The organism is Erythrobacter sp. S43 (genome assembly GCF_057364955.1).
This window is the reverse complement of the sequence record NZ_CP200285.1, coordinates 2,180,209-2,292,589: the sequence shown is the minus strand read 5'-3', so window position 1 is coordinate 2,292,589 and position 112,381 is coordinate 2,180,209. Positions and strand designations below refer to the sequence as shown.

Annotated in this window: 113 protein-coding genes, 2 tRNA genes, 3 pseudogenes and 1 riboswitch (2 of these 119 running past the window's edge); of the genes and pseudogenes, 53 read left to right on the top strand and 65 right to left on the bottom strand. The window is 59.4% G+C overall.

What is annotated here, in order from left to right; translation table 11 throughout:
- Positions 1–408, top strand: the end of a protein-coding gene (locus tag AC0V6K_RS11195) for a CCA tRNA nucleotidyltransferase (protein WP_472622245.1). 771 nt of this gene lie to the left of the window's left edge; the window shows 408 of its 1,179 coding nt (coding positions 772–1,179); its start codon lies off the left edge, out of view; it ends in the stop codon at positions 406–408.
- A 1-nt stretch (position 409) separates the two neighbouring features.
- Here the strand turns inward: AC0V6K_RS11195 and parC are convergent, their stop codons facing one another.
- Positions 410–2,704: a DNA topoisomerase IV subunit A gene (gene parC / locus AC0V6K_RS11190; protein ID WP_472622243.1), complete on the bottom strand. Its 2,295-nt coding sequence runs from the start codon at positions 2,702–2,704 to the stop codon at positions 410–412.
- 314 nt (positions 2,705–3,018) lie between these two features.
- Between parC and AC0V6K_RS11185 the strand changes: the two genes are divergently transcribed.
- Positions 3,019–3,483, top strand: a complete 465-nt coding sequence (locus tag AC0V6K_RS11185) for a GNAT family N-acetyltransferase (protein ID WP_472622241.1) — start codon at positions 3,019–3,021, stop codon at positions 3,481–3,483.
- Positions 3,484–3,637: 154 nt separating this feature from the next.
- Here the strand turns inward: AC0V6K_RS11185 and AC0V6K_RS11180 are convergent, their stop codons facing one another.
- Positions 3,638–4,507 (bottom strand): TolB family protein, encoded by an 870-nt coding sequence (locus AC0V6K_RS11180; RefSeq protein WP_472622239.1) that lies wholly within the window; start codon positions 4,505–4,507, stop codon positions 3,638–3,640.
- Between the two features lie 26 nt (positions 4,508–4,533).
- Positions 4,534–5,340 carry an ion transporter gene (locus tag AC0V6K_RS11175; RefSeq protein WP_472622237.1) on the bottom strand — a complete coding sequence of 269 codons (807 nt, stop codon included), beginning with the start codon at positions 5,338–5,340 and terminating at the stop codon, positions 4,534–4,536.
- A gap of 169 nt (positions 5,341–5,509) precedes the next feature.
- Here AC0V6K_RS11175 and AC0V6K_RS11170 point away from each other — a divergent pair, with 169 nt between their 5' ends.
- Positions 5,510–6,394, top strand: a complete 885-nt coding sequence (locus AC0V6K_RS11170) for a DUF4349 domain-containing protein (RefSeq protein ID WP_472622235.1) — start codon at positions 5,510–5,512, stop codon at positions 6,392–6,394.
- A 68-nt stretch (positions 6,395–6,462) separates the two neighbouring features.
- On the opposite strand, the gene AC0V6K_RS11165 is transcribed toward AC0V6K_RS11170, so the two are convergent.
- Genes AC0V6K_RS11165 through AC0V6K_RS11155 form a run of 3 tightly spaced genes read right to left on the bottom strand, consistent with a single transcriptional unit; the run spans position 6,463 to position 8,868 of the window.
- On the bottom strand, positions 6,463–6,801 hold the full coding sequence (locus AC0V6K_RS11165) for a 2Fe-2S iron-sulfur cluster-binding protein (RefSeq protein ID WP_472622233.1): 339 nt from the start codon (positions 6,799–6,801) through the stop codon (positions 6,463–6,465).
- A 1-nt stretch (position 6,802) separates the two neighbouring features.
- Positions 6,803–7,882: a cysteine desulfurase family protein gene (locus AC0V6K_RS11160; protein ID WP_472626125.1), complete on the bottom strand. Its 1,080-nt coding sequence runs from the start codon at positions 7,880–7,882 to the stop codon at positions 6,803–6,805.
- Positions 7,879–8,868, bottom strand: coding sequence for a cysteine desulfurase family protein (locus AC0V6K_RS11155; RefSeq protein ID WP_486172637.1), 990 nt, complete (start codon positions 8,866–8,868; stop codon positions 7,879–7,881). The genes AC0V6K_RS11160 and AC0V6K_RS11155 overlap by 4 nt, the downstream gene beginning before the upstream one ends.
- Positions 8,869–8,990: 122 nt before the next feature.
- On the opposite strand from AC0V6K_RS11155, the gene AC0V6K_RS11150 reads away from it, so the two are divergent.
- Together AC0V6K_RS11150 and AC0V6K_RS11145 are read left to right on the top strand one after the other, a co-directional pair.
- Positions 8,991–9,647, top strand: coding sequence for an alpha/beta hydrolase (locus AC0V6K_RS11150; protein WP_472622231.1), 657 nt, complete (start codon positions 8,991–8,993; stop codon positions 9,645–9,647).
- Positions 9,648–10,005: 358 nt separating this feature from the next.
- On the top strand, positions 10,006–10,701 hold the full coding sequence (locus AC0V6K_RS11145; RefSeq protein ID WP_472622229.1) for an energy transducer TonB: 696 nt from the start codon (positions 10,006–10,008) through the stop codon (positions 10,699–10,701).
- Positions 10,702–10,798: 97 nt separating this feature from the next.
- Here AC0V6K_RS11145 and AC0V6K_RS11140 read toward each other — a convergent pair whose 3' ends face one another.
- Entirely contained in the window at positions 10,799–11,002 is a 204-nt protein-coding gene (locus AC0V6K_RS11140; RefSeq protein WP_472622227.1) for a hypothetical protein, read from the bottom strand.
- 100 nt (positions 11,003–11,102) lie between these two features.
- Between AC0V6K_RS11140 and AC0V6K_RS11135 the strand changes: the two genes are divergently transcribed.
- The 4 genes from AC0V6K_RS11135 (at position 11,103) to AC0V6K_RS11120 (ending at position 17,947) form a co-directional block, all read left to right on the top strand.
- Positions 11,103–12,974, top strand: coding sequence for a DUF885 domain-containing protein (locus tag AC0V6K_RS11135; RefSeq protein ID WP_472622225.1), 1,872 nt, complete (start codon positions 11,103–11,105; stop codon positions 12,972–12,974).
- Between the two features lie 40 nt (positions 12,975–13,014).
- Entirely contained in the window at positions 13,015–14,634 is a 1,620-nt protein-coding gene (locus tag AC0V6K_RS11130) for an FAD-dependent oxidoreductase (RefSeq protein ID WP_472622223.1), read from the top strand.
- A gap of 95 nt (positions 14,635–14,729) precedes the next feature.
- Positions 14,730–16,286 (top strand): tetratricopeptide repeat protein, encoded by a 1,557-nt coding sequence (locus AC0V6K_RS11125; RefSeq protein ID WP_472622221.1) that lies wholly within the window; start codon positions 14,730–14,732, stop codon positions 16,284–16,286.
- Positions 16,287–16,369: 83 nt separating this feature from the next.
- Entirely contained in the window at positions 16,370–17,947 is a 1,578-nt protein-coding gene (locus AC0V6K_RS11120) for a hypothetical protein (RefSeq protein ID WP_472622219.1), read from the top strand.
- A gap of 93 nt (positions 17,948–18,040) precedes the next feature.
- On the opposite strand, the gene AC0V6K_RS11115 is transcribed toward AC0V6K_RS11120, so the two are convergent.
- On the bottom strand, positions 18,041–18,406 hold the full coding sequence (locus AC0V6K_RS11115) for a hypothetical protein (RefSeq protein WP_472622217.1): 366 nt from the start codon (positions 18,404–18,406) through the stop codon (positions 18,041–18,043).
- Between the two features lie 104 nt (positions 18,407–18,510).
- Complete coding sequence (locus tag AC0V6K_RS11110; RefSeq protein WP_472626121.1) at positions 18,511–20,106, bottom strand: phosphoenolpyruvate carboxykinase; 1,596 nt, start codon at positions 20,104–20,106, stop codon at positions 18,511–18,513.
- A 305-nt stretch (positions 20,107–20,411) separates the two neighbouring features.
- Between AC0V6K_RS11110 and AC0V6K_RS11105 the strand changes: the two genes are divergently transcribed.
- The 7 genes from AC0V6K_RS11105 (at position 20,412) to AC0V6K_RS11075 (ending at position 25,748) form a co-directional block, all read left to right on the top strand.
- Positions 20,412–21,164 (top strand): response regulator transcription factor, encoded by a 753-nt coding sequence (locus tag AC0V6K_RS11105; RefSeq protein ID WP_472622215.1) that lies wholly within the window; start codon positions 20,412–20,414, stop codon positions 21,162–21,164.
- Entirely contained in the window at positions 21,157–22,740 is a 1,584-nt protein-coding gene (locus AC0V6K_RS11100; protein WP_472622213.1) for a sensor histidine kinase, read from the top strand. The genes AC0V6K_RS11105 and AC0V6K_RS11100 overlap by 8 nt, the downstream gene beginning before the upstream one ends.
- Positions 22,737–23,168: an HPr kinase/phosphorylase gene (locus AC0V6K_RS11095; protein ID WP_472622211.1), complete on the top strand. Its 432-nt coding sequence runs from the start codon at positions 22,737–22,739 to the stop codon at positions 23,166–23,168. Before AC0V6K_RS11100 ends, AC0V6K_RS11095 begins: the two co-directional genes overlap by 4 nt.
- 69 nt (positions 23,169–23,237) lie before the next feature.
- Entirely contained in the window at positions 23,238–24,155 is a 918-nt protein-coding gene (gene rapZ / locus AC0V6K_RS11090; protein WP_472622209.1) for an RNase adapter RapZ, read from the top strand.
- A gap of 63 nt (positions 24,156–24,218) precedes the next feature.
- Positions 24,219–24,650 carry a PTS sugar transporter subunit IIA gene (locus AC0V6K_RS11085; RefSeq protein ID WP_472622207.1) on the top strand — a complete coding sequence of 144 codons (432 nt, stop codon included), beginning with the start codon at positions 24,219–24,221 and terminating at the stop codon, positions 24,648–24,650.
- Positions 24,647–24,925 carry an HPr family phosphocarrier protein gene (locus tag AC0V6K_RS11080; protein ID WP_472622205.1) on the top strand — a complete coding sequence of 93 codons (279 nt, stop codon included), beginning with the start codon at positions 24,647–24,649 and terminating at the stop codon, positions 24,923–24,925. Before AC0V6K_RS11085 ends, AC0V6K_RS11080 begins: the two co-directional genes overlap by 4 nt.
- Before the next feature lie 22 nt (positions 24,926–24,947).
- Entirely contained in the window at positions 24,948–25,748 is an 801-nt protein-coding gene (locus AC0V6K_RS11075; RefSeq protein WP_472622203.1) for a TrmH family RNA methyltransferase, read from the top strand.
- Positions 25,749–25,752: 4 nt separating this feature from the next.
- On the opposite strand, the pseudogene AC0V6K_RS11070 reads toward AC0V6K_RS11075, so the two are convergent.
- The 4 genes and pseudogenes from AC0V6K_RS11070 to recR all read right to left on the bottom strand — a co-directional run bounded on the left by AC0V6K_RS11070 (position 25,753) and on the right by recR (position 28,780).
- Positions 25,753–27,172 (bottom strand): annotated as a pseudogene (locus AC0V6K_RS11070) (DNA recombination protein RmuC).
- A 59-nt stretch (positions 27,173–27,231) separates the two neighbouring features.
- Positions 27,232–27,549: a hypothetical protein gene (locus tag AC0V6K_RS11065; protein ID WP_472622201.1), complete on the bottom strand. Its 318-nt coding sequence runs from the start codon at positions 27,547–27,549 to the stop codon at positions 27,232–27,234.
- An 8-nt stretch (positions 27,550–27,557) separates the two neighbouring features.
- Positions 27,558–28,121 (bottom strand): peptide deformylase, encoded by a 564-nt coding sequence (gene def / locus AC0V6K_RS11060; protein ID WP_472622199.1) that lies wholly within the window; start codon positions 28,119–28,121, stop codon positions 27,558–27,560.
- Between the two features lie 62 nt (positions 28,122–28,183).
- Entirely contained in the window at positions 28,184–28,780 is a 597-nt protein-coding gene (gene recR / locus AC0V6K_RS11055; RefSeq protein ID WP_472622197.1) for a recombination mediator RecR, read from the bottom strand.
- A gap of 53 nt (positions 28,781–28,833) precedes the next feature.
- On the opposite strand from recR, the gene fmt reads away from it, so the two are divergent.
- From fmt to AC0V6K_RS11035, 4 genes are read left to right on the top strand one after another with little or no spacing between them, the layout of a single operon-like run.
- The gene (gene fmt, locus AC0V6K_RS11050; RefSeq protein WP_472622195.1) at positions 28,834–29,739 is read left to right on the top strand and encodes a methionyl-tRNA formyltransferase; all 906 of its coding nucleotides are present in this window, start codon (positions 28,834–28,836) and stop codon (positions 29,737–29,739) included.
- Positions 29,736–30,497 (top strand): tRNA pseudouridine(38-40) synthase TruA, encoded by a 762-nt coding sequence (gene truA, locus AC0V6K_RS11045; RefSeq protein WP_472622193.1) that lies wholly within the window; start codon positions 29,736–29,738, stop codon positions 30,495–30,497. Before fmt ends, truA begins: the two co-directional genes overlap by 4 nt.
- Before the next feature lie 41 nt (positions 30,498–30,538).
- A complete protein-coding gene (locus AC0V6K_RS11040; protein WP_472622191.1) occupies positions 30,539–30,904 on the top strand; it encodes a hypothetical protein in 366 nt (121 codons plus the stop codon).
- Positions 30,905–30,924: 20 nt separating this feature from the next.
- On the top strand, positions 30,925–32,037 hold the full coding sequence (locus tag AC0V6K_RS11035; RefSeq protein WP_472622189.1) for a zinc-binding dehydrogenase: 1,113 nt from the start codon (positions 30,925–30,927) through the stop codon (positions 32,035–32,037).
- Here the strand turns inward: AC0V6K_RS11035 and AC0V6K_RS11030 are convergent, their stop codons facing one another.
- Both AC0V6K_RS11030 and AC0V6K_RS11025 read right to left on the bottom strand, forming a co-directional pair.
- Positions 32,038–32,838, bottom strand: coding sequence for an asparaginase (locus AC0V6K_RS11030; RefSeq protein ID WP_472622187.1), 801 nt, complete (start codon positions 32,836–32,838; stop codon positions 32,038–32,040).
- On the bottom strand, positions 32,783–33,025 hold the full coding sequence (locus AC0V6K_RS11025) for an asparaginase domain-containing protein (protein ID WP_472622185.1): 243 nt from the start codon (positions 33,023–33,025) through the stop codon (positions 32,783–32,785). Before AC0V6K_RS11025 ends, AC0V6K_RS11030 begins: the two co-directional genes overlap by 56 nt.
- A gap of 91 nt (positions 33,026–33,116) precedes the next feature.
- On the opposite strand from AC0V6K_RS11025, the gene AC0V6K_RS11020 reads away from it, so the two are divergent.
- Together AC0V6K_RS11020 and AC0V6K_RS11015 are read left to right on the top strand one after the other, a co-directional pair.
- Positions 33,117–33,192, top strand: a tRNA-Val gene (locus AC0V6K_RS11020).
- A gap of 59 nt (positions 33,193–33,251) precedes the next feature.
- Positions 33,252–34,553, top strand: coding sequence for an FAD-dependent oxidoreductase (locus AC0V6K_RS11015; RefSeq protein WP_472622183.1), 1,302 nt, complete (start codon positions 33,252–33,254; stop codon positions 34,551–34,553).
- Here AC0V6K_RS11015 and AC0V6K_RS11010 read toward each other — a convergent pair.
- Positions 34,496–35,119, bottom strand: coding sequence for a TlpA family protein disulfide reductase (locus AC0V6K_RS11010; RefSeq protein ID WP_486172636.1), 624 nt, complete (start codon positions 35,117–35,119; stop codon positions 34,496–34,498). The two genes, AC0V6K_RS11015 and AC0V6K_RS11010, sit on opposite strands and share 58 nt — an antisense overlap.
- On the opposite strand from AC0V6K_RS11010, the gene argH reads away from it, so the two are divergent.
- Genes argH through AC0V6K_RS10990 form a run of 4 tightly spaced genes read left to right on the top strand, consistent with a single transcriptional unit; the run spans position 35,118 to position 38,843 of the window.
- Complete coding sequence (gene argH / locus AC0V6K_RS11005) at positions 35,118–36,497, top strand: argininosuccinate lyase (RefSeq protein ID WP_472622179.1); 1,380 nt, start codon at positions 35,118–35,120, stop codon at positions 36,495–36,497. The genes AC0V6K_RS11010 and argH overlap by 2 nt on opposite strands.
- A complete protein-coding gene (locus tag AC0V6K_RS11000; RefSeq protein WP_472622177.1) occupies positions 36,494–36,733 on the top strand; it encodes a hypothetical protein in 240 nt (79 codons plus the stop codon). Before argH ends, AC0V6K_RS11000 begins: the two co-directional genes overlap by 4 nt.
- A gap of 23 nt (positions 36,734–36,756) precedes the next feature.
- Positions 36,757–38,016, top strand: coding sequence for a diaminopimelate decarboxylase (gene lysA, locus AC0V6K_RS10995; protein ID WP_472622175.1), 1,260 nt, complete (start codon positions 36,757–36,759; stop codon positions 38,014–38,016).
- Positions 38,013–38,843, top strand: coding sequence for a precorrin-2 dehydrogenase/sirohydrochlorin ferrochelatase family protein (locus tag AC0V6K_RS10990; protein ID WP_472622173.1), 831 nt, complete (start codon positions 38,013–38,015; stop codon positions 38,841–38,843). The genes lysA and AC0V6K_RS10990 overlap by 4 nt, the downstream gene beginning before the upstream one ends.
- Here AC0V6K_RS10990 and AC0V6K_RS10985 read toward each other — a convergent pair.
- The gene (locus AC0V6K_RS10985) at positions 38,840–39,832 is read right to left on the bottom strand and encodes a MarR family transcriptional regulator (protein WP_472622171.1); all 993 of its coding nucleotides are present in this window, start codon (positions 39,830–39,832) and stop codon (positions 38,840–38,842) included. The genes AC0V6K_RS10990 and AC0V6K_RS10985 overlap by 4 nt on opposite strands.
- Before the next feature lie 130 nt (positions 39,833–39,962).
- On the opposite strand from AC0V6K_RS10985, the gene AC0V6K_RS10980 reads away from it, so the two are divergent.
- Both AC0V6K_RS10980 and AC0V6K_RS10975 read left to right on the top strand, forming a co-directional pair.
- Positions 39,963–40,547 (top strand): RNA polymerase sigma factor, encoded by a 585-nt coding sequence (locus AC0V6K_RS10980; protein ID WP_472622169.1) that lies wholly within the window; start codon positions 39,963–39,965, stop codon positions 40,545–40,547.
- Complete coding sequence (locus tag AC0V6K_RS10975; protein ID WP_472622167.1) at positions 40,544–40,918, top strand: DUF6768 family protein; 375 nt, start codon at positions 40,544–40,546, stop codon at positions 40,916–40,918. The genes AC0V6K_RS10980 and AC0V6K_RS10975 overlap by 4 nt, the downstream gene beginning before the upstream one ends.
- Positions 40,919–40,921: 3 nt before the next feature.
- Here the strand turns inward: AC0V6K_RS10975 and AC0V6K_RS10970 are convergent, their stop codons facing one another.
- Positions 40,922–41,461 carry a L,D-transpeptidase family protein gene (locus AC0V6K_RS10970; protein WP_472622165.1) on the bottom strand — a complete coding sequence of 180 codons (540 nt, stop codon included), beginning with the start codon at positions 41,459–41,461 and terminating at the stop codon, positions 40,922–40,924.
- Positions 41,462–41,553: 92 nt separating this feature from the next.
- Positions 41,554–42,843, bottom strand: coding sequence for an adenylosuccinate synthase (locus AC0V6K_RS10965; RefSeq protein WP_472622163.1), 1,290 nt, complete (start codon positions 42,841–42,843; stop codon positions 41,554–41,556).
- A gap of 381 nt (positions 42,844–43,224) precedes the next feature.
- On the opposite strand from AC0V6K_RS10965, the gene AC0V6K_RS10960 reads away from it, so the two are divergent.
- Positions 43,225–44,277 (top strand): alpha/beta hydrolase, encoded by a 1,053-nt coding sequence (locus AC0V6K_RS10960; protein WP_472622161.1) that lies wholly within the window; start codon positions 43,225–43,227, stop codon positions 44,275–44,277.
- Here the strand turns inward: AC0V6K_RS10960 and AC0V6K_RS10955 are convergent.
- The 3 genes from AC0V6K_RS10955 to AC0V6K_RS10945 form a co-directional block, all read right to left on the bottom strand.
- Complete coding sequence (locus tag AC0V6K_RS10955; RefSeq protein WP_472622159.1) at positions 44,264–45,370, bottom strand: ATP phosphoribosyltransferase regulatory subunit; 1,107 nt, start codon at positions 45,368–45,370, stop codon at positions 44,264–44,266. The two genes, AC0V6K_RS10960 and AC0V6K_RS10955, sit on opposite strands and share 14 nt — an antisense overlap.
- Before the next feature lie 43 nt (positions 45,371–45,413).
- The gene (gene serA, locus AC0V6K_RS10950) at positions 45,414–46,997 is read right to left on the bottom strand and encodes a phosphoglycerate dehydrogenase (RefSeq protein ID WP_472622157.1); all 1,584 of its coding nucleotides are present in this window, start codon (positions 46,995–46,997) and stop codon (positions 45,414–45,416) included.
- 90 nt (positions 46,998–47,087) lie between these two features.
- On the bottom strand, positions 47,088–48,275 hold the full coding sequence (locus tag AC0V6K_RS10945) for a phosphoserine transaminase (protein ID WP_472622155.1): 1,188 nt from the start codon (positions 48,273–48,275) through the stop codon (positions 47,088–47,090).
- Positions 48,276–48,463: 188 nt separating this feature from the next.
- Here AC0V6K_RS10945 and AC0V6K_RS10940 point away from each other — a divergent pair, with 188 nt between their 5' ends.
- Entirely contained in the window at positions 48,464–49,675 is a 1,212-nt protein-coding gene (locus AC0V6K_RS10940) for a glycosyltransferase family 4 protein (protein ID WP_472622153.1), read from the top strand.
- A 3-nt stretch (positions 49,676–49,678) separates the two neighbouring features.
- On the opposite strand, the gene AC0V6K_RS10935 is transcribed toward AC0V6K_RS10940, so the two are convergent.
- Entirely contained in the window at positions 49,679–50,116 is a 438-nt protein-coding gene (locus AC0V6K_RS10935; protein WP_472622151.1) for a hypothetical protein, read from the bottom strand.
- A gap of 105 nt (positions 50,117–50,221) precedes the next feature.
- Entirely contained in the window at positions 50,222–50,875 is a 654-nt protein-coding gene (locus AC0V6K_RS10930) for a PadR family transcriptional regulator (protein WP_472622149.1), read from the bottom strand.
- A 104-nt stretch (positions 50,876–50,979) separates the two neighbouring features.
- On the opposite strand from AC0V6K_RS10930, the pseudogene AC0V6K_RS10925 reads away from it, so the two are divergent.
- The 3 genes and pseudogenes from AC0V6K_RS10925 (at position 50,980) to AC0V6K_RS10915 (ending at position 53,931) form a co-directional block, all read left to right on the top strand.
- Positions 50,980–52,310: pseudogene (locus AC0V6K_RS10925) on the top strand (replication-associated recombination protein A).
- Positions 52,307–53,206 carry a hypothetical protein gene (locus AC0V6K_RS10920; protein ID WP_472622147.1) on the top strand — a complete coding sequence of 300 codons (900 nt, stop codon included), beginning with the start codon at positions 52,307–52,309 and terminating at the stop codon, positions 53,204–53,206. The pseudogene AC0V6K_RS10925 and the gene AC0V6K_RS10920 overlap by 4 nt, the downstream one beginning before the upstream one ends.
- Before the next feature lie 14 nt (positions 53,207–53,220).
- Positions 53,221–53,931 carry a hypothetical protein gene (locus AC0V6K_RS10915; protein ID WP_472622145.1) on the top strand — a complete coding sequence of 237 codons (711 nt, stop codon included), beginning with the start codon at positions 53,221–53,223 and terminating at the stop codon, positions 53,929–53,931.
- Positions 53,932–53,937: 6 nt separating this feature from the next.
- Here AC0V6K_RS10915 and AC0V6K_RS10910 read toward each other — a convergent pair whose 3' ends face one another.
- Positions 53,938–55,218, bottom strand: a complete 1,281-nt coding sequence (locus tag AC0V6K_RS10910; protein ID WP_472622143.1) for a WG repeat-containing protein — start codon at positions 55,216–55,218, stop codon at positions 53,938–53,940.
- A gap of 118 nt (positions 55,219–55,336) precedes the next feature.
- Here AC0V6K_RS10910 and AC0V6K_RS10905 point away from each other — a divergent pair.
- Positions 55,337–55,412, top strand: a tRNA-Thr gene (locus AC0V6K_RS10905).
- 112 nt (positions 55,413–55,524) lie between these two features.
- Here the strand turns inward: AC0V6K_RS10905 and AC0V6K_RS10900 are convergent.
- Positions 55,525–56,091: a hypothetical protein gene (locus AC0V6K_RS10900; RefSeq protein ID WP_472622141.1), complete on the bottom strand. Its 567-nt coding sequence runs from the start codon at positions 56,089–56,091 to the stop codon at positions 55,525–55,527.
- Positions 56,057–56,974, bottom strand: a complete 918-nt coding sequence (locus tag AC0V6K_RS10895) for a hypothetical protein (protein ID WP_472622139.1) — start codon at positions 56,972–56,974, stop codon at positions 56,057–56,059. Before AC0V6K_RS10895 ends, AC0V6K_RS10900 begins: the two co-directional genes overlap by 35 nt.
- Positions 56,975–57,398: 424 nt before the next feature.
- Here AC0V6K_RS10895 and AC0V6K_RS10890 point away from each other — a divergent pair, with 424 nt between their 5' ends.
- Positions 57,399–58,688 (top strand): NADH:flavin oxidoreductase/NADH oxidase family protein, encoded by a 1,290-nt coding sequence (locus AC0V6K_RS10890; protein ID WP_472622137.1) that lies wholly within the window; start codon positions 57,399–57,401, stop codon positions 58,686–58,688.
- On the opposite strand, the gene AC0V6K_RS10885 is transcribed toward AC0V6K_RS10890, so the two are convergent.
- The 3 genes from AC0V6K_RS10885 to AC0V6K_RS10875 all read right to left on the bottom strand — a co-directional run bounded on the left by AC0V6K_RS10885 (position 58,685) and on the right by AC0V6K_RS10875 (position 60,754).
- Positions 58,685–59,728 carry an autotransporter outer membrane beta-barrel domain-containing protein gene (locus AC0V6K_RS10885; RefSeq protein WP_472622135.1) on the bottom strand — a complete coding sequence of 348 codons (1,044 nt, stop codon included), beginning with the start codon at positions 59,726–59,728 and terminating at the stop codon, positions 58,685–58,687. The genes AC0V6K_RS10890 and AC0V6K_RS10885 overlap by 4 nt on opposite strands.
- 49 nt (positions 59,729–59,777) lie before the next feature.
- A complete protein-coding gene (queF, locus tag AC0V6K_RS10880; protein WP_472622133.1) occupies positions 59,778–60,230 on the bottom strand; it encodes a preQ(1) synthase in 453 nt (150 codons plus the stop codon).
- A 116-nt stretch (positions 60,231–60,346) separates the two neighbouring features.
- Positions 60,347–60,754 carry a hypothetical protein gene (locus AC0V6K_RS10875; RefSeq protein ID WP_472622131.1) on the bottom strand — a complete coding sequence of 136 codons (408 nt, stop codon included), beginning with the start codon at positions 60,752–60,754 and terminating at the stop codon, positions 60,347–60,349.
- Positions 60,755–60,764: 10 nt separating this feature from the next.
- Between AC0V6K_RS10875 and AC0V6K_RS10870 the strand changes: the two genes are divergently transcribed.
- The 9 genes and pseudogenes from AC0V6K_RS10870 to AC0V6K_RS10830 all read left to right on the top strand — a co-directional run bounded on the left by AC0V6K_RS10870 (position 60,765) and on the right by AC0V6K_RS10830 (position 68,774).
- The gene (locus AC0V6K_RS10870; RefSeq protein ID WP_472622129.1) at positions 60,765–61,568 is read left to right on the top strand and encodes a hypothetical protein; all 804 of its coding nucleotides are present in this window, start codon (positions 60,765–60,767) and stop codon (positions 61,566–61,568) included.
- Positions 61,569–61,616: 48 nt separating this feature from the next.
- Positions 61,617–62,471, top strand: coding sequence for a sulfurtransferase (locus tag AC0V6K_RS10865; RefSeq protein ID WP_472622127.1), 855 nt, complete (start codon positions 61,617–61,619; stop codon positions 62,469–62,471).
- Positions 62,468–63,676 (top strand): cystathionine beta-lyase, encoded by a 1,209-nt coding sequence (gene metC / locus AC0V6K_RS10860; protein ID WP_472622125.1) that lies wholly within the window; start codon positions 62,468–62,470, stop codon positions 63,674–63,676. The genes AC0V6K_RS10865 and metC overlap by 4 nt, the downstream gene beginning before the upstream one ends.
- A 5-nt stretch (positions 63,677–63,681) precedes the next feature.
- A complete protein-coding gene (locus AC0V6K_RS10855) occupies positions 63,682–64,794 on the top strand; it encodes a mechanosensitive ion channel family protein (protein ID WP_472622123.1) in 1,113 nt (370 codons plus the stop codon).
- Positions 64,795–64,891: 97 nt separating this feature from the next.
- Positions 64,892–65,650: a uroporphyrinogen-III C-methyltransferase gene (gene cobA, locus AC0V6K_RS10850; RefSeq protein WP_472622121.1), complete on the top strand. Its 759-nt coding sequence runs from the start codon at positions 64,892–64,894 to the stop codon at positions 65,648–65,650.
- Complete coding sequence (locus AC0V6K_RS10845; RefSeq protein ID WP_472622119.1) at positions 65,647–65,946, top strand: DUF2849 domain-containing protein; 300 nt, start codon at positions 65,647–65,649, stop codon at positions 65,944–65,946. Before cobA ends, AC0V6K_RS10845 begins: the two co-directional genes overlap by 4 nt.
- Positions 65,946–67,578: pseudogene (locus AC0V6K_RS10840) on the top strand (nitrite/sulfite reductase). Before AC0V6K_RS10845 ends, AC0V6K_RS10840 begins: the two are co-directional and overlap by 1 nt.
- Entirely contained in the window at positions 67,571–68,023 is a 453-nt protein-coding gene (locus AC0V6K_RS10835) for a DUF934 domain-containing protein (RefSeq protein ID WP_472622117.1), read from the top strand. Before AC0V6K_RS10840 ends, AC0V6K_RS10835 begins: the two are co-directional and overlap by 8 nt.
- Positions 68,016–68,774: a phosphoadenylyl-sulfate reductase gene (locus AC0V6K_RS10830; protein ID WP_472622115.1), complete on the top strand. Its 759-nt coding sequence runs from the start codon at positions 68,016–68,018 to the stop codon at positions 68,772–68,774. Before AC0V6K_RS10835 ends, AC0V6K_RS10830 begins: the two co-directional genes overlap by 8 nt.
- Positions 68,775–68,778: 4 nt before the next feature.
- Here the strand turns inward: AC0V6K_RS10830 and AC0V6K_RS10825 are convergent, their stop codons facing one another.
- From AC0V6K_RS10825 to AC0V6K_RS10680, 30 genes are all read right to left on the bottom strand, one after another.
- Positions 68,779–69,690 carry an NAD-dependent epimerase/dehydratase family protein gene (locus AC0V6K_RS10825; protein WP_472622113.1) on the bottom strand — a complete coding sequence of 304 codons (912 nt, stop codon included), beginning with the start codon at positions 69,688–69,690 and terminating at the stop codon, positions 68,779–68,781.
- A gap of 8 nt (positions 69,691–69,698) precedes the next feature.
- Positions 69,699–70,826, bottom strand: coding sequence for a glutamate 5-kinase (gene proB / locus AC0V6K_RS10820; RefSeq protein ID WP_472622111.1), 1,128 nt, complete (start codon positions 70,824–70,826; stop codon positions 69,699–69,701).
- Positions 70,811–71,869, bottom strand: coding sequence for a GTPase ObgE (gene obgE / locus AC0V6K_RS10815; protein WP_472622109.1), 1,059 nt, complete (start codon positions 71,867–71,869; stop codon positions 70,811–70,813). The genes proB and obgE overlap by 16 nt, the downstream gene beginning before the upstream one ends.
- A gap of 147 nt (positions 71,870–72,016) precedes the next feature.
- On the bottom strand, positions 72,017–73,942 hold the full coding sequence (locus AC0V6K_RS10810) for a TonB-dependent receptor plug domain-containing protein (protein ID WP_472622107.1): 1,926 nt from the start codon (positions 73,940–73,942) through the stop codon (positions 72,017–72,019).
- Between the two features lie 114 nt (positions 73,943–74,056).
- Positions 74,057–74,257, bottom strand: a riboswitch (cobalamin riboswitch).
- Between the two features lie 41 nt (positions 74,258–74,298).
- Complete coding sequence (locus tag AC0V6K_RS10805) at positions 74,299–75,267, bottom strand: hypothetical protein (RefSeq protein ID WP_472622105.1); 969 nt, start codon at positions 75,265–75,267, stop codon at positions 74,299–74,301.
- Positions 75,268–75,459: 192 nt separating this feature from the next.
- The gene (locus AC0V6K_RS10800; RefSeq protein ID WP_472622103.1) at positions 75,460–76,191 is read right to left on the bottom strand and encodes a Bax inhibitor-1/YccA family protein; all 732 of its coding nucleotides are present in this window, start codon (positions 76,189–76,191) and stop codon (positions 75,460–75,462) included.
- 136 nt (positions 76,192–76,327) lie between these two features.
- Positions 76,328–77,122: a pyrroline-5-carboxylate reductase family protein gene (locus AC0V6K_RS10795; RefSeq protein ID WP_472622101.1), complete on the bottom strand. Its 795-nt coding sequence runs from the start codon at positions 77,120–77,122 to the stop codon at positions 76,328–76,330.
- 29 nt (positions 77,123–77,151) lie between these two features.
- Positions 77,152–77,658, bottom strand: a complete 507-nt coding sequence (locus AC0V6K_RS10790; protein ID WP_472622099.1) for a type III secretion system chaperone family protein — start codon at positions 77,656–77,658, stop codon at positions 77,152–77,154.
- A gap of 143 nt (positions 77,659–77,801) precedes the next feature.
- Positions 77,802–79,400 (bottom strand): tetratricopeptide repeat protein, encoded by a 1,599-nt coding sequence (locus tag AC0V6K_RS10785; protein ID WP_472622097.1) that lies wholly within the window; start codon positions 79,398–79,400, stop codon positions 77,802–77,804.
- Between the two features lie 119 nt (positions 79,401–79,519).
- Complete coding sequence (ftsZ, locus tag AC0V6K_RS10780) at positions 79,520–81,202, bottom strand: cell division protein FtsZ (protein ID WP_472622095.1); 1,683 nt, start codon at positions 81,200–81,202, stop codon at positions 79,520–79,522.
- Between the two features lie 134 nt (positions 81,203–81,336).
- A complete protein-coding gene (ftsA, locus tag AC0V6K_RS10775; RefSeq protein ID WP_472622093.1) occupies positions 81,337–82,668 on the bottom strand; it encodes a cell division protein FtsA in 1,332 nt (443 codons plus the stop codon).
- Positions 82,668–83,585: a cell division protein FtsQ/DivIB gene (locus AC0V6K_RS10770; RefSeq protein ID WP_472622091.1), complete on the bottom strand. Its 918-nt coding sequence runs from the start codon at positions 83,583–83,585 to the stop codon at positions 82,668–82,670. Before AC0V6K_RS10770 ends, ftsA begins: the two co-directional genes overlap by 1 nt.
- Positions 83,578–84,570, bottom strand: a complete 993-nt coding sequence (locus AC0V6K_RS10765) for a D-alanine--D-alanine ligase (RefSeq protein WP_486172635.1) — start codon at positions 84,568–84,570, stop codon at positions 83,578–83,580. Before AC0V6K_RS10765 ends, AC0V6K_RS10770 begins: the two co-directional genes overlap by 8 nt.
- A complete protein-coding gene (locus AC0V6K_RS10760) occupies positions 84,567–84,812 on the bottom strand; it encodes a hypothetical protein (RefSeq protein ID WP_472622089.1) in 246 nt (81 codons plus the stop codon). The genes AC0V6K_RS10765 and AC0V6K_RS10760 overlap by 4 nt, the downstream gene beginning before the upstream one ends.
- Positions 84,809–85,774, bottom strand: a complete 966-nt coding sequence (gene murB / locus AC0V6K_RS10755) for a UDP-N-acetylmuramate dehydrogenase (protein ID WP_472626118.1) — start codon at positions 85,772–85,774, stop codon at positions 84,809–84,811. Before murB ends, AC0V6K_RS10760 begins: the two co-directional genes overlap by 4 nt.
- Positions 85,775–85,779: 5 nt before the next feature.
- Entirely contained in the window at positions 85,780–87,210 is a 1,431-nt protein-coding gene (gene murC, locus AC0V6K_RS10750; protein ID WP_472622087.1) for a UDP-N-acetylmuramate--L-alanine ligase, read from the bottom strand.
- The gene (gene murG, locus AC0V6K_RS10745; RefSeq protein ID WP_472622085.1) at positions 87,207–88,439 is read right to left on the bottom strand and encodes an undecaprenyldiphospho-muramoylpentapeptide beta-N-acetylglucosaminyltransferase; all 1,233 of its coding nucleotides are present in this window, start codon (positions 88,437–88,439) and stop codon (positions 87,207–87,209) included. The genes murC and murG overlap by 4 nt, the downstream gene beginning before the upstream one ends.
- Complete coding sequence (locus AC0V6K_RS10740; RefSeq protein ID WP_472622083.1) at positions 88,439–89,680, bottom strand: FtsW/RodA/SpoVE family cell cycle protein; 1,242 nt, start codon at positions 89,678–89,680, stop codon at positions 88,439–88,441. Before AC0V6K_RS10740 ends, murG begins: the two co-directional genes overlap by 1 nt.
- The gene (gene murD / locus AC0V6K_RS10735; RefSeq protein ID WP_472622081.1) at positions 89,677–91,089 is read right to left on the bottom strand and encodes a UDP-N-acetylmuramoyl-L-alanine--D-glutamate ligase; all 1,413 of its coding nucleotides are present in this window, start codon (positions 91,087–91,089) and stop codon (positions 89,677–89,679) included. The genes AC0V6K_RS10740 and murD overlap by 4 nt, the downstream gene beginning before the upstream one ends.
- Before the next feature lie 13 nt (positions 91,090–91,102).
- Complete coding sequence (gene mraY, locus AC0V6K_RS10730) at positions 91,103–92,173, bottom strand: phospho-N-acetylmuramoyl-pentapeptide-transferase (protein ID WP_472622079.1); 1,071 nt, start codon at positions 92,171–92,173, stop codon at positions 91,103–91,105.
- Between the two features lie 18 nt (positions 92,174–92,191).
- Positions 92,192–93,661, bottom strand: a complete 1,470-nt coding sequence (locus AC0V6K_RS10725) for a UDP-N-acetylmuramoyl-tripeptide--D-alanyl-D-alanine ligase (protein ID WP_472622077.1) — start codon at positions 93,659–93,661, stop codon at positions 92,192–92,194.
- Positions 93,658–95,190 carry a UDP-N-acetylmuramoyl-L-alanyl-D-glutamate--2,6-diaminopimelate ligase gene (locus tag AC0V6K_RS10720; RefSeq protein WP_472622075.1) on the bottom strand — a complete coding sequence of 511 codons (1,533 nt, stop codon included), beginning with the start codon at positions 95,188–95,190 and terminating at the stop codon, positions 93,658–93,660. The genes AC0V6K_RS10725 and AC0V6K_RS10720 overlap by 4 nt, the downstream gene beginning before the upstream one ends.
- Positions 95,187–96,905 carry a peptidoglycan D,D-transpeptidase FtsI family protein gene (locus tag AC0V6K_RS10715; protein ID WP_472622073.1) on the bottom strand — a complete coding sequence of 573 codons (1,719 nt, stop codon included), beginning with the start codon at positions 96,903–96,905 and terminating at the stop codon, positions 95,187–95,189. Before AC0V6K_RS10715 ends, AC0V6K_RS10720 begins: the two co-directional genes overlap by 4 nt.
- Positions 96,902–97,450, bottom strand: a complete 549-nt coding sequence (locus AC0V6K_RS10710; RefSeq protein WP_472622071.1) for a hypothetical protein — start codon at positions 97,448–97,450, stop codon at positions 96,902–96,904. The genes AC0V6K_RS10715 and AC0V6K_RS10710 overlap by 4 nt, the downstream gene beginning before the upstream one ends.
- The gene (gene rsmH, locus AC0V6K_RS10705) at positions 97,447–98,385 is read right to left on the bottom strand and encodes a 16S rRNA (cytosine(1402)-N(4))-methyltransferase RsmH (protein ID WP_472622069.1); all 939 of its coding nucleotides are present in this window, start codon (positions 98,383–98,385) and stop codon (positions 97,447–97,449) included. The genes AC0V6K_RS10710 and rsmH overlap by 4 nt, the downstream gene beginning before the upstream one ends.
- Positions 98,382–98,891, bottom strand: a complete 510-nt coding sequence (locus AC0V6K_RS10700; RefSeq protein ID WP_472622067.1) for a division/cell wall cluster transcriptional repressor MraZ — start codon at positions 98,889–98,891, stop codon at positions 98,382–98,384. Before AC0V6K_RS10700 ends, rsmH begins: the two co-directional genes overlap by 4 nt.
- Before the next feature lie 400 nt (positions 98,892–99,291).
- Positions 99,292–100,176 carry a hypothetical protein gene (locus AC0V6K_RS10695; protein ID WP_472622065.1) on the bottom strand — a complete coding sequence of 295 codons (885 nt, stop codon included), beginning with the start codon at positions 100,174–100,176 and terminating at the stop codon, positions 99,292–99,294.
- Positions 100,157–100,537 carry a hypothetical protein gene (locus tag AC0V6K_RS10690; RefSeq protein WP_472622063.1) on the bottom strand — a complete coding sequence of 127 codons (381 nt, stop codon included), beginning with the start codon at positions 100,535–100,537 and terminating at the stop codon, positions 100,157–100,159. Before AC0V6K_RS10690 ends, AC0V6K_RS10695 begins: the two co-directional genes overlap by 20 nt.
- Before the next feature lie 21 nt (positions 100,538–100,558).
- Positions 100,559–101,572 (bottom strand): cysteine synthase A, encoded by a 1,014-nt coding sequence (locus AC0V6K_RS10685; RefSeq protein ID WP_472622061.1) that lies wholly within the window; start codon positions 101,570–101,572, stop codon positions 100,559–100,561.
- A 42-nt stretch (positions 101,573–101,614) separates the two neighbouring features.
- Positions 101,615–101,932, bottom strand: coding sequence for a 2Fe-2S iron-sulfur cluster-binding protein (locus tag AC0V6K_RS10680; RefSeq protein ID WP_472622059.1), 318 nt, complete (start codon positions 101,930–101,932; stop codon positions 101,615–101,617).
- 107 nt (positions 101,933–102,039) lie between these two features.
- Here AC0V6K_RS10680 and AC0V6K_RS10675 point away from each other — a divergent pair, with 107 nt between their 5' ends.
- The 4 genes from AC0V6K_RS10675 to AC0V6K_RS10660 all read left to right on the top strand — a co-directional run bounded on the left by AC0V6K_RS10675 (position 102,040) and on the right by AC0V6K_RS10660 (position 105,754).
- Complete coding sequence (locus AC0V6K_RS10675; RefSeq protein WP_472622057.1) at positions 102,040–102,657, top strand: DNA-3-methyladenine glycosylase family protein; 618 nt, start codon at positions 102,040–102,042, stop codon at positions 102,655–102,657.
- Between the two features lie 104 nt (positions 102,658–102,761).
- A complete protein-coding gene (locus AC0V6K_RS10670) occupies positions 102,762–104,837 on the top strand; it encodes a S9 family peptidase (RefSeq protein ID WP_472622055.1) in 2,076 nt (691 codons plus the stop codon).
- A 103-nt stretch (positions 104,838–104,940) separates the two neighbouring features.
- On the top strand, positions 104,941–105,585 hold the full coding sequence (locus AC0V6K_RS10665; RefSeq protein WP_472622053.1) for an SDR family NAD(P)-dependent oxidoreductase: 645 nt from the start codon (positions 104,941–104,943) through the stop codon (positions 105,583–105,585).
- The gene (locus AC0V6K_RS10660; RefSeq protein WP_472622051.1) at positions 105,554–105,754 is read left to right on the top strand and encodes an SDR family oxidoreductase; all 201 of its coding nucleotides are present in this window, start codon (positions 105,554–105,556) and stop codon (positions 105,752–105,754) included. The genes AC0V6K_RS10665 and AC0V6K_RS10660 overlap by 32 nt, the downstream gene beginning before the upstream one ends.
- On the opposite strand, the gene AC0V6K_RS10655 is transcribed toward AC0V6K_RS10660, so the two are convergent.
- Positions 105,751–106,044, bottom strand: a complete 294-nt coding sequence (locus tag AC0V6K_RS10655; protein ID WP_472622049.1) for a 4a-hydroxytetrahydrobiopterin dehydratase — start codon at positions 106,042–106,044, stop codon at positions 105,751–105,753. The genes AC0V6K_RS10660 and AC0V6K_RS10655 overlap by 4 nt on opposite strands.
- Before the next feature lie 98 nt (positions 106,045–106,142).
- Between AC0V6K_RS10655 and ccmA the strand changes: the two genes are divergently transcribed.
- Together ccmA and AC0V6K_RS10645 are read left to right on the top strand one after the other, a co-directional pair.
- Positions 106,143–106,730 (top strand): heme ABC exporter ATP-binding protein CcmA, encoded by a 588-nt coding sequence (gene ccmA, locus AC0V6K_RS10650; protein WP_486172634.1) that lies wholly within the window; start codon positions 106,143–106,145, stop codon positions 106,728–106,730.
- Complete coding sequence (locus tag AC0V6K_RS10645) at positions 106,727–107,377, top strand: heme exporter protein CcmB (RefSeq protein WP_472622045.1); 651 nt, start codon at positions 106,727–106,729, stop codon at positions 107,375–107,377. The genes ccmA and AC0V6K_RS10645 overlap by 4 nt, the downstream gene beginning before the upstream one ends.
- A gap of 47 nt (positions 107,378–107,424) precedes the next feature.
- On the opposite strand, the gene AC0V6K_RS10640 is transcribed toward AC0V6K_RS10645, so the two are convergent.
- From AC0V6K_RS10640 to AC0V6K_RS10625, 4 genes are all read right to left on the bottom strand, one after another.
- On the bottom strand, positions 107,425–107,607 hold the full coding sequence (locus AC0V6K_RS10640; protein ID WP_472622043.1) for a hypothetical protein: 183 nt from the start codon (positions 107,605–107,607) through the stop codon (positions 107,425–107,427).
- Between the two features lie 136 nt (positions 107,608–107,743).
- Positions 107,744–108,004: a hypothetical protein gene (locus AC0V6K_RS10635; protein WP_472622041.1), complete on the bottom strand. Its 261-nt coding sequence runs from the start codon at positions 108,002–108,004 to the stop codon at positions 107,744–107,746.
- A 106-nt stretch (positions 108,005–108,110) separates the two neighbouring features.
- The gene (map, locus tag AC0V6K_RS10630) at positions 108,111–108,938 is read right to left on the bottom strand and encodes a type I methionyl aminopeptidase (protein ID WP_472622039.1); all 828 of its coding nucleotides are present in this window, start codon (positions 108,936–108,938) and stop codon (positions 108,111–108,113) included.
- Positions 108,939–108,983: 45 nt separating this feature from the next.
- On the bottom strand, positions 108,984–109,865 hold the full coding sequence (locus AC0V6K_RS10625; RefSeq protein ID WP_472622037.1) for a polysaccharide deacetylase family protein: 882 nt from the start codon (positions 109,863–109,865) through the stop codon (positions 108,984–108,986).
- 81 nt (positions 109,866–109,946) lie between these two features.
- Here AC0V6K_RS10625 and AC0V6K_RS10620 point away from each other — a divergent pair, with 81 nt between their 5' ends.
- From AC0V6K_RS10620 to argC, 3 genes are all read left to right on the top strand, one after another.
- Entirely contained in the window at positions 109,947–111,332 is a 1,386-nt protein-coding gene (locus tag AC0V6K_RS10620) for a leucyl aminopeptidase family protein (protein WP_472622035.1), read from the top strand.
- Positions 111,333–111,515: 183 nt separating this feature from the next.
- Positions 111,516–111,866 (top strand): hypothetical protein, encoded by a 351-nt coding sequence (locus AC0V6K_RS10615; RefSeq protein WP_472622033.1) that lies wholly within the window; start codon positions 111,516–111,518, stop codon positions 111,864–111,866.
- A 29-nt stretch (positions 111,867–111,895) separates the two neighbouring features.
- Positions 111,896–112,381, top strand: partial view of an N-acetyl-gamma-glutamyl-phosphate reductase gene (gene argC / locus AC0V6K_RS10610; RefSeq protein ID WP_472622031.1) — the 5' portion only. Its footprint extends 450 nt past the window's final position; only the first 486 of its 936 coding nucleotides appear in the window; the start codon lies at positions 111,896–111,898; its stop codon lies off the right edge, out of view.

The following is a 112,381-nucleotide window of genomic DNA, read 5'->3' as shown; positions in this document are numbered from 1 at the left end:
ACGCTAGAGCCATTGCGCCGCCTCGCCGCCCTGCTGCCCCCCTCACCCGAGGTGGCTGAGACCGTCGCCGCCCGCTTGCGCCTGTCGAAAGCGCAACGCGCGCGGCTCACTTGTGCGGCGGAGCGTCAGGCCGGCGATGCGACTGATGCCCAAGCGCTCGCCTATCGCCACACGCCCGCATTCGCCGCTGACCGCCTGTTGTTGGCGGGAGCGGATGCGCGGGTGATTGCCGATTGGACACCACCGATCCTCCCGCTCAAAGGCGGCGAGATTGTCGAACGCGGCCTTGCCACCGGCCCCGGCGTCGCCCGGCTGTTGCAAACGGTAGAGGCGCGCTGGATCGCCGAAGGCTTCCCTGACCGTGATCGGGTGCTGGAACTGCTCAACGAAGTTGCGGCGCAGGCCTAAGCTAGAACTTGTTGTCCTTCGGGAAGCCCTGCGGCGGCATGCGGCCTGCGGCTCCTCGCGCGACTTTCCACATATGGATGTCGTCGGCGGTGCGAGTACGGCCACTGTCTCCGCCCATCGCCCAGCTTAGACCATCAGCCAGAACGAAGGTGGTCGCATCGCTCAGGCCGCCATCGCGGTAGCGTTGCAGCATCACACCCTGCCCTTTGGCCATCACCGGCATCTCTTCAAGGTTGAAGACCACCAGCTTGCGGTTGTCCCCCACGGCAGCGACATGATCGTGGCCTTCGGGCACTTCGCGGATCACCCGCAATTGTGCATCGCCCTTCAGGTTCACGACCTGCTTGCCCTTCTTGGTCTCGGCTAGCAGCTCGCCCGTCTCAGCGATAAAGCCTTTGCCGATACTACTGGCGAGCAGCAGACGACCGCCCGGCTTGTGGACCAGCATCTCGGCAATCGAAGTATCAGCTTCCAAGTCGATCATTGTCCGGACCGGCTCACCAAAACCGCGCGCGCCGGGCAGTTTATCGCAGCCTAGCGTGTAGAAGCGTCCGTTCTCCGCCGCGATCAGCAGCTTATCAGTGGTCTGTGCATGGAGGATGAAGGCAAGACCATCGCCTTCTTTGTATTTGAACTCCTGCGCCAGATCGACATGACCTGACGCGGCGCGGATCCAGCCCTTTTGCGAGAGGATCACGGTGACCGGTGCTTTCTCGATCATCGCGTCCATCGAGAATTCGACCGTAGCTTCGGCCTCTTCGATTTTGGTGCGCCGCGCGCCGATGGCTGTGTCTTCGGCGTAATCCTTGCGAAGCGTACGCAGGTCTTTCTTCAACCGCGTCCGCTGGCGCGCCGGGCTGTCGAGCAGCTTGTTGAGCTCGTCCTGCTCGGCCAGAAGATCGTCGCGCTCTTGCTTGAGCTCCATCTCCTCCAGCTTGCGCAGGCTGCGCAAACGCATGTTGAGGATTGCTTCGGCCTGACGGTCGGTGAGCTTGAACTCCTCCATCATCACCGCCTTCGGATCATCCTCGTAACGGATGATCTCGATCACGCGGTCGAGATTGAGGAAGGCGATGATGTAGCCGTCGACCAGTTCCAGCCGCTTGGCGATCTGCTCCAGCCGGAAACGGGTGCGGCGTTGCAGAATGTCGATCTGCGCCGCGGTCCAGTTTTGCAGCAGCTCTTTCAGCCCCATCACCATCGGCGTGCGGGTGGCGTCCAGAACGTTCATGTTGAGCCCGAAACGGGTCTCCAAATCGGTCAGCTTAAAGATGCTTTCTTTGAGCAGATCAGGATCGACGTTGCGCGACTTCGGCACCAGCACGATACGGATCTGCTCGTCACTTTCGTCGCGCACATCATCAAGGATCGGCAGCTTCTTGTCGGCAATCGCCTGCGCGATCTGTTCGATCAGCTTGCCCTTGGCGACCTGATACGGGATTTCGGAAATGACCAGCTGCCATTGGCCACCGCCCAGCCGCTCGATCCCGGCTTCGACATCGTCTTTCTTGTCGGACTCGGGCGCATGGAATACGCCGCGCAGGCGGAAAGAGCCTCGCCCGGTGCGATAGGCTTCGGAGATCACCTCTGCGCTGTCGATCACCTGACCGCCGGTGGCAAAGTCCGGCCCTTTCATCAGCTCCATCAAACGCTCGTGCTCGACATGCGGATTGTCGATCAGCTCGAGCGTCGCATCGATCACCTCGGCGGCGTTGTGTGACGGGATGTTGGTCGCCATCCCAACTGCAATCCCGCTCGCGCCATTGGCCAGCAGATTGGGGAACAGGCCCGGCATCAGCTCGGGTTCCTGCTCCTCTCCATTATAGGTCGGGATAAAATCGACCGTGCCCGCGTCCAGCCCGTCCATCAGCTGGATCGCGGTCTTGGTCAGGCGCGCTTCGGTGTAGCGATAGGCGGCGGCGTTATCGCCATCGATATTGCCGAAATTCCCTTGCCCCTCGACCAGAGGATAACGCAGCGAGAAATCCTGCGCGAGGCGGACCATCGCGTCATAAGCGGCGGTGTCGCCATGCGGGTGATACTTACCGATCACCTCACCCACCACGCGCGCGGATTTCTTGAACGTGCTGGTGGGCGACAGACCCAGCTGACGCATGGTCCACAGTAAGCGGCGGTGAACAGGTTTTAGACCATCGCGCAGGTCAGGCAGCGAGCGCGCCGTGATGGTCGAAAGTGCATAGACAAGATACCGCTCGGACAAAGCCGCATCGAACGGCGCGTCTACGATGGCATCAAAGGGATCAGAATCGTCAGGTGTGGTCGTGGTTTCGGACATGTATTCCGCTTAGCAAGCGGCGCGGGGTGCGGGGAGAGGCGTTTCCACAGGAATGGGTAGCGCGGATGTCCGAGATTGGAGGTTGAGAGCAGACCTGTCTGCATTTGGGCGTGCATTCCCAAATGCCGCCGGAGACTTGCGTCTCTGAGCATTATAAAGCAGAACAGTGGTAGCCCAGCAGGGCGTACGGAGATTTTTTGAACACGATTGCATCGAACGTCTGAGCCTTTGTGGCTCAGTTTGTGATTGACTGACTGGCGACCGTCGCGTTGCCAATCGGTTCACTGCGTCAAGAATTATCCGAAAGTTTCGACATGAAAAACCAATACATACGCCCGCTAGTGCGGAGCGATTTAGAGCGCGTAGGCTACCTGGTCGACGAGAACGAAATGTTTCCCTCCGACATGCTCGACGACATGACAGCTCAATTTTTCGGCGGAGACGAAAGCCAGCGTTGGCTCGTGTTCGACGATGGGCAGGTCGACGCGGTCTGCTACTACACCCCCGAAGGTTTGGCTGAAGGTGTTTGGAACTTGCTCATGATCGCCGTCGATCCAAATCGACACGGCAACGGCATAGGAAGCCAACTCATGCGCTTCGTGGAACACCAGCTCGCTAACGATGGAAGCCGTCTCCTCTTGGTCGATACGTCTGGCAAGGAAGAGTTCAAACGAACCCGCGCCTTCTACGATATGCTAGATTATGAGCGAGAGGCGCGAATTCGCGACTATTGGTCTGACGGCGACGACAAAGTCACCTTCCGGAAGGTATTGCGCTAAAGATTGAGGGGGCGGCCACAAGGTCACCCCCACTATCGCGCTGCCCCCTTTCAGGAATGCAAAAATGACACGAACATGACTTGCATTGGCTCGAAAGCCGACAATCCTTATTTGACTGGCAATCCCACCACCGCGATCCGCTTCCCGTCCGGGCTCACCGCAATCCGGTTCGCCCCCTCACTCCGAAGTCCGACAGGTCGCCGATCACTTGCCAGCCCTCGCCGCCTTCGCGCCAGCGGTGGACCTCGCCGTCCTCGATCTGCAGGATCGTGCCGTCGGGTGCCCAGGTGTAATTCGCATTCGATCCCACCAGCGGCGCCAGCGGGCGGATCGACTTGGTCTTCGGGTCGAAGGCCTTGATCCACACCTGTTCGTTGGTCTGGCGGTGGACGAAGCTGAAATGGTCGGTGCCGGGGATCACATGCGGTGTTGCGGGGACGGCGTGGCCGGTGATGAAGTGATAGACCGGCTCTTCTGCACTGGTCACCGCGACGTTGAAGCCATAGCGCGACCAGTAGAACACGGTGCCCAGATCGAAATCGCGCGCGAAGTATCCCACCGGCTCATCAACGCCGGAGGCTTCGAGCAGCCATTTCGGCTCGTCCGGCTTGCTTCGATCAAGATGCCAGATTGAACGGTTGCGTTCGAACACCATCGAGATGGTCTGATTGTCGGGCGATGGCGTGGGTGAGAACTCGTTTTCCGGCGTGTTGGTTATGCGCGTGTGCGTGCCGCTCGCGATGTCATATTCCCAGATGTCGGTCTGCGTCCCGTCATCGCGCGAATAGAGAAATGTGGCGCTGTCCTTGGTGAAGTAAGGCTGATTGTCATAGCCGGTACGGTTGGTGACATTGCGCCCTCTCGACAGTGCATCTTCCGAAACGTCCGCGTCATAATCGAACAGGAATATCTCGGTTTCGGGGAAAGCCGGTGGCGGTGCGTCTTCGTCCGCATCTTGCGCCTGCGCGGTGGCGGCGAGCGCAAGGCTGGCTCCAAGGATGGCAGTCCATCGGATCAATCGCATAAATCTCTACCCCTTTTTCGACTTTCCTAGCGGTCCTTGCGCAGTGCCGCCACATCCTCGCGCAGCGCGCGCAGCTCATTGATAATCATCTCACGTTCGTCATGCGCTTCTTCACCCGTTGCCTCGGCCATGGCGTTGACGATCACACCGATGAAGAGGTTCAGCACGATAAAGCTGGTGAGCAGGATGAACGGCACGAAGAACGCCCAAGCATACGGGTACACCTCCATCACCGGGCGCACGATGCCCATGCTCCAGCTTTCCAGCGTCATGATCTGGAATAAGGAATAGAGCGAGGCGCCGAGATTGCCGAACCATTCTGGGAAGCGCTCTCCGAACAACTTCGTCGCCATTACCGCGCTGATATAGAACAGCAGCAACAGCATCACGATCACCGTGCCGATGCTGGGAATCGCTTGGAACAGGCCGACGATCACCTTGCGCATGCTCGGCACCACAGAGATTAGCCGCAGCGCGCGCAGAATGCGCAGAGCACGCAATACCGAGAATTGCTCGCCCGCTGGGATGAGAGCCGCGCTGACAATGGCGAGATCAAAGATATTCCAGCCATTTTTGAAGAAACCGAGGCGGTAAACGAACAGCTTCAGGGCAATTTCGACCACAAATATGGCAATCGCCAATCTGTCGAGATTTTCGACCACCGGACCGATCACACCCATCACCTCGGGTGATGTCTCCAGCCCCAATCCGATCGCATTGATGACGATGACGGTGATGATGAAGCGTTCAAAAAAGCTGGATTCCAGCCAGTTTTGAAGGCGTTGGCGCAAGTTCACATCATCTTGCGCAGAGACTGTTTCAGCTGAGGTCATGCCCCTTGGAATGGCAGCATCGGGGCAAAGGTCAATGCTGATTGTGACAGTAGAATGGGGCAACCTCGCCTCAATTGTGGCGAGAATATGGCCATATTAAGGCATCATTAAGGCAGCGAGTCGCAGTTCGCTCCTGGGATGACGGGAATGGAACCCAAGGAGAGAGAATATGCGTAAGTCGATGATACTGGTGGGAACCGCGGCTCTGGCGCTGGCGGCATGCAGCGAAAGCGCTGACTACGAAGAGGCCATGGCCGACACCGAAGCGGGCAATGCCATGCCGATGGAGGCCGCTGAAGAGGCCGAAGCCGTGGCGGATGCTGACGGCTCTGCGGTGCCACAATTGGGCGACATCCCGATCACTATGCCAAAACTCGCCTACACCTATGATTATCAGTGGCGCATGCCCGCCGCCGAGATCGGCCCGCTGCAACGCCGCCACGCATCATTGTGCGAACAGGCCGGGCCAACCAGCTGCCAAATCCTTGCCATGAACAAGAGCGGCGAGGAGGCCGACGAAGTGCGCGGCACACTGCAAATGGCTGTGGACAGCAATCAGGCACGCGCCTTTGGCGCTTTGCTCGAAGACGAATCCGAAGATGCGGGCGCAGAGCAGGTTTCTGCCGAGATCACCTCGGATGAACTGTCCAAACAGATGGTGGACACCGAGGCGCGTCTGGAGGCCCGCACGCAACTGCGCGACCGACTGATGGACGTGCTCAAAACCCGCAAAGGCACCGTGGCCGAGCTGGTCGAGGCCGAGCGCAGCGTTGCGCGGGTCAATGAAGAGATCGACCAGGCGAAAAGCTGGCTCAAAGAAATGGAAGGCCGCGTAGCCTATTCGCGGGTCACGGTGCGCTATGAAACCGGAACGCCTGTCAGCAGCGATTTCCTTGCCCCGGTTGCCGGAGCGGTCGGATCGCTGGGCACAATCTTCGGGTACTTGGTCGCCTTGCTGATCCTGATCGGATCGGTCGCACTACCCGTCGGCGGAATCATCTGGGCATCCCGCAAAGCCGTGCGCAAGGCCCAAACCGAACCCGCAGAGGCGTAATCTCGCTGATGCCTCACGCGGAAGGTGGCCGGTTGCTGACGGGGGTCAAGCAGCCGGCCATTTTTTGCCTACATTCTTCTGGCGTCTGCGCTCTCACCAGGCACAGTGACGGTCAGGCCGTCCATGTCTTCGGTCAGGTCGATCTGGCATGAGAGCCGCGAGGTACGGCGGGCTCCGGCGGCGAAGTCGAGCATGTCTTCCTCTTCCTCGCTTGCTTCGGCCAGCTTGTCGAACCACTCGGCGGCGACAATCACGTGGCAGGTTGAACAAGCCATCTGTCCTTCGCAGGTCCCCTCAAGCGGAAGTCCGGCGCCCTGCCCAACACGCAGCAAATTGTCGCCAGCCTCGCCCTCGGCAACCACGGGATTGCCACGCGGATCGATGAAGGTGACTCTTATGCCCCCCATATCACGTCCATTCTGCCTGCTCTTTGGCAGCCATGTTGATCACCTTGGCCGCTTCTTCAAGCTCTTCCATGGTCGTATAACGGCCCCATCCCAGCCGGATAGTACTCTTCGCCTCGGCATCGGAAAGGCCTATGGCTTTGAGCACATGGCTGGGCTTGCCCGATCCACTGGCGCAGGCGCTTCCAGCGGAAAACATCACATTGCGGCATTCGGACATCAACCGGGCGACATCAAGGCCATCTTTGCGAATGCTGAGATTGGCATGGTTGCGCGCGTCCTGACTGCCGTTGATGTGCCAACCATCGAACAAGTCGAGAGCACGATCCCATAGCTGACGCGCATGGGTATTGTCCGCCTCCATCCTCTCTTTCGCGACCGCCGCTGCGGCTCCGAACCCGGCACATAGGGCAGTGCTAAGCGTGCCGGAGCGCACGCCTTCCTGAAGCCCGCCGGTGATCTGGGGGGCAATCTCGATCCCGTCGCGCACCCACAGTGCGCCGATGCCCTTTGGCCCATAAATCTTGTGCGCGCTCACCGCGATCAGGTCGGCATTGGCAACGGGTATCTTTCCAAAGGACTGCACCGCATCGACGAGCATCAACGCGCCCATCTCCTTGGCACGGCGATGCCAATCGATGATGGGTTGCACCGTTCCGATCTCGTTGTTGACCTGCATCACCGCGATCATCCGCGCGTCTTGAGGCAGGTTTTGCGCGGGATCGCAGAGGCCATCCGCATCCACGCTCAATATCTCATGCGGCCCCGCATCTTTCGCCGTGTCGTATACCGCCGCATGTTCGATGGCAGAAATCGCCACTGCTCCGTCACCCGACGTGCCACGAATGGCGAGATTGAGCGCTTCGCAGGCATTGCCCGTGAAGATCACTTTGCCACCCGGCGGGAGCAGCGCCGCAACCTTATCGCGTGCGGCCTCTACCGCAGCCGCCGCTTGCCTACCCATCTTATGCGGGGAATGCGGATTGGCGAAGCCGGCACCATCAGGCCCGTCGAGCCAGCGAAGCATCGCATCGCGCGCCTCGGGCGCCAGCGGGGTGGTGGCCTGGTTATCGAGATAGATCATGTGAGTGACTTCCAAGCCTCCGCAAATGCCTGCAATTCGTCCGCAGTGGTGCTCCAGCCAAGGCTCACGCGGATGGTTCGTGCCGCAACATCATCGGGCACACCAAACGCATCAAGCACGCGGCTCTTTTTTAGTGTGCCGGAGGAGCAAGCGCTGCCCGCCGAGACCGCGAAACCCATTGCGTCGAGGCGGATGAGAAGAGCTTGGGCGGACATGGTGGGGTGAGTGAGCGCGAAGATGTAATCGACCTGCTCCCCGATGCTAAGGCGATCACCGGCAACCGCCTTGGCGAATTTCTTGCGTTGGTCCGTCGTTGTTGCCCAACCCTCGGTCTCCAGAGCAGCGGCCATTGCCATCGCCCCCGACAGGTTTTCGGTCCCTTGACGGTAACCGCGCTCATGGCCGCCCATCGGTTCCAGCAAGTTGAAATCGCGGACCAGCAGTGCACCGATTCCGATCGGTCCACCAAACTTGTGGGCTGAAATAACCAGCATATCAGCAGCCGGAAGCTCAAGCTTAGCTGCGCTCTGGGCACAATCGGAGAGCGTTACAGTCCCCGCTTCGGCCATGGTTTGCGCCATTTGTCCAACCGGATTGATGGTGCCAGTTTCGGAATTCACGTGCTGAACCGCCAACAAGGTTTGGGCATCAAAGCTGGCGTCATCGGTAACGACTTCCGCATCCGGCGCAGCGCGAAACACGGCATCATGCTCCACCGCGCTTACAATCCGGCGTTTCGACTTGGCTCGGTTCAATGCAATCCACAGCGCCTCGCTCGCGCCGCTGGTGAAGATCACCTCGCCATCCCACTTCAGCGTTCGCTTGATCCGCTCGCGCGCGTCTTCAAGCGCCTGCTTAGCCTTGCGTCCCTCGGCGTGCGGAGAGGAAGGATTGGCCCACAGCGCAAAGCCTTCCTCCATCGCGGCTTTCGCCTCGGGGCGAAGCGGCGATGTCGCGGCATGATCGAGATAGATACGGGCAGTCACAAACAACCTTATTGCGAACGATTCTTAAAAAATTGCGCTTCGTGGTGCGAGTCGTATATAGAGTGCATCCACGCAGGGGCCAGCCGGCACTTTGCCCACTCTTCTGATTCTTAAGGACACCGATGCCCTCAGTCATCTTTCCCGGCCCCGAAGGCCGCCTCGAAGGTCGTTTCTCTCCGCCGCCGCGCCCGCGCGCTCCCGTGGCGATGATCTTGCACCCGCACCCTGAAGGCGGCGGCACCATGAACGACCGGATCGTGCAGCGGCTGTACAAGACCTTTGCCGATCGCGGCTTTGCAACTCTGCGTTTCAACTTTCGTGGTGTCGGCCGCAGCCAAGGCTCATTCGATAACGGCATTGGCGAGCTGTCTGATGCAGCGAGCGCTCTGGACTGGGTGCAATCAATTCATCCCGAGGCACAGACCACTTGGGTCGCAGGCTACAGCTTTGGCGCGCTGATCGGCATGCAGTTGCTGATGCGTCGCCCAGAAGTGCGCGGCTTTATCTCCGTCGCACCGCCAGCGAATATGTACGATTTCAGCTTCCTTGCCCCCTGCCCTGCCTCAGGCATCTTTGTGCAGGGCGCGGCGGACACGGTGGTTCAGCCGGGAGCGGTCCAGAAGCTGGTCGACAAGCTGCGCACGCAGAAGCACATCACGATCCACCATGATGAGATTCCGCGTGCCAACCATTTCTTCGAAAACGAAATGGAAGACATGATGGCTAGCGTCGACAACTATCTCGACTTCCGCCTGTCGCCGGATTGCCCGATCAAGTGATGTGAGTCTCTGAGTTATGCTCGCCCATCCGGGCGAGCATCCTCGGTGCTATTTCTTCGCTGCGCTACGAGCACCTGCGGGCACGCGGTCGCGCTTGCGGCTGCTCCCCAGCCGTGTTCGCGATTGGAACGACCGGAATTCTGGGCCTCCTCGATCGCAGAGCCTAGCTTCTCACACAATAAGACAGAATTGTAATAATATTGCATTTCAATGACCCGTTTCGCATTAAAACGGGTCGCAAAGCGCAACGCGAAACAATTTTGAAAAATGACAGTGACGTTGTATCATCACGGATGAGCGATGCCTGTTGGAACGCTCATCAGGCGCCGCTCCCATAACTGGAGAGAGGAACGCCCCTATGAACTACGTCGCTCAATCCCGAAGACCTAACCCCGCCGCAATACTCGGCGCTATCGGCATACCCGCCGTCTTTGGCGCGTTGTTGGTCACCGGCCTTGCCGTGACCGTCGCCGTTACAACAGACAAAAATCCGGAAGGAATCTTCATCAAAACGGACCCACCTCCGATTCCGATCCCGCCGCCGCCTCCGAAACCGAAGGTGGAGAAGACAGATCCAACAAGAAGCGTTGTGGTCGCTCCAACCAACCCGATTGATTTCAACGAGAAGGCGGTCATTCCAGATTCGCCGCTTCCGCCATCGCCGCCCCTGCCGCCCGGCCCCACGCCCGGCATCGGCAACAATATGGGTGAAGGCGCAGGTCCTGTGACACCACCTTCTCCGCCTCCGCCAAAGTTCGATCCGATATCAGCCAAGCCACGCGGCAATCCAGGCACCTGGATCACGACCCGCGATTACCGGACGAACTGGATTCGCCGTGAAATGACCGGAACCGCCGGATTTACCCTACAGATCAGCGCGAGTGGCCGGGTCACAGGCTGCACAGTCACCAGCTCGACCGGGCACAATGCGCTCGATCAGGCGACGTGTCGCCTTGTTCAAAAAAGGGCGCGCTTCACACCGGCGCGCGACAGTAATGGTGCTCAGGTCGCAGGCACCTATAGCAATTCGGTCACGTGGCGACTGCCTAGATAGGTTTGCCCCATTAAGCTTGCCTAGGCAGCTTCAACACCGGATTGCTTCGTGGCGGTTGGCGCTTGTCCCCCCAACGCCAGCCGCCACACCCCTTTTGTCATTCAACGTTTTCCACTTGGTCAACCGGCGCATCGCCGCTTGCATCAGGCAGCGTCCAGATCAGAACATTGGCCACCATCACCAGCGCCAGCACCACCATCAATGCAGGCTGCTTGATCTCGCCAGTGCGTCGCCAGAAGAAGATTGCCCCGACAACCAGCGCGAATGCGGCCAGCATCACAATTCCCAGAACGATGTCCATTGGCGTGTCACTCCGTCATGCTGCCCGAACCCGCGCCGGATAGCCCATGTCTGGCACGGGCTCAATTGACTCGCGCGCAGGCAACGGTAAGCCAACGCTCATGAGAGACAAACAGACACCGTCCGCCCAGACATTCACCCGCCGTCAGGCGCTCGCTGGCATCGGCGGCGTCTCCACATTGGCGCTGCTTCCAGGCTGCGCGGCAGGCTACGATTCCGCCGTCGAAACATCCGCGCCCGATCTCGCGCTTGGCCCTGACCAAAAGCTGGACGAAATCGCCTACGCCATGCTCGATCACGAGCCGGGCCGTGCAACGGGTCTTGGCATCGACACGCAGGCCTATGCCGATTGGCGCGGCACCTTCGGCAAGGCAGGCGGCGAAGGGCGCGAGGCGTACAAATCGACGCTGCAATACCTGCTCAATGAGGCACGCGAGTATCCCAAGGATGGACTGACTGCGGACCAGCAGGTCGGTTTTGATGTGGTCGAAAGCGCATATTCCAAGGCGGTCGAGGGAATGGACCTGCCCTATGGCGATGTGGCTGTCGGCAGCTGGCGCAATGCGCCGTATCTCGTGATTCAGAATGTCGGCGCGTATATCGATATGCCGCGTTTCTTTGGCGCGACACAGCCGGTGCGTGATGCGCAGGATGTAGAATACTATTTGGGCCGATTGAACGAAGTCAGCGATGTGCTCGATGGGGAGCTGGAAGGTATCAAGAGCGCGCGTGGATTGGGCGTGATCCCGCCGGATTTCCTGCTCGATAAAACCATCGCACAGTTGGAAACTAATATCGCCGATGCTGGCAGTGCAACCGGCGCCTATGTCGCGCCACTTGCCGCGTCGGGCCAAGACGCTTCGGGCGACGCAGCTCGCCGAGCGATGGCCATTTCCAAAGACAAGATTGTGCCCGCACTCCAGCGCCAGCTAGACGAGATCAAAGCACAGCGCGCGGTTGCCAAATCGGATGCGGGCATGTGGGCTCAGCCGGAAGGTGACCGCTGGTATGCGTGGTCCACCAGCGCATCGACCACCACCTCGCTCAGCCCCGATGAAATCCACGAACAGGGTCTCGAAGAACTCGCCGAACTGCACGGGCGGATGGACCCGATCCTGCAAGAAATCGGATACACCAAAGGGACCGTCGGTGAGCGGATGCAGGCTCTGTCTGACGATCCGCGCTACAAATTTGCCGAGGGTGATCCGGGCCGCAAAGAGATCTTTGATTTCATTTACGAGCAGTACAACTGGATCAAAGGCCAGATGCCGCGCGCGTTCAACCAACTGGTCGATCCCGCTTTTGAAGTGCGCCGTATTCCCGTCAACGAGGAAGCAGGCGCGCCGGGTGCCTATGGCGGCGCGGGCAGCAAGGACGGGAAGATTCCGGGTCGCTTCTGGATCAACCTGCGCACCACCGATCTGCATCGCAAATATGATCTGCCGGACCTTACATTCCACGAAGCCATTCCGGGCCATGTCTGGGAGGGCGAGTACTCAAACCGCTTGCCACTTATTCGCTCGATCCTTGCCTTCGGTGCATTCTCCGAAGGTTGGGCGCTGTACGGCGAACAATTGGCAGATGAGCTTGGCGCTTACGACGATTTCAAAGTCGGACGGCTTGGCTACCTGCAATCGCTCGCCTTCCGCGCGTGCCGTTTGGTGGTCGATACCGGCTTGCACCACAAACGCTGGAGCCGCGAGAAAGCGCGCAATTTCTTCGTGGAACGCAACGGGTCAAAGGCCGAAGAGGTTGCCAGCGAAGTCGATCGCTATTGCAGCTGGCCGGGCCAAGCATGCTCGTACAAGATCGGTCACAGCGAAATCGTACGCCAGCGTATGCGGGCCGAGAAGGAGCTTGGCGACAAGTATGATTTCAAAGCGTTCAACACCGCTGTCATCTTGGGCGGCAACGCGCCGCTAGATGTCGTCGATAAGACCGTAAGCCGTTATATTGCCAAAGCGAATGGCTGACCCCATCTAAAGCGCCAGCGAGCAATCAGGAGGCGCAGTGATGGAACGGTTTGGAGCAGACCTGGAAACGATGCGCCGGGTACCGCTCAGCGACGATCACGTCGCTGCCATCCGCGAAATCGGTCGCGAGGTCACCCATCCCGCAGGGACTGTGCTTGCCGAAATCGGCGATCCGATGGACACGTTCACCTATGTGATCGATGGCGAAATCGAAGTGGTGAACCCATACACCAATGAACGCTTGCTGGAATCGACGCTTGGCCCGACACAGTTTATGGGAGAGCTTAGCTTCCTGAACCGCGGCACGATCTTTCTGAAAATGCGCACCGCAGTCGAGACCCGTGTGATCGAGGTCGCGCGCCCGGCGATGCTGGATTTGATGAGCCGTGTTCCGGAACTCTCCGATCATATCATCTCGGTGTTCGCAGCACGCCGCCGCAAGCAGTTTGAGCTTTCGAATGGCGCCGTGAAGGTGATCGGCGCGGACCTCGATCCGGCGGTGCAATCCGTCGAGCGTTTTCTCTCCCGCAATCGCATCCCGTTCGAGAGTTACGACATGGATGCCCGCGATGAAGAGACGAACCAGATTTGCGACCTGACCGGACACCAACCGTCTGTCATTCTGGGTCAGACCGAGCGTCTGGAAGACCCCACCCCGCGTAAGGTCGCGCAGTATCTCAATCTTGATCTCGATATCTGTTCGCAGCGAGTGTTCGACCTTTTAATCGTGGGTGGCGGGCCTGCGGGTGTCGCCGCTGCCGTCTATGCCGGAAGCGAAGGTCTCGACGCTTTGGTTGTCGAAGATATGGCCATTGGCGGTCAGGCGGGCACATCCTCGCGGATTGAAAACTATATGGGTTTCCCGACCGGGATCAGTGGGACCGATCTGACCTATCGCGGGCAGATTCAGGCGCTGAAATTCGGCACAAGCTTCGCGATGCCGCGCCGTGTCGAAGCGCTTGAGCGGCGCGAAGACGGAACATTTTGCGCAACGCTCGACGACGGTGATGAAGTTTGCGCTCGTGCCATTCTGGTCAGCACGGGTGTGCAGTATCGCCGCCTACCGATTGACCGCCTTGAACAGCTCGAAGGCGCAGGCATCTATTACGCCGCAACCGAGATGGAAGCGCGCTTTTGTCAGAATACTGAAGTTGTGGTGATCGGCGGTGGCAATTCGGCCGGTCAGGCCGCGATGTACCTCTCACGCACATCCGCCCACGTGCATCTGCTGGTTCGATCGGACAGCCTCGCAGCATCCATGTCGAGCTACCTCTCCAGCCGCCTTGAGGCCGATCAGCGCATCACCATTCACTACAACACCTCGATGACAGAGCTGCACGGGCACAAAACGCTCGAAGCCATCACGCTCAAAGGGCCCGAGGGCGAAAGGCGTCAGGAAACGCGCGCGGTCTTCATCATGATCGGCGCAGCACCCAACACAGATTGGCTTTCCGGCTTGGTCAAAACCGACGAACGCGGCTTTGTCCTGACCGGTTCGGCCGTGAACCGCGACAGCCCGTTCGAAACCGGCACGGACGGGATATTCGCGGTCGGCGATGTGCGCGCCGGTTCTGTCAAACGCGTCGCCAGCGCCGTAGGCGAAGGCTCGGTCGTCGTCTCGCAAATCTGGCAATTCCTTGATGATCTGAAGCGCGATTGAGCTGTGCGATTTGGCACTGGTCAAGTGACTGGATTGCCATATAATTCCCACAAATCGGCACAGTCGCAGATGCCGGAGAAGGGATAATCACTGCAATGCTGGGTCGCATCCTTGCTGCCATTGCACTTACATTTTCGCTCGCAATCATCAGCGCCCCTGCGCGCGCCGCTTGGTATGAAGCGTCGAGTGAACACTTCATCATCTATGCACAGGGTGATGAAGATGAGGTGCGGTTGTATGCCGAAAATCTGGAGCGTTATCACAGCGCGATGGAAGACTTCACCCAGCGTGAAGTCAGTCCACCCAGCCCGTCAAACCGGATCAAGGTTTTTGCTGTCGGCTCCGATGACAAGGTCCGAAACCTTGCAGGTTCACGCGGTGTTGCCGGCTTCTATCTGCCGCGAGCAGAAGGCAGTGTTGCTTTTGTTCAGGGGGTAAAAAACAAGGTCGGTTATCCCGATGTCTCCACTGTCGTGCTGCTTCACGAATACGCGCACCACTTTCTCAGCCTGACAGACCGCTACGCCCGTCCGCTTTGGATGAATGAAGGGGCAGCCGAATTCTTGGCCAAAGCCTATTTCAAGGAAGACGGATCGGTCTTTCTTGGCACCCCCGCGCTCAATCGCAGCTTTACGATCTTCTGGATTGAGGACGAGATGACTTCGGTGCGCGAGCTGCTTGATATGGATTACGAGCGTCTCAGCCGCCGCAACACCAAGGACAAAAACTCGTTCTATGGCCGAAGCTGGCTGTTGTACCACTACCTCACCGTGAATGAGGAACGCCAAGGGCAACTGCGAGAGTATTGGCTCGAGGTGCTAAAAGGCAAATCTTCTCTTGAGGCCGCGCAGGCGGTGTTTGGTGATTTCGGTGTCTTGGAACGCCAGCTCAACTATCACTTTCGCAACCGCAAGGTGAAGAGCCACCACGTGCCAGCAGAGCGGATTGCAATCAGCCCGGTCGCGCTGCGCACGCTGTCCAAAGGCGAAGTGGACACCATGGAGATCAGGCAGCGTCTCGAACGGGGCGCATCGGCGGCAGATGCGGCGGCTATGGCCAAGTCAACGCGCGCCATTGCTGCGCGCCATGCCGAGGACGGGCGTGTGTGGAGCCTTCTGGCCAAGGCGGAACTTGCAGCCGGCAACAACGCAGCCGCGATTGCTGCGGCTGACAAGGCGCTGGCTATCAATGCGAAGAATACGGACGCCTTGCTGCAAAAGGGCATTTCTGGCTTCCGACTAGCGCGCACCTTCAGCGGGCCCGGCCCACGCGATGCTGCCTATGAAGAGGCAATGACCGCGATGCGCATGCTCGGCACATTGGAGCCAGACCACACCATGCCACTGATCTACACCTACCGCGCCAAGGCCGAGCGGGGCGTCGCGCCTGACGATGAGGCAAAGACAGCCTTCTTCCGCGCCGCTGACTTGGCCCCGTTTGATCAGGAGCTATGGCTGCTGACCGGCATGATACACATGAATGACGGCCAGATCGATGAGGCACGCGCGGCGCTTCAACCAATCGCAAGCAACCCGCATGGAGGGGCAAAGTCAGAGCAAGTGCGCCAACTGCTCGGCTTTTTGGCGGACAAGCCGGAGGGTACGCCAATCCCTGTTCAGGCGGCGATATCGCAATACTTCCTCGACGAGTAATGCGGTTAGGCACGCACTTGCCAAGCCACTGATAATCCATACACTCCGTCACTACCGGCACAGTCGCAGATGCCGGAGAAGGGGTGCCTCAATTGATACTTCGACGCCTGATTGCCGCTTTCGCGTTGGCGATGTCGCTCGCGCTGATCACCTCCCCCGCCCGCGCCGCGTGGCACAAGGCGGAGAGTGAGAGATTCGTTATCTATTCGGACAGCAGCGAAAGCGACATCCGCGAATTCGCAGTGCGGCTTGAGCGATATCATGTCGCAATGACGAGGATCACGGGATTTAATCCTCCAGCACCAAGTCCATCCAACCGAGTGACGGTCTATGCAGTGGGCAGCGGACGGACATTGCGCAAGCTGTATGGAGACAAGAGTTCAAATGTGGGCGGCTTTTACATTCCGCGTGCTGCAGGGTCCGTTGCTTTTGTTCCAAATGTAAAGGTGCGTAGCGGCGACACCGACTTTTCGATGATCATCTTGCTGCATGAATATGCGCACCATTTCACTATCGCCTCAAGTTCCTTTGCTTTGCCCCGTTGGGTCACAGAGGGGTCTGCGGAGTTCTTTGCATCAGTGAAGTTCGCCAGGGATGGAGGGCTCGATATCGGTTTACCGGCAAACCACCGCGTTGGTGATCTAAACTATGCGCGCCAATTGTCGCTGCGTCAGATCTTCGATTACGATAGCATTGCCACGGGACGTGGAGTGCGCAGCGATGGGTTTTATGGCCAAGCTTGGCTTCTTTATCACTACCTGATGTTCAATGATGCTCGCCTGCCGCAGTATCGAGAATATGCGCGAAAGTTCATGCAGGGTATGCCAAGCTTGGAGGCTGCAGAAGAGGCTTTTGGAGACCTTGATCAGCTTGAAAAGGAGCTGAAGGGCTACAAGCGGCAAAAGCGCATTCCGGCCATAAGACTGCAAGCAGAAAGTCTACCAATTGGCGATGTTACGGTCACACGGCTTAGCAAAGGCTTGGAACAGATGATGGATGTCATCTTGAAATCACGCCGCGGCGTTACACCAGAGCAAGCCAAAGAACTAATCCCTGAAGCGCGCGAGATCGCAGCAAAGTTTCCCAATGATCCCGGCGTGCTGACGGCTTTGGCAGAAGCCGAATATGATGCGGGCAACGATGCCGAAGCCATCGCAGCAGCGGACAAGGCGATTGCTATCGATAAGGGGCAGAAAAATGCTTACGTCCAGAAAGGATATGCATTGTTTCGCAAGGCACGCGCCGCAGACGATGCCGAGGCGGCATATGCCATGGCGATGGTCCCGTTTGAGGCACTTAACGCCATGGAGAACGATCATCCGTTGCCGCTGATTTACTATTATCGCAGCTTTACGGAACGCGGGGCCGCACCTGACGAAAATGCCCGAGCGGCGTTGGAGAGGGCGTCGGTTCTCGCTCCATTTGATCAGACGATCCGTATCAACACTGCCGTGATGCAGATTGGCGAAGGAAAACTCGCCCTTGCCCGCCAAACGCTCGCCCCGCTCGCCGCCGATCCGCACAGCAGCAGTCGTTCGAATCGTGCCAAACAGTTGATTGAGGTGCTCGCCAACACGCCGGATGGAGAGCGGGTCGACCTGTCTGTACTGCTCGGGCCGCGCGTTCAGACAAAGCCTGCCAATCAAAACGAAGACGAATAGCCCAGTTCGAGATCCGGGTACGAAAAAGGCGGCTGACACGAAACCTGTGCCAGCCGCCTTTTCTTGTCGCGCGGCGCGAATGCCGCGGCTGAATTACTTCTTGCCGAACAGGCCTTTTGCCATGCCGGTGATGTCATCCATGATGTTTCCATCACCGTCCTGATCCAGCATCGAAGTCAGGTTGCCAAGGCCACCTTCCGTACCGCCCAGTTTGCCGACCATATCGCCGAGTGCGCCTTCGCCGCCGATCTTGTCCATGATCGAGCCGAGTGCACCGGTGTCGAGGCCGCTTTTCTCTGCAGCAAGTTCAACCGTGTCGCCATCTTCGTCGTGCGACTGGCCGAGGGCAGCCAAGCCTTTTTCGACCAACGAAGGGTCGATACCGACTTTTTCAGCCAGATCCGCGATTGTGTCTGGCGAACCGCCAACCTGCTTCAAAATTCCATCAAGAAAACTCATTGGATCCCTCCGTTATGATTGCGCGTCCAAACTAATGTAACATATGGGACCATGCGGAGGGAAAGGCCAGCTTTCCAAATGTAAAATCTAGCAAAGCAAGCTGCTTATGCGGCAACGACCTTTGCAGGAGCGGCCTGCTTCACGCCATCATCCACATGCGCCTCGAACTCGGCGAAATTGTCGATGAACAGCTGCACCAGCTTGCTGGCGGTCGCGTCGTAGCCTTCCTTGTCCGCCCAAGTGCTGCGCGGATCGAGGATCGACTGATCGATGCCCTGTTCGGCGAGAACCGGAACCGAGACCGGCACATCGAAGCCGAAATTCGGGTCGGTGCGGTATGCGACATTGTCGAGATCACCGTCGAGCGCGGCATTGAGCAGCGCGCGAGTTGCCTTGATCGGCATGCGATTGCCGACGCCATACTTGCCCCCGGTCCAGCCAGTGTTGAGCAACCAGCACTGCACGCCGCCGCTGGCAATGCGCTCTTTCAGAAGGTTGCCGTAAACGCTGGGGTGACGCGGCATGAAAGGCGCGCCGAAACATGTGCTGAAGGTCGCTTCAGGCTCGGTCACGCCGATTTCGGTGCCCGCCACCTTGGCGGTGTAACCCGACAGGAAGTGATACATCGCCTGCTCCGGCGTCAGACGCGCAATCGGAGGCAGCACGCCGAATGCATCGGCGGTGAGCATCACGACATTGCTCGGAACCGGGCCGAGGTTCTTCTCGCTGGTGTTCGGGATGTAGTCGATCGGATAAGCGCCGCGAGTGTTCTCGGCGAGTGAGTTGTCGTCGAAGTCGAGTTCGCGGGTTTGCGGGTCCATCACCACGTTTTCGAGCACCGTGCCGAACATCTTTGTGGTGGCGTAGATTTCCGGCTCTGCCTCATCGGACAGGCGGATCATCTTCGCATAGCAACCGCCTTCAAAATTGAAGACCGCCGTGTCGGACCAGCCGTGTTCGTCATCGCCAATCAGCGTGCGCGAAGCGTCAGCCGACAGCGTCGTTTTACCAGTGCCCGACAGGCCGAAGAACACTGACGTCTTTCCGTCCGCGCTGGTGTTGGCCGAACAGTGCATCGGCATCACGCCCTTGGTCGGCAGCAGATAGTTGAGAATGCCAAATACGCTCTTCTTCATCTCGCCAGCATATTTGGTGCCGCCAATCAGGATCAGCTTTTCCGACAGATTGACCGCAATCACCGTCTCGCTGCGCGTGCCATGACGCTCTGGATCAGCGCGGAAAGTGGGCAGATCGATAATGGTGTATTCGGGCGCGAAGTCCGCCAGTTCTTCCACTGTCGGGCGAACCAGCAATGTCCGGATAAACAGGTTGTGCCACGCAAGCTCGTTGATCACGCGAACATTGACGCGGTGCTCCGGTTGCGAACCACCGAACAGGTCAGCGACGTACAGCGTGTCCTTGTCCTTCAGCGCCGCCATGAAATCGGCCTTCAGGTTGGCGAAGTGTTCGGGCGTCATGCCCTTATTGACCTTGCCCCACCATACGGTTTCCTCAGTCTCGGCATCGCGCACGATGAACTTGTCATTCGCGCTGCGGCCGGTGTGCTGACCTGTTTCAACCACTAGAGCGCCATGCTTTGACAGCGCGCCTTCCTTGGCGGCGAGCGATGCCTCAACCAGAGCGGATGTGCCGAAGTTAGGGCGGATAGTGGCCCCGGTTTCGATGTTTTGCGAAGCCAGCGAATAAGCAAGGGGGTCAACGTATCTACTCCTGAGCCAAGCGGCCCTGTTGCGTGTCCAAACCTGCCGAACAGAGCCAGCGCTCGCATACGTATGCGAAGGGGGAGAAACGACGCCAGCTGTGATGTTCGATCCCGTGGGTCGCCCATAGATATCCCCTCCCCCGGAGTCAAACGAAGAGCGGTGCAATATGCGCAAGAAACGCGCATCTGATTGCAAGACAGCGCATTGCCTGCGTTGTTTAGTCGGCGCTATGCCGCTAATCATCGAAGCGTCGATCGCTGATGCATCGGGAAGGGAACTCAATGGCGGAAAACACAACTGATACGCCACGCCGCGATGATGCGTTCGAAATCGCGCTGGTCGATGATGATCGCAACATTCTCACGACGGTTTCCATCGCTTTGCAGGCCGAAGGGTTTGTCACACGCCTTTATTCAGATGGTGAAACGGCACTGAAGGCGCTTTTGGAGAACCCACCAGATCTCGCCGTGTTCGATATCAAGATGCCCAAAATGGACGGGATGGAATTGCTCCGCCGCGTCCGTGAAAATTCAGCGCTTCCGGTCATTTTTCTAACTAGTAAGGACGACGAGGCGGACGAGGAAGCCGGGCTTGAACTGGGTGCTGACGATTATATCGCCAAACCGTTCAGCCTGCGCCTTTTGACTGCGCGAATTCGCGCGATCCTGCGCCGCTCGGATCCGGATCGCGAAATCGGAAATGAACAACCTGGCGATGTCGAGCCTGCGCATCCCAGCATTGATCGCGGACGGCTTTTTATGGACCCGGCGCGCCACCACGTGACTTGGGACGATAAGCCGGTCAGCCTGACCGTAACCGAGTTTCTTATCCTCGAAGCGCTCGCCGCGCGCCCGGGAATTATCAAAAGCCGCAACCAATTGATGGACGCCGCCTACCCCGATGATGTGTTCGTCGATGATCGTACTGTCGACAGCCATATCAAGCGCATGCGGCGCAAGTTCCGCGTGGTCGATACCGGTTTCAAGGCGATCGATACGCTTTACGGGGCTGGATACAGCTTTCACGATGACTGAGACCCCGTCCGCAACTTCTGCTGACGATTCCTCGCTGTTCCGGAGCGTGCCCGAACGGCTGAGCCCGCTTGGTCGCTTCTCGCTTACCGCCCGCATTCTTATCGTGAACATTCTGCCGCTCACGCTTCTGGGTGGTGGCTTGTTCTACATCGATAGTTATCGCACGCAGCTGGTCGATGAGCGTTTCAAACTGGCGCGGATCGAGGCGCAGATCACCGCAGAGGCGCTCGCTGGTGCCACCCGCGAACGGCAGGAAGCTCTGCTTATCCAGATCGGCAAAGAGCAGCGCATGCGGCTTCGTATGTTCAATGAAGAAGGGCAGCTGACAGCCGACAGTTTCGAGCTGGATGGCCCGTCCTTTGAGTTCGATGACATCAGCGATGATGACTGGGAACAGCGCTTTGCGCGGTGGCTTGATCGCACTGTCGATACGATTGTCAGCGCCGAGCCGGTTCAGGACTACATCGAGCCAGAATCGCAGGAGGCCGACGCCTGGCCGGAGCTGGCACGAGCGCGTGAAGAAGGGCTCAGCCAGATTGCCCTTTATGATTGGCGTGATGGGTCACCGGTTATCACCGCCGCCGCGCCAGTCGGGCTGGACGGTGATACGCTGCTGACCGTGCGGAACGCGGTGGATATTACCGAGAGTGTCCGGTCGGCGCGCTCAACACTTGGCCTTGCCGTTCTCTTCATTCTGTTCGGCTCGGCCCTTTTATCACTCTATCTCGCGCGGACCATTGTGACACCTTTGCGCCAGCTAACCCGTGCCGCCGTTAAAGTGCGCCAAGGCCGTGAGCGCGAAGTAGAAGTGCCTCGCCTGCCCGATCGTGGGGACGAAATCGGCCTCCTTGCGCGTACGGTGTCCGACATGACCACGGCTCTGCGCCAGCGGATCGATGCGGTGGACAGCTTTGCGGCTGACGTCGCGCATGAGATTAAAAACCCGCTCGCATCTCTGCGCAGCGCAACGGAGTCGCTGCCCAAGGTCAAGGATGCTGACACACGGCGCGAGCTGGAAGACATTATCGCACATGATGTGCGCCGGATTGATCGGTTGGTGACCGAGATTTCTGATGCCAGCCGCATCGATGCCGAATTGTCGCGCGCCACGTTTGAACGCATTGATCTCTCTGATCTGACCCGCGCAATCATCGGCAGCCGCGAACACCGCGCGGGACAGAAGTCCCACCCGATTGAGCTTTCAACACGCGGCTTTGCGGCCAATGTTTCAGGTGTTCCGGCGCGGCTTGAACGCGTCATCGAGAACCTGCTCGACAATGCGATCTCCTTTTCACCTCCCGAAAAACCCATCGAAGTGATCGTAGATAATGACGGTGAGTGCGTAACAATGCTGGTGTGCGATTTTGGGCCAGGCATTCCGGAGGATGCGCGGGAAAAGGTCTTCACACGCTTCCATTCGCTTCGTCCCGAGCAAGAGGACTTCGGCAACCACTCGGGCCTTGGCCTCGCGATCGCGCGCGCCATTGCCGAGGCGCATGACGGGTCACTCACAGCCGAAGCACGCAAAGACGCAAATGACGGAGCCTGCCTGCGATTCCGCCTGCCCGCAGCATGAGCGACGCCGCCGCCCAAGTCTTCAACACCACCTTCGTCGCCATTCAGGGTCGCGCGCTGGGAATTGAGGGCCCGCCTGGATGTGGCAAATCGAGCCTTGCCCTCGCGCTGATTGATCGCGGCGCGATGCTAATCGGGGATGACGGGGCAAGACTGGTCAGAGATGGCGCGCGGATCGTCGCGCACCCGCCGCAAGAAACGCGCGGCTTGATCGAGGTGCGAGGGGTTGGCCTTGTTGAGACGCCGGTCGCTTTACCCGCTGCATTGTCTTTGATCCTCACACTCACAAACGAAAGCGAACGCTTGCCGGAGGAGGCAGATCGACGCACGGTTCTGGGCTGCGAAATCCCGGTTCTGCCCTTCACCTCTGGCACCATCGCGCCGGCGCAAAGGGCGGAATTGGCGCTGGCAAAGTTCGGCCTGACCTAAGCGCCTTTACCCGTCCATAAGCGCAAATCTTTACTTCCAATTGCAGGCGATTGGCGCAAGTCTACATCCATGGAAGAGCCCGAGTCCCCAAACAACCCCGATAAGGCCCGGTTGTTGCTCGTCACTGGAGTGTCGGGCGCAGGCAAGTCCACTGCGTTGGCCGCGCTGGAAGATATGGGGTGGGAGGTCATAGACAACTTCCCGATCCGGCTTCTCAAACGGCTTGTTTCAGGCAAGGAAAACCCCGGAAGCCGGCTTGCCATCGGTTTCGACACGCGCACCCGTGGCTTTATCCCGGCCGATATCATTGACCAGGCAAAAGAGCTCGCGAAACGCGAAGATCTCGCCACCAGCTTCATGTTCATCGATTGCAACGACGCCGAGCTGGAACGCCGCTATAACGAGACGCGTCGCCCGCACCCGATGGCGCAAGGGCGTCCACTTCTCGAAGGAATTGGCGCCGAGCGCGAGTTGCTCGAACCCTTGCGCCGATGGGCTGACATTGTCGTCGACACCAGCACGTGGGCAACGAATGAGTTGCAAGCGCAGGTCCGCGATCTCTTCAGGGAAGAGAACCGCGAGCCCACCACGATCACCGTGTCCAGTTTTGGCTTCGCACGCGGCATGCCGCCTTTGGCCGATCTCGTTTTCGACATGCGTTTCCTCGACAACCCGCACTGGGTCGATGAGCTGCGTGAATTGACCGGACAGGATGCGCCTGTGGGTGACTACATCCAAAAAGACCCTGCCTTTTCAGCCGTCTTCAATCAAATCCACGATCTTCTGCTGATCTTGCTCCCCCGCTATCAGGCGCAGGGCAAAGCCTATGTCCACATCGCTTTCGGATGTACCGGCGGGAGACACCGCTCGGTCTACACAGCTGAACGCATGGCCCAAGGCTTGCGCGATGCTGGTTTTTCGCCCACTGTCCGCCACCGAAATCTGGGCTCAAGGGCCACCGACGAACTTGAGAGAGAGCGTCGTTAGCCTTCCGAAAGGCCCAATCGCCGCGCCGCGTTTAACAGCTAACGGACACAAAAGACCCCGCACATGATTGGTTTGATCCTAGTGACTCACGGTCGGCTGGCCGATCAATTTGTCGAAGCGATGGAGCACGTCGTTGGCAAACAGGACAAGATTGCCACCGTCTGCATCGGCCCCAATGACGATATGGAAAAACGCCGCGCGGATATCGCCGATGCGATTTCAAATGTGGATTCGGGTGACGGTGTCATCATCCTCACCGATCTGTTTGGCGGCACACCATCGAACCTCGCCATTTCGTTGCTGGAAACCGGCCGCGTCGAGGTGATTGCAGGGATCAATCTTCCCATGCTCATCCGCCTTGATGGTGCTCGCAAGAGCATGAGCGTGGTCGATGCGGTCGAGGCCGCGCAGGTTGCAGGACGCAATTACATCACTGTTGCCAGCGAATTTCTCGGCCAGACCACCGCCGCCACCGCCGCCGGGGGCAAAGGATGAGCGAGCTTCGCCAGCAGGTGACCATCGTCAACAAGCGTGGCCTGCATGCGCGCGCCAGCGCCAAATTTGTCGGCGCGGTGGCCGAACTGCCGGACACCACTCAGGTCTTCGTCGCGAAAGACGGTAACAAAGCGGGCGGTGGTTCGATTCTCGGTCTGATGATGCTGGGCGCGGCCAAGGGCGACGAGGTCGAGCTGATCGTGTCCGGCGACAATGCGCCGGAAACGCTGTCTTCGCTGGTTGCCATGGTCGAAGACGGCTTTGGCGAAGACTGAGCGCCCCGAAGGCTGAACCGCCATGCGCAAAGAAATCACCGGCTTCTCCAACCCAACCGTAAAGTATCTGCGTTCGCTGCGCGATAAGAAGCATCGCAGGCGCGCCGGTCAATTTCTGGTCGAAGGGCTGCGGTTGCTCGAAGATGCCCGGATCAGCGGACGGCTGCCCAAAACACTTGTTATGGCAATTGGGCGCGAACCACATGAGTTGGTCACACGCCTAGAAACCGACGTCACTTCAGCAGGTGGCGAAGTGATCGAAACAACGCCCGATATTCTCTCGAAGATCACGGGCAAGTCGAACACCCAGAGCGTCGTCGGAGTCTTTGACGAATGGGACACCGGGCTGGCCAACCTTGATCGCGATGCCGCGCCGATCTGGCTGGTTGCACAGGCTCTGCGCGACCCCGGCAATCTGGGCACCATGCTGCGCACCGGCGATGCGGTGGGCGCAGGCGGGCTGATCCTGATCGACGATTGCGCCGACCCGTTCAGTGCCGAGGCCGTGCGCGCGAGCATGGGCGCGGTGTTTACGCAAGGTCTGGCTCAGGCACGGTGGGAGGACTTTGTGCCTTGGCTGCGCGGCGGGACTGGTCAGCTAGTGGCGGCAAGTTTGCGCGATGCGGTTCCCTATCGCGGTGCGGACTATCAGGCGCCGTGCTTCATCCTTGTCGGCAACGAGTCGCAGGGACTGCCCGAGACCTACGAAACCGAATGCGACCTGCGTGTGACCATGCCTATGCGCGGTCGGGCAGACTCGCTCAACGCAGCAGTGGCAGGCGCGGTGTTGGCGTATGAGGTGTTGGCGGGGTTGGACAGTTAGGCTCTTACTCCGCCGCGTCTTTGCTTTCACTTAGGGCTGGAAACGCGCTGTCGCTCTCCGCTGCATCCTCGGCGTTGTAACGCGGAGCGGCTTCGACCAGCGGGACCTCTTCGATCTCGCGTTTGCCAATCTCGATGCCTTTGTCAGCGAGGCGTTTGCCGGATGACAACACGTTGCGTTCGAAACTTCCGACGAACTTGTTGTAGTTGTTGACCGCACTTTCGAGGCCACCGCCGACGCGTTTTAAGTGCCCTGCAGCAACGCTTAGGCGCTCGTACAATTCAGCGCCCATGCGCCCAATCTCTTGCGCATCCTTCGCCAAACCATCCTGACGCCAGACCTGCGCCACTGTTCGCGCGATGGCCACAAGGTTAGTCGGGGTTGCGAGCAGCACGCGGCGCTCGAAGGCGAAGTCCCACAGCGCGGGATCATGTTCGAGAGCGGCGGCAACGAAATGTTCGCCCGGCACAAACATAACGACGTAATCGGGCGCTTCCTCGAACTGCGACTGGTATGACTTCGCGCCCAGCTGCTGCACGTGATTGCGCATTGAGCGGACGTGATCAGCCAGAGCCGCATCGCGCGCTTCATCCTCGTCTCGCCTCGAACGCCTGCTGATAGGCGTTGAGCGAGACCTTGGCGTCGATCACGAGCACCTTGCCACCCGGAATGCGCACGATGGCATCGGGGCGTAAACGCCCTTCTTCGGTGTCGATCGAGGCTTCGAGTTCGAAATCGGTATGCTGCGCCAGCCCAACCTGTTCGAGCAGGTTTTTGAGTTGCTGCTCGCCCCAGCGGCCGCGAGCTTTGGGCGCGTTGGTGAGCGAATTGCCCAACCGCTGCGCCTCGCGGCGGACTTCTTCCTGCCCTTCGCGCATGGATTGGATCAGACCGTTCAACTGGCCGAACGCATCGACGCGCTGTTTCTCCAGCGTTTCAACCTGGCGTTCGTATTTTTCCAGCCGCTCACCCACGGGGTTGAGCAATGCCTTGATCTTCTGCTCTCCGGCTTCTTCGGATTGTTTGAATCGCTCGTCGGCGCGGCGCAGGAACGCCTCCTGCGCTTGGCCCAGAACCTGCGCTCCGGTGTTCTCGAACTCCTTGAGCAGCTTGTCGCGCGATTCTTCGAGCAGCTTCTTCTGCTCGGCAAATCCAGCACGCTCGGCAGAGAATTGCGCCACCTGACCGCGCGCTTTCTCCAGTTCGGCTTCAATCCGGTCGGTGCGCCCTGCCCGCTCCTCGGCTCGGGAGAGCGCGATTTGCGCCTCGCCCAATTCTGCCACGGCAATTTTGAATTCATCTTCGCGCTCCGAAAGTCGCGTTTTTAGGTCCGCGACCGGACGCGAGGCGAAGTAGTATGCCGCACCTCCGCCAATGAGCAGACCAGCAAGCATGGCGATAATTAGGAGAATTGAGCTATCCATCGGGTGCTTATAGCACAGAACAAAAGCGGAACTCTAGAAAATTGAGCGATATCCCCGCGTCATTTTTCGGTCATTTCCACCGTCACGTATTTGTACGCGTGAGAGAGACCAACCAACACGAATACGCCGATAAAGCCGATCATCAGCCAATCGGGTTGGTCCCATTGATCCTGAACGTAAAAATAGGTCCAGAGTCCTGCCAGCGCAAAGTTCCAAAGCGCTGACAAGAGATTGGATGGCGGAGGCGGCTCAACTGGCTCTGCACCGCCCGCTTCGGCTCCAGTGGAGTCCCACAGAAAGCCCGCCGCGATGACGAAAAGCGAGACAATGACGAGAATTACAAACCCGCCACTTAGGGACTCGAGCAATTCAGTCATTGCTCAAACTACGCCGCCGCCCGCATCTTTTTCAGCTTGCGCAGAGCCATTTGGCGTTTCAGGCGCGAGAGATGGTCGATGAACAGGATACCTTCGAGGTGGTCCATCTCATGCTGCAGACACGTCGCCAGCAAGCCTTCGAGGTCCTCGGTGTGCTCTTTGCCATCGAGGTCCTGATACTGGACCGTGCAGGTCTTGGGCCGGTCCACATCGGCGAAGATCTCCGGCACGGACAGGCACCCTTCATTGTAGGTGTTCAGTTCCTCGTTCGGGTTCACGATCACCGGATTGATAAACACGCGCGGATCGTTGATGACCGGCTGGCTTTCATTGCCATCCTCATCCTCTACCGGATCGGCGTCCTCGTCGCGCTCTTGCAGATCGATCACCAGCACGCGCTTGGGCACGCCCACCTGAATGGCAGCGAGGCCGATGCCGGGAGCCTTGTACATCGTTTCAAACATGTCCTCGACGAGCGTTTTGAGCTCATCGTTGAATTCTTCCGGTTTCACCGGTTCGGACACGACCTTGAGCCGGGGGTCCGGCACTTCAATGATTTCGCGAATAGCCATGGGGCTGATTTAGTGTGTGGCGGCGCGCCTCGCAAGCGCTGTGGTTCGATCAGAGTGATCGGTTACTCGACAGGCCGTCTCGCCCTTAGCGCCTGCGCGAGTGTCCCTTCGTCGAGATAATCGAGCTCACCGCCCACCGGCAGGCCATGCGCAAGCTGGGTGATGCGGACTTTGTGCTCCTCAAGCCGTTCGGCGAGATAATGCGCCGTCGTCTGCCCTTCTAGTGTGGCGTTCATAGCGAGGACCACCTCGTCCACCTCGCCGCCCGAAACCCGCTCCATCAGCTGCGCAATGTTGAGATCTTCCGGCCCGATGCCATCGAGAGCCGACAGCTTGCCGCCCAGCACGTGATATCGCCCTTGGAACAACCCTGCGCGGTCGAGCGCCCACACGTCTGCGACATCCTCCACCACGCACAAAGCCTTCGCATCGCGGCGCGGATCGGCGCAAATGCCACAGGGATTGGCGGTGTCGACATTGCCGCAGGTTTCGCATTCCACCAGCGTTTCCGACACCGCATCCAGCGCCTCGAGCAAGTCAGGCAGCGCACGTTCGCGGTTCTTGACCAGCCACAGCACCGCCCGCCGCGCCGATCGCGGGCCAAGTCCCGGCAGTCGTGCCAATGCGCTCGAAAGCTGTTCGATCTCTTGCGATGCCATGGGGGGAGAGATAGGGGCTGGCGCAGGTTCGAGAAAGGGCTTTGACCAACGTCATGCGCATCATTTTCATGGGAACGCCGGATTTTGCCGCGCCTGCCCTCGTGGCTCTGCACGAAGCGGGGCATGATATTGCGGCGGTTTACACCCAGCCGCCGCGCCCTGCGGGCCGTGGCAAGAAGCTGCGCCCTTCGCCTGTACAGGTTAAAGCAGAGGAGCTGGGGCTGGAGGTGCGCTGCCCGCCCTCGCTTAAGCCCGCTGAAGAGAAAGAAGCGTTTGCTGCGCTTGATGCCGATATTGCCGTGGTAGCCGCCTATGGTCTCCTGCTGTCGCAAGTGATCCTTGATGCGCCGAAGCACGGTTGCCTCAACATCCACGCTTCGATCCTTCCACGCTGGCGCGGGGCTGCGCCGATCCACCGCGCGGTGATGGCGGGCGACAAGGAAACAGGCGTCACCATCATGCAGATGGAGGCGGGGCTGGACACCGGACCGATGTTGCACATCGTGCGTACGCCGATTGAGACCAAGACCACGGGCGAGTTGACCGAAGAGCTGGCGGAACTGGGCGCTAGTGCGATGGTGGAGGTTCTTTCCAATTTCGAAGGCTATGCGCCGCAAGCACAAGACGACGAGCTCGCAACCTACGCGCCCAAGATCAACAAAGCCGAGGCGCGGATCGACTGGTCTGAACCGGCCGAAGTGATCGAGCGCAAGGTGCGCGGGCTGGCCCCGTTTCCGGGCGCGTGGTTTGAGCTTGAGGGTGAGCGGGTGAAGTTGTTGCTGGCCGAAGTGGTCGAAGGAACAGGCCAGTCAGGGGCCGTGATCGACGATAATCTCTCCATCGCCTGCGGCAAAGCAGCCATCCGCCCCACCCGCCTGCAGCGCGCGGGCAAGCCGGCGATGAGCCGTGAGGACTTCTTGCGCGGGCGTATGGTCGAAGCAGGCACGGTGCTCGCTTGACCCGTTTCGCCTTCACCATCGAATTTGACGGCACCCCGTTTCAGGGGCTTCAACGGCAGAAGCACGGGCCGAGCGTGCAGCAATCCATCGAAGACGCGCTGCACCGGGTCACGGGCGAAGACATCACGCTGCACAGCGCGGGCCGCACCGATACCGGCGTGCACGCGCTGGCTATGCGCAGCCATGTAGACCTTGAAAAGGACATTGAACCGTTTCGCCTGTCCGAAGCGATCAACGCCCATCTGCGCCCCGATCCCGTAGCGATCACACATTGCGAGGTGGTGCCCGATGATTGGCACGCACGGTTCAGCTGCATCGGGCGCTCATATATCTATCGCATCGTCAATCGCCGCGCGCCGGTCACCTTGGCAAAGGACCGTGTGTGGCATGTTGCGCAAGATTTGGATGTGGATGCCATGCACCGCGCCGCGCAGGCGCTGGTTGGCCTGCATGACTTCACCACCTTCCGCTCCGCCCATTGCCAGGCGAAAGACCCGGTCAAAACGCTCGACCGCCTCGACGTGGTCCGCGCTCAGACAGAATTTGGCGAGGAAATCCACATCCATGCCGCCGCACGCAGTTTTCTGCACCATCAAGTGCGCAGCATGGTCGGGTGTTTGAAGCTTGTAGGCCAAGGCACTTGGGCAGAGGATCAGGTCGCCAAGGCACTCGCTGCCAAAGACCGTAGCGAATTAGGACTTAACGCGCCGCCTCAAGGGCTCTACTTCGTCAGAGCAACCTATCCGGACGAAGGGTGATCGCATTGGCAAGCTGGTACAAAATCCCACGCGGTTGGACCGTGACCGAGCGGGAATACCGCGCCAACATCGAAGGCATCAACATCGTATTCGGCGCTGTTCTTGGCTTCGTTCTGGTTGGTGCAGAGGGCCTGCCAGTCTGGGACTTTTGCGCGCTGTTGATGCTAAGCGCCGCGGTCGTCGTGATGATCCTTTACCTGGGGTCCAGCGACTACAAGCTTTACTATGCCGTCATGGCAGCCGTCGCGATTGGCGCGCTGCCTTTTGTCTCTGAAGACCTTTTCAGCCTGGCAAGAGTCCCCAAGTTACAGCCGACGCTGGCTATCTGGGCGCTGATGGTGCTGCTCGTTGAGTGCATGCCCAGAGAATCGTCCGACGCAAAAATTGACACCGAAACACAAGAATAATCCAACAGGGAGAACCCGATATGACCACCGGAAAACAGCTTTTCACCACGCTTGATGCCAATGGCGCGCTTACCCTTGCTGTCGAGGAGGTCACATTCCCTGAACCAACCGGCAATCAGGTGCTTGTCCAAATGGAAGCAGCACCGATCAATCCGTCGGATCTTGCAATCCTGACCAGCGCAGCGGATTTCGAGAATGCCGAATACTCTGACGGTAAAGTCGTCGCGCAAATGCCAGAGCCGTTCCTGACGGGTCAGCGCGCGCGTCACGGACAGAAGCTGCCCGCTGGTAACGAAGGTGCGGGCACTGTTGTCGCCACTGGTGATGGCGACATGGCAAAGGCTCTGATGGGTCAGCGCGTCGCCTGCGTTCCGGGCAACGCTTTCAGCCAATATGCCATCGCCGATGCGATGATGTGCCTGCCGCTGGGGGACCATTCATCCGAAGCGGGCGCGTCCAGCTTTGTGAACCCCATGACCGCGCTCGGCTTTGTCGAAACCGCGAAAATGGAAGGGCACAACGCCATCGTCCACCTCGCCGCCGCGTCAAACCTTGGCCAGATGCTCAACAAGATCTGTCAAGAAGATGGCATGAAGCTGGTCAACATCGTGCGCCGTCAGGAGCATGTTGATCTACTCAAGGGCCTCGGCGCCGAATATGTCGTGAACTCATCCGATGATGACTACATGAAGCAGCTGCGCGAGGCGATTGCCGCAACCGGCGCCTTCCTGGGCTTTGATCCGATCGGCGGCGGTCAAAACACCGACAATGTGCTCAAAGCCATGGAGCAAGTCGCGGTATCGCAGATGGATGAATATTCGCGCTATGGCTCCAATCAGGACAAGAAGATGTACCAGTACGGTCGTCTGGACCTGCAGAACCCGACTATTCTGACGCCGTCATACGGCCTGCAATGGACCGTATCGGGCTGGCTGCTGACGCCATTCCTGGCGAAAGCGGGCATGGAAACGGTCGTACGGATGCGCACCCGCGTTCTGGACAACCTCGGCACCACTTTTGCCAGCAGCTACAAGGCGAAAGTGTCGCTGGAAGGAATGCTGACCAAGGAAGCGATCACCGATTATCGCCAGATGAAAACCGGCGAGAAGTATCTGGTGACCCCACAGGGATAATCAGGGCCTGTCAAAGGCTGCTTGAATGCGAGCGGGGTCGCTGATCCCGCTCGCGATCAGCACCATGAGCAAGGTCCGCGCCTTCGCCGGACCGAGAGAGCGCGCGGCGATGAAGCCGCGTGTATCGTCATCGACTTCGATATTACGGTCGACCATGCCTTCATCAACGCGGGCGCTGCGGACTACTGGGATACCCGCTTCAGCAGCGCGCTGAAGCGCATCGAGCACCACGCGCGGGGCATTGCCCTGCCCCATCCCTGCCATGACAATCCCTTTGCAGCCAATGCCGAGCAAAGCCTCGACCGGCTGTGCATCCATGCCGGCTCCAGCGGTAAGGATGGCGACGCGGGGAAGGCTGTCGGGCCACGGGAATCGTGCGGCGCTGCCTTCGCAGTGAGCTGGAGCGAACCAGTCCAGAGTTGAAGGCGTCACGCGTGCCAGTGGCCCGCGCGGGAAGCCTCTGAACGCATCGACATTAGCGGTCGCGGCTTTGCGCACATCGCTGGCGGCGAAAACGGTGTCACCCATCACGACCAAAACCCCTCGTGAGTGCCCGTCGTCGTCGCTCGCCACCCGCACCGCGTTGGCGAAGTTGCGCATCCCGTCGCTGCCGACCGCATCGGCGGGCCGCATTGCACCAACCAACACTACAGGTTTGCCCGCATCCAGCGTCAGGTCGAGAAGATACGCGGTTTCCTCCGCTGTGTCGGTGCCGTGGGTGATGATGATCCCGGCGATTTCCGGATCATTCTGCCCAGCCCGAGATCGCGGCGTGCATCGCGTCCCATTCCGGCCAGCCAATATCCTGCGAACCGATTTGCGCGATGGTTTGCGGCACCAGTTCTGCATCCAGACCCAGTTTGGCGATATCAGCAATGATCAGATCAAGTGAAACTTCGCCCGCGGCATAGGCCTTTCCGGTCGCTTTTACCGCGCTGCCAGCGATGGTTCCGCCTGTGCCAAGAATGAGGAGTTTGGGCTTCGTCATGCCCGCCCCTTTAGCGCTGCCGACAAAAAGCGGCCACATGGCAATTGATTTTAAAAGAATCACGGCTATATCGCCCCTTCCGAAACGGATCGGGCGATTAGCTCAGTTGGTAGAGCATCTCGTTTACACCGAGAGGGTCGGCAGTTCGAGCCTGTCATCGCCCACCATCCTTTTCTTTCACGACAATTCGCATTGACCCCGCGCTTGCGAACTCTTCGAGTTCGTGGTGCAACGACGCAGTTTGGGCGAAGGGGCATCCGGCGGCATCATGGAAAAACTCGACATAGCCATCGCAGGCTGCGGTCCGGCAGGCCTTGCCGCCGCGCTGATGCTTGATGATCAGGGCAACAGCGTCACTCTGTTCGATCAGTTTGTTGAACCAGGCCCGGTCGGTTCTGGTCTGATGATCCAGCCCACCGGCTTGGCTGTGCTCTCCCGTCTTGGTCTTGCGGAAGAGACTGTGCGGCGCGGCGCCCCGATTGATGCGCTGCTTGGGCTCGAAGAAACCGGCAAAGTGGTTTTGGATGCGCCGTACACAAAGCTCGGCATAAAAGGCGCGTTCGGCCTCGGCATTCACCGCGCCAGCTTGTTCGGGGTACTCTACGAAGCGGTGCAAGCACGTGGTCTGCCCATCGAAACGGGGCGCAAGGTCAATGGCAGTGTGCTGGAAAAACGCGCCCGCCGTTTGAGCTTTGACGACGGCTCGGCCTCGCGCGGATTCGATCTGATCGTAGACGCTAGCGGTTGGCAGACGGTGTTTGATACCGAACCCAAGGGTGTGCTCGAATTCGGCGCGCTATGGGCTAGCCTGCCAACTGACGCGGGCGATCCCTTTGCCGGCAATCTTCTCGAACAGAGATACCGTCGCGCCGCGCAGATGGTGGGTGTGCTCCCCATTGGCACGCGCAAAGGGGCCGCTGGTCCCGAAGTCGCCTTTTTCTGGTCCCTCAAGCGCGCTGACTATCCCAAATGGCAGGACACGCCGCTCGATGCGTGGAAGGACGAGGTTCTGGCACTTTGGCCAGATACGAAAGTGCTGCTCGACCGGATCACGGACCGCGACCAACTTACCTTCGCCCGCTATGCGCACCGCACGATGAAGCGCCCCAATGCCGAGCGGCTGATCGCGATTGGCGATGCGTGGCACTCGGCCAGTCCGCAGCTGGGGCAAGGCGCGAATATGGCGCTGCTGGACGCTTGGGGGCTTGCACGAGGGCTAGAACACGGTCGCACGCTCAACGAAAAGCTGCGCCTCGCCGTGGATTGGCGACATGACCATGTGTGGTTGTATCAGTGGGTGACCGCTTTGTTCACCCCGCTCTATCAATCGGACAAGGCATGGCACGCAGCCCTGCGGGACAATCTGCTGGCGCCCATCTCCAAGATCTGGCCCGCGTCCAAGATTCAGGCGCAATTGATGAGCGGGATGTTCGGCTTTCCGCTCGCGCCTTTGGGGCTCATACCACCTGATTACTCGGCAATCGCCTCACGGATGGCGGCAATAGCTTCTTCTGAATCCCACTCATAATCACCCGCGACGCGGAACAGTTCTTTACCCTCGGCATCGAACAGCACCGTTGTCGGCAGCAATCCGGCAGCGGCGAATTTCAGGCCGAAATCCTGCTTGGGATCGAGCCATTGTTCGAGATTGCGGAAGCCGCCTTCCTCGAAAAACTCAACCACTTTGGGCTGATCGTCCTCGGTATCCTGACTGATCGTCAGCACCTTCACATCATCGCCCAATTCAGCTGAGAGGTTGTCGAGCAACGGCATTTCCTTGCGACACGGCACGCACCATGTCGCCCACAGGTTCATCAGGATCGGCGTGCCTTTCAGCTCCTCGCTGGAAAGCGTGTTGCCCTGCGGGTCGCTGAACGAAAACTCTGGCAATTCGGTTCCAGCCCGCGCCCGGTCGATTTGTCCTGGGATCGGCGGCGGACCATCGTCACCCGCAATCGGAGCGGAAATATCGGTTTCGCTTTGATTATCCGCCTCGCTCCCCGTATCGCACGCGGAAAGCAGTAACAGCGACGACAAGCAAACAAGCGAAACACGGATCATGGCCAATTCCTCGGATACGTCCTCCAACGCCATGTGGGGCGGAAGGTTCGCAGACGGACCTAGCGCGATCATGCGCGAAATCAACGCCTCTATCCCTTTCGACAAGGCGATGTGGCGGCAAGATATTCGCGCGTCCAAGGCACATGCGCGCATGCTGGCCAAGACCGGGATCATCAGCAAAGCCGATTGCGATGCGATCCTTGGCGGGCTGGACCAGATTGCCGAGGAATATGAGCGCGACGGGGTGCCGGAAGATTGGGACCTCGAAGATATTCACATGACCGTAGAAAGCCGCTTGACCGAATTGATCGGGCCAGCCGCAGGTCGTCTCCACACCGCGCGCAGCCGCAACGATCAGGTTGCGACGGATTTCCGGCTTTGGGTGGATGAAGCGCTGGAAGTAGCGATTGCCGGCCTCACCGATCTGCAGAAGGCGCTGGTCACCCGTGCGGGCGAGCACTCGGACAGTGTGATGCCGGGTTTCACCCATCTTCAAACCGCGCAGCCGGTGACGCTCGGCCATCATTTAATGGCCTATTTCGAGATGTTCGAGCGGGATTGCGGGCGCGCCGCCTCAGCCAGCGTCAATATCGCCGAATGCCCACTTGGCAGTGCGGCTTTGGCAGGAACGGGCTTTCCGATTGACCGGGAGATGACGGCTGAAGAGCTGGGCTTCGCTCTTGGCCCAACGCGCAACAGCCTCGATGCAGTTTCGGACCGCGATTTCGCGCTCGACTACTTGTTCTTCGCCAGCCAGACGGCAATCCACCTCTCGCGCCTTGCCGAAGAACTGATAATCTGGGCCAGCCAGCCCTATGGCTTTGTGCGCATGCCGGACAGCCTCTCCACGGGCTCGTCCATCATGCCGCAAAAGAAGAACCCCGACGCCGCCGAACTGGTGCGCGGACATACGGGGCGCATCATCGGTGCGACCACAGCGCTGATGGTGACGATGAAGGGCCTGCCGCTCGCCTATTCCAAGGATATGCAGGACGACAAACCGCCCGTGTTCGAAGTCGCCGGATTGCTCGAGCTGTGCATCGCGGCGATGACAGGCATGATCGCGGATTGCACCTTTAACACCGACCGGATGCGTCAAGCAGCGGAGCTGGGATACGCAACCGCCACGGACCTCGCCGATTGGCTGGTGGTTGAAGCCGATATCCCGTTCCGTGAAGCACACCATATCACTGGCGCTGCGGTAAAACTGGCTGAACAGCGCGGCCGCCCGCTCGATGAGCTTCCTTTGGCCGATTTGCAGGCCATAGACGCGCGAATTGATGACAGCGTGTTCAAGGCGCTCAGCGTCGATGCATCCGTCGCAGCGCGCAACAGCTATGGCGGAACCGCGCCCGAACAGGTACGCATACAAGTTCAACGCGCGCGCGAAGAGTTGGGAATGGACGAATGAAACGTGAGCTTGTGATCCTTGCTGCTGCTGCGACGCTGTCCGCCTGCGGTGCACGTGCGCCGCTTGCTCCGGTTGAAGGTGCGTCCTTGCCCCAAGCGCCATATGGCACGACGGAAAAACCCGAGTCCGATCAATTGCTCGAGTTGGAAACCCTTGCCGCGCCCGAACGTAGTGTTGAATTGAGGAAGCGGTCGGAGGAACGCCAAGACGATCCGTTTGATCTGCCGCCCGAATAAACTCTCGACCTAACCGGATAACAATGGACCATTTTGCTTTGAAAGACGGCGTCATGCACGCCGAGGATGTTCCGCTGCCGCGCATTGCGGAAGACGTGGGTACGCCCGTCTATGTCTATTCACGCGCCACGTTGGAGCGTCATGCAAAGGTGTTCCGCGAAGGTCTGGACGCGGTGCCGGGCAAGCTGATCGCTTTTGCGGTGAAGGCCAACCCTAACCTTGCCGTCCTCAAGGTGCTGCAAAGCCAGGGCATGGGCGCGGATTGTGTCTCCATCGGCGAGGTCCGCCGCGCACTGGCAGCAGGCATGGAGCCGCACAAAATCGTCTTCTCTGGCGTCGGCAAGACCCGCGCTGAGCTGATCGAAGGGCTTGAGCTGGGCATCGGCCAGTTCAATATCGAAAGCGAAGAAGAAGGTCTGGAGTTGGCCGAAGTCGCTGCCGAAATGGGCGTCACGGCGCAATGCGCGCTGCGGATCAATCCCGATGTCGATGCAGGGACGCATGACAAGATTTCCACCGGTAAGGCGGACAACAAGTTCGGCGTGCCGATTGATCAGGCGGGCCAGATATTTGGCAAGCTGGCCGGACAAGCGGGCGTCAATTTGCGCGGCGTCGCGGTGCATATTGGCAGCCAGCTGAGCGAGCTTGCTCCGTTGGAGAGGGCCTTTGTGAAGCTGGGAGAATTGGTGACATCTTTGCGCGGCGCAGGGCACACCATCACCCATGTCGATCTCGGCGGCGGTGTAGGCGTGCCCTACAAGAAAGGTGAAAGTTTCCCCAGCCCTGCCGACTACGGCGCGATGGTGGCGCGGGTGACTAAGGATTGGGGCGTGACCCTTATCTTTGAACCTGGCCGTTTGATTGCGGGCAATGCCGGTGTGTTGCTGACGCGCGTGGTGCGGGTGAAGCGGGGCCTCAACAATCCGTTCGTGATCGTCGACGCAGCGATGAACGATCTTGCGCGCCCTGCTCTTTACGGCGCGTACCACCACTTTGAAGCGGTCGAGCCCAATGGCGCAGATATGACCGCCAATATCGTCGGCCCGATCTGCGAAACGGGTGACACCTTCGCGATGGGCCGCGAATGCGATCATCTGGAAAGCGGTGATTTGGCGGTATTCCGCACCGCTGGCGCTTATGGCGCAACCATGGCTTCCAGCTACAATTCGCGCGGCTTCGTGGCCGAAGTGCTGGTGGATGGTGACAAGTTTGCAGTCGTGGCCGACCGGATCGACGCAGGCTCGATCATGGATGCCGAGCGGGTGCCTGACTGGTTGCTATGAGCAAGCTGGAAAGCCTCCCGCTATTTCACCAGATCACCGGACAAAAGGTGCTGGTGCTGGGCGAAGGCGAAGCGGCTGAACCCAAGCGGCGGTTGGTTGAACGTGCGGGCGGCGTGGTGATCGATGATGAGCGCCAAGCGATCGACGAAGGCGTGCGGCTTGCTTTCGTCGCATTTGAGGACGTGAAGGCGTGCGAGGTCGCAGCGATCAATCTGCGCTGTGCGGGCATGCTGGTGAATGTGGTTGACCGGCCCGATCTGTGTGACTTCACGACGCCAAGCATTCTTGACCGCAACCCGCTGCTAATCGCGGTGGGCACAGGCGGGGCGTCGGCGGGGCTCGCCAAGCATGTGAGGCTGCGGCTGGAGCGTATTCTGCCCGAAACTTTGGGACTGCTGGCGCGTGGGTTGCAGAAGATTCGACCAAAGCTGCGCGAGCGATTTCCTGACGGTTCGGACCGGCGGCGGGCGATCGACAGCGCGCTCGGCGAAGGCGGCGCGCTCGATCCTCTCGATCCGACGTCGCATGAACGCGTTAAGGAATGGGCAGAAGGCGCTTCAGAAGCTGAAGCGACCGGCTGGCATCTCGTCACGCTCACTAGTGACGATCCCGAAGAACTGACAATCCGCCAGGCACGCTTGCTTGGCGAAGCGGACGTTGTCTGCGCAGATGGCGAGGTCTCTGCATCGATCCTTGCCCGTGCCCGTGCCGATGCCGAGCGTGTGGTCTGCGACCGCACAACCTGCCCGCGCGCAAATGGCTCTGGCGGAGAACCGGCCTGCGCCCGCGCTGACCGGTTCTCCGTCATCCTTCGACGCGAAGACTAAGCCGCTCGTGCCAGTGGTGCTTCAATCGATGCAAAGTAGCGCGCCATCGCATCCAAAGACTTATCGCTGAGTGCAATAAAGGCGCGGCGCTTGTCCGAGCTGTCTGCGACGCGCTCGAACACCCCCGTTTCCACCAATTGCTTGATCCAGCGCAATGCCGTTGTCGCCGGAACACCAGCGGCAATGCATAATGACGTGACTGATACTTGCTGGTTTTCAGCGTGTGCAGCCGTCAGATCGAGCAACATGTCCCAAGCGGGATCAGCAAACAGATCGGCATCAAAGAACTTCGCCCGGGCCTGCCTTTGCGTAATCATGGCCCGCACATGGCGGGGATCGGGCAGCGACGGGCGCGCGGAACTCCCGATAGAGGGCATTTTCTCTCCCACCCCGCGCCAATCCTGTTTGAACTCGCTCAAGCCGGGCTGCTCCGACGCTTCCTGTGCGGAAATCCGGTCCAGCTGCTGCGCTATGCTCTCCACCTGTTGCGAGAGCCGAAGCAGGGCCACGCGGTCCTGCTCGCTCATCTCGCGCACACGGCGGCTCGCCACATCGGTCAAAACGCGGCCCACAGCGACAACCCGCTCGGCCCTGCTGGGCTGCACCAGGAACTGCGGGTCCGACTGGTCCAGCGCGGCGAACACATCATCCAGCGCTTCCAGCGTAGTCGAAACCACCAACTGCGCCCCTGCCCGCGCCGCGCGCATATCAAGCCGTGCGAGCGCGGCCAGAGTGCCGCCATCCACCGCCGGACAATCAACCATCACCACATCGCCCAGAAGCGTGATCGGGCCATCAAGCAAAACCGTGATCGCGCCGCCATCAATCGTGCGAAAGCCTGCGCCGCCCAAGTCTTCGGCGATCTGGTTTCGCATGGCCGAATGGTCTGCAAAGATGGCTACACGCGCGGGCAACCCTGCCGAGTCCACTGCGACATCACCACCCTGATCATACGTGAAATCGGCTTGCGCGCTGAGGACATTGGCCATCGAATCATCTCCGTTCTGAGTGGAACAAGAGTAGAACAAAAAGGGTTCAGGTCAAGAATTCCGTGCCAAGGCACCGATTTCTGCGACTTGCGATTGAACGATTTGAGACGGATGGTGGACTACCAGTGTGATGACCCAATCGAAGCGCCTTGATCCGCAAGCCCAATCGGGCGCTGTGTTTGATGAGCTGCTCGTGGTGCTCGTCAAACAGGGTGACAGCCGTGCCATGGAGCGCCTCCATGCACGCTGGAACCCGCGGCTCGCCCGGGCGGCGTTGCGCTTCACCGGTGATGCCGAATTGGCGCGCGATCTGGTGCAGGACTGCTGGATCGGCATCTGGAAAGGGATCAAGCGTTTGCGCGATCCCTCACGGTTCCGGTCTTACGCATTCTCTGTGCTGCATCGGCGCGGGGCAGATCATGTGCGCGGCGTCATGAGCGATCGAAAGGCGCACGCGTATGTGGGGCTGGATGGATTGCCTGACCAACCGGTCGATGCCTCCCAAGGCGAGGCATTGGCAATCCGGCAGGCCTTCGCGGCCTTGCCTCCTGATCAACGGTTCGCAGCGCATTTGTACTTCGTCGAAGGGCTTACCGTGCCCGAAATCGCCGCGGTGCAGGATATTGCTGAAGGCACCGCCAAAAGCCGCCTGTTCCATGCCCGCCGCAAGTTGAAGGCGGCGCTTACTGACTCAATCGAAGGAGAAACGCTATGAGCACTCACGACCAACAGATCGCGGCAGCGCTCGACGCTGATGACCGCGCATTTCTTGATAGCCTTGAGACCGATCGCGGCATGTTCCAGCAGATCGGTGATTCCTGGCACGGGCCGCTCGGCGGATGGGCAAAGTTCAGCTTTGCCATCGCTATCGTTATCGGCATTGGCCTTGCCTATTCGTTTTACCGCGCGCTGACTGCGGGCGCGACGGACGGGATGATCGGGTGGGGCCTCACCTGTCTTGCGCTGCTGATCATGCAGGGCTTCCTGAAAGAGTGGATGTTTGCGCGGATGAACATGCTCACCGTCTTGCGCGAGGTGAAGCGGTTGCAGGTTCAGGTCGCAATGCTGTCCGAGCAGGACGGTTAAGAGCTACTGGCGGATCTCGATCGGCGTTCCGTCGGGCACGATCCGCCACAGTTCCTCAATCTCGGCATTGGTCAGCGCGATGCAGCCATCGGTCCAGTCACCCGTCAGCGTTGGCCCGCGATAGCCATTGGGCTGACCGTGGATGAAGATGTTACCCCCGGGGGAGCGGCCGTATTGGCGGGCGAAGGCCTTGTCACTGGCGTTGGGGTACGAAATGCGTAGGCTCAGGTGATAGCTGCTTTGCGGGTTACGCGTATCAATGGTGTAGACACCTTCCGGCGTGCGCTCATCCCCTTCAAAGCGTTTGTGCCCCATCGGAGCATCACCGAACTGGATGCCGCGATAGACCCGGATCGCATAGCCCGCGCGATAGGCGGTGAGCGTGCGGTCCGATTTGTCGACCAAGAGATAATCCGCAACCATCGGTACAGTGGGCTGCACTGGCGGCGTGAGCACTGTCGGTGGCGGCGTCACGGGCTCCGGCGCACCCGGCGAGCATGACGCCGCAAGGACAAAGGCAGGAAGAACAAACCACCGTTTCATAAACAGTGGTTTAGCCTGTCGCGGCCTCGCCTTCAATTCGCACCGCCAAGCCTGTCCCGATCAAGGACCGCGCTTGGCTCACCAGCGACACATCAATCGACAAACGGATCTTTCATCAGGATTGTATCGTCACGCTCTGGCGAAGTGGAGACCAGCGCCACCGGACACTCGATCAGCTCTTGTACACGCTGGATGTACTTGATCGCATTGGCGGGGAGATCGGCAAAGCTGCGTGCGCCTGCGGTGCTTTCGCTCCAGCCTTCCATCTCTTCGTAGATCGGCTCGACCTCCGCCTGCTCGCGCGCATGGCTGGGCAGGTAGTCCATAACGTTGTTCTTCAGGCGGTAACCGGTGCAGATTTTGACCGTTTCCAGCCCGTCGAGCACATCAATCTTGGTCAAAGCGATGCCGGTCACGCCGCTGATCGCGCAGGTTTGGCGCACCAAAACCGCATCGAACCAACCGACGCGCCGCTGGCGTCCGGTGACGGTGCCAAACTCGTGCCCGCGCTCGCCGATGCCCTGACCGACCTCATCGTCCAGCTCGGTCGGGAACGGACCAGAGCCAACGCGGGTCGTGTATGCCTTCACGATACCCAGCACGAAGCCAGTCGAGTTCGGGCCCAAGCCACTGCCCGCAGCCGCTGTGCCGCTGACCGTGTTCGAGCTGGTCACAAAGGGATAAGTGCCGTGATCGACATCGAGCAGCACGCCCTGCGCGCCTTCGAACAGGATCTTGGCGCCCGCTTTGCGCACCTTCTTGAGGCGCTTCCACACCGGCTGCGCGAACTGCAACACGAAGTCGGCGACATCGCGCAGCTCAGCGAGCAGCGCCTCGCGGTCCACCGGCGGTTGGTCAAAGCCAGCACGCAAAGCGTCGTGGTGCGCGCACAGTCGGTCCAACTGGGGCTCCAGATCATCAAGATGCGCCAAGTCACACACGCGGATCGCGCGGCGGCCAGCCTTGTCTTCGTATGCCGGGCCGATACCGCGCCCTGTGGTGCCAATCTTGCCTTTGCCCGCCGCGGTTTCGCGCAAGCCATCAAGGTCGCGGTGCAGCGGCAGGATCAATGGGCAATTGTCTGCAACGGCAAGGTTATCGGCATTGATCGCAACGCCTTGCTCCTCAAGCTTCTCAACCTCGTCGCGCAGCGCCCATGGATCGAGCACCACGCCATTGCCGATCATGCTCATCGTGCCAGAGACAATGCCCGAAGGTAGCAGCGACAGTTTGAAGACGTTGCCGTCAATCACGAGGGTGTGGCCGGCATTGTGCCCACCTTGGAACCGGACGACAGCGTCAGCACGGCTAGCCAGCCAGTCGACGATCTTGCCCTTGCCCTCATCGCCCCACTGGGCGCCGATCACGGTGACGTTGGCCATGCTCTACTTTCTACTCATGTACGGGTGAAACCGCAGGCGGCGTTAGGCGCTTGGGGGTGCTAGGGCAAGGCTGCTTTCGGCTTGTCCGCAGACCATCGGCTCGTCGCATCTGTAGAACGCCTGAAACAGCTGACACAGTGTCTTGGAGAGAAAAATCCCGGGAGGACAAGGCTTCACCCCGGAATGGTGCTGACGCTTGGCAAGGAAGGCGAAGGAGACCAATCATCGCCCGCACATTGCCGCTCAAGGCTCAAGTAGGAAAGCAGCGCTTCACAAAGGGCCGATACAATTCGCGACAGCAAGTCGCTTGGCATTGCAGCTCAGCTGCGCAAAACAACCTTCAACAGGGGCACATGATTTCACTTTGGGAGGATTATACCCTTGAAACATTGGACCCTTACCCTCGCATGCGGCCTTGCTGCATCCGCTGTCCTCACCGCGCCCATCCTCGCCCAGTGCGGCGGAGACCGTCCATCACGCAGCTGTGTGCAGGAGATACGCAAACTGTGTTCTTCGGCAGGGCGCGACCGCTCAAAAATCCGCGCCTGTTTGCAAGAGAAAGCCGATCAGCTTTCCTCAAGCTGCCGCGCCGAATTGCGCGACCGGATGCAGCAGCGCGGTCAACAGGGCCGCGCTGGCGGCGAGCAAGCTTTCCGTCAGGCTGCAAAAGTGGACCAGACCATCTTCTATGGCGCGGATCAGAAGCAACAGATTGATATCTACAAACCCAAAGATGCTGTCGATGACCTACCCCTGATCCTGCACATTCACGGCGGCGGTTGGAGCATGGGCAATCACAAGCTGGTCCAATCCAAGCCGCAGCATTTCACCAAGAACGGCTATATCTTCGCCTCTGCCGGTTACCGCTTGCTGCCAGATGCGCCCGTCGAGGATCAGGCCAGAGACATCGGCCTCGCGATCCAAGCCTTAGCAGGACAAGCAAACGACATCGGCTTCGCTCCGGACTCGATCATCGTGATGGGGCACAGCGCTGGTGCCCATCTTGCCGCGTTGGTTTCGACCGATCCGCAATATGCGGCTGACGCGTTCGATGCGATCAAAGGCGTCGTGCTGCTGGATGGGGCAGCCTATGACATTCCGGCTACGATCAAAACGGCGAGTTCATGGAGTCTCTCGACCTATCAGAACGCTTTCGGCGACGACCAAGAACGCCAGAAAGCCCTGTCGCCCATCACTTTTGCAGGCGGGCAAACCGCGCCGAACTGGTTGGCGTTGTATGTGGACACCCGCGTGCGGGCGAAGTCACAAGCTGTTTCACTGACCAACGCGCTGGCGTCAGCAGGAGCCAAGGCCACCGCTACTGCGATTTCGAACACCGATCATGGCCGTTTAAACCGTGACATAGGCACCCCAGCCGGAGCGCAGCAAACGCAAGCAATCGATGCGTTCTTGGTCAGGCTTACAGCGACTTAGGGGTCTCACCTTCAAGCATATGCGTGCAACCGAGCGCCTTGACGTCTTCGCCTTCGGTCAGTTGCGCCACTGTGCGCCAGCCATCGGCGCGCAAGGCAGTTGCGACCTGCGGGTCGTGGCCTAGCGGAAGGTAGATCGTTCTCGCAGCATCAGCATCGGGTGCCGCCTCGGCCAAGCGATCGACATAGAGCGTAAAGCCCGTTGCCGCTTCGCCGGTGCCGCCAATGGCATAGGTGCCGCCGCGGCCCGCTGCGCCGCGCAGTCCCTCGGCGTAGATCGTGAAGCCGAACCAGCTTTGATATTCAAAACCGTGGCGTTCGGTCGGATCGAGCGTGATACGAGCGGCATTGCCGACGCGTGCGGCAATCTGCTCAAGCCCGTCTAGCACGCTGGCGAGCACGCCGCCGGCATCGGCTTCGCGCAGTTTCGCCATCGCCTCGTCGAACGGGCCGGTAGCGTATAGCAGCGGAAGATACGCCTCGCCGCCCACAGCTTTCAACCCGCCTGCGTCCTTGGTATCCAGCTCGCGCCGGATCGCCTCGATCGTTTCGGGCTGCATCGACTGGTCTTGTTTCGCAAGCGTATCGACCAGATCGGGCAGCGTGAAATCGACCGAAATTCCGATAAGGCCAGCCGCCTTGAGCGCTTCGACCGCGACCATCACTATCTCGCTGGCCGCCGCGACAGTGTCCGCACCGATCAGCTCACCACCCAGCTGCAGGCGCTCGCGCGCCGGATCGAGCTGGCTGGCCTGAATCACCGCTGTGTCGCCCGAATAGGCGAGCCGCAGCGGGCGCGGTGCGTCGGCCATGCTGGTCGCCGCAATACGTCCGATCTGCGGGGTGATATCGCTGCGCAGCGCCAAAGTGCGCAGGCTCGCCGGATCGACGAAGCGGAACATGCGCTGCGTCTGGACACCCTGCATCCGGCTTGCGAGTGAGCGCTCAAATTCGAGCAGAGGCGGGCGCACGCGGTCATAGCCATGCGCGTCCAGCACATTCAGGCAGGCGCGCATGGCTGTGGTGATCCGCGCCGCCGATTGCGGCAGCCGGTCTTCGAGGCCCTCAGGCAGGAGGTCGGTCGGGTTGGTCATTGCACTCTTCTAATCAATTGGGGCGCGCTTGCCCCAACTGGGATCAGAATGCCAGCGCCTTGGCCATGTTCACGCCTTCGACCTGTTCGACCTTGGCGATCACATCGTCGTTCAACGCCTCATCAAGGCTCAGCAGCAGAACCGCCTCGCCCTCCGCCGCGCGGCGCCCAAGGTTGAATGTTCCGATATTGATGCCGTTGTCGCCCAGCAGCGTTCCGATGCGGCCGATGAAGCCCGGTTTGTCATCATTGACGACGTAAAGCATGTGGCCGTCCAGATCGGCTTCGATGCCGATACCGAAAATCTCGACCAGACGCGGCGCTTCGTTGCCGAAGAGCGTGCCCGCGACAGAGCGCGTGCCCTGCTCGGTTTCAACCGAAACGCGGATCAGCGTGCTGAACGCGCCTTCACGCTCGTGGCGGATCTCGCTGACTTCCAGCCCGCGTTCCTTCGCCAGATAAGGCGCGTTGACCATGTTCACCGTATCGGAATAGCGGCGCATAAAGCCTGCCAGAACCGCGCCTGTGATCGGCTTGCCGTTGAGTTCAGCCGCCGCGCCCTCGCGCTCGATGCTGATCTTGGTGAGGTTGCCGTGGGCGAGCTGGCCCACAAGGCTACCGAGCTTCTCGGCGAGCGCCATGTATGGCTTGAGCTTGGGTGCTTCTTCCGCGCTAAGCGATGGCATGTTGAGCGCGTTGGTCACGCCGCCATTGACCAGATAATCGCTCATCTGTTCGGCCACTTGCAGCGCGACATTGACCTGCGCTTCGGTGGTCGATGCACCAAGGTGCGGGGTGCAGATAAAGTTCGGTGCGCCGAACAGCGGGTTTTCCTTCGCCGGTTCGGTCTCAAACACGTCCAGAGCCGCGCCCGCGACCTGACCGCTCTCAAGACAATCGCGCAGAGCCGCTTCGTCGATCAGCCCACCGCGCGCGCAGTTGACGATGCGGATGCCCGGCTTAGCGCCTTCAAGCCGCTCCCGGCTCAGGATGTTGCGCGTTTGGTCAGTCAGCGGAGTGTGAAGCGTCACAAAGTCGGCGCGCGACAGCAGCGTGTCGAGATCGACCTTCTCAATGCCGAGCTCGACCGCGCGATCCTCGGTGAGGAAGGGATCGTAAGCGATAACCTTCATCTTCAGACCCAAAGCACGGCTGGCAACGATCGCGCCGATGTTACCCGCGCCGATTAAGCCCAGTGTCTTGCCGGTGACTTCGATGCCCATGAAGTCCTTCTTGGGCCATTCGCCTTTCTGAGTGCGCGCGTCAGCGGCCGGGATCATACGGGCGAGCGCCATGATCATCGCAATCGCGTGTTCGGCGGTGGTGATCGAGTTGCCGAACGGGGTATTCATCACCACCACGCCCTTGCCACTGGCAAAGGGGATATCGACATTGTCGACGCCGATGCCAGCGCGGCCGATGACCTTCAGATTGGTCGCCGCCTCAAGAATTTCAGGCGTCACTTTGGTCGAAGAACGGATCGCAAGGCCGTGATATTCGCCAATGCGCGCCTTCAGCTCTTCGGGGGTTTCGCCGGTGATGACGTCCACATCACAGCCGCGCTCTTCGAAAATGCGCGCCGCGTTGGGGTCCATCTTATCGGAAATGAGTACTTTGGGTTTGGTCATTTTCATGTCCTTTGCGAGCTCCTGTGCAGGCAGGAGCCCAGAAACTGGGAAATTGGAGAAGCTGGCCTCCCGCATCCGCAGAAGGTCACGTCAGCTCAGGTGTTGTCCTTGACGGATTCTGTAAGCCCATTCGATCCACGGCAGGAGGCGTTCGATATCCTCCGCCTCGACCGTGCCGCCGCACCAGATGCGCAGAGACGGCGGTGCGTCGCGATAGCCATTGAAGTCATAACCGACGTGACGCTCTTCGAGCATCTTGACGATTTTCTTCGGCACCACGGCCTGATCTTCTTCCGAAAGGCCTTCGTACCATTCGCCCTGGAACACCATGCACACGCCGGTGTTGGTGCGCTTGGCCGGATCATCGACCATATTGCGCAGCCACGGTTTGGCCTCGATCCAGTTCTTGACGATATCGGCGTTCTTGGTCGCACGCTCAAACAGAGCCTTGCGCCCGCCGATTGACTTCGCCCACTCCAGTGCGGCGATGTAGTCTTCGGTCGCCAGCAATGATGGCGTGTTGATCGTCGCGCCTTCAAAGATGCCCTTGTTGATCTTGTCGCCTTTTTTTAGGCGGAAGAGCTTGGGCAGCGGCCATTCCGGATCGTAGCTTTCAATCCGCTCAACCGCTTTGGGCGAAAGGATCAGCATGCCGTGCTGCGCTTCGGACCCCATGATCTTCTGCCAGCTGAAGGTCGTCGCATCGAGCTTCGCCCAATCCATTTCCATCGCAAAGATCGCGCTCGTGGCATCGTTGATGGTGATGCCCTCGCGGCCCGGCTCAAGCCAGTCTGTGTTCGGGATCATCGCGCCGCTGGTCGTGCCGTTCCATGTGAACACAACGTCGTTACGCTGCGGAATGGTCGAAAGGTCGGGGATCTCGCCATAATCGGCGGTCAGTGTTTGCAGGTTGGGCAGCTTGAGCTGCTTCACCGCATCCTGAATCCACACATTGCCAAAGCTCTCCCACGCCGCGACCGTTGCCGGGCGCGCAGGATCGAGCATCGTCCACATCGCCGCTTCCAAAGCGCCAGTGTCAGAGGCTGGCATAATACCGACGAGGTAATCGTCAGGAATACCGAGCAGTTCTTTGGTCAGGTCGATCGCATATTTGAGCCGCCCCTTGGCATAGGCCGAGCGGTGCGAGCGTCCGAGCGATTCGGTGCTGAGTTTGTCGAGGGACCATCCGGGGAACTTGACCGTCGGGCCGGATGAAAAGTTGGGGCGCTCAGGTTTGAGCGGGGGCTCGTGCAGGAGCCCGCGTGCGTAGTCAGTCATGTATTCTCTCCTTGCAGAGAGCTCGCGCGGCGTTGGGACCGCGTGGCCCGCCGGCGGCACTAAAGTTGCGCGCAAAAGAGTCAATCTGAAATTGCGCGCATACGGTGGATAGGTCCGGCGCAACGGTGAAACGCGCCGCTTCAAAACTCTCGTCAAAAACGCGCAGGGGCTCTAAACGTGCCCGCGCAATGGAATTTACTGATCTTCGTATCGCGCTCTTTAGCGGCAATTATAACTACACCCGGGATGGGGCGAACCAGGCTTTGAACAAGCTGGTGGGTTCGCTTCTGGAGCTGGGTGCAGCGGTGCGTGTCTATGCGCCCACGGTAGAGAAACCCGATTTCGAGCCGACAGGAGACCTGATCGGCACACCTTCCGTGCCAATCCCCTTCGGCCGCGGCGAGTATCGTTTGCCGACCGGCCTTGGCAAAAAGGCCAAGCGCGATCTCGAGAAATTCAAACCCAATATCGTGCATCTTTCTGCACCCGATCCCAGCGCCCACGCCGCGCTGCGGTGGGCTCAGGATCGCGACATTCCGGTGCTTGCTTCTGTCCACACCCGGTTCGAGACTTACCCGCGCTATTACGGTCTGGGTTTTATGGAGCCATTGGTCGTGAAGATGCTCAAGCGGTTCTACAATCGCTGCGACGCGCTGGTTGCCCCCTCGCACTCGATGATCGATGAGCTACTGAAGCAGGAGATGCACGACGATATCGGCCTGTGGACGCGCGGCGTGAACCGCGATGTCTTCTCCAGCGACAAGCGCGATATGGAATGGCGCCGCTCTCTTGGCCTAGCCGATGATGATGTTGCGGTGGTCTTCCTTGGCCGCTTGGTTATGGAAAAGGGGCTGGATGTCTTTGCAGAAACCATAGTCCAGCTGCGCAAAAAACAGGTGCCGCATAAAGTGCTGGTGATCGGAGATGGTCCCGCGCGCGGTTGGTTCGAAAACGCCCTGCCCGGCGGAATCTTTGCCGGGATGCAGACCGGAGCGGATCTCGGCAAAGCAGTCGCGAGTGGCGACATCTTCTTCAACCCCTCAATCACCGAGACATTCGGCAATGTGACGCTTGAAGCCATGGCTGCGGGACTTCCGGTGGTCGCTGCCAGCGCAACAGGCGCGGCCAGCCTCGTGGTCGAAGGCGAAACCGGTCGGCTGGTGCCTCCGGGTAAGAGAACCGAGGAAACCGCCAGCCGCTTTGCCGATGCCATCGCGCCCTATTGCACGGACGCCGACCTACGCGCGGCACACGGCGCCGCTGGCGAAGCGCGCAGCAGCGAATACAGCTGGCCCGCGATCAACCGCGTGGTTGCCGATGCTTACGTCCGCTTGATCGAAGAGCGGCGCGCGCTGCAGGACAAAGAGCGCGCGATCGACGAGGCTAAGGGTTCAGCCTAGAGCTTACTTGAGCACGCCTGCACGGGTCATGCGTGTCGCGTAGAACAGCATGAACAGGGTCGTGACCCAGATCATGATCGTAAGCGCAGGGCTTTGCAGGCTTTCCGGCATGTCGGTCGCAATCGCATATTGCCACGTATTCGAGCCAAGCAGACCGATAATCGCGATAATCACCGCATGAACCGCATAGCGCGAGCGCAGCAAGATCAGCACCGATCCGGCAATCGCACCCCAGACGCCGAGCGCCCAGAAGAAGTTTGACCACAGAGGCGCGCTTTCGAAAAATGCGATCTCGGCTTCGCCCATGCCCAATTGTTCAAGCTTGCCCAGCCGGGTCATCGTGTAGCTGAAGCCGCCGACACTGTTCCAAAGCAGTGTCAAAATGCCCACAGCCCAAAGGTGCATTGGCGCCTTCGACGGCGCACCAATCGTATCGTTCATAATCCCTCTCCCAATCCTGAAAGAGGAACCTAGAACGACAAAGCCCGCCCGCGCAAACCGGTTAACGATTGCGCGGACGGGACCGGGGTCGAGCGTTAACGGGGGTTAAAGCCGCTCGATCCGCTTTGCGACTTCGTCGATGATGTCGACGATCTGGTCGACAGCTTCCTTATCGAGCTTGCCCGATTTGGCGCGGTTCTTGAGAACGTTGGCGAGGTTGCCCATAGCGCGGAAGAGATCGGGGGACTTCTCTTTCACACGCTCGGCACGTTCGCCGTGCTCGCCCAAGCGGCCCATTAGCTCATCGACCTCGCCGCTGCGCTCTTTCAGCTCGGCTTTGCCCGACTTGGTGGCTTTGAAAGGCTTTTTGCTGCCCGTGTCGCCGTCGCTGTCCGCGCTTTTGCCTTTGGGTTTGGCCTGTTTGATCTGGCCTTCTTCCTCAAGCATTTGCAGCGTTGGGTACACCGCACCTGGGCTCGGGGCATAACCGCCACCGGTCATGTCTTCGATGGCACGGATCAGTTCGTAACCGTGGCGCGGCTCCTCATTGATCAGAGCCAACAGCGCGAGGCGCAGTTCTCCGCTGCCGAACATGCGGCCACGGCGTTTGCGTCGCTTGGGGCCATCCTGCCAGTTGCGATCGCGGCGCGGACGACGGCGCTCGCCATCCTCCCACTCGCTCGCAGCGGAAGCCGCCATCATCGCAATCATCGGCCCGAGGTTATTCCAGCCGCCTTTTCCGTATTTCTGCCAAGTCATTTCATATCTCCGGGGTCATTTAGATAGCTCCAAGATATATCTTAGACCTATCTATTCAAGTGCGGGATGGCATTTTCCGACGAATGGCTTACCTCGGCGGATGAATGGCTGACCTGTTTCAAGATGATGATGTGACGCATGGCGACAAGGGCGCCGGCGCCGCGCCGGTCGATCCGCGTGCCCCGCTTGCAGACCGCTTGCGTCCGCAGTCGCTTGCCGAGGTAATCGGGCAGGACCATTTGACTGGTCCCGAAGGCGCCATCGGACGTATGGTTGCAGCCGGACGCCTCTCCAGCATGATCCTGTGGGGACCGCCCGGCACCGGCAAGACCAGCATCGCCCGTCTTCTCGCCGATGCGGTAGGGATGCGGTTCGTCTCCATCAGCGCGGTGTTCTCGGGCGTCGCTGACCTCAAGAAAGCCTTTGCCGAAGCGGACAAGATGGCGGCGGCGGGCAAGACCACTCTGCTTTTCGTGGACGAGATCCACCGCTTCAACCGCGCCCAACAGGACGGGTTCTTGCCCTTCGTGGAACGCGGGACGGTGACTCTTGTCGGCGCTACTACCGAAAACCCCAGTTTTGCATTGAATGCCGCGCTACTCAGCCGCGCGCAGGTGCTGATCCTTGAACGGCTTGATCATGCCGCGCTTGAAGCCCTGCTGACCCGCGCTGAGGAGCTCGAAGGCCCCTCCCCCTCACCGATGATGCGCGGGCCGCTCTGATCGCAAGCGCCGATGGCGACGGACGCTTCCTGCTGGGTCAGGCTGAAACACTCTACAACGCCAACATTCCCGAACCTCTCGATCCGGCGGGCCTTGGCAAGTTCCTGCAGCGCCGCGTCGCGGTCTACGACAAGGATCGTGACGGGCATTACAACCTCATCAGCGCGCTGCATAAGAGCTTGCGCGGATCAGACCCACAGGCTGCGCTTTATTACATGGCGCGGATGCTGACGGCGGGTGAGGAGCCTCTCTACGTCCTTCGCCGTCTTGTCCGTTTTGCCAGCGAGGATATCGGCCTCGCCGATCCGCAGGCGCTTACACAGTGCTTAGCCGCCAAGGACGCTTACGAATTCCTCGGCAGCCCGGAGGGCGAACTCGCGATTGTGCAAGCGTGCCTCTATTGCGCCACCGCGCCCAAATCGAACGCCGCCTATGCCGCGCAGAAAGCCTCGTTCAAGGCCGCCAAAGAAACCGGCAGTCTGATGCCGCCCGCCAACATCCTCAACGCGCCGACCAAGCTGATGAAGGAAATCGGGTACGGCGAGGGCTACTCTTATGACCACGAGGCCGAAGACGGCTTCTCTGGCGACAATTACTGGCCTGAGGGAATGGAGCCGCAGACCTTTTACGAACCGGTCGAGCGCGGCTTTGAACGCAAGGTGAAAGAACGGATCGAGTACTGGAACCGCTTGCGCGAGGAACGCGGCCAATGAGGGAGTGGGATCATTTCCTTGCCGTCGATTGGTCAGGCGCAAAGGGCGAACGCCACAAAGGCATCGCGCTTGCGATTGCTGAGGGTGCGGGCGGACCACCAGTGCTGGTTAAACCCCCGAAAGGTGGGTGGAGCCGCGAAGATGTGTTCGAAATCCTGCGCGACGAACTGCCTGCCAACACGCTAGTCGGCGTCGATCTGGGGATCAGCCTACCCTTTCAAGATGCGGGCGCCTTCTTCCCCGGTTGGGAAGACAGCCCGAAAAGCGCCAAACGTCTGTGGGCGCTGATCGATGCGATTTGCCAGCACGATCCGCATCTGGGCGCGCACAGCTTTGTCGATCACCCGGAGGCCCGGCGATACTTCCGCCACGGTAAAGGTGACGAAGGCGACCGCTTCCTGCTGCCAGGCGCTGGGTCACGCGAGGGTCGAATGCGCGAGGCCGAGATCGCGCAACGTCGCCAGCAATGCCGTCCAGTTAGCAATTTCAACCTCGTCGGTGCGGCTCAGGTGGGGAAGAGTTCACTCACCGGCATGCGCATGCTGCACCATTTGCAGGGGCACCTGCCCGTCTGGCCTTTCGACCCGATTCCCGAGAAGCGCATCACCAAAGGCGGATCCATGCTGGTGGAGATTTACACCGGCCTCGCCAGCCGCGAGACCGCCAATCTCGGTGCCCGCACCAAGCTGCTCACTTTCGCAGATCTCAACGCCGCTTTGGAAGTGCTCGATTGCCCGCCGGTGGACGAGGTGGGTGAGATCGACGACCATTCCTCCGACGCGCTGCTCACCGCCGCGTGGCTGCGCACAGTCGCGGACGAACCAGAGCGCTGGGAACCAAGCTGCCTCACCGCCGAAATCGCCTATACCGAAGGCTGGACGTTCGGCGCGCTTTAAGCCACCCACTGGGCATGAGCCACACGCCCAAAATCGAATTCCTGTGCGATCCTGAGCTTCTCGGAACGATCCCCGAGCCGCAGCCCGCAATCCGCTTTGCGCCCGACTGGTTCAAACAGATGGATCGCGAAATGGGGATGCCCGACGCACATGGTCTCCCCGCCCTAACGGTCAAGGCGTGTCTGCCAGTCACCGACGCGTTCTCGCTCGGTTATGTCATTCCGCTGCCATACGATATCACCTTCGGCCAACGTGAAGATGGTCTGGGACTGGATATCCGCTGGGCAGACACCTGCGCATTCCAGCCGATCGAACAGCATCATCCCGGCCAGTTGGGCGCACCAAACCCTCCTTTTGCGCATGTCATGCCGCTCAAATTCATCAATCCTTGGCGGATCAAAGTTCCCGATGGCTATTCGGTGCTGTTCCAGCCTGTGATGAACCGGCCCGAATTGCCGTTCTACTGTTTCTCGGGCCTCGTCGATTGCGACCATTTCGCGACCACGATCAACTTCCCCTTTGTCTGGAGCGGCGGGCCGCAGGAAATTACTCTGCCCGCAGGTACGCCCATCATTCAGGTGATCCCCGTCCGGCGCGATGCGCTGGCAAAGGACCACGGCGCGCGAGCCTCAACAGTAGACGAACTGGCCGAGCAAGAAGAGGCCAAGCGGCGCAAATACACCGAGGAATCGACCTACCGGAAGAATTGGCGGGTGAAGAAATAAGCCCGATCAATCGTCAACGCGGCACCACTCTTGCTTGCGCGGATTTTCGATATCGTCGGTGGTGAAGCGCGGACCAGACGGGCTCACGGCGGTTAACGTCGGCGGGGTAACTACGCCTCGGTAGCAATAGTCAACGCATTCAAAGACCGGGGCTAGGACCCACTCACGATTCTCGTTAACAGCGCCCCATTTTCCGTCCTTTTGGGCCGCGCGCCAACCGCGGAATGTGTTATAATTGGTCCACTTAAAACCGGCTTCGGCAACCTCTTTTCCGGTGCGATCAAGAATTGTTTCGCGTCCGTCTTTGGTCACCTTGACCGTATCGCCGTTCATTATCCATCCGATTTTGTCGTATTCGAACGGAATGACTATCTTGCCGGTATGGTCGAACGCGCCAGATTTGCCATCTTTGGTGAAGACGTAGACACCGCTGCCACCTCCGCCCGTGAAGTCATACTCTGGGGGCACAACGAATTGGCCTCGCATGTCGACCAATCCATACTTGCCGCTTACCTTTGCACGCGCGCGTGGGGGATCCCCATAGAAGAAGGGAGGCGTTCCGCCAGTCGCAAAGGGTTCAACCACCCATTCGCCGCGCGCATCAATGAAGCCCCATTTCCCTCCTGATTTCGCACCGGCAAGGCCATTCTTGTCGAAGTCCCATAAACGTTCAAAATTGTGGTCTTCTGGCGCGATCACCCAATTGCCTTGGGCATCGACAAAGCCGCGCCGGTTGTCGGACGTAACCGCCAGTGCGAGGCCGTTTTCCTTGATATAGCCAATTCTGCGAAAGCCTGGCTCAAGCACCCATTCGCAATCCAGCGTGACCACACCACTCAGTCGCCCGTTGGACACCTCAAAACTGCGCTCACCATCAAAACTGTGAATTGACCCGAAACCGGGGCCGAGGATCACTTTGCCCGCGCGATCAATAATCACTTCGCCATCGGCAATCTTGGCATAGGTGAAATCCCTTTCGCCAAAATTGTCGATCCGCTTGAATGTCATCGGAATGATTGGAGTGCCATCCAAGCTGAGGACGCCATACAAGCCGTCTTGGCGAACCCGCACCATGCCGTTCGGCCAAACGTCCGCATCGTCATATTGCGCCGGAATAACGAACTCACCCTGCGAGTTGACGACCCCCCATTTGCCTTCGGATTTGACCGCGAAGTGAAACGCATCGTCCGCCTGCCCGGTCGAAGCAGACGAATCTTTCGCGGCGATGGGTGCCGAGACTGCCTGAGCTAAGCCAAAGAAAGCGAGCGAAAGCATGCGTGTTTTCATGCGCTTGGATTAGCCAGCGCAGGTAAATCGGTCCAGAATGTTTTTGTGATCGCAAAGCCTCTTGAGCAAGGCAGGCGATTGCACTAGAGGACCGCCTCGCAAACGCGCCGAAACACGTGCCGGCTTAGCTCAGTTGGTAGAGCAGTTGATTTGTAATCATCAGGCCGCGGGTTCGACTCCTGCAGCCGGCACCACTTTTCAATGACTTAGCGCTAGTTTCAAATTGAAACTTTTGTAAACTTTTTGCCGATTTTCGGCGGTCTACAAGAAAAATCCATCTTTCTAGCGAGAACAGCCGATTTCGAATCATCCTGTCGCCGCAGCTGGCTTGATGCTTTTATCCTCCGCGTCATAGGTAGCCTTCCGCCAGATGAGGTCCTGCATCACAGTCGACGTCGCAACGCCTTGGCGTAGCGCGTAGATGCTGGCAGCAATTGACCCGCCTACCGCCACCTGCATCGCCCAAGTTTGGAGCGGCAGCCATAGAGCGAACAGCGCCAAGCCTGTCAGAGCGATCGAGAGGATCTGAACGGCGTGACAATACCCGACGCTCATCAGATACTGGTTCAGCAGCTTGTGCTTGCGAAGGTGAGCCGAGAATTTTCCGGCACCGATGATTTCATAGATCTTGCCGAAAGCCGACCAGCATAGCGCCAGGATAATCCCATTAAACGTCAGTAGACCTGAGAGAACCGCAACTGACACATCGAGCTTACTGCCGTCCCAGAAATTTTTTGGAAGCAATCCAGCTATGATCGCGCCGGTACCAATTGAGCCCATGATCCAATAGGGTATGAGGTCGTGCGGCTTGCCGTGTTCAAGCGTCAGTTGCCATGAATCAATCAGGCTCTTCAGTATTCCCGGTCTGTCCATCTAAGTCATAAAATCGCACAAGTTCAGCCACAACGCTAGCAAGAATCTGATCCTCACCCTCTTCTTCGATGATCACGCGTAGCGGCTGCTCTTTCTTCATTTGCTTGAGGTTTTGCGATTTCTCATAGCTGAATTGGGGCTTCTTAACTTGTGCGGTGCTGCCCGCTTCGGTTTCTCCTTTGAAACCCAAGACTCCGTATCCGCCGGATGCAAGTTCTGCGGTCTGGGCAATCAATCCCTTATCAATCTTCATATCTTCATCAGCCATTGGTGTTGCCACGCCACGCATTTTGCCGATGCCCTCTTCCTTCATTGATGCATCAAATGCCGCCGCCAATACTCCAGGCGGCGTAGGATTGATGCGCCGAACTGTGTACGAGTACTCCGTCAGATTAAGGGCACTCATCATCGCCGTAACGTCACCAGGGGCAAGGAAGGTGAAGTTGAAGTGCCCTCCATCCATGAACTTAAAGGCGGAACGGGTACGTGAAAGAGCGACCTTACCACCCATATGCAACGCGCTCTGACGATCTGTCACAGCCATTGCTCCCAACCTGGGGATCGCGATAACATCCGAGAAGATTATGTGGTCGTCTTTCTCGACCCTTTGCTTGATGACCTGGTTGGTAGCATCGTAGCTAGTTTTCACTCTTTGCCCAGGCATGTGCCCCACCGCCCAAGTCACCACATGTTCGTCGTCAATATCAAGGCCGCGGGGCCTCATAACGACAACGTCATTTAGCTTCTCTTTTTCAGCTTTCTTTCCATGTGGAAGATACTGCCCCTGTATATCAGTTAGAGCTTGCAAAAGCCCAACATGATCTAGTTCGTCATCATCAATCTGCGCAGAATAGCGACAGAAAATAAACGGCACCCTGTCCATACAATCCCCTGAAATACTGCATTGATCTATGCCCCAATACTCAATTGAGTCAATTGAACAAGCCGTGGCTCAACCTCCACTTGATCATACAGCTAGCAAAGAAAAGCAGGATCAAATGCGAATGCCCCCTTCCATAACGATCCCTGCTGCCAATTGGATCTCTTTGCGCGAAGGAAAAAAGTTTACACTGCGGACGCAAGCCATTGAGGTTATTGATCCAAAACCCCAGGAGTTTACAAAAAAGTTCAATAAAAACAAAGCGGCATTGCGATTTGTAATCATCAGGCCGCGGGTTCGACTCCTGCAGCCGGCACCACTTCCCTCCATCGCAAACGTCCCCTTGTCGCCGCACAAGTGCGGCCGATTTGCGTTTCCGCTCATCGCTGCTAGATAAGTTTCATTCCGAAACTAATTGAGCAACGTCATGACCGCATCCCGCCTCGCCGAACCACTTACGCTTCCATGTGGGGCTGTGCTTCCCAATCGCATTTCTAAGGCAGCCATGACCGAGGGGCTTGCCACGCCCGATGGCTTACCCACGCCAGAGCTGGAACGCCTTTATGGCATTTGGGCTGATGGCGGAGCGGGGATGCTGCTGACCGGCAATATCATCATCGACAAAGATCATCTCGAACGTCCGGGTAATGTGGTCGTCGATCGCGAGCCGGATGCTGAGATGGCAGCGCGGCTGAAGAGTTGGGCCGAAGCAGGCACGCGGGCGGGCAATCACCTTTGGGCCCAGATCAGCCATGGCGGGCGCCAGACACAAAAACTGGTGAACCCCAATCCGAAATCGGCCTCTGATGTGAAGCTCGCTCTGCCCGGCGGCCAGTTCGGCAAGCCCACTCCGCTGACTGTTGCGGAGATCGAAGACCTCGTCGCGCGGTGGGCCATTGCCGCGAAGGCGTGTCAGGATGCGGACTTCACCGGCGTGCAGATCCATGGAGCACACGGCTATCTGATCTCGCAATTCCTCTCGCCGCGCTCGAACCTGCGCACCGATGAGTATGGCGGTAGTCTCGAGAACCGCGCACGGCTGCTGATCAATGTGGTCAAAGCCACTCGCGCCGCCGTGGGGCCGAAGTTCCCGATCTCGGTAAAACTCAACAGCGCGGACTTCCAAAAAGGCGGCTTCGCCTTTGAAGACAGCCTTCAGGTCGTCAAATGGCTCGAAGAGGCATCGGTTGACCTGATCGAGATATCAGGTGGCTCCTACGAGCAACCCAAACTGATGGGCATTGAAGGGATGGAAGAGGAAGAGGCGCAGAACGTGGCCCCATCGACTGCCGCGCGCGAGGCCTATTTCGTCGATTTCGCCAAAGCGATGCAGGACCATGTCAAAGTGCCGTTGATGGTCACCGGCGGGTTCCGCACCCGTGCGGCGATGGAGCAGGCGCTGGAAATGGGTGCAGCTGATGTGATCGGACTTGGGCGCCCGCTATGCGTTGTCACTGATGCACCCAAGCAATTGATCGAAGGGCGCGGCGATCTGCCCCGCTTTGAAGACAACCTTGACCTGATCCCAAGCTGGCTGGGCTTCCTAAAATCGCTTCAGATGATGAAAGCGATGAACGGATTTGCGGGGATATACTGGTTCTACCAGCAAATCTGGTTGCTCGGCCACGAAGGTCGGGTGGACGAGGACTTTCCGGTCTTCAAAGCATTCCGGATAGTCGACGCCCGCAACAAGCAGATTATCAAGGCGCGAAGCTAGAGCCGCAAACGCACGGATGCGCGGACCGCATGGCCGCCATAGCCTTCGTTGAAATCGCCATGATACCCGAGATCGAGCACAGCGTTCTTGGTCAAATCCACGCTCACGCCCGCGGTTAGCTCGAACCGGTCGAGATCGCGGCGCGGCATTACCGCGCTGAACGTAGGGAGCTGTGTTGAGCTGAGGCGGAAGCTTCGGGTTGACCCTTCCAGATCTCGAATGATGGTCCCGCTGGCAAAGCCCTGCACCCCTTCGGACAATTTCGCGCCAAAGGTCAGGCCGCCGCGCAATTCGCCATACTCGGCATCGCCACGCTCAACGAAGAAGTTGAAACCGCCCACCTCCTGCGTGTCGTCAAAATTCACACGGGCAAAATTGACGCCGATGCTAGGAATGACCGAGACGTTTTCGTCAGGGATAATGTCGTAGGAAAGTGTCGCTCGGCCGTAGAAACCATCAAAGCCGAAATCAGAAACGATTGGCCCGAATGCTCCGCTGCGTGCGGACTCGGCTTCGCCAGTAAGGTAGGCGAATTCTGCGCTGAAGAGGCCGCGATCGAATACGGACACAACCGCATAGGCACCCAATTTGAAACTGTCGGCCTCTGACGTTTCTGTCGGGGCGACATCGCCGCGCAGATCCTGATTGGAGATATCAGCGTAGCTGCCGACCAGGCCGACGCGGATGTCGTCGGAAACCTGAAAGTCTGCGCCAAGGGTGAAGATCAACTGGTCGCTATCGTAACCGTCTGACAGCGTCGAAAGGGCATCTTGTTCGGCACCGCGCACGATGACTTGCCCCCAGATATTCGCCCCATCACCAACCTCTCGGCGATCGACCGACTGCGCCGCGACGCTTGCCGTTTCGAAGACCTCGCGGCCCACTCCATCAGAGATGCTGGGCACCGCGTCTTCAGCGCTCGGCCCGACAATCGGCAAAGGTGCGTTTTGCGCGAATGCTGACGACGCCGATACGGCGCTCGCAGCCAACAACGCTGTACGGGCGGTTGTGGACCCGACATATCGAAACGCGTGCATCATCAGTCCTCTATACCCGATTCCGGCACGAAATTCGTGTTTCTACTTATTTCTATCCCCGACCGCGATAGGGCGCGACACCCTGATCGGGCAGCCAAAGTCCCTCTGGTGGGGCGCCGCTTTGCCAGAAAACGTCGATCGGAATGCCGCCGCGTGGGTACCAATATCCGCCGATGCGCAGCCATTGCGGTTTCATCTCGTCAAACAGGCGCAGGCCGATGCCAACTGTTACGTCTTCGTGGAATCCGTTGTGGTTACGGAACGAGCCAAGGAAGAGCTTGAGGCTCTTCGATTCCACAATGGTTTCGCCCGGTGCATAATCGATCACGAGATGTGCAAAATCGGGCTGGTTCGTCACCGGACACAGCGACGTGAATTCCGGCGAGACGAAGCGAACACAAAACATCGCGCCCTTGCGCGGATTGGGCACGTAATCGAGCACGGCCTCTTCGGGGGACTGCGGCAGGGGCGTGTCTTTGCCCAGAAACTGCGGTGTATCGTTCATTTGGTCGCTCTATCGGCTCGGTTCAGGTGTGATGCGAATGCCGCGCTGTTGCCGTGAAAGCACGGGCAGTGCAAGCGGGGAACTGGACCTTGGCGAACGGATATCTATGTGACCGTTCACGCAAACCACATCTGTAATCGGTAAAACGGCCGCGTGCGCAACCCGTCATCTTCTTCGAACAATAGCCTGATCGTCGGCAAAGCCGGCGCGTTGTCCGCGTCTGTGCTGGCTATGGCGACGGTGCTGATGACCTCTCCGGCCGCCGCGCAATCGCGCGGATCGTTTGACTTGCCCCCCACCGCGCCGACACCCACGCCTGCGCCGCAAGGGCCAGAGGACGAACGCTCCGGCGTGCGCATCGGGCCGCGGGCCATCCGCACTGACGCGCCGACCCCGACACCAACACCAGCGCCCACAGCCACTGCTGCGCAGCCAACGCCGACGCCTTCTGCCAGCCAGCCAGCGCCCGAACCGACACGAACAACAGCGCCCACGCCATCGGGTAGCCAAACCCCGTCCTCCACTTTGCCATCCGTGGCCGGAACACCGGTTCAGGGCACGACAAGCGACGACGCGGGTGATGGGTCGGCGAGCGACCTTCCAGCATCGGAGGCCACGCCATCGGCCAATGCGCCTGTTGCGACCCCTTCGATTGATACCGGACCACCTGCGCTTCCTTCGGCAACACCATCGGATGACGAAGAAGGCACACCGCTTTGGTGGTGGATTGCCGGGCTGATCGGGCTGTTGGGATTAGTGTTTGGCGCGCTGTTCTGGAAACAAAAACGTGCGGCTGCTCCCAGGGCTCTGCCTCGCCCCGAACTTGCTGCCGCTTCAGAAGGGCAAGAAGGGTTCGCAGCCGCCGCTTCGGCGCAACGTGTGGATGTCACCGTCGATATAGTTGGCGGATCGCGCAGCGTGATGATGTTCACTCTCGATTTCCGGGTGAATTTCGCCAACCGCTCAGAGCGTGCGGTGCGAGACCTGTCGGTCGCCGCTCAGCTTGCCAGCGCGGAACGCGGTTCGGCCAATGCGACTCCCGTTGGCGCGGGCCAGCCGATCGAGACCGTCGAGCGGATCGGCCCGCATCAAAGCCGCTCGATCACCGGACAAATCCAGCTTCCATTGGCTCAGGTCCGCGCGATCATGCAGGGGCAAAAGCCGCTGTTCATTCCGCTGCTTCATCTCACCATCGAAGGCGCAGGGCAGACGGCCAGCACGCGCAGCTATGTGGTCGGCCTGCCAAGCAGCGCAGCGCAAGGGCGATTGCAGCCTATCCCGCTTGATATGCCACCCGGCGGCATTCCCGGCCTCGGCGCGCGCGAGATCAAGCTTTAGCGCTGCGGACTTGGCGCGGTGGCGCGGGCGCGCTACTCCCATCACCGCATGACCAACCCGCTTCCAAGCCTCGTTTCCAGCCAATGGCTGGCCGATCATCTGGATGACGATGATCTGTTGGTGATCGATGCTTCACGGCACCTGCCCGCCGCCAATCGCGACGCCCTGGCCGAGTTTGAGCAGGCCCACATTCCCGGCGCACGGTTTTTGGACCTTGCGAGCCTTACGGATGCGAATTCCCCTGTACCTCAGGCGATGCCCAACTCGGCGCAATTGGCAGAGCGGTTGGCGAAGCTTGGTGTGACGCGTGACCATCGGATCGTGGTCTATGACGACAGCGCAGTGAAGACCGCCGCACGGGCGTGGTTTCTGCTGACTGCGCATGGCCTTGAAAAGGTGGCAATTCTCGATGGTGGCCTCGCCAAATGGAAGGCCGAGGATAGGACGATCGAAAGCGGCACAGCAGACATCACACCAGCACCGGCGATTGACCTTCCCAAGCCGGAGCATGTGCGCATGAAGGCCGATCTTCTCGCCAACCTCGACACCAACGCCGAGCAGGTTCTCGATGCGCGCGCAGTGGACCGAGTGTTCGGCACAGGCGTCGACCCCGTCCATGGCGGCGAAAACGGCCGTATTCCTGGATCGCTCAACCTACCCTTCGGGCAGGTCTTTGACGCCGACGGCTGCTACAAATCGCCCGGCGAATTGCGCGCGCTTTTTGAAGCAACCGGCGTCGATCCGACACAACCTGTCGTGACAACCTGCGGCAGCGGCGTCACCGCGAGTGTCCTGTTGTTCGCGCTGCACCTGATCGGCGCAAAACAAACTGCACTGTACGACGGCAGCTGGGTCGATTGGAGCGCCGATCCCGACACTCCTAAAGCGCAAGGTCCAGCATGAGCAGCGGCGACAACTCCAAGATTGGACCTGCCACAAAAGCCACCCGAGCTGGACGGCGGGAGGAATGGACCGGCAAGGTCGTCAACACGCCCGTCACTCGGGCCTCCACCCACCTTTATGACACCGAGGCTGATCGCAAGGCCGCACTGAAATCGAACGAGGACGGCGACTTCTTCTATGGTCGCAGGGGGGCACCTACGCAGTGGTCCCTCGCCGAAGCGCTAACCGGGATGGAGCCCAAAGCACACGGGACCGTGCTCTATCCCAGCGGCGTTGCAGCGATTGCGGGGTGTTTGCTCGCAGTGCTCAAACCGGGTGATCACCTGCTCATAACCGACAACGCCTATGATCCCTCTCGCGCGATGGCGACGGGTCTGCTCAAGCGGATGGGGATCACCAGCACCTTCTTCGATCCGCTCGATATTGATGGGTTCAAGGTGCTTGTTGACGAACACAGCCCCCGCGCTGTTTGGTTCGAAAGCCCTGGTAGTCTGACGATGGAAGTGTGCGATATCCCGGCCCTGTGTGAGATCGCGCACGCCAAAGGGGCCGTGACCTTGATCGACAACACATGGGCCAGCCCGCTGGGCTTCGCCCCACTCGAACATGGCTGTGACATCACCATGATGAGCCTTTCGAAGCATGTCGGCGGGCATTCGGATCTGATGATGGGATCGGCCAGCGCAGGCGAACGGTGGTATCGCGCGCTGCGCCGCACTTCGCAGCAATTGGGTCAGGTCGTCTCTCCTGATGACGCGGCGCTCGCCGCGCGCGGCTTGCGGACAATGCCCGTCCGGCTGGAGAAATCGACCGAAAGTGCGCTTCAAATCGCGCGGTGGCTGTCAGATCAGCCGCAGGTCTCAGAGGTGCTTTGCCCGATGGTTCCCAGCTCACCTGGCCACGACATTTGGAAACGCGACTTCAACGGCGGATGTGGACTGTTCAGCTTCATCCTCAACACCGAAGATGAAGTGGCCAATGGCCACGTGGTTGATGCGCTCGATCTGTTCGGCATCGGGTACAGCTGGGGCGGGTTTGAAAGCCTCGCCCTACCCATCTTCCCACATCAATACCGCGACGTCATGCCGCCACTAACGACCAGCGATACTGGCCAGCGTGTCGCCATTCGCCTATCTATCGGGCTTGAAGAACCCGAAGACCTGATCGCGGACCTCGCGCAGGCGCTGGCAAGATTGGACTGCTGACCACGATGAGTGCAACTCTACCCACCTCTGCGACAGACACCGTCGATCCCGCTGCCGAAAGCGAGGAAACCGCCGAAGCCGCGACTGAAGATAGCGGTGCTGAAGGTGTCGAAGCCGAAAGCGAAGCGGCCCCAGAGGATGTTGCCGAAGAACCCGAAGTCGCAGAAGTGGTCTCGGTAGCCGAAGACGCAAAGGAAGGTATCGCAGCAACCGGCGAGACCAGCGCGGCTCTCGTCGATACGCTGGATAGCTGGGCGCTCGTGATCGGCTCGGTTCGCATCTCCGTATTCGACGTCTTGTTTCTCATGGCGACCATCGCGCTAGTCGCCACTGTCGCATGGTTCCTGACACGCATCGCACGCCGATTATTGAGGCGCGCCAGTCGCTTTGACCAAGCGCAAAAATTGCTCGCAGAGAAGCTTCTGACCATCATAATCTGGACGGCGGCGTTCTTCGTCACCGTTGACCTGGTCGGGCTAGACCTGACGGCCCTCGCCTTCTTCGGCGGCGCCTTTGGTCTGGCGATCGGCTTTGGTCTGCAGAAAACCTTCGGCAACCTGATTTCGGGCATACTCCTGCTGCTCGACAAATCGATCAAGCCGGGCGACGTTATTTCGGTTACGGATCAGGCTGGCAATGAAGCCGTCGGGCAAATTCGTAAGATTGGCATTCGCGCCATCTCTGTCATCACCCGCGATCGGACCGAGCACCTCATCCCGAACGAGAACCTGATGATCAATCAGGTCGTAAACTGGTCTTACAGCTCCAAGGATGTGCGCGTGAAGGCACCCGTCGGTGTCTCCTATGACAGCGATCTCGATCTGGTGACGAAGCTGCTCTACCAAGCGGCAGAAGACGTCGATCGAGTGCTCAACATCCCAAAGCCACGCGTCAATCTTATGGGCTTTGGCGACAATTCAGTCGATTTCGAGCTGCGCTTCTGGATTCAGGATCCCGAAGGCGGGATCGCCAATATCCGCTCCGACGTTTACATGCGCATCTGGCACCTGTTCAAAGAGAACGACATCGAAATCCCCTTCCCCCAACGCGATTTGCACCTGCGATCCAGCAAGCAACTGGATCAACTGGTGGAGTTGATGAGCGGCGGAAAAGCCTGACTGCGCAAACGTTCCAGAACAGCACAATAGCTTTCCTTAAGCGCTGCCAATCCTTTCTCGCTGGCGCACACTGCGTTGCTCGACCATTTCGGTCGTCATGGAACACGTTGGAACCATTTATCTTGTCGGCGCAGGCCCGGGTGACCCGGATCTCCTCACCCTGCGCGCTGCGCGATTGCTCGAGCGCGCCGAAGTCGTCGTCCATGACGGACTTGTAAGCAAAGACATTCTGGATCTGGCATCCCCCCGCGCGCGGCTCGTCTCAGTTGCAAAGAGCCGCGCGCACCACACCTTGCCGCAGGACGAGATCAACCTGTTGTTGGTCCGCGAGGCACAGCAAGGCCGTGACGTGGTCAGGCTCAAAGGAGGAGATCCGCTGATCTTTGGGCGTGGCGGCGAAGAGGCCGAACTGGCGAAAGCCCACGGCGTTCCGGTCGAGATAGTGCCGGGGATCAGCGCGGCAAACGGTGCCGCTGCCGCCGCGCAAATCGCCCTTACACACCGTGATGCATCCAGCATCGTCAGCTTCGTTGCGGGCCAATGCAAAGGGCTTTCAGACCAAGACTGGTCCGGTCTTGCAGGCAAAGGCCGTACTCTTGTGATCTACATGGGCGTCAAAACCGCTCCGCAGATTGCCGAGAAGTTGATGACCGATGGCCTCACACCCGATGTGCCTGTGGCCGTGATCGAGAACGCCGCGCGCGCCAACATGCGCGTTGTGCGCGGCTGCCTCGCTGCATTGCCCGAACTGGTCGAGCGCGAGGCAATCAAAAGCCCTGCCTTGATTGTGATCGGCGAAGTCACGGCGCGCGAAGATGTCGTTGTGGCCCAAACAGCTTTGGAGGCTGCCCAGTGAGAGTTGTGACCGGAAACGATCTGAAGACAGGCGATGTCGTCTGGTGGACCGGCGAAGGCTGGTCACGCCACGTTGATCAAGCCGCCGATGCCGGTGAGCGTGCCGAGGAAATACTCGCCGCCGAGGAAGCCGCACGCCGTGTGAACGTCCCGTACGTGATCGACGCGACGCGCGAGGAAGATGGCAGCGTCCGCCCTGCCCATATCAAGGACCGCGTGCGCGCGCTCGGCCCAACGGTGCGGCCCGATCTCACGCTGAAACCGCAAGACCCCGAAGCTCTGGACTGGGTTATCTAATGTACAAGTACGACCAATATGACCAAGCTATGGTCGATGCCCGCGTCGAGGAATTCCGCGATCAGGCGCGCCGTCGGCTCGAAGGCAAGCTGACCGAAGACCAATTCAAGCCGCTGCGGTTGATGAACGGGCTTTACCTGCAACTTCACGCCTACATGCTGCGCGTTGCGATCCCCTATGGCACGCTCAATTCCACACAGATGACCGCTTTGGGCGATATCGCGGACAAGTATGACCGCGGATACGGCCACTTTACCACGCGGCAGAACATTCAATACAACTGGATCAAGCTGGAGGACGCCGCCGACATCCTTGCCGACCTGTCCAAGGTCGAAATGCACGCGATCCAGACCAGCGGAAACTGCATCCGCAACATTTCGAGCGATCACTTTGCCGGTGCATCGCATGACGAATTGGTCGATCCGCGTCCGTACGCTGAGCTGCTGCGTCAGTGGTCGAGCTTCCATCCGGAATTCACCTACCTGCCGCGCAAGTTCAAGATTGCGGTTATCGCCGCCGAGAAAGACCGCGCGGCGATGCGGCTGCACGATATCGGCATCCAGATCATGAAGAATGATGCTTGCGAAATCGGCGCACGTTTCTTTGTCGGAGGCGGCATGGGTCGCACCCCGATGATCGCGCCGATGATCCGCGATTTCGTGCCGCTCGACCAACTGGTGACCTACGCCGAGGCGTGTTTGCGCGTCTACAATCGCTACGGACGGCGCGACAACAAGTACAAGGCGCGTATCAAGATTCTCGTCCATGAGCTGGGCAAGGATGAGTACACCCGCCAGGTCGAAGAAGAATTTGCTCACATGCTTGAGCAGGGCGTGGAACCGCCGCGTGAGGAGCTGGAGCGAGATCAAGCCGTTCTTTGCCAATCCGCCATTCGAGGATGGCCCCAAGACCGTCGACCGTTCAGACCCCGACTTCGCGCTGTGGGTGGATCGCAACACGGTGCGCCACAAGCATGATAGCTACGTCAGCGCGGTCATTTCGCTGAAACCCGTCGGCGGCATTCCGGGTGATGCCACGGGTGAGCAAATCCGCATCATGGCCCGCCTCGCGAAACAATACAGCTTTGATGAGCTGCGCGTGATGCACACGCAGAACATCGTTCTGCCGCATGTGAAGATCGCCGATCTCCACGCGCTTTGGACGGAGTTGGACGCTGCGGGTCTGGGCGCTCCCAACCTTGATACGGTCGAGGATATCATAGCCTGCCCCGGCCTAGATTACTGTGCACTGGCCAATGCCCGTTCGATCACGGTTGCCCAGCGCATTTCCGAGAACTTCGCAGCCAAAAAACGGACTGAAACGCTGGGTGAGCTTAAGCTGAAGATCTCTGGCTGTATCAACGCATGCGGGCACCACCATGCCGGCCATATCGGCATCCTTGGCGTCGATAAGAAGGGCAAAGAGAACTACCAGCTCTCGCTCGGCGGTTCTGAAGCCGAGGACGTCAGCCTAGCAAAGATCACAGGCCCAGGCTTCGATGAGGATGGCGTGGTGCAAGCGGTTGAAACCGTCACAGATGTCTATCTCGACAAACGCGAAGAGGGCGAACGCTTCCTCGATACCTATCGCCGCATCGGCATGGAGCCGTTCAAGGAGGCCCTCTATGGATAACCCACTCGGACGCAGCCCTGACGAAGTCCAGTTCCGGTTCCGCGATGATGAGGTTGCAGACCATGCGACCGTGACCGTGGACGCATGCTGTGACCAGACCAACGCCACTGCTGTCCGGATTGAACCGGGCGACGATGCTCGCGAGATTCTGCCTTACCTTGACCGGCTGGCTCTGGTGGAGGTGAACTTCCCGAGCTTCGCCGATGGTCGCGGCTATTCCGCGGCCCGTATCCTGCGAGAGGCTGGCTACACCGGTGAATTGCGCGCCGTGGGAGATGTTTTGATCGACCAGCTCAGCCATATGCGCCGTTGCGGGTTTGACGCTTTCGCGCCTGACAAGCCGCTTGATGAAGAAGACGCCAAGCGCGCCTTCGCAACGTGGGACAATGTCTACCAGAGCGCCGCTGACCGCCGGAAAACCATCCAGGAAATGCGTCATGAATGAAGTGCGCAAGATCGACCGCCTCGATGCCTCACCGCGTTTTGTCGAACACGACGCCGTACGCCTTAACCGCATGTTCCGCGGGTCCTCCACGCAGGAATGGCTCGACGCGGTTATCAAAGGCAATCTGGCCGGCGATATCGCCATTGTTTCAAGCTTCGGTGCCGAAAGCGCGGTGCTGTTGCACCTGATTGCGCAGGTTGATCCGGATGTGCCCGTGCTGTTTCTGGATACGGGAAAGCACTTTGCCGAAACGCTGACCTATCGCGATGAGCTGGTCGCGAAGCTTGGCCTCACCAATCTGCGTATCCTCACGCCTGACGAAGAAGAGCTTGTGGCGAAGGACGAAACGGGCCTGCGCTGGTCATACGATCCCGATGGCTGCTGCGAGATCCGCAAGGTGAAGCCGCTGGCAAAAGCCTTAGCCGAATTCGATGCGACGTTTACGGGACGCAAGGCATTCCAGTCATCAACCCGCGCCAATCTGCCGCGCTTCGAATTGGACACCTCCGACGCCCAAGGCCGTCTCAAGATCAACCCGCTGATCGACTGGAGCGCCGAAGACATCGCAGCCTATTTCGAAGAGCACGATCTGCCGCGCCACCCGCTGGTCGCGCAAGGATATCCATCCATTGGATGCTCCCCCTGCACCAATCAGGTTGCCGAAGGCGAAGACCCGCGTTCAGGGCGCTGGAGTGGTTGGGACAAAACCGAATGCGGCATCCACAAGCCGGGCGAGGAACCGTTCCTCTAAGGCGTTAGAGCCAGCCTTCTTTCTTGTACCATTCAGCGGTCATTTTCAGGCCTGCTTCGCCATCCCAAACTGCCTGCCAGATCGAGATTGGCGGGGCTTTCTTCAGGTCACACACCCAATCCGAGTGGGTCATGTATCCCACGCGGTCAGGGGTTAGCTTGGCCTTTGAACCACGGATCGTCTGGTCGAGCTGCGCGCCGAGTTTGAGCAGGCCCTCGGGAAGGTTTGGCGCGAATATCTGCTGCTTGCCCATCGCTTCGCCAATCATCTTGGCCAGTTCCTGATGATCGTATCCGAACGCATTATCGTCCCACGGCTCGTAGGTCTGACCGTATGTGATGGGATTTGCAGGGGCGAGCGCCACCAATAAACGCGCGAGGTCCTCGACATGGATGATCGAGGTTTTGCCTTTTGGCGGCATCGGCACAACGCCGAATTTCGCGGCGCGGAACAGCTCGAACATGTCCTTGTCATGCGGGCCATAGACCGCGGGCGGGCGCACCATTGTCCAATCGAGACCGCTCGCTTCGACCAATTCCTCTGCCCGCGCCTTTGACCCACCATAGGCAGACAGCGAAGGCTCGCGGGCGGAGAGCGATGATACGAAGACGAAACGCCGCACACCCGCATTTTTGGCCGCCTCAATCACGTTGGCCGTGCCGCCAACATTGGCAGGTTCGAACTGTGCAGGATCGGGGGCGTTGGTCAGCCCGGCAATGTGGATCACCGCATCCACACCCTCGACCAGCTTGGCCAATGCATCTGTGTCGGAAAGTGCCCCGCTGATCCACTCAACCCGGTCACGGCCTGCCTGCGGACGGCGTGCCAGCGCTTTTACGCGGTATGCCTTGCCCACGGCCACATCGAGCGTGGCCTGCCCGACAAATCCGGTTGCACCAGTGATCGCTAGTTTCATGCCAAGTTCTAACCCTGCACCATATGATCTCTATGCACGACGGCTGCGCGCGGTGCATAGCCAAGTTGGGCTTCCTGATCGCCGCCCTGAAGGCCAAGGATCGCCCGGCATTCTGTGGCGCTGTATTCGACCAGTCCCTGCCCAAGTCGCTCGCCTTTGGGTCCATGGAGGCTAACCAGCGCACCGCGATCAAATTCACCTTCAACATCGGTCAGGCCCGCAGCGAGAAGGCTGGCACCATTGCCCAGAGCCTCTACGCACCCCTCATCAACGGTCAGCACACCTTCAATCGACTGACGGCCGCCCAGCCATGCTTTGCGAGCACCATCTGCACGCACAGGCAGAAAGATCGTACCCTCGCCGCTTTCGCGTAGCTGCGTGATCGGTCCTTCCTTGCGCCCATCAATGATGCCGAGCGCCACGCCAGCGCGTTCGGCAATGCGGGCAGCCTGTAACTTGGCTTTCATACCGCCGGTGCCGATGCCCGAACCGGATTCCTCGCCAGCCATAGCGATCACTTCGGGGGTCACCCCTTCCACCGTCTCGATCAACTGAGCGTCTTCATCAGATGGATTGCGATCATAGAGCCCCGCAACGTCGGACAGGAGAAGCACACCCTGCGCACCCGCCGCCTGAGCGACGCGCGCGGCCAGCCGGTCATTGTCACCAAAGCGGATTTCTTCGGTCGCGACACTGTCATTCTCATTGACCACCGGCACCGCACCTGCCTCGATCAGCCGTTCCAGAGTGGCCGACGCATTGAGATATCGCCTACGGTCCTCAAGATCGTCGATTGTCACCAGAATCTGCGCCGCCGTAAGGCCGTGCTTGTCGAGCACCGATGCCCAAAGCTGCGCCAGCGCTACTTGTCCCACCGATGCCGCTGCCTGCGCATCAGCGAGGCTCGCACGGCCACCTTTGGGCAGTCCCAGACGCGCCGCGCCGAGCGCAATCGCGCCCGAACTCACGACCATAATCTCGGCACCGGCCCCGCGCAGGTCGCGCAAATCATGCGCAAGCCCATCAATCCAGCCACGAGCGGGTTTGCCGTCTTTGACAAGGAGTGAGCTGCCAATCTTGACCACCAGCCGCTTGCACTGCGCCGGGTCAATCAGCCCCTTCAGATCGGCGACCATTCGCCGCCTTCCTCTTCCTCGTCCTCAACTTCGCTTGCGTTGGTTTCGGTCGAGGTGCGATCGGGGAGATAGCCCAGCACCGCATCGAGAAGATGCTCGATCCCCTCACCGGTTGCACCGGAAACGGCGAAGACCTGATCCGCACCGGCTTCCATCAGTTCCTCAGCGAAACCGGCCACCAATTCTTCGTCGGCGAGATCTAGCTTGTTGAGCGCGACGAGGCGCGGTTTGTCATCCAGACCTGCGCCATAGGCCGAAAGCTCTTCTTCAACGATCCGCATCGCCTCCACGGGGTCATCACCGGCGATGTCGATAAGGTGGATGAGCACCCGGCAGCGTTCGATGTGGCCAAGGAACCGGTCCCCGATCCCTGCACCATCCGCAGCGCCTTCGATCAGGCCGGGAATGTCCGCGAGAACAAATTCACGCCCTTTGTGGCGTACGACGCCCAGCTTGGGCACCAGAGTGGTAAAGGCGTAATGGCCAACCTTCGCCTTGGCGTTCGATACTTGATTGATAAAGGTGGATTTGCCCGCATTGGGCAGGCCAAGCAGGCCGACATCGGCAAGCAATTTCAACCGCAACCAGACCCACATCTCTTGGCTGGGTTCACCTGGCTGATGTTGGCGCGGAGCGCGGTTTGTGGAGCTCTTGTACGACGCATTGCCGCGTCCGCCCATTCCGCCTTCAAGAAAGACGACCTGCTGGCCAATTTCCGTGAAGTCAGCGAGCACTTCTTCCTTGTCCTCGGAAAGGACCTGTGTGCCCACGGGGACTTTGATCACCAGATCGGGTGCGCCAGCTCCGGTCCGGTCTCTGCCCTGGCCGTGATTGCCGCGTTTGGCTTTGAAATGCTGCGAATAACGAAAGTCGATCAGGGTGTTGAGGCCCTGCACAGCTTCGAAAACGATGTCCCCGCCCTTACCGCCATTGCCGCCGTCGGGGCCGCCATATTCAACATACTTCTCGCGCCGGAAAGAGACCGCACCCGGTCCCCCTGCGCCAGATTTGAGATATATTTTGGCCTGATCGAGGAAATGCATAAGGCGCGTTTATTCGTATCCTCGCAGAAATGCGAGGATTCTTGTTTCCGCACCCCATCCGGGGCGCGAAATCCTCGCTCATACGATCACAGATCGCGTCGCTGCGGGCGCGCAGTCACGCTTGCTGTCGCTGCGCGCCCGTTTGCTTTAGAACCTCGCTTCGACGCCGATCAGCGCGGTTCGACCCGGTGATACGAAGCTGAACACTTGCTCGTATGTCTCATCGAGGAGGTTTTCGACGCGACCAAAGGCGCTCACACCCTCGACCAACTCAACCCGCGCGTTGAAGTTCACAAGGGTGAAATCGTCGAGTGTAACACTCGAGAACGTGCCGAAATCAGTGTCGGGCGTTTCGCCGTTGTGGCGCACGACCAAGGTTGCGGAGGCCTTGTCACCAGGTGCCGTCCAAGTCAGCGCACCGCTCGCGATGCTCTCGGGCCTGCGGATCTCGGCCACACCGTTCTCTTTCGAGTCTACATAAGCGTAAGCCGCGTTCACGCTCCATTGCGGACCGATATTGGCGGACAGCGCAACTTCCACACCCTGCCGGTCACTCTGTGTGTCGCGGTTGGCGGGTGTGGCCGTGAACGTGGGCGCAGGACCGAAGATCGTGAAGACCTCGTTTTCGAGCTCTGCATTGAAATATGTGACCGAGACCATTGCCGCGTCGTTGGCAAATCTCTGATCCAGCCCGATTTCCCAGCTGGTCGATTCCTCTGGTTGCAGATCGGCATTGCCCAGAAACACCCCATCAAAGAAACCGAAGAGCTCGGTAAAAGTCGGGTTCTTCACACCGCTGCCAATAGAGGCGCGCAGACGGGTTGTGTCTGTTGCATTCAGACCAGCACCAACGCGAAAAGTGGTGGTGTCCTGGAAGCGGCTGTTAAAGTCCTGACGGATTGCCGCTGAGAAATCGAATGTGCTACCGACATAGCGGTATTCGCCGACCAGCCCGAAATTCTCGCTTTCGCGCCGCGCATCAAAGGTTGCGACGTTGTTGAAACCCTCAAGCTCGTAATCCGCCGCGAATGTCAGGCTGTGGCCGCTGGTTCCGAAGTCATATGATGACACATAGGAGAGTTTGAAGCGGTCGCTTTCGGTGTCACTGGTGATGCCGAAGGATGCAAAAGAATTGCGGCTGGTATCGGCGAACTGCGCAGACAGATCATGCACCCATGCGCCGCCAAGAGTTTCAAGCTTCGCGCCAACAAGACCGAACAGCGCTTCACTTTCGAAACCGACGCCCGGGCTATCGATCACTTGGCCCACAGTCGGGCTGGTGAAATCAAAGTCCTGATTGTTCGATTGGCCTTCGGTTTGCACATACCGGCCGACGGCGCGCAGCGTGAAGCTGTCGGAGACACTTGCCGAGATTTTGCCCGAAACTGTGTAGCTATCGCGTCCGATATCTCGCGTCCCGCCACGGGCATTGGGTTCACCATCCGTGCTGACCACCGTTGCAGACAGAGAGGCGGAGAGGTCGGAATTGTCGACACCGATGCGCGCTGCGCCGTTGAACGTGTCGTTTGTTCCGGCTTCAATCCGGCCGGCGATCCCGTCAAAATCGCCAGAGCTGTATGCGACAACACCCGCAATGGCGTCGTTTCCATAAAGAGCGGATTGCGGGCCGCGCAGCACCTCGACAGAGCTGCCGATCTCAGTCTGCAGGGTGCCGAGGTCATATTCGCCGCTGCCCGGATCAGAGACTTCGATCCCGTCCACCAGAACCAGCACGTGATTGGCTTCTGAACCACGCAGGCGGATCTGCGTTTGGCCAGCGATGCTGCTGACAGAAACACCGGGCACATCGCGCAGAATGTCAGCAATATCGCGCGTCTGGCGGTCCGCGACATCTTCCTTGCTAAGAAGGGTGTAAGCCGACGTGACCGCGCTTGCCGGTGTTCTATCTCCCCGCGATGCGGTGACCACGATTGGGCTGCGTGTCGCTGCGGTGGAGACGGCCTCGCCCTCGCTGGCCTTCGCGTCTTCGTCTTGACCGTTTTGCGCCAATACTGGCGCGCTCCAAGCGAGCGCCGCCACCGCGACGCTGCTTGTCCGTATACGTTTATTCATGCTCGGATCCCTTCCGAATGAGCGATAGGGACCGCGCAGGCGCTAACCCACACGGCCGTTCAATCGTCGCTCGAAACGAAAAATATCCGCGCCTCTCCAATCCCTGAGAGGGGCAACAAGCGACACGCTCCGGTCGGTCTCCTGGCTTGCGGATCGCCGTATCTGACGCTCACCTTCCCAAGCTCTTTCGCTCAGTGGCTGCCCAAGTTAGGGCGCGCATCAAACACTCACCGCTTACAGTTGCAGGGACAGCTGCGGACTTCCTTTCGCGAAAAAGGGCACCGCATTCCCGTTACCGAAGTGTGTTGTCGCTTTAGGCCCGCAATTATCGCGCCGCAACCCGCGAACTTAAGGTGTCAGCGGGTGCCGTCACCTTCGTCGTCTGGCTCGTTCTTGATTGGCTGAACCACAGGCTGGGAAACGAAGTCCTCATCAACCGGTGCCACGGGAACTGTGACCCCGCTCTCCGGATCAGCCACCAAGCCGGTGACAACGGTTGGATCGGCTGTGGTGGAGGTCAGCTCGGCATCGCCAACAGTCGGTACGTGTGGGTTGCCCTCGGCGCGAGCCTGTTGAACGGCCACCCAGCCTGCCTGCGACTGCCCGTATTCCGCACCATACTTCACGTCCCACAAAGCGGATTCACGCTCATAGGTTTCGTATTGATCGAAGAATGTCTCGAACGGCGCCTGCATGTAGTCAAAATTGGCCAATGCAAAGGCGATCGGATCAGTCGGTGGATTGGTGAGCGAGTTGTTGGACAGCTCAAGCATGGCTGCGCAGAATGGGCGACGCGCCGGTGGCAAAGAGAAGAAGTTATATGTGCTGGTCAGCTTCTTCTCGCGCGCCAGAATGCCCGCGCGGCGGGAGCCTTCTGCCCGCCGGAACTGGGTTTCCAGCCTGTTGTTCACTCTTGTCAGCGCGCGCTGATGCTTGTTGATGAAGGTGTTGTACGCGGTGTTGATCGAAGCATCGCGTGCCGCCGTGCAATTGAGAGCTGCGGCGTTCCAGCCGGCGCGGAAGTGCCACACTTTCTCATCATCGGTCAGGTTGCTGTTGATCGTCTGGCGCAGACCACTCGCACCTCTTTCCGGAATCTTCATTACGTAGGCGGCTCCACCAGGAGGAAGAGGCCGCGAAGGCACGATCTCTACCGGAGGTGGCGGCGGTGGTGGCGGAGGCGGAATAACAACGGGTTCAGGCGCGGGTTTGACGCAGCCTGCCAGCATCGTGATGCCGAGGGCCAGCGCGGTCAGGCGCGATTTGCTTCCCGACATGGCCTTATCGGTTGTGCCGGTGTCTGCTGTGCGACCGTGCCCGTTCATCGTGTACTTCGCCTCTCATTTATGTGGCTCGGGACAATATGCTCCCCCGCGCCTTTCGCTGATCTGAAGCGATATGCCTAAAGCCTGTAAGGTACAAAGCAAATGCCCGGAGCGTATGAAACGCCCCGGGCATAAGATATTTCACCAGTTCATCACCGGCCCATCCAAAGGGAAGGCCGGATCGAAACGCGATTACTCGCGGCTGCCGAGGAACTGCAGCAGGAACATGAACATGTTGACGAAGTCGAGATACAGGCTGGTTGCACCCATGATTACGGCTTTGCCCATCATCTCGGTTCCGCGCAGATACTGATACTGGTTCTTCAGACGCTGCGTGTCGTATGCCGTCAGACCGGCGAAAATCAGCACGCCAAGGCCGCTGATAACGAGGCCAAGCGGGCCCGAACCGATGAACCAATTGGCGATGCTAGCGATGATCAGGCCGATGACACCCATGATCAGGAAGCTACCCCAGCCAGAAATGTCTTTCTTCGTGGTGTAGCCCCACAGGGACAGACCAGCGAAAGCACCTGCGGTCGCAAAGAAAGTCGTGGCGATCGATTCACCCGTGAACTCGAGGAAAATCGTCGACATGGACAGGCCCATCACCGTGGCGAAGGCCCAGAACACAATCTGAAGCGTGCCTTCACTCATCTTGTGCAAGCCAAAGCTCATCGCAAGGATGAATGCCAGCGGCGCCAGCGCAACCACGATGAACAGCCCGCTTTCAAGCATAGCCATCGTCAGGCCGGTCGAGGACGCTGCCAAAGCAACGATACCGGTTAGCAAGACGCCCGATGCCATGTAGTTGTAGATCTTAAGCATGTAGGAACGGAGGCCTTCGTCATACGTGACCTCTCCGCCAGCGCGCGGCACCGAACCGAAGTTCGTCTGCGTTTGCGTGTTGTCTTTCCAATCAGCCATTGTGGAACCTCTGTCTCCAAATAAGCGGCGCGAGAATGCCGCGCCTCGTGAGTGCAATATCATGCTTTTGCGAGCGGTTTTCAAGCAAAACCGGATTGCAAAGCGCGCATCTTGTTAATCTGAACAGATGTTAACCTTAAGCCCCCTTGGACAGCGTGGCACCGCGATCCCGCGTGGCGCGTAGAGTCTCGGTCAAAAGTCGTAGCAACGCTTCGTCTTTATCAAGCACATTCAACCCTTCACGCGTCATTCCACCAGGGCTTGCGACCCTGTCCGCAAGATCACCGGGAGACACATCCGCACCGGCGGCCAAAGCAGCTGCGCCTTCGACCATAGAAACCGCAAGGCTTTGGGCGCTTTCTGCGTCGAGCCCCAGTTCAATGGCTGCACCGGCAAGCGCATCGATAAAGCGGTAGACGAAGCCCGGACCTGACCCGGCGAGCGCAGTCACAAGGTCATATTGCGCCTCATCCTCAAGCCAGACAGCGCTGCCAAGCTTATCGAAAAGAGCAAAAGCGGCGTCCCGTCCCGTTTGATCCAGCCCATCCTCAGACAAGATGACCGGTGACCTTCCAATCCGCGAAGCGAGGTTAGGCATCACCCGCACATGCGCCTTTGCAGCGGGAAAGGCCTCTTTGAGCTGCGCGAGAGTAATCCCCGCAAGAAGTGAGTAGACCACCACGCTTTCACCCACGATTCCCTGAAAATCGGGAGCGAGATCGCCAAGCTGCTGCGGTTTGAACCCCAGCATAACGGCATCATGCCCGGCGATTTCTGCGGGATCGAGATGCTCGACTACACCTTCAGGCAAGGCCTTCCGACTGCGGCTAAGCACTTCAAAGCGGGATGCTTCTTCGCCCGCAGCTAGCCACCCGGCCAGCATTGCGCCAGCCATGTTGCCGCATCCGATCAGGAGAAGTTTTTCGCTCATGTCCTCACCTCTGTTGCGAGGCGTTTCAACTAGGCTTCGCCCGCTGCGTCAACCATGGCGCTATCCAGCGCCGCGCGCGGGCTCTTGTCACCCCACAACACAAACTGGAACGCCGGATAGAAGCGGTCGCATTCGTCAATCGCCGTTTCGACCAGCGCCTGCGCCTGTGAAAGGCTCAACTGCCCGTCATCGCCCAGCAGCGCGCCGTGACGGTAAAGCAGCACATCGCCGTTCGACCAGATATCAAAATGCCCCAGCCACATCTGCTCATTCACGAGGCACAGCAGCTCATAGGCATTGGCCTTCTTCTCGTCAGACACGCGAATGTCCGGCAGGCAAAGAAACTGAAGCACATTGTCTTCACTGCGCCAGATCGCGCGCAGCTGATAATTCGCCCAGCTGCCCTGCACTTCACCGGTCATTTCATCGTTGGACAAGACTTCGCATGCCCATCCACGCGCTTCGAACAATGCAGCCAGCATTTCGACCGGTGCAGCATCATCCTGCACGCCATACTCTTGTTCGCGCGGCATCATCTTGGGAGGTGACCTTGTGACATGACGCAAGAGATGCCTTGCCAATATGTAACTTGGCAATGCGCGATCATTCGGTGGCTGGGGAGAACCGCTTTCGCTTGTTCAAAGCTTGTGCACAGAAAGTCGGGGATGGCCCCGATTTTCTATTTAAGTGCTTTAACTTCAGTGCCTTCCGGACTGGTATAGGGAAGCACACCTAGGCCCTTCTTGGTCAGGGCGCCGACAAGCTCGTCCCGTTTCTGACGCGACGAGACCGGTCCAGCCAACAGGCGATATTTCTCACCATACGGAGCAGTGTACCCCTTCAGCCCACCGAGCAGGTCAGGTTCTTTGCGAGACAGTCTGCGCCAGTCGAACTTCAGCCCATCGGCCTGACTGGCCGTGCCAAGTTGCACCCAGAAGCGCTGCGGGTTTGCCGGCTTCTTTGGCTCTGGTTTGGGCTTGGGTTTCGGCTTTGCTTCGCGCCGGATGGCAATTTTGCTGATATCAACTGCATCTCCGGTCACGGCCACCTTGCTTGTATCGGCACCGCCCAAATCAGAAAACGCATCGGCAAAACTGGGTGCAGGCTTGCGTACGGCGGCGGGCGTGGGCTTGACCACAGGTGGTGTGGAAGCTGCCACTGGCCGACCTTGCACAACAGGTTTCGAAGCCGGCTCCGGAATCAAAGCGGCAGGCGGCGGTGTTTGTGCCGCAGGCGTCGCCCCGCGAGCCACACGCACCGGCGTTTCAGCTGGAACGTTTACGCGCACCGTTGGGTTACTTTGCTTCAAATCGAAGCCCGGGCCAGCCAATGACCTGCGCGGATTGGGGGTTGGACGCGACGTTGTCGTAGTCGTCGAGCCAAGCGGTGCACCCGAAGGCTCCAGCCGGTTGTTGGCGCTGCGGGCTAGCACAGTTGAGGCCTCGGCGGCCCGTTCCTGGCTGGTGTATTGAGCAATCACCGGAGCATCGCGGCCAATATCTGCGGCCCTAGGGAAAATACCCAGGTTTGCGGCTGCCGCCTGCTGTGCCTTGGTCAGGCGCGGCATATATCCGAGATAAGGGACAATCCGGCGCGCGAGATCAGCAGGCATGACTGCTTCAGTCACAGCCTTAGCGCGGTCATTCTCGCCCAAGATTGCCAAGCCGAATGCTTGCGACCGAAAGGCAGGAAAGTCGCGCTTGTCGATCAAAGGGCGCAGAGTCTTCGAGAAAGCGTCTTCATTGCCCGAAATTGCCTGGCTCAGAGCCATACGGCGGATGGTTTCATTGTCCCCAGGGGTCTCGCGCAGCGCCTCGCGATAATGCGCCTGAGCCCGCAACTGGTCTCCGACGAGATCGTAGGCAAGCCCACGATCGCTGTGCACGTCTTTCGCTGATGCTCCGGCAGCCTCAGCTTCGGAAAACAATTGCAGTGCCTCGATCGGTCGACCGGAGCGCAGATACACGGCCGCTTTTCCCATTTTAACGCGTGGGTGTTCGGGAGAGACTTCTTCTGCGCGGCCAAAGAACCCGATGGCCGCTTCGAAATCCTGCACTTTGAGAGACGCATACCCAGCGTCGATGAGTGCATTCAGATCGCGAGGACTCCGCGCGAGCACACGCAACGATTCCTTCAAGTCACGGACTTCGCTGGACGGGAGCGGCTGTACCACCGGCCGAGACGTCGTATTCTGCGCCGATACCGATACAGGAGCCAATGCCCCGGCACCTACCGTCAAGACAGGAAGAACGAACTGCAAATAGCGAAGCGTTGTCATGGTGCAGAGACAGATAAGCAATTCGCGCCGCTGGCGCTAGACCAACGACGCGAATAGCAAGATGAATACAGCTTTGTGTCGGTCAGGCCGAGACCAGTGAAACGGTCTCTCGGATCGACTTACTGGTTGTTTTGACGCCCGAGGAAGCGCGGGATGGAAAGCGCAGGGCCATCATCATCCTCGTCGTCCTCGTCTCCATCCTCATCAGAAGTGGATGAACGCGAGAGGTTTGCCATGCGCTCGAACAGTGTGCTGCCACCTCCGCCGCTGCCGGCATCGGGTTCGCCGCTACTTGGAGCAGGTGCGGGTGCAGGCGTAGGCTCGGAGCCAGAATTGCTCGCTTCGACAGGTTCATTGCGTTCCGACAGGCGGTCAGCATCGGCGAGCAGGTCGTCAGAACCCGCTCCTGCGCGATCCTCGGCACCACCTGTTTCCTCGGCATATTCTTCGCCAAGATCGAGCGTGCCAGCATCGCCTGCACCAAAGTCTTCATCGTCGGCGCCGCGAAGGCCAGCAAGCGGATCAACGATGCCATCGACATCATCTTCCTCTTCACCCATGTCGTCGCCCGCTTGCATTCCACTCAGGTCAAACGGTTCGACTTCTGGCTCTTCATCTTCTTCTTCGAATTCAGGTTCGAAGGCTTGCGGCTCGGCGACTTCGGGCTCGGCGTAATCAACCGGTTCGCTCAACGTAATCGGTTCTTCGACTTCAGCTTCGGCTTCCGCTTGAGCTGCATAGCTATCGGCTTCACCGCCTAAGTCGAGGACCGGGCGCTTCGGCGCACGTGCGCTAGACAAGGCATCCGGCGTGATTGTTTCGGCCGCCCCTTGCGCGCCCGGCTCTATACCGGTTGCAACCACAGAGACCCGGATCTTGCCGGTGAGATCAGGGTTGAACGCGCTACCCCAGATGATGTTCGCATCTTCATCGACAAGCTCGCGAATGTGGTTTGCAGCTTCATCGACTTCGAGGAGTTTCATGTCCTCACCGCCAATGATCGAAATGATAACACCCTTAGCGCCCTGCATGCTGACGCCGTCAAGCAGCGGGTTAGCGATGGCTTGCTCAGCGGCATCGAGCGCACGATTCTCGCCCTCGCCCTCGCCTGTACCCATCATCGCTTTGCCCATCTCGCTCATCACAGAGCGCACGTCAGCAAAGTCGAGGTTGATGAGGCCCGGCATCACCATCAGGTCAGTGATCGAACGAACGCCTTGCTGCAGAACTTCATCGGCAAGCTCGAACGCTTCTTTGAAAGTCGTTTCGGCCTTGGCGATCAGGAACAGGTTCTGGTTCGGGATCACAATCAACGTATCAACGTGGTCCTGAAGCTCTTTGATCCCTGCCTCGGCGGCGCGCATCCGGCGCGTGCCTTCAAACAGGAACGGCTTGGTCACAACGCCGACTGTCAGCACGCCTTTGCGCCGCGCGGCCTCCGCAATCACAGGTGCGGCGCCGGTGCCGGTGCCACCCCCCATACCCGCGGCGATGAAGCACATATTGACGCCTTCCAGCGCGTCTTCAATCTCAGCCACGGTTTCTTCGGCCGCTGCCTTGCCCACTTCAGGGCGCGCGCCCGCGCCAAGACCGCCGGTGATGTCCGGACCAAGCTGGATACGCTTATCAGCAGGGCTGGTGCTCAGCGCCTGCGCATCGGTGTTGGCGACGATAAAGTCGACGCCTTCGATTTCCGAAGCGATCATGTTGGAGATGGCGTTGCCACCCGCTCCGCCAATGCCGATCACCGTAATCTTGGGGCGCAATTCATCTGTTGCAGCCGGGCCGATATTAATACTCATGAGCTCTTCCTCCAGACGCGGTGCGTCCACCTTTTGCGTCTTGTCTTATGTGACACATTAGGGGTGTGCCGTTGATAGTGTTGAACTCCTTATCCACAGTGCATGGTTAATGAATGTTCAACGACTTACTTCCTTCAAAAATATTGTTTGAACGCTCTGAACAGCCCGCTGACTGCCGCCGGGGCATTCATTGGACCCTTAACTTCTTGCATTCTGCGATACTGGGCACCCACAGATCGGATATCGACAGGGTCCTCTGCGGCATAAAGGCAAAGTCCCGCTAGCGTCGAGAAACCGGGCGTGGCGTGCGCTTCTGGCAGGCCCTTGAGGCTTGGCGTGCGGCCAATGCGGACCGGCAATCCCAGCGCGCTCTGAGTGAATTCTGCAAGACCATCGAGCTCGGCGCCGCCACCGGTCAGTACAACCTGCCCCGAAGCTTTTCCTGAAAAGCCCATACCTTTCAGCGCGATGCCGATTTCTCGGGTCAGTTCAGAAAGATGCTGCGTCACGACCGAAACCAGTTCGGCACGGGGAATGCGGTTCTTGTCATCCGCTCCGCGCGCGACTGGCCCTGTCGCATCGTCATTCGGCCCATTGACTGGGATCATCTCGCGATGATCGCTGGGTGAAGCGATGGCGGAACCGGAAACGCATTTCAGCCGCTCGGCTTGGAACCGGCGGATACCAAAGGCGCTGGCAACCGCATCGGTGATATCGCCTGACCCCATCGGGATCGAGTGCAGGCCCAACAACATGCCCGCCGCAAAAACGCTAACATTTGTAACATCGCTGCCAATTTCGACCAATGCGACGCCCAATTCACGTTCTTCGAGCGATAGGCACGCAAAACTGGACGCAAGAGGCGCGGCCACTATGGCTTCGACTTCGAGGTGGGCGCTTTGCACCGCCTCCATCAGATTTCGCACGGGCGCGCCATCAGCGAGCATGACGTGGACATCCACGCCTAGACGCTCCGCATGGAGACCCCGCGGGTTTGCAACCCCATGTGCGCCATCGAGAGTGTAATGCGCAGGCTGAGCGTGAAGCACCGTGCGTCCATCGGGTTGTATCGTATCGCGTGCCGCTATCAGAAGATGCTCGACATCTTCCTCTTCAATCCGCCGACCGCCAATATCGATTTCAACTTTAGAGACTCGGCTCTTCAGGCCTGCGCCAGAGCACGCGACCCAGACACTTTGAACACTGGTACCGGCATTGCGCTCTGCCCGCTCAACCGCGTCACGGATTGCGTAGGTTGCCGCCTTCATATCGGTCACGAAACCGCGCTTTATCCCTTGGCTCGCGCGGTGGCCCGAACCCAGGACGACCAACTCGCCGGTTTCGGTCTCGCCCATGATCATGGCCGAGATACGGAAGGAACCGATATTGACCGCGCCGAAGACTTTGGCGAGCCGCGCTTTCGCTGCAGCTTTGCGGTTGGCGTTGTTGGTCGCTTTGCTGGCCATCAAGTGCCTCCCTCAATCGCGCCGCCGCCATATTCGATCGCATCGCCGCGACCCGGCACTCGCAGGAAGACGCGGTCGGGAAGCCGCATATCGAACGTAGCCACCTGACCGCCGAGAAGACGGTTCTGCCCATCCATCTTGGCGAACTTAACCAGAGCGCTGGCAGACTCCTTCGCCCCTTCCGGCAGAGCCACGACCTGTCCGGTCTTGAATGTGATGTTCCAACGGCGATTGCCGAGCCATTCGGCCGCTTCGATCTGCGGACGGAGAGCGGGCGCGCTTGCGAGCAGTTCCTCAAGCGCTGCGACCTGCTTAGCCGATCCAGGGCCAGAAATGCGCAGCTTATCGCCCGCATTTTTCATAGAAATCGGCTCAAGCTCGACACCACTCGCATCGATGAGCACCAGCCGATTGGGTTTCTCCAGAACGGCATGCGGCTTGCGCTCGACAATATCGATGGCGAGCGTTTCGGGCAGCTGCACCGATACACGTGCGTCTTTCACCCATGGCAGCTCAAGCAATTCTTCGCGCAAGGCATCTACATCGACCTGAGGCATAGGCCGGTCACGCTGCGCCAATGCCCGGGCATAGACCTGTCGTTCGTCCATCCGGTCCGTGCCGGTGACGCGCACATGGCGCACCTCGAAACCAGCATCAGCAGCAATGCGCGAAACCTGCGCCTGCGCCATGGCCGGAACGCCCGCTAGGTTGGCCACGAACCATGCGAGCGCGACTGCACCGCCGATAATCGCGGCGAGCCAGATGCGGCTCCATTGTTCTTCGGTGAAAGGCAAAATGCCCATCGCGCTGTCTACGAAGCCGGTGGTTTTCGCCTTGGCCCGGCGCGCTCCCGCGGCCCGACTTTGCGACTTTGCCGCGCGCCTTACGCCTTTTCCGCCGCGTTTGACTTTAGCCATTCGCCGCCTCCTTTGCCGTTTCGCCGCCCCGCTTGTCAGCATGGACGCGCAGCGCCTCACGCACGATCATTTCTACCAGCTCAGGATAGCTGATCCCTGCATGCTTGGCCTGTTCAGGAACAAGGCTAAGCGGGGTCATGCCCGGCTGGGTGTTGGTCTCAAGAACATACAAGCCCTTCTCGCCGAGTTCCTCATCCCAGCGATAGTCTGTGCGGCTGGTGCCACGACAGCCGAGCAATTGGTGTGCACGGACTGCATACTCTTCGCACAGCGCCGCGATTTCAGGCGGAACTTGCGCCGGACACACATGCTGTGTGCGGCCTTCGGTGTATTTGTGCTCGTAATCGTAAAAGCCGTTTTCGATGATCAGCTCGGTCACACCGAGTGCGCGGGGACCATCGGGTCCGTCGATCACAGCGGTGGTCATTTCACGGCCTTTGATGAATGGTTCGGCGAGCAGTTCGTCGAATTCCTGCCATGGTCCCTCTGTGTCGCGCGCAATCGGATTGCCGTAATTGCTTTCATCGGTGACGATGGCGACGCCGACGGACGAGCCTTCATTGACCGGCTTCAAGACATAAGGACGCGGCAGCGGGTCGCGCTCGTAAAGCTCTTCGCTTGCGACAATGCGCCCGCCCGGCATAGGAATGCCATGTGGTACGAGCGCCTGTTTGGTCAGTTGCTTGTCGATGGCGATCACCGACGTGGCGAGGCCCGAATGGGTGTAGGGAACGCCCATCAGATCGAGCATACCTTGGACGCTACCATCCTCGCCCGGCACACCGTGTAACGCGTTGAAGACCACATCGGGCTTTGCCTCGGCAATGCGCTGTGCGACGTCGCGGCCCATATCAATCGGCGTCACGCGGTGACCGTTCATTTCCAGCGCGTCAGCGATGCCGGCCCCGCTTGAAAGCGAAACCTCGCGTTCATTCGCCCAGCCGCCCATCAGGACGGCGACATGGAGAGGCGCGTTGTCGCTCACTTTTGCAATCCCTTCCGAACGCTCTCGGCACCAAAGAACATCATCAACGGACTAGCAAGAAGCGCGGCATAGCTACACATCGACACAAAAAAGGAGCCATGTTGCGCCGCCGAAAGAATATCGAAATTGGTCAGGCCGAATGCCAGGCTGAGCACCAACAAGGCCATGAGTAAGGCAAATCCTAGCGCCGCAAGAATGCCTCCAAAAAGAACACGGGTATATGACGTGGCGGCAATACTCACGGCCGCCCTACCCGTTTGATTTCCCACTCAAGCTGAATGCCCGAATTCTCGTAGACCTTTTCGCGCACCAGCTCGCCCAGCTCCTCAATATCGGTGCTGGTGGCGTTGCCGGTGTTGATCAGGAAATTGCAGTGCTTCTCGCTCACCTGCGCGCCGCCGTGCTTGTATCCGCGCATGCCCGCCGCATCCACGAGCTTCCAGCTCGAATGACCTGGCGGGTTTTTGAAGGTCGATCCGCCCGTCATGCTGAGGATCGGCTGCGAGTTCTTGCGCTGTTCGGTGATGGCCTTCATCTCGGCCTTGATCGTATCGGGATCGCCCGGCTCGCCCTCAAAGCGCACTTCAACCACGATCGCGCCTTCGGGCAGCGCCGAGTGGCGATAGGAATATTGCAGATCGGCGTTCGTCAAAGTGACGAATTCGCCATTGGGCATGATGACATCACAATCGACCAGCACGTTGCAGGTCTCGCGGCCATAACAACCGCCATTCATCTTGGTGACGCCGCCAACCGAGCCGGGAATGCCGCTGAGGAAAGTGAGCCCTTCAATGCCAGCCCGCGCCGCACGACGCGCGACTTTGCCAGCAGGTGCGCCAGCGCCTGCCTTGAGCGTTGTCTCGCCGGTGATCTCGACTTCATCAAACGCCTCGCCCAAACGGATCACCACACCCGGCACTCCGCCATCACGGATGATCATGTTCGAGCCGACGCCAAGCGCCATGACCGGAATGCTGCCATCCAAACGCTCACAGAAGCCCTTAAGGTCTTCGAGATCCGCAGGTTCGAACAGCCAATCGGCATTGCCGCCGCTTTTGAACCAGACATAGTTCGACAAAGGCGCGTTCTGGGTCAGCCGCCCGCGCACGCTCTCAATCGGCACAGGTGCCGCTGCATCGCCTTCCACCGCGCAGGTCGGAGCCATGCCGTTGTCCATATCCATCCAGTCGCCGTGCTGTGCCATTCCAGTCATGCGCCCCGTTCTGATTCAATCGCGGCTTGCAGACCAGCGGCCCAGCGGGTGATATCCCCCGCGCCGAGACATACGACGATGTCTCCAGCCTTGATTTCGCCTGCCAGAGCGGCGGCGAGCGCCTTTTGATCAGCGATTGTCTGGGCAGAGCGGTGCCCACGTGATTTGAGGCCTGCCACCAGAGCATCAGCATCAACGCCCTCAATCGGTGCTTCTCCGGCCTCATAGACTGGCGTCACGAAGACTTGATCGGCTTCATTGAAACAGCTTTGGAAGTCTTCCATCAGATCGCGCAGGCGTGTGTAGCGGTGTGGCTGCGCCACCGCGAGGACGCGGCCCTTTTCGCCGCCCACAGCTTCACGGGCAGCGCCAAGCACTGCTTGAATCTCAACCGGGTGGTGCGCGTAATCATCGATGATGTTGACGCTCGCGCCGCCGAGATCGACCGAGCCGACCTTGGTGAAGCGGCGACGTACACCGGTGAAGCTGCCAAAGCCGCCGCGGATAACCTCATCCGAGCAGCCCATCTCTATCGCCACAGCAATAGCGGCGAGAGCATTCTGCACATTGTGACGCCCCGGCATCGGCAGATGTACACCTTCAATCCGGCGGTCTTCCTCGCCGCGCTGGCGCACGATCACGTCAAACATGTTTCCGCCGTCATGCGGACGGATGTTGATCCCGCAAATGTCGGCTTGAAGCGAGAACCCGTAAGTTACGACTTTGCGATCGCGCACCTGCCCGATCACCGCCTGAACTTCTGGGTGATCGACGCACAGGATCGCCGCGCCGTAGAATGGGACATTGTGAATGAACTCCACGAACGACTTCTTGAGCACGTCAAAATCACCGTAGTGATCAAGGTGCTCGGGATCGATATTGGTCACCACAGCAATAGTGCCGTCGAGCCGCAGGAAGCTGCCGTCGCTCTCGTCGGCCTCAACCACCATCCAGTCGCTATCGCCTAATCGCGCATTGGAACCGTATTGTTCGATAATCCCGCCATTGATGACGGTCGGGTCAACATCACCCTTGTCCAGCAGCGCGGCGACCATGCTGGTCGTCGTAGTTTTTCCGTGGGTGCCAGCGACCGCGATCGTCGATTTGAGGCGCATGAGTTCGGCGAGCATCTCAGCACGACGTACTACAGGAATGCGGTTTTCGAGAGCGAACTCAACCTCGGGGTTGGTCCGGCGAACCGCAGTAGAGGTCACCACCACGGCCACACCCTCAACATTGGTGCGCTCGTGCCCGATATGGACCGTGATACCGCGTTTGCGCAGTCGCTCTACACTCGCCCCTTCGGCGATGTCTGAGCCTTGCACAGAATAGCCAAGGTTATGCATCACCTCGGCGATGCCGGACATGCCTATGCCGCCAATGCCGACGAAGTGGATCGTCCCAATATCGGTTCCGACACCCTTCACGCTGGCGTATCCTCATGGGTGTCCCGCGTTGCGGTTTCGGCTTTGGTCGCCTTTTGCGCCGCGCGCGGAGACGTTTCGCCGACGCGGATTACATCCATCAGGTCGATCCCGCCCAGTGTCTCAACCAAATCAGCCAGATCCTTGGCCGCGTCGGGTCGCCCGCAATTCCATGCGCCATGCGCGGCGTTAGAAAGGCTGCCTGGCTTCTGCGCCATCGCCTGAATCTGTTTGGCCAGTTCCTTGGACGTGAAATTGTCCTGACGGATCATCCGCGCACCACCTGCTTTGGTGACTTCGCGGGTGTTCGCCGCCTGATGGTCGTCTGTCGCAATCGGCAGCGGGATCAGAATTGCAGGGCGTCCGACAGCGGTGATCTCCGCGATGGTTGAAGCGCCTGCACGTCCGATAAAAAGATGCGTATCGGCCAGCCGCTCATTCATGTCTTCAAAGTAGGTGCCAAGCTCCGCCGGAATGTCGTGGCTCGAATAACGCTCGCGCACGGCATCGATATCTTCAGGCCGGCATTGCTGCGTCACTTGAAGGCGCTGACGCAGCGGATCGGGCAGCATGGCGAGACCATCGGGCACGACTTCAGACAAGATGTTCGCGCCCTGACTGCCGCCAGTAACAAGCACGCGGAACAGGCCGTCTTCGGTCAGCTCGGGAAAATCCTCATCGCGTAAGGCAAGCACTTCTTCGCGCACGGGATTGCCAACCAGATGGACCTTGTCGGCATGCTTGGACTTGAGGCGATCAACCTTCTCATACGAAGTCGCAATCGCGTCGACCCGACCGGAAAGCAGGCGATTCACACGGCCCAGAACTGCGTTTTGCTCGTGCACCACACTCGGAATGCCGGCACCGGTCGATGCGAGCAATGCTGGCAGCGCGGGATAGCCGCCGAAGCCGATAACGGCGGTGGGTTCAAAGCTCTCAAACAAGCGCAGCGCCATATTGCGACCTTCGAGCACGGCGCGCACACCGCCGATCCAGCGCAACGGGTTCTTGCCGAACCGGCCTGCGGGCAGAACATGCGCGGTCAGGCTGTCCGGCTTGCCCGGAATATTCGCCCCGCGCTCATCGGTGATCAGCGCCACGTGGTGCCCACGCGCCTCAAGCTCTGTCGCCAGCGCAAAGGCGGGGATCAAGTGCCCGCCTGTGCCCCCGGCGGCCAGCACGAAGTGGCGGCTGGCGCCGCTAGCAACATGCTGCTGTGTTTCGCTGTTCATCAGCGTTCCTCCTGAGGCCCGTTTTGCGAGCGCTCGAAAATCGATTTGATCCCTCCCGCGTCCCGCTCAAGGAACGGGTTACGACGGGTGATCGCCAGCAATAGCCCAATCGTGAAGCACACTGCCAGCGTCGAAGAGCCGCCATAGCTGATCAAGGGAAGCGTCATACCCGTTGATGGGAACATCTTCAGATTGACCATGATGTTGATGAAGGCCTGCGCGCCGAATTGGGTGATCAGACCCGCCCCTGCAAGAAGGACGAACAGATTGTCCTCATTCGCCAGCCGCACCAGCACCCGAGCGACAATCGCGAGATAAAGGATAATGATGAGCGCGCAGATCAGCAGACCAAACTCTTCCCCGATAACCGAGAAGATGTAGTCCGTATGCGCCTCGGGCAGGTTCATCTTGCGAATGCCAAGCCACAACCCGCTGCCGCTCCATCCGCCGGACAGAAGCGTGCGATAGGCGAGGTCCACCTGGTCGAAAGCGGTGCCACCGCCAAGGAAGCTGTCGATCCGGTGCCGCGCGTTGTCATAAAGGAAGTAGGCCGCAGTCAGCCCACCCAGCCCCGAGCCAACGAGCAAAGTGATCTTCTGGACCGACACGCCGGAAAGCAGGATCATCACAAACCAGATTCCGGCAAACAGGATCGTCTCACCCAAGTTGGGCTGCATCATGAGCAGCGCCGCGACAATCGTCACCGCCAGCGTCGCATAGCCGAGCACAGGCAGATTAGGATCGCGAACGCGCCAACTGAGCATCCATGCAAGGATGATCGCAAAGCCGGGTTTCAGGAATTCGCTGGGCTGCAGCGACATGCCGATCTCGATCCAGCGCCGCGCGCCGTTTCGCTCGAATCCGATAATCGGAACGAGGAACAAGAGCAGGAACATGATCGCGCCGACGATAATGCCGATCCTTCGCGCTTCTTCACGCGTCAGGAAGGACAACCCGATCATCACGCACAGCCCCATCGCCTGCCACACGACATGACGCTTGAGGAACATGAACTCGTCGAGTTGCACCTCGGCTGTAGAGAGGAAGCTGGCGGTTGCGGGTGAGGCCGAGACCACCGCAGCCGTACCCATCAGCATCAACAGGATGATGAGGCACAGCAGAATCTTGTCGATCTCACGCCACCATACACGTACGCGCTCGCGCCATGCGCGGCGCACGGGCACAGGCGCGTGGAACGTCGCATCGCCGCGCGGCTGGGAGTAGGTGCCCTGAATGCTCATGCGGCTCTATCCTCCGGATGCTGCGATGCTGAGCAATCCGCGCCTTCGCAGATGACGCCGACCAACGAACGGAAATGCTCGCCGCGTTTTTCGTAATCGCGGAACTGGTCAAAGCTGGCGCATGCAGGTGAGAGTAAAACGACTTCACCGGGCAGCGCGACTTCGCGGGCGCGGCGCACTGCCTCACAGATCAATTCGCTGCGCTCGACGACCGGGACGCGCCCTTCGAGCAATTCGGCAAAGCGAGGCCCCGCCTCGCCAACAGTGTATGCAGCAGCAATGTTATCAAGATGCGCTTCGCAAGCGCCGAGGCCGTCTTCCTTGGGCAACCCGCCAACGATCCAATGCACACGCGGCGCACCGCCTTTGATCGCGGGATCGGGCGGGTAGGCCGAAAGCGCAGGCGCGGTGCTGTCCGGATTGGTCGCCTTGCTGTCATTGATGAAGAGGACGCCGTTTTCCTCGCTCACAAGCTCCATGCGGTGCGGGAGGCCGGTGAAAGTATGGAGAGCCTGTTCCAGCTCGCCCTCAGACACGTCAAACACAAAAGCGACTGAGGCCGCTATGGCAACATTCTGAGCGTTATGCGGTCCTTGTAAAGCTGGCCAGTCTGCTTGTTGCGGCAGCATGCGTCCTTCAGTCCCATGTTCTTCGAACCAAAAACCAAAATTGCCCAAATCGTGCATGCTGGGCTCAAACAGAACCCTGCCCTGGTGCCGGTTGGCAACCTCTCGTGCGATAGGATCATCCCGACTGATTATGGCAGTATTGAATCCGGACTGAAGCTCAAACAACCGCTCTTTTGCCGCGGCATAGGCCGCGAAACCATCATACCTATCCAGATGATCCGGCGTGATGTTGAGCAGCACCGCCACATCGCAATCAAGCGAATAGGTCAGGTCAATCTGGTAGCTCGACAGCTCCAGCACATACACACCACCCTCTGGCAGAGGATCCTGCGCCAGAATGGGCAGACCGATATTTCCGCCCATTGTCGTTGGCACGCCTGCGGTTTTCAGGATGTGGTGCACCAGCGCGGTCGTGGTCGATTTTCCGTTGGTTCCTGTGATCCCCACCACCTTATGCGGCGGCAGATCAGCGCGGGCGAGCGCGAACAATTCGATGTCGCCGATCACCGGCACGCCAAACTTCTCGGCATGCGGCTTGATCGGATGTGTGTTCAGCGGAACGCCGGGTGATACAACCACACCGGCAAATCCCGTCAGGTCCATCTCCAGCGGATCGGCTAAGTCGCAGCGCCCTTCAAACGGTGCGCGCGTATCCTCTTGACGGTCCCATGCGGTGACTTCCGCCCCGCTTGCCAGCAGCGCCTCGACAGTCGCCGCGCCCGATCGCGCCAGGCCGAGGACGGCGTAGCGTTTTCCGGCAAAGGCGCGTGAGGTGATCATGGCGTGTTCGCGGCTACCTCAGTTTCAACGTCGCCAGCCCCGCCATGGCGAGGACGATGGAGATGATCCAGAACCGGATCACAACCTTGCTCTCGCTCCAACCGAGCTGTTCGAAATGGTGGTGGATCGGTGCCATGCGAAAGATGCGCTTGCCCGTCCGCTTGAACCAGAAAACCTGAATGATGACGCTGGCCGTTTCAGCGACGAATAATCCGCCGACAACCAACAACACAATCTCGTGATGGCTCGCCACAGCGATCGCGCCCAATGCGCCGCCCAAAGCAAGGCTGCCCGTGTCGCCCATAAACACCGCCGCTGGCGGAGCGTTGAACCACAGGAAGGCCAATCCCCCGCCCATGATAGCCGCGCAGAAGATCGCCAGCTCTCCCGCGCCCACCACATGCGGAATGCCGAGATATTCGCTGAAGTCAGGGCGACCAACGAGATAGGCGATAATCGCGAAGGTACCCGCAGCAATGATCACAGGCATAACCGCAAGGCCATCAAGCCCGTCGGTCAGGTTCACCGCATTGCCGAACCCGACAATGATAAAGGCGGCAAAGACGTAGTAGAACGGCCCAAGCGGGATCTGCACGTCGGAGAAGAACGGCACATAGAGGTCCGTGCTGATCTGGCTGACAATGATGTAAGACGCGATGCCAGCGACAATGAACTCCGCAATCAGGCGCACTTTGCCCGATACGCCCGCGGTGCTGTTCTTGGCGACCTTGTCGTAGTCATCGAGGAAGCCGATCAAGGCAAAGCCCAAAGTCACCGCGATGCAGGCCCATACCAGCGGATTGCGCAGATCCATCCAAAGCAACAGCGACAAAGAGAGCGCGATGATGATCATCAGACCGCCCATCGTCGGCGTGCCGCGCTTGGCAAGGTGGCTTTGCGGACCGTCTTCGCGGATCGGCTGTCCCTTGCCCTGACGCACGCGCAGCATGTCGATAAACGGCTTACCGATCGTCAGGCCGATAAACAGCGCAGTGACCAGCGTCGCACCGGCACGAAAGCTCTGGTAACGCACCAGATTGAAAATGCCTTCAAAGCCCATCCATTCGGCGAGGAGGTAAAGCATTCAGATCCCTTCGCCCGCTTATCCGGGGGCGCTCGTAAAGTGTTTCACCAACGCGCCAAGACCCATGAAATTGGAGCCTTTGACAAGAACGGCGTCGCCGTTGGTCAAACCAAATTCTTCCAACTCCCTGATCGCCCCGGCAGCGTCTTCGCAATGCGCGAAGCTCGGGGGAATGCCAAGCGAATCTGCGCCGTCTTTCCCCAATTCTGCCGCGAGGGCGCGCATGCCTTCGCCCACGAGGATTGCGTGGTCGACATTGGCATCTCTGATCGGTTCAGCAAGTTGGCGGTGGAAACGGTCTGCGAAGTCGCCAAGCTCGCCCATTGTGCCCAGCACAACCACCCGCTGATGCGCCGGTGTCTGGCCCAATTGCTTGAGCGTCGCACGCATCGAAGCTGGGTTGGCATTGTAGCTTTCATCAATCAGCAAAGCCTTGCCGCCGACTGCCGGAATGTTGAACCGCGCTCCGCGTCCTTTCAGACCACCCATCTCGGCCAATGCGAGGCCCGCTGCGGCTAAATCGCCGCCTGCCGCACGCACTGCCGCCATGACGCCAAGCGAGTTGGTGATCCAGTGTTCACCGGGCTCCGCAATGGTGTAGCAAAGGCGGGTGTCGCCCAGATCGGCGGTGATAAGCGAGCCGCCATGTTCGCGCGGGATGGCATCGAGCAGGCGCACATCGGCGTCTTTGCTCTTACCAAAAGTGACCACCTTCACGCCCAACGCTTTGGCGCGTTCAACCATCCGATCAGTGTAATCGCTGTCTGCGGGGATGATCGCAGTGCCGCCCTCAACAAGTCCGGTGAATATCAGCGCTTTCTCGTCCGCGATGGCTTCCATACTGCCAAGGTTTTCGATGTGAGCAGGTGCAATCGTCGTGATCAGCGCAACATTGGGGCGGACATGAGCCGAGAGCGGCGCGATTTCACCTTCGTGATTCATGCCCATTTCGAACACGCCGTAACGTGCACGGGCAGGAAGACGCGCCAGGCTAAGCGGCACACCGACATGGTTGTTGTAACTGCGCACGCTGCGATGCGAGGCACCGCGACTGGCACGGTCGAGCGCGTTGAAGATAGCCTCTTTGACGCCCGTTTTGCCGACCGAGCCGGTAACCGCAATGCGCACCGCATTCGCCCGGTCACGCGCGAAGTGAGCGAGATCGTGCAGCGCCTTGGTTGTGTCTTCCACCAGCACGTGTGGGAAGTCGACCGGACGATCTGTGATGGCAGCGACGGCACCGGCAGCGAAAGCTTGCGGCAGGAACTTGTGTCCGTCCATCGCTTCGCCTTTCAGGGCGACGAATAAGTCTCCAGCACGCACATCGCGTGAGTCCATCTCAACGCCAGCGGCCTGAAACTGGTGTGACGCAACGCCGCCCGTTGCAGCCTCAATCTCAGCCGAGGACCACAGCGGCAGCGGCAAACGGTCGCGCGTTTCGAGCGGCCACGCCTTAAGCAGTGGATGCGATTTGGGTTGCGCACTCATGCACTGGCTCCTTGTGCCGCCTCGGCAGCGCATTCGCGCGCCACCTGCACATCATCAAACGGCAAAACCCGCATATTCTCTCCCGCCCCGATTATCTGTCCTTGCTCGTGGCCTTTGCCTGCCACGAGAATAATGTCGTGTTCGCCAGCCAGGCCTATTGCCTTGGCGATTGCATTCCGGCGGTCGCCGATCTCAAATCCAGCCACCATTCGAGAACCCGCGCCCATTTCTGCAAACCCGCTTTGAACGGCTTCACGAATTTTCTCGGCGCTCTCGCCACGGGGATTGTCGTCAGTGACAATTACTGTCTCAGCGCCTTCGGCAGCGGCTAAGCCCATAGCAGACCGCTTGCCTCCGTCGCGGTCGCCGCCTGCCCCGAAAACCAGAATGAGCTTTCCATCGCGCCTTTCGTCCACGTGCGGTCGCAATGCTTCCATCGCCGCGTCGAGCGCGTCAGGCGTGTGCGCGTAATCGATATAAACCGGTGCACCCTTCGGCGTAATCACCGCGCGTTCCAGTCGGCCGCGCACCGGCTGCAAGCGGCCAACCGCGTCGAAAACCTGCGAAGCGTCCGCGCCCGTCGAGAGCGCAAGGCCCGCCGCACACAGAGCATTTGCAGCCTGATAGGCTCCAATCAGCGGCAGCTTGATATTGCGCGCGTCGCCGTCGAATTCCACGATCAGGGTCTGGCCCAGCTGGGTCGCCTCGCGGGCAGTAAGACGGAGGAACGCGTCCCCTTCGCCAGTGGGCGACCCAACCACGCGAACATGCAGACCTCGTTTGGCCGCATGTTCGATGGCCCGGCGGGTCCACTCGCTATTGTCTCCGCCGTCCCAGATGATCGCCGGCGCTCCATCATCGACCACTTCGTCGAACAGGCGCATTTTCGCGGCGAAATATTCGTCCATCGTGCCGTGATAATCGAGGTGATCGCGGCTGAAATTGGTGAAAGCACCGGCGGCAACGCGCAGCCCTTCATTGCGGAATTGCGAAAGGCCATGGCTCGACGCCTCGTAAGAGACATGCGTCACACCTTCACGCGCCAGCCCGCTCATATTCGACAGGAACGTGACGATATCGGGCGTTGTGAGGCCAGTGGATACGCTGCCGTCCGGCGTAGTCACGCCCAATGTCCCGATGCTCGCCGCACGCTCACCGCACATGCGCCAGATCTGGCGCGTCATCTCTGCGGTGGAGGTTTTGCCATTGGTTCCGGTGACCGCGACAATGGTCTGCGGCACGGGTGTGAAGAACTGGGCGGCGAGCAAGGCAAATGCACGGCGCGGCTCATCGCTGGCAATGTGGATAGCGCCTTCAACGCTCGCTTCACGGCTGGCGACAACCGCCACGGCACCCGATTCAATGGCGGCAGGGATAAAGTCCTCAGCGTTAAATTTCGCGCCGCGAAAAGCGCCAAATACCGTACCAGGCGCGACTTTGCGGTGGTCGATGGCGAACCCGGTCACAGAGGTTTCGGCAGCATCGGAGCAAGCAATGCCCGCACGCTCTGCCAGCGTGGCAAGCCTCACTTCTTGCCCTCCATCAGGTAACGCAGGTCGCTGATATCGACATCGCGTTCATTGTCGGGACGCACACCCAGCATCGGAGCGATGCGCGGAACCAGTCGTCCGACGACTGGTGCGGCGGTATATGCGGCGGTACGCTGACCTTTGCTGGCCTTGGTGCCGCGTGGTTCGTCGACCATGACGACGACGACATAGCGCGGGCGATCCATCGGAAAGGCCGAAGCAAAGGAAGAGATCAACGACGTCTTGGCATAGCCACCGCGACGCGCCTTTTCAGCCGAACCGGTTTTGCCGCCCACGCGGAAACCCTTGGCATCGGCGGTTTTCCCCGTGCCGTAGAGCGAGATCATGCGCAGCATTTGACGCATGCGGGCCGATGTTGAGGCCTTGAACACGCGTTTCCCGCGCGGCACATCCGCCGCATCCAACTTACGCAATGTCGCCGGACGCCAAATGCCGCCATTGACCATCGCAGCATAGGCGCTTGCTAGGTGCAGTGGCGTCACCGAAAGACTGTGCCCGTAGCCGATCACCATATTGGTGTGGCGGTTGTTCGGGTCTTGCGGCCATAGCGGCTTACCGCGGGCGGGCAGTTCGATGTATGGGCGCTCTTTCATGCCCAGATCGATCAGCATCTGCTGCATCCGTTCCGCACCCAGTTGGTCGGCAACACGCGCGGTTACGGTGTTGGATGAATAGGCCAGCGCCTGCGGGATGTTGAGCCAGTTCCCTTTGGAACCTTGATCCTTGATCGTGCGCTTGCCGATTTCAACCGGTTTGGCGTTCCAAGGCTTGGAAAGGTCCTTGATCACGCCAGCATCAATTGCGGCGGCGACAGTTAGCGGCTTGAATGTCGAACCCAGCTCGTAAACGCCATTGGTCGCGCGGTTGAACTCGTTCTTGGCGCCCTGCGCACCCACGATATTGGGATCAAAATCTGGCAGCGAAGCCATGGCAAGGACTTCGCCGCTATCAACATCCAGAACAATGCCAGCCGCGCCAATGGCGTTGGTGCTAAGCATGCCGCGACGCAGCTCTTCTTCAAGTGCGCCCTGAGCGCGAACATCGATTGAAAGGGCGAAGGAATCTGAGCGGGTCTCTTCGGCGCTTAGTTGTTCCTCAAGCACTTGCTCCATGCCCAAACGGCCGCCCTCGCCTTCGACCACATATCCCATGACATGCGCACCGAGGCTCCCTTGCGGATAGTGGCGGTCATTCTCTTGCGGGAATTGCAGCGCAATCTCGCCCATTTCAAACACTTTGTTTGCGTCTTCAGGCAGGACACGGCGACGCAAATAACCCGCTCGGCCAGATGATAGGCGGCTCGCAGTGCGCGTCTCGTCCATATCCGGGAAGATGCTCTTCAGCTGGGCAGCAACCTCTGCAGGCGAACGCACGAGAGGATTGCCCTCATCGCCCATCGCCTTGGGATCAAACCACAGCGCATAGGCGGGGAATGCACGCGCCAGCGGAGCGCCATTCCGGTCAGTGATTTCGCCGCGCGGAGGCAGCAATTGTTCGGCCAAGCTGCTGCGCGTGGGCGCTTCACCCGCAAACCCCAGATAAGCAACGCGAAGAATGGCGAGCGCTGCGACCGCGGCAAAGACGATGGCGATCCAAAGGACCCTCCAGCGCGCGGTGAGCAGCGATTTGTATCGCATGTGGACCAGACGCACTCGCCCAAGGGGCAGAGCAGTCCGGTCGGCATATGTGCTCATTCAGGAGCCTCACCCGGAGTTTGCGCTTGCGCTGCTCGAATTGGCGACGCTTCGACGAGGAAATCGCCAAAGGCATCTGTGAAGGTCGAACCCGCGTCTCGCTCAACTTGCGCAGCGACTAGAGTGATCGCCTCGCCAGAAATCGGCGAAACCATTTCCTTGCGCGGCTCGGCGGCGGAGCTTTGGCCAGCCTGAGCCGGAATATCTGCACGTGCAACGCGGATAGGTGCGGGCGCATCAGGGGATGCGGGTTGTCCAAGCTTGGCCAACTGCCGCTCGCCATCGATGTATTGGTCGGCGCGCGGCGCTTCATATCCGAATTCGACCGCATTCCACGCCGCTAGCTGTCGCTGGCTCGCGCGCGTTTGGAATTCGGTTTCGAGCAGCTTGGTCTCACGCTCCAAAGAAACGATCTTGCGCTCGGCCAGCAGAACTTCGCTCTTCACCGCATGCACATTGAAGCTGAGCACTGCGAAGATGCCCACGCACAAGCCAACTGATGCAAGCCAGCCGATCTGGCGCATACGGGAACCGGTGACCATCATGCTGCGATCTCCCTAGCTGAAGCACTTGTGCGGATTGCGTAGCGCAGGATTGAGGAACGCGAGCGCGGGTTGCGGGCGATCTCTGCCTCAGTCGGGCGGATCGCTTTGGAGACTTTGGTGAAGACCGGCGGCGGACCGGGCATTTCGCCGGGCAAGTGGCGTGAGACGGCACGGCCGGCGCCCGATGCCTCTTTCAGGAAGCGTTTGACGATGCGGTCTTCAAGACTGTGGAAGCTGACGATGGCCAGCACGCCACCTTCGCGCAGCAGCGTCTCGGCTGCAGCAAGACCAGTACGCAACTCACCCAGTTCATCATTCACATGGATGCGCACCGCCTGAAACGTGCGGGTCGCAGGGTCTTTCTTGTCATGCGGCTTGTGGCCCAGCGCCTTGCGGACCACGCGGGCGAGCTCGCCGGTTGTCTCGATCGGGCGCGCAGCCACGATGGCACGGGCAACGCGGCGCGACTGACGCTCTTCGCCATATTCATAAAGCACGTCGGCAATGGCGGCTTCGTCGGCAGTGTTGAGGAAATCCGCCGCGCTTTCACCGTCCTGGCTCATGCGCATATCGAGCGGACCATCATTGGAAAACGCAAAGCCGCGCTCACCCTGATCCAGCTGCATCGAAGATACGCCGATATCCATGACGACCGCATCGACACTTGGCACACCAAGCGAGGCCAGCTCGTCTGCCATCTCTGAAAAGCGGCGCTGATGAAGAGACAGATTGCCTTGGTGCGCGTCCACCATGGCCGCACCATCGCGGATCGCATTGGGGTCGCGGTCAAAAGCGTATACGCGCGCACCCGTTTGAAGCAGCGCAGCGGTGTATCCACCAGCGCCAAAGGTCGCGTCGACAACAGACATGCCAGCGGCAGGCGCGATGGCAGCAATCACTTCATCAAGCAGGACGGGAATATGCGGCGCGGTCATTTGCGACCGCCTTTCTTCGCGGCTTTCGCCGCCACTTCGGCGACCAAATCTTCGCAAGCAGCCTGAAGGTCTTCCCACTGCTCCGGCATGTGATCGAGCTGCGCCGGGCTCCACACCGTGAAGAACTTGCCCGCGCCGTGGAAGAATAGGCCATCTTCGATCACCGCGCGTTTGCGCAGGTTCTCGGGCATGATGAAACGTCCGCTCTCGTCAAAGCCGAGTTTTTTGTAGCCGAAGAGGCTCATCGCGCGCAGATCGCGATCGAAGTCCTTACCAGCTGTGAGTGCGTTTTGCTCTTCGCGATCCAGCTGCGCTTCAAGCTCAACTTCGCGCGACAGGCCGAAGCCAACGAGGCACTTCCAGCGATCGTGCTTGGCCAAGCAAAGAATACGCTGGCCGCCGGAGCTTTCCTTCACAGCCTTGCGGAAGTCGGTGGGCAGGACAAAGCGGCCCTTATCGCCCGCGGGCGAATAGGCTTGGCCACTATATCCTCCGAACGCAGACACGCGTTGCACTCCCCTTTGACCCGTTTGCTCCCGGCGTAACTCCCTTGCGCCGACACCCATTTCAGACACGCCTTCTGCGCCGCCGCCTGCGCGCGAACGCGGGCAGCGCGCCGCCCCCAATGGCGACACGACACAAACCGGCATGTTTGATGGAAGACGGTATTATCCGGCTTACAGCGGGGAGAAAAGGGGTTTTTGCGGGAAATTACGGGAATAACTGATTAACTATTGTTTTTAATAGATATTTTTCCTACGAATTTCCACAATTGTTGCGCTCGACACCTAACGGCCTGCTGAAAAGGCCCGGGCAATCCCCTGATATTCCCTGCGATTCCCACTGTCCACCAATGCGAGTCCCGCATGGCAGCAACCATTTCCCGCACTTTCCCGCAAACCCAATTTACGGGGTTACAATGTCGTTCTTAAGGATCCCGAGTTCCGGTTCAAAAGCAAACTGCATGACTGTGTGAAGCGGCAGTTCTTTTGCGCGCGTATCCTCAACTTCACTGGGTGAATGTTCGAATGAGGCGGCGTCGGCAAGCAGCGTCACCCATCCCTTTTCGATCCGACAACGTGCGATCGCATCGGCAACATACAAACGGCATGAAGAGTTGGGCGTCTGTTGACGGGTGATTGTGCCAGGCATTGAAAGCCAAACATGACCAAAATTCAATTTGGCCTCGCGCAACGCGAACTCCTGCTCGTCATCAAAGCTGATTTCCATGCCCCAGCGGGCGACGACAGGCGGGATAGACGCTGAGTCGACCGGTCTGCGCGGATCGCCGAGAGGAAGCTCATATTCTCCGGTTAGCATCGGATCGAGCACCAACAGCAAATGCCCACCAGATCGCACCCATTGATCCAAAGCAACGTTATCTGATGGAGACAATCCGCGTGGCTGAATTACGGCCAGTCTGTCCAATCCCTCAAGAGGGTCAGTTTCCGGATCAGTCGGCGCGAGCCCCGGAATTGGCGATAGAGTATCGAGCGGCGAGATCGAATAGCATGCAGCGATTGCACTCCTTTGCCACGGCCGCTCAGCCTCTCCGCGCGCAAACTCCTCTATGCCTTTGCCGAGCGGCCAATAGATCGGCAAACTCGTCATCAACCCGATCGGCGTCGGCGGTTCACCCGCCGCACAGTTGACTTCCAAGCTGTCTATGGCGCCGGGAACGGCATCAGTATCGCGAGCAGCGTTCGCGGGCTCAGGATCCGGACTTGAGCATCCCATTGTCGCCAAAGCGGCGGCCATGGCGATCAATCGGTTAGCTCGTCGAAGTGTCATTGTCGCCCGCATCGGGCTCGATATCAGGGACAGTCTGTTCGTCATCCTCTTCGCTGTCACCTTCTGCACCTTCGTCCTCTGTCGGGACTTCAGGCACCACACCAGCATCGGCCAGCGGATCGGACGGAACAGGTGGATCGGTCGGTTCCGTGGTGGGCGCAGCATCAGGCACAGCTGCTTCTTCAGAAACAGCAGCCCTGTTGGAGATGACCGAGGCCACACCCATCAGCAACACCATCAAGCACAGGCCGATCAGACCAATTTGCAAACGCTGGCTCGCCTCTGCGCGGCTTCCGCCCAGTGGCACGCCTTCCGGCGTTCCGTCATCAGTGTGCGGGGTAAAGAGTTTGCGTTCGGCCATGCTGAGCCAATAACAGCCTGATCAGCCGCGCGCTAGCCAATCGAACACTGGCAATCCCTTCGCCTCCAGCCATTGGGCGTTGTAGAGCGTCGAGAGATAGCGGAAGCCAGTATCGCACAGGATAGTCGCGACTTGCGGGTTTTCACGGCCCTCGGAAACCAATTGCTTGCCCAGTTCGATGGCGCCAGCGACGTTGATCCCGCTAGAAAGACCCAGACACAGTCCCTCATCGCGCAGCAGCTTTTCCACCCAGACCATGCCTTCCTCGTCGGAAATACGGAACTGCGTGTCGATGGGTGCACCTTCGAGGTTGGCGGTGATGCGGCCCTGCCCGATGCCCTCGGCAACCGAAGAGCCCTCACCCTTCAACTCGCCATGCGCATAGTAGTTAAAAAGCGCCGCGCCATGCGGGTCGGTCAGCGCGATACGGACATCCGGATTCTTCTCTTTCAGTCCCATGCCAACACCCGCGATGGTGCCACCGGTGCCAGCCGCGCAGGTGAACCCGTCGATCTTGCCGCCGGTCTGCTCCCACAATTCAGGCGCGGTGCCGTCAATATGAGCTTTGCGGTTAGCGGTGTTATCAAACTGCCCTGCCCAGATCGCACCTTCGGTCTCGTCCGCCATCCGGCGTGAGACATGCTGAAAGTGGTTTTGGTCGGCATATTTTGTCGGCGGAACGAGCACCAGCTGAGCACCCAGAGCGCGCAGCGTGTCCATTTTTTCTTTCGACTGGTTATCCGGCATGACGATGATCGTCTTGTAGCCAAGCGCATTGGCCACCAGCGCGATGCCGATGCCGGTGTTGCCAGCGGTCCCTTCGATCACCGTGCCGCCGGGTTTCAGGTCCCCGCGCTCTTCCGCATCGCGGATCATGTACAGCGCCGCGCGATCTTTGACGCTGGAGCCGGGATTGGCGAATTCGCACTTGCCCCAAATGTCGCAACCCGCCGCCTCGCTGGGTCCAGCAAGGCGCACGAGCGGAGTGTTTCCAATCAGGGCGAGCGTATCGCCGATAGGTTGAGTGATGTTCATGGGCATAGATTTAGGCGTGACCGCCCTGCCCCGCAAACAAGATTAATCTTCCTGCGCGATAGTCACTTTGAGGCCATCGAGTTCCGCAGTCAGCGGAATCTGGCAAGACAGACGCGAAGTTTCACTGCGGTGATCGGAAGATTCCAGCAGATCGTCCTCGTCTTCGCTCATTTCGGGAAGCTTCTCGGTCGCGCCGCCATCAACGTGAATGTGGCAGGTCGCGCACGAGCAACAGCCGCCGCACAGCGCCAGCAATTCGTCAAAGCCGTTGTCACGGATGGCTTCCATCACGGTCAGACCGTCTTCGACGTCGATTTCGCTCGTTTCGCCGTCGCGGTTGGTGACGATCAGCTTGGGCATGGGCTTTGTTCCTTCTCGGGATCATTGAGCGCAAGAATGCGCGCTATGGATAAGACGCGGGCGCTGCTAGGACGTTCCGCAGATCAAGGCAAGTTACGGGAACACAGATGGGGCTGACCGCCAAGCAGATCAAGGACGGGCTGGATGCAGTCGGCGCGTCAGACAAACGCGTCGCTGCCGAGTTGGCGCGTATCGGTTATCCCGAGCCCCGCCTCCGTGATCGCGGATACAAAACGCTGCTGCGCACCATTGTTGGCCAGCAAGTCTCGGTCGCCGCCGCCACCTCCATGTGGAACAAGCTTGAGACAGAATTGGGCGCAGAGTTTACGCCGTCCTGTCTGCTCGAACGCGATTTCGAAACTTTGCGCGCCTGCGGCCTCTCGCGCCAGAAGCAAGGCTATGCCCGGTCCTTGTGCGAATTGGTGGAGGCGGGCGAAGTCGATTTCAACGCGCTGCCTGCGGATGATGAAGAAGCGATAGAACACCTCACCCGCATCAAAGGCATCGGGCGCTGGTCGGCGGAGATATATCTGATGTTCGCCGAAGGCCGGGCCGATGTATGGCCAGCCGGCGACCTTGCGGTGCAAGAGGGTGTGAAGCGACTGCTAGATCTCGATGAACGCCCCAAGGAAAAGGAACTCCGCGAAATCGGCGAGCGCTGGCGTCCGCACCGCGCACCCGTCGCGCTGTTCACCTGGCATTTCTACGCCAATCCGGCTCTGTAGAGAGCCACCCCACTCTGGGTGTTGCATTTAGAAACCTGTGTATTACATTAACAACACACCGAATTCACCCCCCACGCAGTCTTGAAAGGGAGAGACTTCAAGCCATGTCACTTTTCACCAAAACCGCGCGCGCTCTGCTGACGACAGCAGCAGCGGGTGCCCTTACCATTCCGGCCCTCGCAACGGCCGACGACCACGGCAAACACGGAACCCAGATGACAACCAAAGCAGAACAAAACGACCTGATCCCCCGCGAAGCCCTGTTCGGCAATCCGACCAAGGCGCAGGGGCGCCTTAGCCCCGATGGCAAATGGCTGAGTTGGCTCGCGCCGAAGGACGGTGTCCTTAACATTTGGGTCGCCCCGCGCGATGATTTGGATGCGGCAAAGGCGATCACCTCTGCAACCGACCGCCCGATCCGCGATCACTTCTGGTCACCAGACGGCAAGAGCGTCGGCTACATCCAGGACAAAGGCGGCGACGAAAACTTCCTGCTCTACATGATCAACATTGCCAGCGGCGAAGAGAAGCTGCTGACGCCGTTCGAGAATACGCGGGTGCAGATTGTTGGCGCTTCGGAAACGATCAAGGACAAGATCCTGATCGGCGTTAACAACCGCAATCCGCAGTTCCACGACGTCCATATGCTTGATCTGAACTCGGGCGAGCTTGAGCTGGTATTGCAGAACGAAGGTTATGCCGGGTTCATGGCCGATGACACGCTGACCGTTCGCATGGCGCTGCGCCAGAATGCGGCCGGCGGCACGGACTATTTCAACGTGGTCGATGGAGCGGTTGAAGAAGAGCCGTTTGAATCGACGGCGATGGAAGACTCGCTCACCACCAACCCTGCCGGCTACACGACGGACGGATCGATCCTCTATTGGATCGACAGCCGTGGCCGCAACACTGCTGCACTCTATGCGCAAGACACCAAAACCGGCGAAAAGACCATGATTGCCGAGGATGACAAAGCCGACCTTGGCGGCACAATCCGCGATACAAAGACCGGCGAAGTGCTCGCCTATTCAGTCAACTATCTGAAGAACGAATGGGTCGCGACGGACGAAGCGCTCAAGGCATCGCTCGACTGGCTCGGCACAAAGCTGGACGGTGAGTACGGTGTTTCCAGCCGGACCGAGGATGATCGCACTTGGATCGTGTGGAATGATCCGCTCACTGCGCCTACTTCGACCTATATTTACGACCGCGACGCCGAGACGCTGACACCGTTCTACACTTCTCGCCCTGAGCTTGAAGGTGCGCCTTTGCAGCCCATGCAAGCGCTTGAAATAAAGAGCCGCGATGGCCTAACACTGCCGTCTTACCTCACGCTGCCCGCTGGCAGTGACAAAGATGGTGATGGCGTGCCGGAGAAGGCCGTCCCTATGGTGTTGCTGGTCCACGGCGGCCCATGGGCGCGTGACAATTACGGCTTCAATTCGCTGCACCAGATGCTCGCGAACCGGGGCTACGCAACGCTCAGCGTCAACTTCCGCGGCTCGACCGGATTTGGCAAAGACTTCCTCAATGCCGGTAACAAGCAGTGGGGTCTGAAAATGCATGATGACCTGATCGACGCGGTCGATTGGGCCATCGGCAAGGGCATCACTGGCAAGGATCAGGTTGCTATCATGGGCGGTTCTTACGGCGGCTACGCCACGCTCGCTGGCTTGACCTTCACACCAGAGAAGTTCGCGTGTGGTGTCGACATTGTCGGCCCGTCGAACCTTGAAACCCTGCTGTCGACCATCCCGCCATACTGGGCACCGATCGTGAAGATCTTCCATGAGCGTATGGGCGATCCGAACACCGAAGAAGGTCTCGCACTGCTCAAGGCTGCAAGCCCGCTCTACAAGGCGGACCAGATCACCAAGCCGCTACTGATTGCACAAGGCGCAAACGATCCGCGCGTGAAGCAGGCGGAAAGCGACCAGATCGTCGACGCAATGAAGAGCGCGAATATTCCGGTGACCTATGTCCTGTATCCGGACGAAGGCCACGGATTTGCCAAGCCTGCCAACAGCATCTCCTTCTTCGCTGTTGCCGAGAACTTCCTTTCGGAATGCCTGGGCGGACGCGCGGAACCGCTGGGCGATGTGCTTGAGCCTTCGACTGCCGAAATCGTCGAAGGAGCGCAGCACGTGAAGGGCCTTGAAGAGGCGCTGGGCGCGGACTGACGCCAACAACAACTTTGCTGCTGACAAGAATGTCAGTGGCTGGCATTGAATGCGCGCGAGGCCAACGTGTCTCGCGCGCATTTTGATTTGAGAGAGGGATTCCATGGACGCCAACGCATCGCGTCGCAGCATTTTCATCACCGGCGGAGGTTCGGGCATCGGCCGCGAAGTCGCCCGCTATTTTGGCGACCGCGGTTGGTTCGTCGGCATTGCCGATATCAACGCCGAAGGCATGCGTGAAACGATGGAGATGATCCCGGGCGGTTTCAAATACGACTGCGAGCTTGACGTCCGCGATCGTGACGCATGGGAGCGCGCGCTTGAAGGGTTCTCCGTGGCGGCTGGCGGGCGCATTGATGTGGTGTTCAACAATGCCGGTATCGGCCACGGCGGACCAATCATTGATCAGCCGACTGGCGAAGTGGAGGCTTTGCTGGATGTGAACATCAAAGGCGTCGTGTACGGCGCTCAGGCTGCTTATCCGCACCTGAAAAAGGCGGGCCCGGGATCTGTGCTGGTTAACACCGCAAGTCTTGCCGGTATTATTGGTGCGCCAAACCTCTCGGTCTATTGCGCGACCAAATGGGCAGTGCGTGGCCTGACCCGCAGCCTTGATGCAGAATGGGCCGAAGACGGCATCAAAGTCTGTGCGCTTTGCCCGGGCTTTATCGACACGCCAATCATCGAACAGACCGCTCCGGATCTCGAACCAGTCGATGAAAGAGACGCTGCTGGAAGCAGGCGTTGAGGTGTCACCGGTCAGCACCGTCTCCAAGGTGGTGTGGGACGCAGTTCACGGCGACAAGCTGGACTACACCGTTGGCAAAACAGCTGGCCGGTTGATGTGGCTTACCCGCTGGATGCCAGGCAAAGTGCGCAAGGAAATGCGCAAAAGCGGCATCGGCACAGAGCTTTAGAGCAGCCCGTCAATCGCATTCGCCATCACGGCATCGCGCTGTGATAGCCCGTCGGCATCGTGGGTGGTCAGCGTGACTTCGACCTTGGCGTAAACGTTGAACCACTCGGGATGGTGGTCCTGACTGTCCGCGATCAGGGCGACGCGGCTCATAAAGCCCCATGCTTCGCTGAAGTCGGCGAACTGGAATGTGCGCATGATCGCTTTGCCTTCACGCGCCAGTTCCCATTCCGGGCAGTCTTTGAGCAATTGACCGCGTTCTTCTTCGGTGAGTTCGGGGACGCTTTTCATTCTCTTCTCCGCAAGTGCAGCTCATGCCCAGCGCATGTTGTTTACGCGCTGCCTTTTCCCTAACGCGTGAGAGGATGCAAGGTTCTGCTTCGCCTCGATTGTCTGCAAAGGGACTGGCCTGCCGTCGCGGCGACCGGTTGCTGTTTCGCGGATTGGCGCTGGAATTGAGGGGTGGAGAGGCGCTTCACATCACCGGTGCCAACGGGACGGGCAAGACTACTTTGATCCGAGCGCTATCGGGTCTGACCTCACCCTATAGCGGTGAGATCGAACGCGAAGGTACGATCGGTTTGCTGGACGAGCGCCCCGCCCTCGATCCGGACCTTCCCTTACAGAAATCACTGCAATTCTGGGAACGCGTTGACGGCTGCGATGCTCCTGAGAGAGCCATCGATAACCTTGGACTGACCCCGCTGCTTGATGTTCCGGTGAGATATCTTTCAACGGGGCAGCGCAAACGTGCGGGGTTCGCGGCCCTGCTCAATCGCCAAGTCCCGATCTGGTTGCTCGATGAGCCACTAAGCGGATTGGACAGCGGAGCGATCGACCAAGTTACCTCGCTGATACGAGAATTTATCCGTGGCGACGGTCTGGCAATTATCGCCTCGCACCAGCCGCTCGATGTTCCTGACCTACAGACATTAGCCATCGAGGGTTTTGCTCCCTCGGAGGACGTATCCGCATGATCGGATTTCTTCTCAAACGCGATCTGGCGAAGTTTTTCCCGTTCGCGGGCAGCGACGCGGCATTGCCTGTGATTTTCTTTGTCGCAGTGGCAATGCTGTACCCCTTTGCCGTTGGGCCGGACGCCAATTTGCTGAGCAAGACCGGCGGCGGGATCATCTGGATCGCAGCATTGCTTGCGGCGATCCTGCCGCTCGATAAGCTGGTCGCACAGGACATTGAGCTTGGCACTTTCGACCAGCTCAAGCTGCGCGGTGTCACAGAAGAAGCCATGATGGCGGTGCGGTTGCTGGCACATTGGCTCAGTTTCGGCCCACCGCTTATCCTCGCCGCTTTCCCTGCTGCGGCCTTGCTCGCGCTCGACAACCAGACGCTGTACCTGTTGCTCATCGGATTGTTGGTGGGCACGCCAGGCCTCGCCGCGATTGGCCTGATCATAGCGAGCGTTACCGCATCGCTGCGCAGCGGCGCAGCGCTCTCTGGCTTGATGCTGATCCCGCTGGCCCTGCCGATCTTGATTTTCGGGGCGGGTGCACTCGCGCGTCAGGATCAGGCGAGCCTTGGCTTCGTTGCCGCGATCAGCCTGCTTCTTGTGGCGATTGCGCCATTTGCAGCAGGAGCCGCGATCCGTGCGGCACGGGATGTGTAGGCAAACAAAATTAGGTGCGTCGGCGCTGCCTTTTGTAGCGCATGCCCTCAATCCGCCTGTTGCGGCTCCGCGGGCAAGGCAATCTCGCGTTTTGTGACCACAAATGCGTAAATCAGACCGACAACCAGAACGACCCCGCTACCGCCTGATACGACAGAAAGCTCGAAATAGGTCGCAACGATCGCGAGACCGATCGCTGCAAACAGAATTCCCAGTGTGACCTTTGACATGATCCTGCGCCCCGTATCTTTCGAAGTCAGAACACACAGGGCTAGGTCAGATCTGTGAGCCAGCTCTTAGCGATTAGAGTTACCGCGAGATTCAGGAATGCGGCGGCGCGCGCGCCACTATCTATCCGCGCGCTGCCTAAATGGCTCTTGAGCCAAGCGTTTCCGCTTCCTTTGGCATACGCGGTGGCGGCGCAGCTTGCGCAGCGCGCTCATCATCACGCACTTCCATCGACCGGGTGAGGAGCAACACCTCGCGCTGGGCAACATGAAACGCGTAAACAAGACTTGCCACGATCAGCACACCTGAGCCGCCTGAAAACGTCGGCAATTCAGCCAGCGTGCCCAGCACCACCAGCGCGACTGCGATAAGAAGAATGCCTAATGTAACCTTTGACATAACCTAGCGTGTCCCATGCAGGTAAGGATCAACAACTCGGCAATGTTACATTTGGCGCCTGAGCGACGGGTTAGCGCTAAGCGTTAATTTCAGGTTGCGTCGCGGCTTACGAATAAGGTGGTTTGTCGCGGCCAGTCGGGCTCTTGGTGAAGATCTCGTTCCCGTCTTCGGTGATCGCAATCGAGTGTTCGAACTGCGCCGATAGCGATTTATCGCGGGTTACGGCTGTCCAGCCATCACCCAGCACCTTCGCCCACGGTTTGCCCAGATTGATCATCGGCTCGATCGTGAAGAACATGCCGGGTTTCAGCTCTGGCCCGGTTCCGGCTTTCGATGCGTGCACCACTTCGGGCGCATCGTGGAACAGGCGACCCAGACCGTGCCCGCAGAACTCACGCACAACGCCATACCGGAACTGTTTCGCATGCGCCTCAATCGCGGCACCGATATCACCCAAACGCGCGCCCGGTTGTGCCGCTTCGATGCCCAGCATCAGACATTCATAGGTCACATCAACCAGCCGCTTGGCTTTGATCGAAGGCTCGCCGGCGAAGAACATACGCGAAGTGTCACCATGCCAGCCGTCGAGAAGCGGGGTGACGTCCACGTTGAGGATATCGCCATCCTTCAGCACTTTATCGGAAGGGATTCCGTGACAGATGACGTGGTTGATCGAGATACAGCAGCTATGCGTGTAGCCGCGATAGCCCAAGGTTGCAGGCACAGCGCCCGCGTCCAGCATCATTTCGCGCACGGCGGTGTCGATGCTCTCGGTCGTCACGCCCGGCTGCACCAGATTGGCGACTTCATCCAAGATCGTCGCGGCCAACCGTCCGGCGGCGCGCATCCCTTCGAAGCCTTCTTCGGTGTGAAGTTTGATTGTGCCGTCGCGGTAGACGGTCTGATCGCTTTCGATAAGCTGATATTCGGTCATAGCGGCCATATAGCGAAGCCATGGCCCAATTGCCAGTGAGCGGGTCTATCCGCCGACTGCGAAATAGGAGCGATATGCAGGCTTCGTCGCTTCCAGAAGGCGCTGTGTCACCGGGATCGAAATCTCGTACGGCCCTTCGGCATACGGCCCCGCGACATAGGGGGCGGCAAGGAAATCGACACTGTCGAACTTGTCGCCGTTCGAGGTCCCGAGCACCAAAACCAGCTCATTCAACGAGGGACAATCTGACGCGAAATCATCAGGCTGAACAGGCCTGCCGCGACGCTTCTCGCGCTCGCCGTCGAGCGCTGAGCAGTAGGCTTGGCTAGCCTCTCGCCAAAGCGCGCGCTCAGAGCGGAACATGTCCGATACTTTCAGCGTCCTCTCGGCCTCGCGATCCCAGACGATACTGTCGAACATAGAATTGCCGTGCGCCCCGCCAGAATAGATATATGTGCCGCCCGAAAGAGTCAGGAAACGCGGGATGTTAGCCGCAACTTCCCAGCTCGCCGAATGATCGCGTCCGACGCATGTGACGCAATCTTTAATGCCGAACTCTTTTACAGCCGCGCGCCATTCGCGCTTTTGCTCAGCAAGCGCTGTGTTGCGCATATCCAAGAGCTTACGGAACAGCTTTGGCTCGGCGCTGGCAGACGCAGGCCATGCGTAAGAGAATTCGCGTTCTGCCACGCCCTTCTTCTCGTTGTCCGTAAAGACCATCGCCTCAGCTTCGGCAGCTTCCGGCTCTTTCTCTTCCGTCGCGGCAACTGCCTCGGAGGCATTGGCCTCGGTGTTCTCGCCGGTGGCAGTCTCCTCATCGGTGACTATCTTACCGGCATTGTTATCCGCACCGGCCGTGCCTTCTTCGCTCAACGAACATGCTGCCAATGCCAGCAGTGCAACACCTGCCAAAATTCCCTTGCGCATCGCATCCCCCATTCATCAAAAGCGCATACGAATTTGCACTTCCTGCGTGACTTAGCGCGTGTGCGCATTAATTGGTGATTTATGACCGATATCAAAGATCTCATCCAGCCGGATCGCGGACAAGACGCGATTGCCATTCACCTCGTCAACAAAGACGGTTTTGAGGATTTCGCCAAATCGCTTTCGGCTGGGCAACGCGCGCAGCTTGCGGCGCAGAAGTTTACCGGTGGCGTGTTCCAATACGCCATCGTGGCAGACGGCGACTCTTTCTTCGTGGTGAGCGGCACGGGTAATCCGGAAAGCCTGAAGACATGGACGCTGGCCAAGCTTGCCGAGCGCCTTCCCGAAGGCACCTATCGCCTCGCCAATGCCGAAATGGGCGCGGCGCGGTTTGGGTGGTTGGTCGCCCAGTACCGGTTCACCAAGTACAAGGATGATGACAAGGCGACCGGCCCCCGCGTGCTCCTGACCGAGCAGGTTGGCAAAATCGACGCCGCCGTCGCCGAGGCCGAGGCTGAATTGCTGGTTCGCGATCTGGTCAACACATCTGCCGAGGATATGGGCCCCGCCGCGCTGGAGAAAGAATGCGAAAAGCTGGTCAAATCGCATGGCGGCGAGCTGAAAGTCACCAAGGGTGATGCGCTAGAGCAAGGCTACCCGATGGTTCACGCCGTGGGCCGCGCCGCCGCGCGCCATCACGCACCGCGCATCATGCACCTGACCTGGGGTGACGAGAAAGACCCCGTGCTCGCGCTGGTCGGCAAAGGCGTGTGTTTCGATTCCGGCGGTCTGAATATGAAATCCGCCGTCGGCATGCGCCTGATGAAGAAAGATATGGGCGGCGCAGCGCATGCGATCGCTTTGGCAGGTCTCGTCATGGGCGCAGGATTGAAGGTTCGCCTTCACCTGCTGATCCCGGCTGTTGAGAATGCTGTTTCTGGCCCCGCATTCCGCCCCGGCGATGTCTTGTCGACGCGAAAAGGCCTCTCTGTAGAGATCCATAACACTGATGCTGAAGGCCGTCTGATCTTGGGCGATGCACTTACCCGCGCGAGTGAGGAAGACCCTGACCTGATCATCGATTTTGCGACGCTCACCGGCGCTGCGCGCGTTGCGCTTGGCCCGGATTATGCTGCGATGATGACACGCGAAGACGACACCGCCGAAGCACTGACCAAGTCGGGCAAGGCGGTTGCCGACGAACCGTGGCGCCTGCCGCTTCCGGAATCATATCGCGAGTATTTGCATTCCGATGTGGCCGACATGGTGAATGCTCAGTCCAATCCATATGCGGGCGCGAGTGTCGCCGGTCTGTTCCTCGACAAGTTTGTCGGCGACGGGATCGACTGGGTGCATTTCGACACGTTCGCTTGGCGACCCTACTCGAAACCGGGCCGGCCAAAGGGCGGCACCGCCTATGGCCTGCGCGCAAGTTGGCACATGCTGCAAAAACGTTACGGCAAGTAGTGCGAAGCCAAATGGGTTTGAAACCTCTGGCTCGGTCACGCGTTCTCCCCCGCAACGCTCGACTTGCGCTGCATGGCTAACTTGCCCGAAACCAATGCAGCGTATAAGCGGCGCGGCGAACCGGTTGCGAACTATGAACGTAACCATTTTTGATCGAGGCTGGGAACTGGGGAACGACGCGCTGTGAGCGACGCTTCTGAAAAGTCGGCAAACTATGCCATGCCGACAGGCCGCGTGGGTCTTAAGGGACCCGTGACTAAGCCTGAGCCCGGCACGCTTCCGCTGCGCGGAGATCTCGCCCATATCGCACTGGCAGAGACACATCTCGCTGCGCATTATGTCATTCCAGAACTGCGTTCGATCAATGACAATGGCGCAGAATTGCACCTTGCCCCGCGCGATGACAGCGAAACGCCTGGCCATCTGGAAGCTGGCACAGCGGTCGAAGTCCTGGATGTTGCAGGTAACTGGGTCTGGGTCACCATCGGCCCTGAAGGCCCCAGCGGATACATCCGCTCTTCCGAACTGGCCTAACCGGGCTGCGCCCGCTAGAGGCGCTCCCCATGGCAACACGCATCTTCATTGACGGAGCCGCCGGAACAACCGGCCTTGAAATTCGCGACCGCTTGGTGGGACGCGACGAGTTTGAATTGCTCGTGCTTGAAGATGACCGGCGCAAGGACGAAGCCGCCCGCAAGGAAGCCTTGCACGAAGCGGATGTCGCAATCCTATGTCTGCCCGACGATGCCGCGCGCGACGCGGTGAAGCTGGCGGAAGGGTCAAGCACGCGGATCATTGATGCGTCGAGCGCGCACCGTGTGGCGGATGGTTGGACTTACGGTTTTCCTGAATTGATCGGGCACGGCAAGATTGCTGAGGCGCAGTTTGTCAGCAATCCGGGTTGTTACCCCACGGGGTTTCTGGCCTTGGTCGCGCCGCTTGTGAAAGCGGAAGTGATCGAACCGGACTGGCCATATTCCGTCAACGCCGTGAGCGGTTATTCGGGCGGTGGGAATGCACTGATCGACCGCTTTGAAGGCGATCCCACG

Bases quoted from the DNA above. Each gene is read 5' to 3' on its own strand.
- parC (WP_472622243.1), bottom strand. From the start codon at position 2,704: ATGTCCGAAACCACGACCACACCTGACGATTCTGATCCCTTTGATGCC.
- AC0V6K_RS11185 (WP_472622241.1), top strand. From the start codon at position 3,019: ATGAAAAACCAATACATACGCCCGCTAGTGCGGAGCGATTTAGAGCGC.
- AC0V6K_RS11180 (WP_472622239.1), bottom strand. From the start codon at position 4,507: ATGCGATTGATCCGATGGACTGCCATCCTTGGAGCCAGCCTTGCGCTC.
- AC0V6K_RS11175 (WP_472622237.1), bottom strand. From the start codon at position 5,340: ATGACCTCAGCTGAAACAGTCTCTGCGCAAGATGATGTGAACTTGCGC.
- AC0V6K_RS11170 (WP_472622235.1), top strand. From the start codon at position 5,510: ATGCGTAAGTCGATGATACTGGTGGGAACCGCGGCTCTGGCGCTGGCG.
- AC0V6K_RS11165 (WP_472622233.1), bottom strand. From the start codon at position 6,801: ATGGGGGGCATAAGAGTCACCTTCATCGATCCGCGTGGCAATCCCGTG.
- AC0V6K_RS11160 (WP_472626125.1), bottom strand. From the start codon at position 7,882: ATGATCTATCTCGATAACCAGGCCACCACCCCGCTGGCGCCCGAGGCG.
- AC0V6K_RS11150 (WP_472622231.1), top strand. From the start codon at position 8,991: ATGCCCTCAGTCATCTTTCCCGGCCCCGAAGGCCGCCTCGAAGGTCGT.
- AC0V6K_RS11145 (WP_472622229.1), top strand. From the start codon at position 10,006: ATGAACTACGTCGCTCAATCCCGAAGACCTAACCCCGCCGCAATACTC.
- AC0V6K_RS11140 (WP_472622227.1), bottom strand. From the start codon at position 11,002: ATGGACATCGTTCTGGGAATTGTGATGCTGGCCGCATTCGCGCTGGTT.
- AC0V6K_RS11135 (WP_472622225.1), top strand. From the start codon at position 11,103: ATGAGAGACAAACAGACACCGTCCGCCCAGACATTCACCCGCCGTCAG.
- AC0V6K_RS11130 (WP_472622223.1), top strand. From the start codon at position 13,015: ATGGAACGGTTTGGAGCAGACCTGGAAACGATGCGCCGGGTACCGCTC.
- AC0V6K_RS11125 (WP_472622221.1), top strand. From the start codon at position 14,730: ATGCTGGGTCGCATCCTTGCTGCCATTGCACTTACATTTTCGCTCGCA.
- AC0V6K_RS11115 (WP_472622217.1), bottom strand. From the start codon at position 18,406: ATGAGTTTTCTTGATGGAATTTTGAAGCAGGTTGGCGGTTCGCCAGAC.
- AC0V6K_RS11105 (WP_472622215.1), top strand. From the start codon at position 20,412: ATGGCGGAAAACACAACTGATACGCCACGCCGCGATGATGCGTTCGAA.
- AC0V6K_RS11100 (WP_472622213.1), top strand. From the start codon at position 21,157: ATGACTGAGACCCCGTCCGCAACTTCTGCTGACGATTCCTCGCTGTTC.
- AC0V6K_RS11095 (WP_472622211.1), top strand. From the start codon at position 22,737: ATGAGCGACGCCGCCGCCCAAGTCTTCAACACCACCTTCGTCGCCATT.
- rapZ (WP_472622209.1), top strand. From the start codon at position 23,238: ATGGAAGAGCCCGAGTCCCCAAACAACCCCGATAAGGCCCGGTTGTTG.
- AC0V6K_RS11085 (WP_472622207.1), top strand. From the start codon at position 24,219: ATGATTGGTTTGATCCTAGTGACTCACGGTCGGCTGGCCGATCAATTT.
- AC0V6K_RS11080 (WP_472622205.1), top strand. From the start codon at position 24,647: ATGAGCGAGCTTCGCCAGCAGGTGACCATCGTCAACAAGCGTGGCCTG.
- AC0V6K_RS11075 (WP_472622203.1), top strand. From the start codon at position 24,948: ATGCGCAAAGAAATCACCGGCTTCTCCAACCCAACCGTAAAGTATCTG.
- AC0V6K_RS11065 (WP_472622201.1), bottom strand. From the start codon at position 27,549: ATGACTGAATTGCTCGAGTCCCTAAGTGGCGGGTTTGTAATTCTCGTC.
- def (WP_472622199.1), bottom strand. From the start codon at position 28,121: ATGGCTATTCGCGAAATCATTGAAGTGCCGGACCCCCGGCTCAAGGTC.
- recR (WP_472622197.1), bottom strand. From the start codon at position 28,780: ATGGCATCGCAAGAGATCGAACAGCTTTCGAGCGCATTGGCACGACTG.
- fmt (WP_472622195.1), top strand. From the start codon at position 28,834: ATGCGCATCATTTTCATGGGAACGCCGGATTTTGCCGCGCCTGCCCTC.
- AC0V6K_RS11035 (WP_472622189.1), top strand. From the start codon at position 30,925: ATGACCACCGGAAAACAGCTTTTCACCACGCTTGATGCCAATGGCGCG.
- AC0V6K_RS11025 (WP_472622185.1), bottom strand. From the start codon at position 33,025: ATGACGAAGCCCAAACTCCTCATTCTTGGCACAGGCGGAACCATCGCT.
- argH (WP_472622179.1), top strand. From the start codon at position 35,118: ATGTGGGGCGGAAGGTTCGCAGACGGACCTAGCGCGATCATGCGCGAA.
- AC0V6K_RS11010 (WP_486172636.1), bottom strand. From the start codon at position 35,119: ATGGCGTTGGAGGACGTATCCGAGGAATTGGCCATGATCCGTGTTTCG.
- AC0V6K_RS11000 (WP_472622177.1), top strand. From the start codon at position 36,494: ATGAAACGTGAGCTTGTGATCCTTGCTGCTGCTGCGACGCTGTCCGCC.
- lysA (WP_472622175.1), top strand. From the start codon at position 36,757: ATGGACCATTTTGCTTTGAAAGACGGCGTCATGCACGCCGAGGATGTT.
- AC0V6K_RS10990 (WP_472622173.1), top strand. From the start codon at position 38,013: ATGAGCAAGCTGGAAAGCCTCCCGCTATTTCACCAGATCACCGGACAA.
- AC0V6K_RS10985 (WP_472622171.1), bottom strand. From the start codon at position 39,832: ATGGCCAATGTCCTCAGCGCGCAAGCCGATTTCACGTATGATCAGGGT.
- AC0V6K_RS10980 (WP_472622169.1), top strand. From the start codon at position 39,963: ATGACCCAATCGAAGCGCCTTGATCCGCAAGCCCAATCGGGCGCTGTG.
- AC0V6K_RS10975 (WP_472622167.1), top strand. From the start codon at position 40,544: ATGAGCACTCACGACCAACAGATCGCGGCAGCGCTCGACGCTGATGAC.
- AC0V6K_RS10970 (WP_472622165.1), bottom strand. From the start codon at position 41,461: ATGAAACGGTGGTTTGTTCTTCCTGCCTTTGTCCTTGCGGCGTCATGC.
- AC0V6K_RS10965 (WP_472622163.1), bottom strand. From the start codon at position 42,843: ATGGCCAACGTCACCGTGATCGGCGCCCAGTGGGGCGATGAGGGCAAG.
- AC0V6K_RS10955 (WP_472622159.1), bottom strand. From the start codon at position 45,370: ATGACCAACCCGACCGACCTCCTGCCTGAGGGCCTCGAAGACCGGCTG.
- serA (WP_472622157.1), bottom strand. From the start codon at position 46,997: ATGACCAAACCCAAAGTACTCATTTCCGATAAGATGGACCCCAACGCG.
- AC0V6K_RS10945 (WP_472622155.1), bottom strand. From the start codon at position 48,275: ATGACTGACTACGCACGCGGGCTCCTGCACGAGCCCCCGCTCAAACCT.
- AC0V6K_RS10940 (WP_472622153.1), top strand. From the start codon at position 48,464: ATGGAATTTACTGATCTTCGTATCGCGCTCTTTAGCGGCAATTATAAC.
- AC0V6K_RS10935 (WP_472622151.1), bottom strand. From the start codon at position 50,116: ATGAACGATACGATTGGTGCGCCGTCGAAGGCGCCAATGCACCTTTGG.
- AC0V6K_RS10930 (WP_472622149.1), bottom strand. From the start codon at position 50,875: ATGACTTGGCAGAAATACGGAAAAGGCGGCTGGAATAACCTCGGGCCG.
- AC0V6K_RS10920 (WP_472622147.1), top strand. From the start codon at position 52,307: ATGAGGGAGTGGGATCATTTCCTTGCCGTCGATTGGTCAGGCGCAAAG.
- AC0V6K_RS10915 (WP_472622145.1), top strand. From the start codon at position 53,221: ATGAGCCACACGCCCAAAATCGAATTCCTGTGCGATCCTGAGCTTCTC.
- AC0V6K_RS10910 (WP_472622143.1), bottom strand. From the start codon at position 55,218: ATGAAAACACGCATGCTTTCGCTCGCTTTCTTTGGCTTAGCTCAGGCA.
- AC0V6K_RS10900 (WP_472622141.1), bottom strand. From the start codon at position 56,091: ATGGACAGACCGGGAATACTGAAGAGCCTGATTGATTCATGGCAACTG.
- AC0V6K_RS10895 (WP_472622139.1), bottom strand. From the start codon at position 56,974: ATGGACAGGGTGCCGTTTATTTTCTGTCGCTATTCTGCGCAGATTGAT.
- AC0V6K_RS10890 (WP_472622137.1), top strand. From the start codon at position 57,399: ATGACCGCATCCCGCCTCGCCGAACCACTTACGCTTCCATGTGGGGCT.
- AC0V6K_RS10885 (WP_472622135.1), bottom strand. From the start codon at position 59,728: ATGATGCACGCGTTTCGATATGTCGGGTCCACAACCGCCCGTACAGCG.
- queF (WP_472622133.1), bottom strand. From the start codon at position 60,230: ATGAACGATACACCGCAGTTTCTGGGCAAAGACACGCCCCTGCCGCAG.
- AC0V6K_RS10865 (WP_472622127.1), top strand. From the start codon at position 61,617: ATGACCAACCCGCTTCCAAGCCTCGTTTCCAGCCAATGGCTGGCCGAT.
- metC (WP_472622125.1), top strand. From the start codon at position 62,468: ATGAGCAGCGGCGACAACTCCAAGATTGGACCTGCCACAAAAGCCACC.
- AC0V6K_RS10855 (WP_472622123.1), top strand. From the start codon at position 63,682: ATGAGTGCAACTCTACCCACCTCTGCGACAGACACCGTCGATCCCGCT.
- cobA (WP_472622121.1), top strand. From the start codon at position 64,892: ATGGAACACGTTGGAACCATTTATCTTGTCGGCGCAGGCCCGGGTGAC.
- AC0V6K_RS10835 (WP_472622117.1), top strand. From the start codon at position 67,571: ATGGATAACCCACTCGGACGCAGCCCTGACGAAGTCCAGTTCCGGTTC.
- AC0V6K_RS10830 (WP_472622115.1), top strand. From the start codon at position 68,016: ATGAATGAAGTGCGCAAGATCGACCGCCTCGATGCCTCACCGCGTTTT.
- AC0V6K_RS10825 (WP_472622113.1), bottom strand. From the start codon at position 69,690: ATGAAACTAGCGATCACTGGTGCAACCGGATTTGTCGGGCAGGCCACG.
- proB (WP_472622111.1), bottom strand. From the start codon at position 70,826: ATGGTCGCCGATCTGAAGGGGCTGATTGACCCGGCGCAGTGCAAGCGG.
- obgE (WP_472622109.1), bottom strand. From the start codon at position 71,869: ATGCATTTCCTCGATCAGGCCAAAATATATCTCAAATCTGGCGCAGGG.
- AC0V6K_RS10810 (WP_472622107.1), bottom strand. From the start codon at position 73,942: ATGAATAAACGTATACGGACAAGCAGCGTCGCGGTGGCGGCGCTCGCT.
- AC0V6K_RS10805 (WP_472622105.1), bottom strand. From the start codon at position 75,267: ATGAACGGGCACGGTCGCACAGCAGACACCGGCACAACCGATAAGGCC.
- AC0V6K_RS10800 (WP_472622103.1), bottom strand. From the start codon at position 76,191: ATGGCTGATTGGAAAGACAACACGCAAACGCAGACGAACTTCGGTTCG.
- AC0V6K_RS10795 (WP_472622101.1), bottom strand. From the start codon at position 77,122: ATGAGCGAAAAACTTCTCCTGATCGGATGCGGCAACATGGCTGGCGCA.
- AC0V6K_RS10790 (WP_472622099.1), bottom strand. From the start codon at position 77,658: ATGATGCCGCGCGAACAAGAGTATGGCGTGCAGGATGATGCTGCACCG.
- AC0V6K_RS10785 (WP_472622097.1), bottom strand. From the start codon at position 79,400: ATGACAACGCTTCGCTATTTGCAGTTCGTTCTTCCTGTCTTGACGGTA.
- ftsZ (WP_472622095.1), bottom strand. From the start codon at position 81,202: ATGAGTATTAATATCGGCCCGGCTGCAACAGATGAATTGCGCCCCAAG.
- ftsA (WP_472622093.1), bottom strand. From the start codon at position 82,668: ATGGCCAGCAAAGCGACCAACAACGCCAACCGCAAAGCTGCAGCGAAA.
- AC0V6K_RS10770 (WP_472622091.1), bottom strand. From the start codon at position 83,585: ATGGCTAAAGTCAAACGCGGCGGAAAAGGCGTAAGGCGCGCGGCAAAG.
- murB (WP_472626118.1), bottom strand. From the start codon at position 85,774: ATGGCACAGCACGGCGACTGGATGGATATGGACAACGGCATGGCTCCG.
- murG (WP_472622085.1), bottom strand. From the start codon at position 88,439: ATGAACAGCGAAACACAGCAGCATGTTGCTAGCGGCGCCAGCCGCCAC.
- AC0V6K_RS10740 (WP_472622083.1), bottom strand. From the start codon at position 89,680: ATGAGCATTCAGGGCACCTACTCCCAGCCGCGCGGCGATGCGACGTTC.
- murD (WP_472622081.1), bottom strand. From the start codon at position 91,089: ATGATCACCTCACGCGCCTTTGCCGGAAAACGCTACGCCGTCCTCGGC.
- mraY (WP_472622079.1), bottom strand. From the start codon at position 92,173: ATGCTTTACCTCCTCGCCGAATGGATGGGCTTTGAAGGCATTTTCAAT.
- AC0V6K_RS10725 (WP_472622077.1), bottom strand. From the start codon at position 93,661: ATGAGTGCGCAACCCAAATCGCATCCACTGCTTAAGGCGTGGCCGCTC.
- AC0V6K_RS10715 (WP_472622073.1), bottom strand. From the start codon at position 96,905: ATGAGCACATATGCCGACCGGACTGCTCTGCCCCTTGGGCGAGTGCGT.
- AC0V6K_RS10710 (WP_472622071.1), bottom strand. From the start codon at position 97,450: ATGATGGTCACCGGTTCCCGTATGCGCCAGATCGGCTGGCTTGCATCA.
- rsmH (WP_472622069.1), bottom strand. From the start codon at position 98,385: ATGACCGCGCCGCATATTCCCGTCCTGCTTGATGAAGTGATTGCTGCC.
- AC0V6K_RS10695 (WP_472622065.1), bottom strand. From the start codon at position 100,176: ATGACACTTCGACGAGCTAACCGATTGATCGCCATGGCCGCCGCTTTG.
- AC0V6K_RS10690 (WP_472622063.1), bottom strand. From the start codon at position 100,537: ATGGCCGAACGCAAACTCTTTACCCCGCACACTGATGACGGAACGCCG.
- AC0V6K_RS10685 (WP_472622061.1), bottom strand. From the start codon at position 101,572: ATGAACATCACTCAACCTATCGGCGATACGCTCGCCCTGATTGGAAAC.
- AC0V6K_RS10680 (WP_472622059.1), bottom strand. From the start codon at position 101,932: ATGCCCAAGCTGATCGTCACCAACCGCGACGGCGAAACGAGCGAAATC.
- AC0V6K_RS10675 (WP_472622057.1), top strand. From the start codon at position 102,040: ATGGGGCTGACCGCCAAGCAGATCAAGGACGGGCTGGATGCAGTCGGC.
- AC0V6K_RS10670 (WP_472622055.1), top strand. From the start codon at position 102,762: ATGTCACTTTTCACCAAAACCGCGCGCGCTCTGCTGACGACAGCAGCA.
- AC0V6K_RS10665 (WP_472622053.1), top strand. From the start codon at position 104,941: ATGGACGCCAACGCATCGCGTCGCAGCATTTTCATCACCGGCGGAGGT.
- AC0V6K_RS10660 (WP_472622051.1), top strand. From the start codon at position 105,554: ATGAAAGAGACGCTGCTGGAAGCAGGCGTTGAGGTGTCACCGGTCAGC.
- AC0V6K_RS10655 (WP_472622049.1), bottom strand. From the start codon at position 106,044: ATGAAAAGCGTCCCCGAACTCACCGAAGAAGAACGCGGTCAATTGCTC.
- AC0V6K_RS10645 (WP_472622045.1), top strand. From the start codon at position 106,727: ATGATCGGATTTCTTCTCAAACGCGATCTGGCGAAGTTTTTCCCGTTC.
- AC0V6K_RS10640 (WP_472622043.1), bottom strand. From the start codon at position 107,607: ATGTCAAAGGTCACACTGGGAATTCTGTTTGCAGCGATCGGTCTCGCG.
- AC0V6K_RS10635 (WP_472622041.1), bottom strand. From the start codon at position 108,004: ATGTCAAAGGTTACATTAGGCATTCTTCTTATCGCAGTCGCGCTGGTG.
- map (WP_472622039.1), bottom strand. From the start codon at position 108,938: ATGACCGAATATCAGCTTATCGAAAGCGATCAGACCGTCTACCGCGAC.
- AC0V6K_RS10625 (WP_472622037.1), bottom strand. From the start codon at position 109,865: ATGCGCAAGGGAATTTTGGCAGGTGTTGCACTGCTGGCATTGGCAGCA.
- AC0V6K_RS10620 (WP_472622035.1), top strand. From the start codon at position 109,947: ATGACCGATATCAAAGATCTCATCCAGCCGGATCGCGGACAAGACGCG.